This window comes from Pantoea sp. PSNIH1 (assembly GCF_007680655.1).
Taxonomy (GTDB): Bacteria; Pseudomonadota; Gammaproteobacteria; order Enterobacterales; family Enterobacteriaceae; genus Pantoea; species Pantoea eucrina.
The window spans coordinates 1086578-1201920 of sequence record NZ_VEIP01000001.1 but is presented as its reverse complement, the minus strand read 5'-3'; the positions used below and the strand labels follow the sequence as shown (position 1 = coordinate 1201920).

The window sequence follows — 115343 nt, the reverse complement described above, 5'->3', positions numbered from 1 at the left end:
GGTGAAACAGCTGCCGCACCTGACGGAAAACCGGGTGCGTACCCCGTGGCGTGAGTTCTGGCGCCGTTTTCGCCAGCAGCATGTGGCGCTGCTGGCGGGCAGCTTTGTCCTGCTGCTGATTGTACTGGCCTTTATTGCGCCGTGGATCGCGCCTTTCGATGCGGAAAACTATTTTGACTACGATCGTCTGAATGAAGGGCCGTCGTGGCTGCACCTGTTTGGCGTGGACTCGCTGGGGCGGGACATTTTCAGCCGGGTGCTGGCAGGCACCCGTATTTCACTGATGGCGGGATTCTTCTCTGTCATTATCGGCGCGTTGATCGGTACGCTGCTGGGTCTGCTGGCGGGGTACTATGAGGGCTGGTGGGATCGGCTGATTATGCGCATCTGCGACGTGCTGTTTGCCTTTCCCGGTATTCTGCTGGCGATAGCGGTCGTCGCCATTATGGGCAGCGGGATGAGCAACGTTATTGTGGCGGTGGCGATTTTCAGCATACCTGCGTTCGCCCGGCTGGTGCGCGGTAACACGCTGGTGCTCAAGCAGCAGACCTATATCGAGTCGGCGCGCAGCATTGGCGCGTCAGATCGCACGATTATTTTCCGGCATATTTTGCCCGGCACGATTTCCTCCATCATGGTCTATTTCACCATGCGTATTGGTACCTCAATTATCACCGCCGCCAGCCTCTCTTTTCTGGGGCTCGGCGCACAGCCGCCTACGCCGGAGTGGGGAGCAATGCTGAATGAAGCGCGAGCGGATATGGTGATGGCGCCTCACGTCGCTATTTTCCCCAGCCTGGCGATTTTCCTGACCGTTCTGGCGTTTAACCTGCTGGGTGACGGCCTGCGCGATGCGCTGGATCCAAAACTGAAAAGCTGAGCAGCGAACCGGCCCGGGCTACTAAAAGTGTCTAATATTAAAGGAGCAGCGATAACGCTTTCACAGATTTTCCCCGGGCCGTTGCGCAGGACGTTGCTCCGCCGGTAAGGATGCTGCCGGCGCAAAGCCGTCCCGGTGGCAGCTCAGGGCGCAAAGGAGAAGAGAGATGGAACCGTTTGATTATCAGCAGGATTATAAAAATCTTGATTTGCGACAGCACCCTGAGCTTTATCGCGTGGGGCGGGGCGAGCAGGGCGTACTGATGGTGGAGCCTTACAAAAGCGAAATTTTGCCCTGGTGGCGTTTTCGTACCGTAGAGGTAGCGAAAGAGTCCTCGGAAAAAATTATGCAGCTGTTTGAAGCGTATCGCGAGAAAGATGATTTTGTCGGTATGGATATGGCGCGTAAATTTATTCAGATGGGGTATACGCGCGCCCGGCGCTACAGCAATCATCAGGGAGGACGTAAATATGATGCGGATGGCAAAGAGCTGCCGCGCACGGTAGAAAAAGAGAAGGCCGCAGCGGCGGCCATCTTTAAAGCGTGCTGGGATAAATTACGCGCCGACGAAGATTATCTGAAGCGTAAAAAAGCGCACCAGCAGAAATATGGTTAGATGCGGCTGCCCCACAGATCGTATTCGTCCGCGTGCTCCACTTTCACCCGCACCACATCACCTGCTTTTACCTGCCGGTCGCCGTTGAGATAGACGGCACCGTCGATTTCCGGTGCGTCTGCCATGCTGCGTCCGACGGCACCTTCTTCATCCACTTCGTCAATGATGACCAGTATTTCGCGGCCCACTTTCTCCTGCAGGCGTTCGCTGGAGATCTGCTGCTGCAGCTGCATAAAGCGGTCAAAGCGCGCCTGTTTTACCTCTTCCGGAACCGGATCCGGCAGCTGATTGGCGGTGGCGCCTTCTACCGGGCTGTACTGGAAGCAGCCTACGCGATCGAGGCGCGCCTCTTTCAGAAAATCGAGCAGCATCTGGAAATCTTCTTCGGTTTCACCCGGGAAGCCCACGATAAACGTAGAGCGCAGCGTCAGCTCCGGACAGATCTCACGCCAGCGTTTGATGCGCTCCAGCGTACGCTCCACGGCGCCCGGACGCTTCATCAGCTTCAGGATGCGCGGGCTGGCGTGCTGCAGCGGAATGTCGAGGTAGGGCAAAATTTTGCCTTCTGCCATCAGCGGGATGACATCATCCACGTGCGGATAGGGATAAACATAGTGCAGGCGTACCCAGACGCCGAGTTTTGCCAGCTGTTCACACAGGCTCACCATGCTGGTTTTTACCGGCGCACCGTTCCAGAAACCGGTACGATGTTTCACATCCACGCCGTAAGCAGACGTATCCTGCGAGATCACCAGCAGCTCTTTCACGCCTGACTCAGCCAGACGCTTCGCTTCATCCAGCACGCTGCCAATCGGACGACTGTCGAGATCGCCGCGCATGGACGGAATAATACAGAACGTACAGCGGTGGTTGCAGCCTTCCGAGATTTTCAGATAGGCGTAGTGGCGCGGCGTCAGTTTCACGCCCTGCTCAGGCACCAGGCTCAGAAACGGGTTATGAACAGGTTTAGGTACATAGGTATGCACGTGCTCAAGCACCTGCTCATAGCTGTGAGGACCGGTGATCTCCAGCACTTTCGGATGCACTTCGCGGATCTGATCCACTTTGGCACCCAGACAGCCGGTGACGATCACTTTGCCGTTTTCATTCAGCGCTTCACCAATCGCTTCCAGAGATTCCTGAACCGCGCTGTCAATAAATCCGCAGGTATTAACGATAACGATCTCCGCGTCATCGTAGCGTGGTACCACGTCATAGCCTTCAGTACGCAGTTCCGTCAGGATACGTTCTGAGTCAACGAGGTTTTTAGGACAACCGAGTGAGACGAAGCCCACGCGTGGCGGATTAGTGACATGGCTCATAAGGATAAAAATTCATCATAATTAGTATGGACAGGAGCGCGATTGTACAGAGGTTGCAGCGGAAAATGTATAGCTGAAGCAACAATCTGCCTGCCTGCAGAATGTGAATGCAGCGCTATGCTTAGAGTGCACGGCGCAGCCTGACGCCGGGTATTTAAGCCCGCAGCGGGTTGTACGGTTGCTGCGATTTTGCTTAAATGACGGGTTGTTGAAGGTAACTTATTCTCAACGCTGAAGAATTTAAACGCGTGCGCTGGCAGGCTATGCGATGACAGCGCAGCAGTGCATAGAGTGAGAGCAGACAAATGCAAGAGATCGTCAAAGGTTTTCTGAATTTTCAACAGAACGTATTCCCTGAAAGGAAGGATCTTTTCAAGAGTCTGGCTTCCAACCAGAATCCTAAAGCGCTGTTTATCTCCTGTTCAGACAGCCGTCTGGTGCCGGAGCTGGTCACGCAGCAGGAGCCAGGGCAGCTGTTTGTGATCCGCAACGCCGGCAACATTGTGCCACCGTTTGGCCCGGAGCCAGGCGGCGTCTCTGCCACCATCGAGTATGCGGTACTGGCGCTGGGCGTAACGGAAATCATTATTTGCGGTCACTCCAACTGTGGCGCAATGAACGCGATCGCCTCCAACGCCGATCTGGAAAACATGCCGGCGGTCGATCACTGGCTGCACTACGCTAACGCCGCAAAAGCCGTGGTTGACGAGCGCAACTACGATTCTGTTGAGGTGCGCCTTAATGAGATGGTGAAAGAGAACGTTATAGCGCAGCTGAACAATATCAAAACGCATCCTTCCGTCTCGGTTGCTTTGCGTAAAGGCAAGCTGCGTCTGCACGGTTGGGTTTACGATATCGAAACGGGGAAAATCAACGCCCTGACCAAAGGCGGCGCAGAGTTTATCTGCCTGTCTGACAACCCTGAAACCTGCTTCGAGTAATCTCCTCCAGCCCGGCCTGCGCCGGGCTTAATGTTTTGTAAATTTCCCCCGCTGCTGCGTGCGCGCTGTCTACCCTTAACGGCAGAGCGAATACAGGAGCAACCTATGCATATCTGGCGAGCAGCGCTGATTTCCGGCGCACTAAGCTGTTCTTCTCTGGCGCTGGCTGCGGATGTGGCGGTAAAGGTGCTACAGGACAACCTCTCTCATCCCTGGTCGGTGGCTTTTTTGCCGGATAACCGCACGCTGCTTATCACCGAGCGCACCGGTCAGCTGCGCAGCTGGCAGCCTGAAGGCGGCCTGTCGAAGCCGATTCAGGGCGTGCCGCAGGTCTGGGCTGAGCGGCAGGGCGGGTTACTGGATGTGGTTCCGGCACCTGATTTCGCGCAAAGCCGCCGCGTATGGCTGAGTTACACCACGGCCGATAGCCGCGGGCGTGCCGGTGGCGTCGTGGGTTACGGTCAGCTGAGCGAGGATATGCAGAAGCTTAACGGGTTTCGCGTGGTGCTGGAGCAGACGCCTAAACTCTCCGGTGGTGCCAATATCGGTACCCGGCTCGCCTTTGACCGGCAGGGCTTTCTCTATGTGGCTTTCGGCGACAATTTTGTCAGCAGCAGCGCCCAGCAGCTGGATAAGCTGTCAGGAAAAATTGTTCGCCTGACGCAGGAGGGCGGCGTACCGCAGGATAATCCGTTTGTTCACACCCAGGGCGCCCGTCCGGAGATCTGGAGCTATGGCGTGCGTAATCCTCAGGGGCTGGCGCTGAATCCCAGGACGGGAGAGATGTGGGAGAGTGAGCACGGGCCGCGCGGCGGCGATGAGGTAAACCGGCTGGAGAAAGGCCACAACTATGGCTGGCCGCTTGCCACGTACGGCATCGATTACAGCGGGCAGCCGGTGCCGGAAGCGAAGGGCACGCAGGTCGCAGGAACCGACCAGCCGCTGTTCTGGTGGAAAGTGTCACCGGCTCTCAGCGGCATGGCGTTCTACACCAGTACGCGCTTTCCGCAGTGGAAAAACGCGCTGTTTATCGGTGCACTGAAAGATAAAAGCCTGATCCGGCTGCGCGTTGAGGGCGATCGGGTCACGGAGGAGGAGCGGCTGCTGAGCGATCGTAATGAACGTATCCGCGATGTGCGTCAGGGGCCGGATGGCTGGCTTTACGTACTGACCGATGAAGCCAGCGGTAAATTGCTCCGGGTAAGCGTGCAGCCGGAGCAGGCTGAAACAGGTAACTAATCAGCGCGCCCAGCGGCAAATCTGCCAGCCGCGCTGCTCCGCCTCATGCTGCAGGCGCGCATCCGGATTGACTGCCCAGGCGTGGTCAGCCCAGGCCAGCAGCGGCAGGTCATTAAACGAGTCGCTGTAGGCCCAGGTGCGTGTGAAACTGAGCGCCTGCTGACGGGCCTGCCAGTCGCGCAGGCGAACCACTTTACCTTCGCGATAGGTTGCGGTGCCGAGCATAGAGCCGCTGTAGCGGGCATCAACAACTTCAGCATGAATGGCCAGCGCACCGTCCACGCCCAGACGTTCAGCGATAGGAATGGCAAGGTGATCGCCACTGGCGGTCACGATCAGCACCTTATCACCACGCTGCTGATGCCACTGAATGCGCTCCCGTGCGGCAGGAAACACACGCGGCAGAATGTCACGGTGGATAAAGCGTCTTATCCAGCCAGCCACGGTCGGCGTGGCCATGCCAGCCAGCGGTGCCAGCGTGGTGTGCATATACTCTTCAATGGGCAGCTCGCCGGCGTAATAACGCTGCATCAGCCTGCGATCCTCATCAATCACTGTTTCAGGCGCAAACCCCTGTGACACCAGCCAGCGCAACCAGAGGCTGGTGCTGTCATCACATATCAGGGTTTCATCAAGATCGAATACGGCAAGATCCATAACGCTCTCCTCAGGCTGACTGATCCCAGCGTAGCGGAATTTTGTGACAGGCTTAGCTTTTCCGGACAAATTCAGAATTGTGCGCAGTTTTTTACCACCGCTGACGGCTTACACTGGACCGGACAGGATGTTGACCTGGATTAATATAAGAAAACTTAATTAACTTTACGATTCAACGGTTTTTTTCGCCAGCGTGAACCGTTAGCGTTTTACACGAGATCTTCCCCGCCCGCGAAAGCCCCGATTTTACAAGGACAATCTGGTTACGCCCATGAAACTACACCTTTGCGCATCGTTATTACGGCCCCTGGCTGCCTCCTCGCTGTTGTTTATTTTCCCGGCTGTTTCTCAGGCCGTTGACGCTCCGGCTGCCCCGCAAATCGAGGCCAAAGCCTGGGTTCTGATGGACTATAACAGCGGCAAAGTTCTGGCTGAATCGAATGCCGATCAGCGGCTCGATCCTGCCAGTCTGACCAAGATGATGACCAGCTATGTGGTAGGGCAGGCGCTGAAATCAGGAAAGATCCACAACGGTGATATGGTGACGATTGGCCAGGATGCCTGGGCGACCGGTAATCCAAAGCTGCGCGGCTCATCGCTGATGTTCCTCAAGCCCGGCGACCGTATTCCGGTATCAGAATTAAATAAAGGCATTGTTATTCAGTCCGGCAACGATGCCTGTATTGCGCTGGCAGATTATGTTGCCGGCAGCCAGGATGCCTTTATCGGGCTGATGAATAACTATGTGAAAGCCTTTGGTCTGCAAAATACGCATTTTATGACGGTGCACGGTCTGGACGCGGAAGGGCAGTACAGCACCGCCCGTGATATGGCGATTATCGGCCAGCGGCTGATAAGCGATGTGCCGGACGAGTATGCGCTGAACAGCGAGAAAGAGTTCACGTTTAATAATATTAAGCAGCGCAACCGCAACCGGCTGCTCTGGAGCTCCAACCTGAAAGTGGACGGCATTAAAACCGGACATACCTCAGGCGCAGGCAACAATCTGGTGGCGTCTGCCGTTGATGGCGATATGCGTCTGATCTCGGTCGTGCTGGGCGCACAAACCGACGCCATTCGTTTTCGCGAAAGTGAAAAGCTGCTGACGTGGGGATTCCGTTTTTATGAAACGGTAACGCCTATTAAGGCAGATAAGCCGTTTGCCCGCCAGCGCGTCTGGTTTGGTGATAAGGGAGAAGTGGATCTCGGCGTGGCGAAAGATGCGGCGATTACCGTACCTAAAGGTCAGATGAAAAATCTGAAAGCGAGCTTTACCCTGAATACGCCGCAGCTGGAAGCCCCCATCGCTAAAAATCAGGTTGTCGGCACTATCGATTTCCAGCTGGATGGAAAAACCATTGAGCAGCGTCCGCTGGTGGCGATGGAAGCCATACCGGAAGGCGGCTTTGTCGGGCGGATCTGGGATTTTATTATGATGAAATTCCACGGCTGGTTCGGGAAGTGGTTTAGTTAGGACGCGGGGGCTGGTTACGGGCCGGTTCCGTTCGCCGTCAGCGGCAGCAGCAGCCTGTGCCCCGGCACGGCGCTGCTGCCCCGGGGCCGGTTCCGTTTGCTCCGGGGCCGGTTCCGTTCGCCGTCAGCGGCGGCAGCAGCCTGTGCCCCGGCACGGCGACCGGGCAGAGGACGCCTGGCCGCGCCCTCTGCACTCCCCGGCCCTGCGCCAGCCCCGTCCGCCGCTGCGCGGTTCCCTCGCTCACGCCCGCTTCCCCGGGACCGGCCGCCATTCGCTCCTGCTCACCGCGCCCTTTCGCCGACGTCCTGTCGGCTCATCCCGGAACCGTGCCCTCCCTCGGCGGACCCGGATGGCGCTACCCCCGGCTGCTGCTTTTTTTCTCTTCAACAAGTGTCTTATGGCTGAAGGTTCTGTAGAGAAGCTTCAGTGCACACCAAACCAAATTAAAAAAAGAAACGAAGAATTTGCAGGCGGGGAGGGGCGCCATCCGCAGCGCCGGGCGCAGAGTGACGGCCAGGGCGAGCCGGCAGGACGCCGGCGAGAGCGCGGGTTGAGCAGGAGCGAATCCGCGCGGTCCGTAAAGGCCGGAGGGATAAGCCCGGGAATTCGCGAGGACGGCGCGGGGCGCGGATTGCTAAGGGGCGCGCCCACCCGCCCCTTAGCCCGTCCGCGTGCGGTAATGCCGCTGAAACTGCCAGAAGCCTGGCGGGCGGAACCCCTCTGTTGCCGCGCGCTGCTCAGCGCTAATCTCTAAGTGCCCCGCGCTGCTCAGCGCCCAGCCCCGCGCTGCTCAGTGCTCCTAATCCCTGATCCAGCCCTTACGAATCGGCATTGCAAACAGCACGCGATAAACCTGATGCGTCAGTGCCAGCAGGCGATCGCCATAGAGCTGCCATGCCATCTGCGAGGCCAGGCAGCCCAGTATACCGACCAGGAACCCGCCGATCATATCCAGCGGCCAGTGAACGCCCAGATAGACGCGCGACCAGGCGATAGCGCTGCCGATAGCCAGCAGCAGGATGCCGGACCAGAGCCGGTGCCAGAAAATAAAGGCGAGGGCAAAGGTAAAAATAGTTGTGCCGTGATCGCTCGGGTAGGAGTCATCTGCGGCGTGCATCAGAAACTGGTGTCCAAAGCCGATAGCAAAGGGGCGCGGATGGGGCAGCAGCTGGCCGGTACACCAGGAGATCAGCAGCGCATAGATAAGCGCTATACCGGTTTTCAGTACCAGCGCGCGCTGAGACTGCACCTGCTCACGCGGTCCCCACAGCCAGAGAGCCACAATCAGCAGCGGCACAATCGCAATCAGATCTTTGGCGACAAACGTTGCCAGATTCAGCAGCCAGGCCGGTGACGCTGGCGTGGCATTGATCCATAAAAAAAGGGTGTGGTTAATTGCTTCCATCCCGTTTAGCTATCCTCGTTTTGTTAACCCAAAAAGATATACCGGCCACTGTCAGCAGCTGTGCCAGCCAGACCCACCAGCCGGCCCATAAATTGTGCGAAAAAAAGTGCGCACCGCGCATTACCTGACCAAAACCCATCAGTAAACCCAGGGCGACACCTGCCAGCAGCGCCAGCAGGGCGCGGCGTGGACGCTCCGGCCACCAGAGAAAAAACAGCGCCATCACCGCAAAGCCACTCGATGCATGTCCGCCCGGAAAGCAGCCGCCGGGTCCGCTGCCGGCAGGTACGCTGCCCAGCAACGGAAAAGAGAGCGCCTTACCGCCAAACATCGCCAGATCCCAGGGGCAGGAGTGCGCGCTGTGTGCTTTGATGATCCCCACCACCAGCGGGCCAAGACCAAACAGCAGCGCAACCAGCATCTGCCGCGCATTGCGGGTGCGTATACCCTGAAACAGCAGCAGCACGGCCCCGGCAATAATCACATCCTTAGCGATGCGATGATTAATGAGATCCAGCCAGCGGTTGTGCTGCCAGGGAAAGCGCTGCGTAAGCGGATCAAACCAGTACTGGCTGATAGCGATGTCAGGCTGCTCATTACGTGATAAGTAAATAAACAGGGCTGCCAGAATTGCCAGTAAAATGAAGTTGATAGCGTAAAAGCGGAGTGATAAAGAATAAATAGTCCCGCTCCGATTCCGGTAGCAGGTTGTGGAAGTGTTTAACTTTGATGACAGTTGCATGAAGAGTGATCGTTAAAAAAGTCAGGATCACAGCATGGCGCGATTCGCTTAGCGCAACCTTAAGGCACCCGCGTCAGATATAAAAAAACCCGTCAGTCAAAAAGACTGGCGGGCTCCTCAATCCGGGGATTTCAAAGAAAAGCAGTGGCACTTATTCAGACGCTGGCGGCCGGTAAAGGTTCCCGACAGACAAAAATAATTTATCCCGCCAGCACTGGCCAGATAATCACAATCAGCGTGCCGGCCAGCGTCAGTAGCACATTGGCAATCGCATAGGTGCCGGCATAGCCCAGCGCCGGAATATTACTGCGTGCGGTATCGCTGATAATCTCCATGGCTGGCGCACAGGTGCGTGCGCCCATGATGGCACCAAACAGCAGCGCGCGGTTCATGCGCAGCACGTAAGCGCCAAACAGATAGCAGATAACCACCGGCACCAGGCTGACCAGCAGCCCGCTCAGCAGCATCAGGGCACCGGCGCTGCCGAGCCCGTGCTGCAGTCCACTGCCGGCGCTGAGCCCGACGCCTGCCATAAAGACCATCAGTCCGAACTCTTTCAGCATGGTCAGGGCACCCTGCGGAATATAGCCAAAGGTAGGGTGGTTGGCGCGCAGGAAGCCCAGCATGATGCCGGCAAACAGCAGGCCGGCAGCGTTACCAATACCAAAGCTAAAATTGCTGAACTGAAACGTGATCATCCCTATCATCAGGCCGATGATAAAAAAGGCGCAGAAAGCGAGCAGGTCAGTCATCTGACTGTGAATGGCAATAAAGCCGATGCGATCGGCCAGGCTTTTAACACGGCGCGCTTCACCGCTGACCTGCAGCACATCGCCTTTATTGAGCATGATGCTGTCATCGATCGGCATCTCAATCTGGCTGCGGATCACCCGATTCAGAAAGCAGCCATGATCGGTGAGTTTAAGATGGCTGAGCCGCTTATTTACCGCATTGTGGTTCTTGACCACAATCTCCTCGGTGACGATGCGCATATCGAGCAGATCGCGGTCGAACACCTCTTTACCATTGCGGAAGCTGGCATCGAGCCGGGCGTGGGCGTCAGGATAACCTACCAGTGAGATCTCATCGCCCAGCTGCAGCATGGCATCTCCGTCCGGGCTGGCGAGAATGCCGTTACGCCGCAGACGTTCTATATAGCAGCCGGTCTGACGATGGATACCCAGCTCGCGCAGGTTTTTGCCGCCGCTCCAGGCTACCAGCTCCGGTCCGACGCGATAGGCGCGGATCACCGGTAAAAAAACCTTACGCTGGCTGTCAGCATCCAGACCGCGTTCGCGGGCAATTTGCTGGGCGCAGGTGGGCAGATCCTGATGCTGCAACCGGGGCAGATAGCGGGCGCCGAAAATCAGGCTGACCAGCCCCACCAGATAGGTCAGGGCGTAGCCGAGGCTCAGATTATCCTGCATCATACTTAACTGACGCGGATCGCTGATGCTCTGCCGCAGCGTATCGCCGGCACCGACCAGCACCGGCGTTGAGGTCATTGACCCTGCCAGCATGCCCGCCGTAAGGCCGATATCCCAGCCAAACAGATTGCCAAGAATCAGTGCGACCAGTAGCGCACTGACCACCATCACAATGGCTAAGAAAAAATAGTTTTTACCGTCGCGGAAAAAGATAGAAAAGAAGTTGGGTCCCGCCTCCACGCCGACACAAAAAATAAACAGCATAAAACCCAGGCTCAGAGCGTCGGTATTAATCGCAAAATGCTGCTGGCCTAAAATCAGAGAGACAACCAGTACGCCAATTGAATTACCCAGCTGGACGGAACCAAGACGCAGTTTTCCCAGACAGAGGCCGAGCGCTAATACGACAAATAATAACAGAACGTCATTTTTGCTTAACAATTCTGCGACGTTAATGTTCACAGTTTTAACTTCTTATTCACGTGTAACAGGTTGATAGGAGGAGGATTTTTAGCTATCTTAATCAGAGCGGTAAACGCCGGGGCTGGCCTTCCTGTCCCGCCCGATTCTGAAGCGACATTATTCTAAACATTATTATTTGCTTCAGCTATCCGCATTGCTCACTCTTTCTGTTTGTAGCTGTTTCTATTTATTTCCACGCATGTGCGCCAGGCATTAAAAGTTCTGTTTTAACGTTAACGTTGAGGATTGTTATGTTGCAGCGCAGCCATCGCTGGTCCGCATTCGCGTCAGGCGCGACGCTTTATACGCTGGTGTTTATTTTTGCCCACCACTTCTGGAGCGTGCCGCTCCATATGCGGCATGGTCAGCCAGAACTCCTGCTGTTTCTGTTGCCTGGGGTAGCGATTGCGCTGCTGCAGCCCGCCAGCCCGATGGTGTCAACGCTGTGGTCAGCGATAGCGGGAACGCTGCTGGGGATGGGCTGGGTCATGCTGACAGAGCAGGTCAGTCATACGCCGCTGATGGGGCTGGCCTGGAGTCTGAGTGCGTTATTCTGGGCAGGGTGTGGTGCGCTACTGGTTCGTCTGCTGCGCATTATGCTGGCTATGCGCATCGATTAAAAAACGGGCCTTATGGCCCGTTTTTTTATGCCTCTATGCCAAGATTCTCTTTGGTCCAGGCAGCAAATTCGGTGTAACCACCGATGTGTCGATCGTCGATAAAAATCTGCGGCACCGTGGTCACTGGTTTACCGGCGCGCGCTTCCAGATCGGCTTTAGTGATGCCGGTTGCCTGAATATCAACATACTGGTAGTTGAAGCTATCCTGGTCGCTGGTCAGCTTAGCGGCTAACTCTTTAGCGCGTACGCAATAAGGGCATCCTGAACGGCCAAAAATCACTGCAATCATTGCTTCTCTCCTTCCGCTGCTGTTTTGTGAGCAAAGTCACAGCACAGCGTGAATAATGGTTCACATCATGCCCGCTCATGCTGCTTAAGAGAAGCAGAAAATACCTGTTACTCTGATGGATGTACGCTATCCCTGACGGGCTATGCTGGCAGCAGCGATACGCCGAACCAGACCCGCAAACAGCAGAGGTATCACGATGCGTAACTTTGCAAAATTGCCAAAACCCGTGTTGCTGCTTGAGGCGCTGGGCGCCTGCGCAGTAGCCGGCGCGCTTTTGCTGATGAATAACTGGTTGCCAGCGCCTGCCGCGATTGGGCAAAAGCCGCTGGCTACGCTACTTTTTTTGCTGGGCATTGCGCTGATGCTGCCTGCGGCATGGCTGATTATGTGGCGTACCGCCAAAGTCATGGCCCCGCACCTTTTTGATCATACTCACACCAGGAAATAACCGGAGAACATAATGACGCCGACAATCGATCTGCTATGCAGCCACCGTTCCATTCGTGCTTTTACTGAGCAGGGTATTGATGACGCTCAGCGCCGCGCGATTATTGCTGCAGCGCAGGCGGCTTCTACCTCCAGTTTTCTGCAGTGCTCATCCATCGTACGCATCACCGATCGCGAAAAGCGCCGCGCGCTGGCGGAGCTGGCGGGCGGCCAGTCCTGGGTAACGGATGCACCGGAGTTTTGGGTCTTCTGCGCCGATTTTAACCGCCATCTGCAAATCTGCCCGGATGCTCAGCTGGGTCGTGCTGAACAGCTGCTGCTGGGCTGTGTGGATACCGCGCTAATGGCGCAAAATGCGATGGTGGCCGCCGAGTCGCTTGGGCTGGGTGGCGTTTTTATCGGCGGGATCCGCAATAACATTGCGGACGTGACCGCGCTGCTGGAGCTGCCAAAATTTGTGCTGCCGCTGTTTGGCTTCTGTATCGGCTATCCGTCAGCCTCTCCGGATGTGAAACCCCGTATGCCGCAGGCGATGCTGGTCCATGAAAACAGCTATCATCAGGTAGATAAAACAGTGCTGGCAGAGTATGACCAGCAAATCACGGAGTACTATCAGCAGCGCGACAGCAACCAGCGTTCCGAAACCTGGAGCGATCTCATCCAGCGCCTGATCGTTAAAGAGACGCGTCCGTTTATGCTCGACTATCTGCATAGTCAGGGCTGGGCCACGCGTTAAGTCAGGAGGACGGCCGCATGAAAATGGCGCTTCTCACCCGCGACAGCACGCTTTACTCCAGTCAGCGGCTGCGCGCAGCCGCTGAGGCTCGCGGGCATCAGATTGCGATGATCGATCCGCTCTCCTGCTACATGAATATCAACGCAGCGCTGCCGGCCGTGCATTATCAGGGTGAGATACTCGGTCATTTTGATGCGGTGATCCCGCGTATCGGCACGGCCACAACTTTTTATGGCACCGCGGTGCTGCGCCAGTTTGAGCTGCTTGGCAGCTACCCGCTCAATGAATCGGTGGCGATCACCCGCGCCCGCGACAAGCTGCGCTCGCTGCAGCTGCTGGCGCGCGAGGGCATCGATATGCCGGTGACCGGTATCGCTTCCTCGCCGGATGATACCGGCGATCTGATCCGCATGGTGGGCGGGGCGCCGCTGGTGGTTAAGCTGGTGGAAGGCACCCAGGGGATTGGCGTCGTGCTGGCGGAGACGCGTCAGGCCGCCGAAAGCGTGATTGATGCGTTTCGCGGTCTTCATGCGCATATTCTGGTGCAGGAGTTTATTAAAGAAGCGCGGGGCCGTGATATTCGCTGTCTGGTTATTGGCGATCGCGTGGTGGCTGCCATCGAACGTGAGGCAAAAGAGGGGGAATTTCGCTCAAATCTGCATCGTGGCGGCACCGCGCATCCTGTTACTATCAGCGACCGGGAGCGTGACATCGCTATTAAAGCTGCGGCAACGCTGGGGCTGGCCGTGGCGGGCGTCGATATTCTGCGTGCCAGCCGCGGTCCGCTGGTTATGGAGGTCAACGCCTCACCCGGTCTGGAAGGTATTGAGGGCTGCACCGGCCTGGATATTGCCGCTATGATGATCGACTGGATTGAGCAGCACGCCTGCCCCGGCTATCGTCCTAAAACCGGTGGCTAGATAGCGTTTTCCGGTGGTTTTCGTGGCATCTGACCCCATTTTTCCGTAAGCTAAGGCGCTTATTTATTCACCCCACAGGAAATAGCGATGGATTCACTGGTCGTTCCTGACATCGACATGCTGCGTCGCTGGCTGGATCAACAAAATATCACCTGGTTCGAGTGTGATGCCTGCCAGGCATTACATCTGCCGCACATGCAGAATTTTGACGGGGTGTTTGACGCAAAAATTGACCTGGTGGATAACGTTATTCTGTTTTCTGCGCTGGCTGAAGTGAAACCCACAGCGCTTATTCCGCTGGTCGGCGATCTGTCGCAAATTAATGCCAGCTCGCTGACCATCAAAGCTTTTATCGATATTCAGGATGATAATCTGCCCAAGCTGATTGTCTGTCAGTCACTGAGTGTTACCGCCGGCATCACCTTCAGTCAGTTCACGCACTTTATGAAACAGAGTGAAGAGGGGGTTTCTATGGTGATTATGGAAGCCTTTGCGAATCACCTGCTGATGATGGGTGAGGAGGAGGAGCGTCCTTCCGGGGTCAGCAGTTCAGGTGTTTTGCACTAATTCCGCTTTATATTCACTGCCGCAGACTGCGGCAGTTTTCTTTCTGCTTTTCTCCTGCCATTTTTTATTCTGTTATTTGCCCGCTCCCGCCAGATTTTAGTCATGCTTTATGCCGTAACTGCCAGACCACATAGCACAAAAGTGCATAAAATATCGTAAAAAGGCGTTTTTTACGCTGGGGTCTGGTGCGCAGAGATCAGGGGGGCTATTCTTGCGAAGCTGTGCCGGACAGGCTTCCGCTCAGCAGCGCTATACTGATTTCAGGGAAGGTCCGCCTCTAAGCGTCTGCATAGCTACCCATTTGCAGGTTGCTGACTCACTCTCCCGAGACTGGCTATAGGTATTTACTATTTAACGTCCGCTGAAGAGTGATTCATTGTATGTCTGGCTATTTTCAGACAGGAAATCATCGGATCGGCTGTATGCAGCGTTTATTGACCCGTTCAGGAGAAAATAACAGATGAACAACCAGACAAAAAAATGGTTGCCAGCCGCAGTGGCTGGTGTGGTAATGGCATCAGCTGTTGCTGCTCAGGCAGAAGATAAAACGCTGCACGTCTATAACTGGTCCGATTATATTGCGGCCGATACGGTGCCCAACTTTGAAAAGCAGACCGGCATCAAAGTTGTGTATGACGTCTTTGACTCCAATGAAGTGCTGGAAGGCAAACTGATGGCGGGCAGCACCGGCTATGATGTTGTGGTGCCCTCATCCAGTTTTCTGGCGCGCCAGCTGCAGTCGGGCGTGTTTCAGGAACTCGACAAAAGTAAACTGCCGAACTACAAAAACCTCGATCCGGACCTGATGGCCAAAGTGGCACAGCACGATCCTGGCAATAAATACGCGATTCCTTATCTGTGGGGCACCACCGGCATCGGTTATAACGTTGAGAAAGTCAAAGCCGCGCTCGGTGCGGACGCGCCGGTTAACAGCTGGGATCTGGTGCTGAAACCGGAAAACCTCGAAAAACTGAAAAGCTGCGGTGTCTCTTTCCTGGACGCGCCGGAAGAGATCTTCGCCACGGTGCTGAACTATCTTGGCAAAGATCCCAACAGCGCTGACGCCAAAGATTACACCGGAGCGGCGACCGATCTGCTGATGAAACTGCGGCCAAATATTCGCTATTTCCACTCGTCGCAATATATCAACGACCTGGCGAATGGTAACACCTGCGTGGCGATAGGCTGGTCTGGCGATATTCTGCAGGCGAAAGATCGCGCTGAAAAAGCAAATAACGGCGTTCACCTGGGCTATAGCGTGCCGAAAGAGGGCGCCCTGGCGTTCTTTGACATGATGGCGATCCCGAAAGATGCGAAAAATATGGATGCTGCCTATCAGTGGCTGAACTACATCATGGAGCCGAAAGTGATCGCTGAGGTATCCAACAAAATCAATTATGCCAACGGCAATAAAGCGTCGCTGCCGCTGATTAACGCCGACGTCCGCAACAATCCGGGCATCTTCCCGACGCCGGACGCGATGGCGAAGCTGTTTGTGCTCAAGGTCCAGGATCCGAAACTGGATCGCGCACGCACCCGCGCATGGACTAAAGTAAAAAGTGGTAAGTGATTCGTTCTGAACGATATCCCTGACCGGTAACCACAGCAGAGGCGCAGTACGGGCCTCTGCTGTGCCATTCCAGCGGCTGGCTGTGCCGCGCTACCCCGCTTAGCGCCGGAGAAATGTTAGTGAACGACGCGATTTCCCGTCCCCAGAGTAAATCAGCAAAGGCATTAACGCCGCTGCTGGAGATCCGTAACCTGACCAAATCGTTTGAGGGTCAGCACGCCGTAGATGATGTCAGCCTGACTATCTACAAAGGTGAAATCTTTGCCCTGCTGGGTGCATCTGGCTGCGGCAAATCGACGCTGCTGCGCATGCTGGCAGGATTTGAGATCCCCAGCAGCGGCCAGATCGTGCTGGATGGTCAGGATCTCTCTCACGTGCCGCCCTATCAGCGCCCTATCAATATGATGTTTCAGTCCTACGCGCTGTTTCCGCATATGACAGTGGAGCAAAACATCGCCTTTGGCCTGAAGCAGGATAAATTATCCAAAGCAGAAATCGCCAGCCGCGTGGCGGAGATGCTGGCGCTGGTGCATATGCAGGAGTACGCCAGCCGCAAACCGCATCAGCTCTCAGGCGGGCAGCGTCAGCGCGTGGCGCTGGCCCGCAGCCTGGCAAAACGGCCTAAATTGCTGCTGCTGGATGAGCCGATGGGTGCACTGGATAAAAAACTGCGCGATCGCATGCAGCATGAGGTGGTGGATATTCTGGAGCGCGTGGGTGCTACCTGCGTCATGGTCACGCACGATCAGGAAGAGGCGATGACTATGGCCGGACGTATTGCCATCATGAATCGCGGTAAGTTTGTGCAGATTGGTGAGCCGGAAGAGATTTATGAGCATCCTACCAGCCGCTATAGCGCAGAGTTTATCGGCTCGGTTAACGTGTTTGAGGGGCTGCTGCGCGAGCGGCGTGACGAGGGCGTGGTGATTGATAGCCCCGGCCTGATGCATCCGCTGAAGGTCCAGACGGATGTCTCCATTGTCGACAATGTCCCGGTCCACATTGCGCTGCGCCCGGAAAAGGTGATGCTGTGCGATACGGTACCGGCTGACGGCTGCAACTTTGCCGTGGGCGAGGTGGCGCATATCGCCTATCTGGGCGATCTGTCGATTTACCACGTGCGCCTGCACAGTGGACAGATGATCAGCGCGCAGCTGCAGAACGCGCATCGTTTTCGCAAAGGTGCGCCCGTCTGGGGAGATGAAGTGCGTCTCTGCTGGGATGCGGACAGCTGTGTGGTTCTGACGGTCTAGGGGGCAGTTATGAGTCAGATTTCTCCACGGCCTCAGCCGGTACTGGCGGGCACGCCACTGCAGCGCTGGGCGACCCGCATGAAGATGCAGCACGGACGCAAACTGGTGATTGCGCTGCCTTACCTGTGGCTGATTTTGCTGTTCCTGCTGCCGTTTCTGATTGTGCTTAAAATCAGCTTTGCCGATATCGCCCGCGCCATCCCGCCTTACACTGACCTGGTGACCTGGGCGGATGACCAGCTGAATGTCGTGCTGAACCTCGGCAACTATTTTACGCTGACGGACGATCCGCTTTACGCTGAAGCCTACCTGACCTCGCTTAAAGTGGCGGCGATCTCCACGGTAATTTGCCTGCTTATCGCCTATCCGCTCGCCTGGGCGGTTGCGCACAGCAAGCCGTCGATGCGCACCATACTGCTGCTGCTGGTGATCCTGCCCTCCTGGACATCATTCCTGGTGCGCGTTTACGCCTGGATGGGGTTACTGAACAATAACGGCATTCTGAATCGCTTTTTGTTGTGGCTTGGCGTTATCGATCATCCGCTGGTGATCCTCTACACCAATACAGCGGTCTATATCGGTATTGTTTACTGCTATCTGCCCTTTATGGTGCTGCCGATCTATACCGCGCTGACGCGTATCGACTATTCGCTGGTGGAAGCGTCGCTGGACTTAGGCGCGCGTCCGCTGAAAACCTTTTTCAGCGTGATTGTGCCGCTGACCAAAGGCGGCATTATCGCCGGGTCGATGCTGGTGTTCATACCGGCGGTAGGGGAGTATGTGATCCCGGAACTGCTGGGCGGCCCGGACAGTATTATGATTGGCCGCATTCTCTGGCAGGAGTTTTTTAATAACCGCGACTGGCCGGTGGCCTCCGCGCTGGCGGTAACCATTCTGCTGATCCTGATCCTGCCGATTATCTGGTTCCACAAGCATCAAAATCGCGCTGCGGGAGAGAAAGCATGAATCAGCTACCGGTTATTCGCTCGCCGTGGCGTACCGCTATTCTGGTGCTCTGCTTTCTGTTTCTCTATGCGCCCATGCTGCTGCTGGTGGTTTACTCCTTTAACAGCTCGCAGCTGGTCACGGTGTGGGAGAGCTTCTCTTTTCACTGGTATCGCGTGCTGTTTCAGGATGAGGCGATGCTCGATGCCGTCGGGCTGAGCCTGACCATTGCCGGGCTTTCAGCCACCATGGCCGTGATACTGGGTACCCTGGCGGCGGTGATCATTGTGCGCTTTGGCCGCTTTCGCGGTCACAGCGGTTTCGCCTTTATGCTGACCGCACCGCTGGTTATGCCTGACGTGATTACCGGTCTGTCGCTGCTGCTGCTGTTTGTGGCGATGGCGAACACGCTGGGCTGGCCGGGCGACCGCGGCATGCTGACTATCTGGCTGGCGCACGTCACATTCTGTACCGCTTATGTTGCGGTAGTGATCAACGCCCGCCTGCGCGAACTGGATCGCTCTATTGAAGAGGCCGCGATGGATCTGGGCGCCACGCCGCTGAAGGTGTTCTTTGTGATCACCGTGCCGATGATTGCGCCCGCCATTGTAACCGGCTGGCTGCTGGCCTTTACGCTGTCGCTTGATGACCTCGTGATCGCCAGTTTTGTTACCGGTCCGGGAGCGACCACGCTGCCGATGGCGATCTTTGCCACGGTACGACGCGGGGTGAATCCGGAGATCAACGCGCTGGCGTCGATTATTCTGTTTGTGGTCGGGCTGGTCGGTTTCATCGCCTGGCGCTTTATGGCGCATGAAGAAAAACAGCGTTTGCGTGATATTCAGAAAGCAAAACGTGGCTGAAATCCCGTGAGTTTGCCACTATAAGCAAGGCTGGCGTTGCCAGCCTTTTCTTATGGAGCCTGGGTGATGTCGGAAACGCTGAAAAACGCTGTGTTGAGCTCAACGCCGGTGCCGGTAACGATTGCCGGTATTGCGATTATTATTACCCGCTGCCTCAGCGTGATGATGATGGCTGGCGAGCTGGGCTATGAGGAGATGGCTAACTTTGTGCACCGCAGCGCACAGGCCTGGGACTCCACCCTGATATTTATCGCCAGCCAGCTGATTTTTCTGTTTGAACTGCGCTGTGCTTTTACCCTGATGCGCGGCAGCAATCGCGGCCGCTGGGGCTATACGCTCAGCCAGGTTGTGGTGCTGTTCTATATGCTGATGGCGTCGGTGGGCTGGATCTATCCGGAGATATTCAGTATTTCGGGTGAAAACAATCTGCAGATTATTCACCACACGCTGCAGCAGAAATTGCCGGACGTGCTGATTGTGCTGCTGCTGTTTGTGCCGGCCAGCAGTCGCGCATTTTTCCGCATCCGGTGATACAATCGCCCCCCATTTTTTCTCCGAGTACAGGTTGTTCCATGCATTGCGCGCTTTATGACGCTGGCCGCTGCCGTTCATGTCAGTGGCTGGAGAAACCCTATCCGCAGCAGGTCAGCGATAAGCAGGCGCGGCTTGCTCAGCTGCTTGCAGCGATGCCGGTCAGCGACTGGCGGCGTCCGGTGACGTCGGCGGAGCAGGGGTTTCGCAATAAGGCCAAAATGGTCGTCAGCGGCAGCGTGGAGCGCCCGGTTTTTGGTCTGGTGGCACCTGACGGCGAGCCGGTCGATCTCTGCGCCTGTCCGCTCTATCCCGCCAGCTTTGCGCCGGTGTTTGCGCTGCTCAAACCCTTTATCGCCCGTGCCGGTCTTACGCCTTACAGCGTGACGCGCAGGCGCGGCGAACTGAAGTTTCTGCTGCTGACAGAAAGCAGCGAGGGCGGCATGATGCTGCGTTTTGTGCTGCGTTCAGCCAGTAAGGTGCCGCAGCTGCAGGCGGCACTGCCGTGGCTGCAGCAGCAGCTGCCGCAGCTGAAGGTGATCTCTGCCAATATTCAGCCGGTACATATGGCGATTCTGGAGGGGGAGGAAGAGATTGCGCTCACCGCGCAGCAGGCGCTGCCGGAACGCTTTAACCAGGTACCGCTTTATATCCGTCCGCAAAGCTTTTTCCAGACCAACCCGCAGGTGGCGGCCGCGCTTTACGCCACCGCGCGCGACTGGGTAGCGGAGCTGGACGTGACCAGTATGTGGGATCTTTTTTGCGGCGTGGGTGGATTTGGCCTGCACTGCGCCACCCCGGAGATGACGCTGACGGGCATTGAAATCAGCTCTGAAGCGATAGCCTGTGCGCAGCAATCGGCGCAGCAGCTGGGGCTGGAGAAGGTGCACTTTGCCGCTCTGGATTCCACCCGTTTCGCTACCTCACGGGAAGATGTCCCGCAGCTGGTGCTGGTTAATCCGCCGCGCCGCGGCATTGGCAGCGAGCTGTGCGACTATTTAAGCGACATGGCTCCGGCTTTTATTCTTTACTCCAGCTGCAATCCTGCCACCCTGGCGCAGGATATTGCCCGGCTTAGTGATTACAACATACAAAAAGTGCAGCTGTTTGATATGTTCCCGCACACTGCTCATTTTGAAGTGTTATGTCTGCTGACGCGTAACGATCGGGCGCGTGCTGCATAACGCAGCACGCGCTGAGAAGAGAAATTACTCAGGGAACCACTTCTGGTTGATCTGCTGCCAGCTGCCGTCAGCTTTCAGAGCCGCCAGCGCGGTATTGAACTCATTCAGCAGGTCACTGTTACCCTTACGCACGGCAATACCCAGCCCGTTGCCAAAGTATCCGGCATCGGTCACGTGCTCGCCCACGGTAGTGAGATCCTCATTGGCTTTAAGCCACTGACTGACCACGGCGCTGTCGCCAAATACGCCATTGAGGCGGCCGTTTTTCAGGTCGAGAATCGCATTCTGATAGCTGTCATACGCGACCGCTACCACGTCCGGATGCTTTTCAGTCAGATATTTCTGGTGAGTGGTGCCGTTCTCTACGCCGATACGTTTGCCTTTCAGCTGGCTGAAATCGCTGAACTCTCCTTTACGGGCAATGACGATAGCGGAGTTGGCATAGTAAGGCTGGCTGAAATCGACCTGCTTACTGCGCTCGGCGGTAATATCCATACCGGAAATCACCGCATCATAACGGCGGAATTTCAGCGACGGGATCAGGCTGTCAAACGCATTATTTGTGAACGTGCACTCCGCTTTGATTTTCGCACAGAGCGCTTTCGCCAGATCGATATCAAAGCCCACAATCTGATTGTCGTGATCCAGTGATTCAAACGGCGGATAGGTAGCGGAAACAGCAAAACGTATTTTTTCAGCTGCATAAGCATTCACAGTAACCGCAGCGAGCGCTGCGGCGATAATCCATTTTTTCATCATGTCATTCTCATAAGCAAGCCAGAAGCGGAATGCGTGACACAATGCCATTGAATGAATTTTTATGCAATTATTTTGGATAAGTAAGGCTTTATAATGGGCGGCTGCTCTGACGCCGGCATGGCGCACAAGCAACCGCTCCGGTGGCGATTAGCTGCGCTGCTCAAATACCAGTGCGCGTTTCTCTATCAGCCGCATCAGCAGCGTCAGCGCGCCGTTAACCACCAGATAGATCAGACCCGCCGCCGCATACACCGTAACGTCATAGGTGCGTCCGTAGAGCATCTGACCGTGGCCCATCACTTCCATCAGCGTAATGGTGTAGGCCAGCGAAGTGCTTTTAAACACCAGCACCACCTCGTTGGAATAGGAGGAGAGGGCGCGCTTAAACGCATAGGGTAGCAAAATACGCAGCGTATCTTTGCGGTTCATGCCGAGCGCGGCGCATGACTGCCACTGACCCGCCGGAATAGCGCGTACCGCACCATAAAATAGCTGGGTGGTGTAGGCGGCGCTGTTGAGCGAAAGCGCCAGCATCGCGCACAGCCAGGGCTGCGACAGCAGATGCCAGAGCCAGGGTACGCTCTGAATAGCGGGAAACTGGCCTGGCCCGTAGTAGATCAGGAAAATCTGCACCAGCAGGGGAGTACCGGTAAACAGCGTGATATAGCCTCTTACCAGCAGGCTGGCGACCGGGACTTTCAGCGCCAGCACGACAGTACAGAGCAGCGACAGCAGCAGCGCGGCCGCCAGTGAGGCCAGCGTCAGCGTTAAGCTGGTATGCAGACCTTTTAACAGTTCGGGTAAATAGTCGAGCATATGTCAGGCTCCCCGCTCAAAACGCGTGGTGCGTAATTCAATGCGGCGTAAAATCGCCTGACTGAACAGCGTAATCACCAGATAGATAGCGGCCGCCACCAGATACCAGGTAAACGGCTCCTGCGTACGCGTAGCGATACTTTTCGTCTGCAGCATCAGGTCGTTGACGCTGATCAGCGACACCAGCGCCGTATCTTTCAGCAGCACCAGCCACTGGTTGCCGAGGCCCGGCAGCGCATGTCGCCACATTTGCGGCATAATCAGCCGGAAAAAGATGGCAGACTTTTTCATCCCCAGCGCCTGACCAGATTCCCACTGGCCTGCCGGTACTGCTTTCAGCGCACCGCGCAGCGTCTGTGATGCATAGGCGGAATAGAGCATAGCCAGCGCAATCACCCCGCAGAGAAACGGGCTGACATCAAAATTCTCAATCTGCAGCTGCACCGGAATAGTCACCAGGCCCAGATTAAGACTGAAACCGTCAGAGAGCGTCAGCAGCAGCTGTGAGGCACCAAAATAGATAAAAAGGACGACCAGGATTTCCGGCAGACCGCGGATCAGCGTGACCAGCACGGTGCCGACCCACGCCAGCGGTTTTATGCGCAGCGACTCCCAGCCAGCAAACAGCATTGCCAGCACAAGGCCGGCGATCAGCGCACAAACAGCAAGGCCGACGGTTATCCCGGCGGCACTTGCAAGTGAGATCATTTCATTCATCAGAGATTACTGCTGGAACCATTTGCTGTAGATAGTCTTGTAGGTGCCGTCAGCTTTGATCTTATCCAGTGCCGCGTTGAACTTACCCTGCAGTTCAGCGTTGCCCTGACGCACGGCGATGCCCAGGCCGGTGCCAAAGTAATCTTTATCCGTGACCTTTTCACCCAGCGGTGCCAGCGTTGCGTTCTGCTTCAGCCACTCATTGACCACGGCGGTATCACCAAAGACGGCATCGATGCGGCCATTTTTCAGATCCAGTACGGCGTTCTGATAACTGTCGTAAGGCACGATAGTAATATCGCTATGCTTGTCAGTCAGGAACTTCTGGTGGGTGGTACCGTTTTGTACGCCGACGCGCTTGCCTTTAAGGGCAGCAACATCAGCCAGCTTGCCTTTCTGCGCAATAAAGGTGGCAGAGTTATCGTAGTAAGGCTTGCTGAACAGCACCTGCTTTTCACGTTCCGGCGTGATGTCCATACCGGCCATTACCGCGTCAAAACGGCGGAATTTCAGGCTGGGGATCAGGCTGTCGAACGCCTGATTAGTAAAGGTGCAGGTCGCATCCATCTCTTTGCAAAGGGCGTTAGCGAGATCGACATCGAATCCCTGAATTTTGTTCTCAGCGTCAACGAATTCAAACGGCGGATAAGAGGCTTCGGTAGCGAAACGCAGCGTCTGTGCAGCGGAAGCGCTCAGGCTCAGCGTGGTGAGCAGGGCAGCAAGTACAACTTTTTTCATTATTAGCATCCTGACTTAGTGCGAAAGATAGTGTGCAAACGCATCGGTTTGCGGCTGTGTAAAGCGGCTGGCATCACCCTGTTCAATGATGTGACCATTCTCCATATAGACCACGCGGCTGGCGGTTTTGCGCGCCACTTCTACCTCGTGGGTCACAATAACCTGCGTGATCTGCGTCTGTGCCAGTTCACGAATAATCGTCACAATCTGCGCGGTAATTTCCGGATCGAGCGCGGCGGTGGGCTCATCGAACAGCAGCACCTGCGGCTCCATCATCAGCGCGCGGGCAATCGCCACGCGCTGCTGCTGACCACCGGAGAGGTGCAGCGGAAAACGATCGGCATAAGGCGTCAGGCGCAGGCGCTCCAGCAGCTTATCGGCACGCGCGCGCGCCGCCTCTTTTGTCAGGCCCAGCACCCGGCAGGGAGCCTCAGTGAGGTTTTGCATAACCGTCAGGTGGGGCCAGAGGTTATATTGCTGGAATACCATGCCGACGTTCTGGCGCAGCTCGCGAATCGCGCTGTCAGCAGGCGTTTTGGTAAAGTCAAACTGGTTGCCGGCAATCTGCAGCGTACCAGAACGCGGCAGCTCCAGCAGATTGAGTACGCGCAGGAGTGAGCTCTTCCCGGCACCGCTGGGACCGAGCAGCACCAGCGTCTCTCCCTGCGGACACTCCAGGTTGATGTCAGACAGCGCCTGATGGGCACCGTAAAAGCAGTTAATAGCGTTTAATTGAATACTCATGCGCGGAAAAATAGAGAGCAAATAGTGCCGCAAATCTTAACGTTCCCGGCATAGTTATGCAAATCGGGTGACTTAAAATTTATTAAACAGCGCATTACCCGCTCCGGTGCAGCAGAAAATTGTGCGGCCTGCGTCAGGCGTGGTTTGCGCGACTTTCACGCCTGACGTTAACACCGGTCAGGAGCTCTCTACCGATGTGGCACCCTAATGTGTGAGCAGGATAACAAAAAAATGCGCTATTTTTTCTGCTCCAGCAGCTGGCTGAGTGAGCCGCCACCGGCATGCGGCCACGCTGCCATATAGCGCACATCCTGCACCACCCAGCACTCGCCTTCGCGGATCATCAGCACCTCATCGCGCCACTGTTTATCACCGCGTGTCAGCGTAACGCGTAGCGGGATATTTCGCGCATCGCGATTGGGGATCGAAGAGGCGCTGTCAACCTCAGCAGCATCCGGCCCCTGCGCCAGGCTGGAAAAGAGATCGCCCTGACGCCACTCTGCCGGCTGATTGCGTTTTTCCCGCGCCTGCAGCAGCGTCTGATAAAGATGATCGCTCAGATAAGGGCGATATCTGGCCAGCAGCGCAGGGTCAGGCAGGCCTGCTGAGGGTGCCTTCACGCGTAAATCATAAAACTGTTGCGCCACGCTATCCGGCCCGCCATCAATACAGGACGCACTGCGCGGGCCATTATCCCTGATAACCGGCTCTACGGTGGTACAGGCGCTCAGCAGCGTTGCTGCTGATGCCAGCAGTGCAAGGGCTTTGATTCTCATCTCCGGTTCCTTATTGTTCTGTGGCAAAGCATGGGTTTTAGCATAGAGTATAGTCGTGCTTTTTCAGCACCATGCGTGCGGGTTCCATCGACATCTTCAGGAGATAACCATGAAATTTTCGACGACACCAACTCTGGAAGGCCACAGCATTACTGAATACTGCGGCGTTGTGACCGGCGAGGCGATTCTGGGCGCCAATATTTTTCGCGATTTCTTCGCCGGTATCCGCGATATCGTAGGTGGCCGCTCAGGTGCCTATGAAAAAGAGCTGCGCAAGGCGCGGGAGATTGCGTTTAAGGAGCTGGGCGATCAGGCGAAAGCGCTGGGCGCTAACGCGGTAGTCGGTATCGATATCGATTACGAAACCGTGGGTAAAGACAGCAGTATGCTGATGGTCAGCGTCTCCGGCACCGCCGTTATCGTGCGCTAATGCGTTTACTGCTGGTTACAGCGATGGCGCTGCTGCTCAGCGCCTGTCACTCCTCAATGGAAGCGCGTCAGGGTTACTGGGCCGATACCACTCATCCGGCGCAGGGGGCGCGACCGCGCATTAAAGTTGTAGTGATCCACTACACCGCGGACGATTTCTCCTCTTCGCTGGCAACCCTGACCGATCGGCAGGTCAGCGCACACTATCTGATCCCGCGCCAGCCGCCGCAGAGAGCGGGCAGGGGAGTGGTCTGGCAGCTGGTGCCGGAGCAGCAGCTTGCCTGGCATGCCGGGCCCAGTTTCTGGCGCGGTGCAACCCGGATTAATGACACGTCTGTAGGGATTGAGATAGTCAATGCAGGCTATCAGCGTACGCTAACCGGGCTAAGGTGGCAGCCTTATACAGCCGATCAAATCACCGTACTGGCGGCGCTGCTGCGCGATCTGCAGCAGCGTTACGCTATTGCGCCCGAAAATATCGTGGGCCACGGCGATATTGCGCCGCAGCGCAAGCAGGACCCGGGTCCGCTCTTTCCCTGGCAGCAGCTGGCCGCGCAGGGAAGCGGCGCCTGGCCCGATCCGGCGATTACTGCCCGTTATCTGGCGGGGCAGTCTGCCAGCACCGTTGTAGATCCGCAGCCGCTGCTGGCAGCGCTGCAGCAGTATGGCTATGACGTGGCGGGCGCGACAACGCCTGAGATGCAGCGCCGGCTGATTGCGGCCTTTCAGATGCACTTCCGCCCGCGCGACTACCGGGGCGTTGCTGACGCAGAGACGCTGGCGATAGCCCGGGCGCTGCTGGCACAGTATGGCGCAGCGCGCTAGCGGTCAGCCCGCTGACTGCAGAAACGCCTGCCAGCGTGCGACGACCTGCTGCAGATCGGCGCGGGACACATCGAGATGGGTCACCATGCGCGTCCGGGCGCCCACGCTGATAAGAATATCGGCGGCGTGCATCCAGCGCTGCAGCGCATCTGTCTGCTCTGGCGGAACCTGCACAAACAGCATGTTTGTCTGCTGGCTTATCACCTCCACACCCAGCGCGCGCAGCTGCTCTGCCAGCCACGCGGCGTTGTCATGATCCTCCTGCAGCCGGGTCACGTTGTGCTGCAGCGCATAGCGTCCGGCCGCCGCCAGAATGCCCGCCTGGCGCATACCGCCACCGGTCATTTTACGCCAGCGCCGCGCCTGCTCTATATAAGCGCTGTCGCCGCACAGCAGCGAGCCTACCGGCGTGCCCAGTCCCTTTGAGAGGCAGATAGTCAGCGTATCGCAGTAGCGTGCAATTTCTGCCAGCGTCACCTGCTGTGCCACCACGGCATTAAAGATACGTGCGCCATCAATATGCAGCGCCAGCCCGCGTTCGCGGGTAAAGTGCCACGCCTGCTCCAGATAGCTGAGCGGCAGTACTCTGCCGTGATGGGTATTTTCCAGACTCAGCAGGCGGGTGCGGGCAAAATGAATATCGTCCGGCTTAATCGCAGCGGCCACGTCCGCCAGCGGCAGGGTACCATCCTCCGCGGCAAGGATTGGCTGAGGCTGAATACTGCCCAGCACCGCCGCGCCCCCCGCTTCATATTTGTAGTTGTGCGCCTGCTGGCCAACGATATATTCATCGCCGCGCTGGCAGTGGCACAGCAGCGCCACCAGATTAGCCTGGGTGCCGGTAGGAAAGAACAGCGCGGCCGCTTTGCCGCTTGTCGCTGCCGCTTCGGCTTCCAGTGCATTGACCGTGGGATCGTCACGATAGACGTCATCTCCGGTGGCGGCGTTCATCATGGCGTCCAGCATCGCCGCACTCGGGCGGGTTACGGTATCACTGCGCAAATCGATCACGTGGCTCTCCTGAAAGAAAAAGCGGGCTGTTCGCCCGCATTATTGCCTGTCCGGCAGGAGCTTTGTTTTACCGCAGCCAGTTGGTTTTCGCCAGCTCGGTGATCTCATTGCCGCGTCCGTTGAGGATGGCGCGCAGCATATAGAGACTAAAGCCTTTTGCCTGCTCCGCTTTGATTTGCGGCGGCATCGACAGCTCCTCTTTAGCCGTATGCACATCCACCAGGACCGGGCCATCATGCGCAAAAGCCTGCTCCAGCGCCGCATTAAGATCTGACGCTTTTTCAACCCGGATACCTTTGATGCCGCAGGCGGCGGCAATCGCAGCAAAATCAGGATTTTCCAGGTCGGTGCCGTCGGTAAGATAACCGCCCGCTTTCATCTCCATTGCCACAAAGCCCAGCACGCTGTTGTTGAAAATCACCAGCTTAACCGGCAGTTTCAGCTGCGCTACCGAGATAAAGTCTCCCATCAGCATACTGAAGCCACCGTCGCCGCACAGCGCCACCACCTGACGCTCTCTGTTGATAGCCTGCGCACCCAGCGCCTGCGGCATCGCATTCGCCATAGAGCCGTGATTAAACGAGCCCAGCAGGCGCCGTTTGCCGTTCATCTGCAGATAGCGCGCCGCCCAGACGGTGGGCGTGCCGACATCGCAGGTAAAGATGGCGTCGTCAGCGGCGTAGCGGCTGATCTGTTGTGCCAGATACTGGGGATGGATCGCCTGGTTGTCGTTTGCGGTTGCCAGATCGTCCAGGCTCTTGCGGGCGTCAGCGTAGTGCTCCAGCGCACGATCGAGATGATGGCGATCGTCATGCATCTCAAGCTGCGGCAGCAGCGCCTGGATCGTGGCTTTAACGTCACCCACCAGCGGCATATCGACATGGCTGTGCGCCCCCAGGCTGCCGGGGTTGATATCGATCTGAATGATACGCGCGCTGGCAGGGTAGAAGGCACGATAGGGGAATTTCGTGCCGAGCAGGATCAGGGTGTCGGCATTCATCATGGCGTGATAGCCGGAAGAGAAACCAATCAGCCCGGTCATACCAACATCATACAGGTTGTCATATTCGATGTGTTCTTTGCCGCGCAGCGCGTGCACTACCGGCGCCTTAAGCCGTTCCGCCAGGGCGACAACTTCAGCATGGGCACCGGCGCAGCCGCTGCCGCACATCAGCGTAATATTGCCCGCGCCGTTAAGCGTTTCCGCCAGGGTAGCGAGCTCCGCTGCGGCCGGCACGACCTGTGGCAGCTGCGGCGGATACCATTCGCTGCGTGCACTTTTCGGGGCGGGCTGCAGCGCCACGTCACCCGGCAGGACAATCACAGAGACCCCGCGGTTGAGGATCGCTTTACGCATGGCGATGCCCAGAACCTGCGGCAGCTGCTCCGGATTAGAGACCAGCTCACAGTAGTGGCTGCATTCGCGAAACAGCTCCTGCGGATGCGTCTCCTGAAAATAGCCGCTGCCAATTTCGCTGGAAGGAATATGCGCGGCAATCGCCAGCACCGGCACATTGTTACGATGGCAGTCAAACAGCCCGTTAATCAGGTGCAGGTTACCGGGACCGCAGGAGCCGGCGCAGACCGCCAGCTCGCCGCTGATTTGCGCTTCTGCACCGGCGGCAAACGCGGCCACCTCTTCATGTCGCGTTGGCATCCATTCAATCGTACCCATGCGATTCAGGCTGTCACTCAGGCCGTTAAGCGAATCACCGGTTACGCCCCAGATACGTTTTACGCCTGCGCTCTCCAGCGTTTGCGCCAGCAGGGCGGCCACAGTTTGTTTCATCATTTGCTCCTTTCTGATGGGGGGCCATCTATGCTGATGGCAAAAATCTGTCAGTCAGAAAGCGTAGACGAAGCCGCTGCGCGCCAGCCGTGAAAAAGTGCGCTGCAGACCCGTCAGGCGGAAAAAAAGGCGATCAGCACCGGGGCCAGCAGGCTCATAATAAAGCCGTGCACGATGGCTGCAGGGACGATCTCCATGCCGCCGGCGCGCTGCAGAATCGGCAGGGTGAAATCCATGGAGGTGGCACCGCTCAGGCCCAGCGTCATACTGCGGTGCCGGGTAATAAGCAGCGGGATCAGCATAATTGTGATCAGCTCACGCAGCAGATCGTTAAAGAACGCTGCGCTGCCGATAACGGGACCAAACGCGTCCGTCATCAGAATGCCTGAAAGCGAATACCAGCCAAAGCCGCTGGCCAGCGCGAGGCCGGTTTTGAGCGGCAGTCCAAGGCAGACAGCGGCGAGTGCGCCTCCGGCCAGTGCGCCAGCCAGCGACACGGCCGCCACCAGCGCACCCCGCCGGTTAAGCGTAATCTGCCGCAGCGTCATGCCGCTGCTGCGCAGCTGAACGCCCACCAGAAACAGCATCAGGATCAGGGCATATTCGCTGACGGTGGCCGCATGGCGCAGCGGAGCCCACTGCGTCAGGCCGAGCAGAAATCCGCCCAGCACCGAGCCGCACAGCTTGAGTGAGTCCAGCGCCATCGCGAGACGCGACGGCAGCGCCTGCGCTTTATGCTGATGCCGCCACGGCAGACGCTGCTCAAGCAGCCAGAACGCCAGCAGCGAACAGGCGAGAATCAAGAGACCAGAGATAAAAGCGGTATAAAAAATGGTGAGCAAATTCGTGCTGAGATTATCAAGAAATGCCAGGCTCACGCCCATAAAAAACAGAATGATATAGACCAGCGCACTGAGCAGCCGCGCCACCGCGCGTAGCAGTACCGGCTGCTGCAGATGCAGCAGATAACCAGCAATCAGCGGCAGCAGAATAATCATCAGACCATACATAGCGAACATCCGTCCGTGGGAAAAGGACGCCACGCTAATCAAAAAAGCGCACGCTGTAAATCACCGTCTGCGGATAATTTGCGCCTTGACCCATACGCCACCGTACACCATGCTCAGGCAACCTCTGTACAGGATAACCCTATGATTCTGGATCATATTGATATCAGCGGCTTTCGCGGCATTAATCAGCTCTCGCTGCCGCTTACGATGACGAATCTTCTGATAGGTGAAAACGCCTGGGGCAAATCAAGCCTGCTGGACGCGTTCTCACTCATGCTGGATCCGGCCAGCGCGCACGCCACCCTCAGCGAAGAGGATTTCCATTTCCCCGCCGCGGCCCCCGCGGCACGCTGGCGCACACTACAGATAGTGGTGCGCTTTCGCGCCTGTGAAGCAGAGCGGGAAAATACCCTGCTGCAGCCTTTCTGGCAGCACGATGAGCAGGGGAGTTATCTGCGCTTTAGTCTGCGGGCTACCTGCAAAGCGGACGGCGTGAAAAGCAGCTGGCGTTTTATTGACGCGCGTAATCAGCTGCTGGCAGCGGAGCCGACGGCGGCGGCGATAAGCTGGCTGCGGCAGCACCATCCGGTGCTGCGTTTACGCGATGCGCGGTTCGGACAGCGCCATCGGACGCATGAACCAGGCGGTGAGGGTCGGGATCCGGGTCTGCAGGCGCTGCAGAGCGTGTTACAGCAGCTCAATCGCGCGGCGGGCGGCCGGGCGGTGAGCGATGAGGTGCTGCTGCAGGGCGTACAGACAATGCAGCAGCTGATGGCGCACTATTTTCTCGTTCAGCAACCCGGCGTCAGTCACCCGCGAATGGCACCGGAACTGCGCGACGGCAGCGCAGGCTGGCAGGCGCTGGATGCGCTTAACCGGCTGCTGGCGGGGGCTAGTGCAGAGCATCGTCGCGAGGTGCAGCTGCGGCTGCTGGCACTGCTGCCCGGCAGCAATGCGCTGCCAGACGGCGCCCAGCCTGTTCTGCTGGTCGAGGATCCTGAAACCCGGCTGCACCCGATAATGCTTTCGGTTACCTGGAATTTACTGACGCTGCTGCCGCTGCAGCGGCTGGTCACCACCAATTCAGGTGAACTGGTTTCCCAGACGCCGCTGGAAAACCTCTGCCGTCTGGTGCGTGAAGCGAGCCGCGTAGCGGCGTGGCGTATCGGCGAAGCGGGGCTGAGCGCCGAGGATCATCGCCGCATCGCGTTTCATATTCGCGTTAATCGACCCGCCGCGCTGTTTGCCCGCTGCTGGCTGCTGGTAGAGGGCGAGACGGAGGTGTGGATCGTTAACGAGCTGGCGCGACAGCAGGGCGATCATTTTGCCGCAGAAGGGATCCGGGTGATCGAGTTTGCCCAGGCAGGCCTGAAGCCGCTGCTGAAATTTGCCCGGCGTATGGGAATTGCCTGGCACGTATTGACCGATGGCGATGAGGCAGGAAAGAAATATGCGGCGACCACCCGCAGCCAGCTGCTGACCCACGAAAAGGAAGAGGTGCACCTGACGCAGTTTCCGGCAGCTGACATTGAACACTTTCTCTATCAGCACGGATTCCGCGCGGTCTATCATCAGATGGCGCACCTGCCGTTAAACATTGCGATGACGCCACGGCGTATTATTACGCAGGCGATCCATCACAGCTCTAAGCCTGAGCTGGCCATTGCCGTGGCGCTGGCAGCCGGGGAGCGCGGCCCGCAGGCGATTCCGCCGCTGTTCAGAGCGCTTTTTAGTCAGGTAAAAATGCTGGCACAGCGGCGTGCAGGATAGGATGAAAAGTAAAATGCCAGCGTTACCGGCTGGCATTTCAGGGGCGGAGTGGTCAGAATAACCGCGCGCTGCGCCGGTCAGGAATGCAGCGACGCCTCACAGGGGACAATCAGACTGGCATGGTTGCCTTTTGGCCCTTCGTGAACATCAAACTGAACGTGCTGACCCGCTTTAAGCGTTCTGTAACCCTCCATCTGAATGGTGGAGTAGTGCGCAAAGATGTCATCGCCACCGCCAACCGGACAAATAAAGCCGAAGCCCTTGGCGTTGTTGAACCATTTAACAGTACCCGTCTCCATGCTTTTACTTCCCTCGCAAGACATTCTGATAAGTAGGTGAGGTCATCGCAGCTGTGAGTCGAGGTTGTTTAAAACTCAATCAGCTTGTGCATGTAGAATGTAGAGAAACGGACCTTATCGTCAAGCAATCGACCCGGATGCATGGGCAGAAAATCACCAAAATTTGAGGCAGTTAACGCTATTGAGAATTTTGTGATACAGGTCGCGCATCTGCTTTTCGTACCGATAGCAGCGATAGCAAACCCGGCTTGACAGACGTGTTAAACTTCAGGTTAGTGCAGGCTAAAATGCATGACCGCAACGCAGAATTCCAATGGACGATTATGGCAAACACAAACGACTGGCTTAATTTTGAACACCTGGCCGAAGACAAAGTACGTGAAGGGTTAAAGCCGCCTTCAATGTATAAAGTCATCCTGAATAATGACGATTATACACCTATGGAATTTGTTATTGACGTTCTGCAAAAGTTCTTTTCTTATGATATTGAACGCGCCACGCAACTGATGCTGAAAGTTCACTATCATGGAAAGGCAGTCTGCGGTGTTTTCACCGCTGAAGTAGCAGAGACAAAAGCTGCGCAGGTGAACAACTATGCCAGAGAGAATCAACATCCTTTGCTGTGTACGCTGGAAAAAGCCTGAACCTGTCTCCATATAGGAAACAGGCAGTCAGAGCGATAATTGGGGGAGGTGCCAAATGCTCAATCAAGAACTGGAACTCAGTTTAAACATGGCTTTCGCCAGAGCGCGCGAGCACCGTCACGAGTTTATGACCGTCGAACATCTGTTACTGGCACTGCTCAGTAACCCGTCGGCCAGAGAGGCACTGGAAGCCTGTACGGTGGATATTGTGGCTCTGCGTCAGGAACTCGAAGCCTTCATCGAACAAACCACGCCGGTGCTGCCGGTCGGCGAAGCTGAGCGCGATACGCAACCTACGCTCAGCTTCCAGCGCGTGCTGCAGCGGGCGGTATTCCACGTTCAATCTTCCGGTCGCAGTGAAGTTGCAGGCGCCAATGTCCTGGTTGCCATTTTCAGCGAGCAGGAGTCGCAGGCGGCTTATCTGCTGCGCAAACATGAAATCAGCCGTCTCGATGTGGTGAATTTCATCTCTCACGGCACACGTAAAGATGAGCCCGGCCAGTCGCAGAATAACGCGGACAATCCGGTCAATGAAGAGCAGGCAGGCGGGGAGGAGCGTATGGAGAACTTCACCACCAATCTTAACCAGCTTGCTCGCGTTGGCGGTATCGACCCGCTTATCGGGCGTGAAAAAGAGCTGGAGCGCGCCGTGCAGGTGCTGTGCCGCCGGCGTAAAAACAATCCGCTGCTGGTGGGTGAATCGGGCGTAGGTAAAACCGCGATTGCTGAAGGGCTCGCCTGGCGTATTGTGCAGGGTGATGTACCTGAGGTGATGAAAGAGTGCACTATCTATTCACTGGATATCGGCTCTCTGCTGGCGGGCACCAAATATCGCGGCGATTTTGAAAAGCGCTTTAAAGCGCTGCTCAAACAGCTGGAGCAGGATAACAACAGCATCCTGTTTATTGATGAGATCCACACCATCATCGGTGCCGGTGCAGCATCGGGCGGGCAGGTGGATGCCGCTAACCTGATTAAGCCACTGCTCTCCAGCGGTAAAATCCGCGTGATGGGTTCCACAACCTATCAGGAGTTCAGCAATATTTTCGAGAAAGATCGCGCACTGGCGCGCCGCTTCCAGAAAATTGATATTACTGAGCCTTCGGTTGAAGAGACCGTGCAGATCCTCAACGGACTGAAGCCGAAATATGAAGCGCATCATGACGTGCGTTATACCGCGAAGGCGGTGCGTGCCGCGGTAGAGCTGGCGGTTAAATATATCAACGATCGTCATCTGCCGGATAAAGCCATTGACGTCATCGATGAAGCGGGCGCGCGGGCGCGTCTCGTGCCGGTGAGCAAGCGTAAGAAAACCGTTAACGTATCCGATATTGAATCGGTTGTGGCACGGATTGCACGTATACCGGAACAGAGCGTATCGGCCACCGATCGCGATACGCTGAAAAACCTGGGCGACCGCCTGAAAATGCTGGTATTTGGCCAGGATAATGCGATTGAGGCATTGACCGAAGCGATTAAAATGAGTCGCGCTGGTCTGGGTCAGGATCGCAAGCCGGTCGGCTCCTTCCTGTTCGCCGGTCCGACCGGGGTAGGTAAAACAGAAGTCACCGTGCAGCTGGCGAAAGCGCTGGGCATTGAGCTGCTGCGTTTTGATATGTCGGAATATATGGAGCGCCATACGGTCAGCCGTCTGATTGGCGCACCTCCTGGCTATGTGGGCTTTGACCAGGGCGGTCTGTTAACGGATGCGGTGATCAAGCATCCGCACGCTGTGGTGCTGCTGGATGAAATTGAGAAAGCGCACCCGGATGTCTTTAACCTGCTGCTGCAGGTTATGGATAACGGTATGCTGACCGACAACAACGGGCGTAAAGCGGACTTCCGTAATGTGGTGCTGGTCATGACCACTAACGCCGGCGTACGCGAAACTGAACGTAAGTCAATCGGTCTGATTCAGCAGGATAACAGTACGGATGCGATGGAGGAGATCAAAAAGATCTTTACGCCAGAGTTCCGCAACCGTCTCGACAACATTATCTGGTTCCGTCACCTCTCTGCTGAGGTGATCCATCAGGTCGTCGATAAGTTTATTGTTGAACTGCAGGCGCAGCTGGATGCGAAGGGCGTCTCACTGGAAGTGAGCGACGACGCGCGCGACTGGCTGGCAGAAAAAGGCTACGATAAGGCGATGGGCGCGCGTCCGATGGCGCGTACGGTTCAGGAAAGCCTGAAAAAACCGCTGGCCAATGAACTGCTATTTGGTTCGCTGGTGGACGGTGGCTCTGTGTCAGTGGCGCTGGATAAAGAAAAAAACCAGCTTACTTATCACTTCCTGAGCGCAGAGAAGCGCAAAACGGAAGGCACTGTGCACTAATGCCAGGGCAATAAAACAAAAGGCCGGATAATTATCCGGCCTTTTTTTTTGCGGCTGGAAACTTAACCAGCCCGCGACGTGTGCAGCAGCTTAGCGACTGCGGAAGACAATGCGGCCTTTGCTCAGGTCGTACGGGGTCAACTCTACAGTGACTTTGTCACCCGTCAGGATGCGGATATAGTTTTTGCGCATTTTACCGGAGATATGAGCGGTAACCACGTGCCCGTTTTCAAGCTCTACGCGGAACATGGTGTTAGGTAACGTATCCAGTACGGTACCCTGCATTTCAATATTGTCTTCTTTGGCCATCGAATCCTCTGGGTGAACTACCAAACTGTTGAACCGGCAAGATAATGCCGAATTCCATGATTTATGTAAAGAAACGTTGGCTGTTTTTGCCAACGCTTCGCCGTGCGTCGCGCTGTCGCGCGTGCAGTACGGATAAATTCGGGTGTTGTTGACGTCTGCGGGGGATTAGCGGGCTAAGAATCTGCAGCAACCGGCCCGGCTGGGGTGGATGAAACAGTTTCAGGAAACAGGTGAGATTCCCAGCCTGGCAATTCCGGCTCGCCACAGCGAAGCGCGGACGACATACCAAACTCGCTTATTGTATCACTTTTATGTGGATTTGTGTGCAAAACATCTGCGGAGAGGGCTAAAAAAGGGTCTGCGTCTGCCAGCATCCTTCAGCAACCGGCTGCCACGCCAGCTTTTTTAGCTCCTGCAGATAGTCAGCGCGCGGAATTTCCGTTGCGCCGAGCGATGCCGTATGGGGATTAAGCACCTGACAATCGATAAGCCTGCCCTGATGAGCCCGGAAGTGCTGCGAAAATACCCACAGCGCGGTTTTTGAAGCGTTTTCCTGCCGGCTGAACATCGATTCTCCGCAGAACATCTGGCCGAGCGCCAGACCGTACATACCCCCGACCAGGCTATTTTCATGCCACACTTCAACAGAGTGCGCATGCCCCAGTTCATACAGGCGCAGCCAGGCGCGTTTGACCTCAAAAGTGATCCAGGTTCCCTCCTGACGTCCGGTCGCGCAGCCTTCAAGTACCTGTGCAAAGGCGTGGTTCATGGTCACGCGATAGGGAGAGCGACGGTGAAAACGCGCCATGCTCCGGCTGAGATGAAAGGCGTCTGGCATCAGCACGGCCCGCGGATCGGGCGACCACCAGAGAATCGGATCGCCGGGCGAAAACCAGGGAAAAATACCGTGCTGGTAGGCGTTAATCAGACGTGCAGGCGAGAGATCGCCGCCCATCGCCAGCAAACCGTTTGGTTCGCGCAGCGCCATTTCCGGCGGCGGGAAGTGCAGTGAATCACGTGAAAGTTGTACCAGTCTCATGGCATCAGCTACTCAGAAGCGTCATCTCCAGACTATAACGCAAAGCGCTGACGGAAACGCCAGTAGCGACCCGCTTTTGAGATTAATACGTCATGAGAACCTGATTCCACAATGGCGCCCTGATCCATGACGCAGATGCGATCCATCTTCTCCAGACCCCGCAGGCGATGTGTCACCATAATCAGCGTCTTACCCTTGCTGACCCGCAGCAGTAATTGCAGAATGTGCTGCTCGGTCGTGGCGTCCAGCCCTTCAGTGGGTTCATCCAGCAGCCAGAGATCGCCGTTGTGCAGCAGGGCGCGGGCGATGGCCAGCCGCCGCAGTTCGCCGCCGGAAAGGGGTCTGCCGCCTTCACCCATCCAGCTATCCAGTCCGTCAGGCTGTTCAGCCAGAAAGCCGAGCCCGGCCTGTGTCAGAGCGGCTGTCAGCTCACTGTCGCTGGCCGTTGGGCGCGCCAGTAAGAGGTTGTCCCGCAGCGTCTGGCTGAAAAGATGCACGCGCTGCGTCACCACGCTGATACGCTGCCGCAGGCTGGTCTCATCCCACTGTGAGAGCGGAGTATCATTAAGCTGAATACTTCCCGCGGTGGCTTCCCGGCTACGGGTGATAAGCGCCAGCAGGCTCGATTTACCGCAGCCGGTCGGGCCGAGCAGAGCGATACGTTCGCCTTGTCGCAGCTGCAGTGAAAAATGCGCTAATACCGGCTCCGGGCGCTGCGGATAGCTAAATGAAACGTTATCCAGCGTGAGGCTGATACCCGGCGCCGTATTCGGCATGGCTGGCGGAAAATAGATGGCAGGCGGCTGGTCGATAATCTCCTGCACGCGCCGTGCGGCGCTGCTGACCTGCGCCAGCGGCAGAAAAGCGCCGGCAACCGGTGCCAGCGCTTCAAACGCCGCGAGGCCACAGAACAGAAACAGCGCAATCGCTGCGCCCCCGACAGAAGCAGCTGACACCCACAGCAACAGCGTTACGGTCAGACCGGCTATCAGCAGCAGCAGGCTCTGCGCAAACGCCTGCAGGTGATGCTGCTGTTGCTGCGCGCGCTGCCACTGCTGCTCTGTGCTGTCCAGCCGCTGACGCCAGGCCGTCGCTGCACCATAGATTTTTAGCTCAGCCTGAGCCATGAGCCAGCCAGCAAGCTGCAGCCGCCAGCTCGCCTGAGAGCGGGCGATACGCGCGCCGGAAGCCTGACCAAAATAACAGAAGAGGGCGGGCAGCAGCAGCAGGGTCAGCAGCATGCTGCCGCCTAAGAGCAGCGCCAGAGGCAGGCTGAGCAGAGAGAGACTGCAGGTTACGACGATAATGACCACTGCCGCACCGGCCAGGGGCGAAATAATACGCAGGTAGAGATGATCGAGCGTATCGACATCGCTGACAAAACGATTCAGCAGCTCGCCATGACGAAAGCGCGATAGCTGCTCAGGTGCCAGCGCCATCAGGCGGCTGAAGGTGTAGACACGCAGATGCTGCAGCACCCGGAAAGTGGCGTCATGACTGACAAGACGCTCAAAATAACGCGCGGCGGTGCGTATAATCGCGGCACCGCGCACGCCTGCCGCCGGCAGCATATAGTTGAAGGCGTAGAGCCCGGCCAGCCCTGCCAGCGAGGAGGCAGCCAGAAACCAGCCCGAGAGCGTAAGCAGGCTCACACTGGCAAGCAGGGTGAGGATAGCCAGCGCGATCCCCAATCCCAGGCGCCAGGGGTGCTGCCGGAACAGACGCAGAAAAGGCATTATTGAGCGCACAGTGAAACCTCCTGCTGACGTTGCCGTATCATCTCCTGCAGCAGCCCGGGCTCCCTGCTGAGCTGCTGCCAGCTTCCCTGCTGTACCAGCGCACCCTGCTGCATGACCCACACTTCATCCCACTGCGCCAGATCGTGCAGCTGGTGCGTAATCATTAACGTTGTCTGCTGCCGTGCCGCCTGGTTAAGCGCCTGCATGACGTGATATTCGCTGGTGCTGTCCAGACCTGAACCCGGTTCATCCAGCAGCAGCAGTTTTGCCGGCTTCAGCAGCGCACGGGCAACCGCAATCCGCTGAGCCTGACCAACAGAAAGCCCGACACCATCCTCGCCAGTCGGCGTATCCAGCCCCAGCGGCAGGCTCGTCAGAAATGCGCTTACGCCAGCCTGGGCTAATACAGCCTGCAGTCTGCTCTCCTCAACGGGTCGATCCGGCATCAGGTTATCGCGCAGCGTTTGTGCAGGCAGCTGCGGATTCTGTCCCACCCAGGCAAGCTGCCGCTGCCACTCTGCACGATCGATATGGCGCAGATCCACGCCATTGGCCCGCAGCACGCCCTGCCAGGGCAGAAAACCGAGCAGCGCGTTCATCAGCACGGTTTTGCCTGCGCCGCTTTCACCGACCAGCGCGACCCGGCAGCCTGCGCGCAGGGTAAAGTTAAGCGGCTGCGTCAGCGCGTGGCCGCCAGGACTCATTACCACCAGATCCTCTGCGGTCAGCGTCAGAGGAGCCTCGTCACACCACGGGCGAACTGGCCCCTGTGGCCGGGCATCCGGTGTCGCCTGCAGAAACGTTTCCAGCGCATCTGCTGCGCCTGCCGCCTGCGCTTTGGCGTGATAAAAGGTACCCAGATCGCGCAGCGGCTGGAAAAACTCCGGCGCAAGGATTAGCGCAAGAAAGCCGGCAAACAGCGTTACGCCAGTACCATAATGACCAAAATTAAATTCGCCAAGGTAAGAAAAACCAAAATAGACGGCGACAACGGCAATCGCCAGCGAGGCGAAAAATTCCAGCACCGCCGAGGAGAGAAAAGCGAGGCGCAGCACGTCCATTGTCCGCTGCCGAAAGCTATCGGTGCTGGCGGCAATAGCCTGCTTCTCAGCCGCTGCGCGGTGAAACAGCCGCAGCGTGTCGCGTCCGCGCAGACGATCGTAAAAATCGCCGCTCAGGCGCGATAGCGCGAGAAAGTTACGCCGGCTGGCGTCCGCTGCGCCCATGCCCACCAGCGCCATAAATAGCGGGATCAGCGGAGCGGTGACCAGCAGGATCAGCCCTGCAGCCCAGTTAACGGGAAACACAGCTAGCAAAATTGCGCAGGGAATAGCAACCGCCAGCGTCATCTGTGGCAGATAACGCGCATAATATTCCTGCAGCTGTTCAATCTGCTCAAGCAGCAGCGTTGACCAGCTGCCGGCAGGTCTGCCCTGTATCCAGGCCGGTCCGAGCGCATCGATGCGATCAAGCAGCTGGCGCCGCAGCGCCCGCCGGATGGCGAGACCGGCGCGGAAGCCTGCCATCTCCCGGCCATAGTTAAAGCCGGCACGCAACAGAAAACAGAACAGCAACAGCAGAAACTGAGTGACCAGCGACGAGCGGGGCCGATCGGAGACAACCAGCTGCTGCAGTAGCGTAGCCATCAGCCACGCCTGGGCGATAAGAACGAGTGCGGAGGCAAAGCCGCATAGCGCAGCCAGCCGCAGGGCGGTAGCGCCGGAGGCCCGCTGCTGCCGTAACCAGCCCAGCAGGCGCTTTTGCCGTGATTTATTCATACTGTCGTCTGCTCTTCTGAAACAGGGCGAAAACCCGATAAAGTATCCGGTTATTGCGGTCGGCAGCACTTTAGCACGCGGTACATAAAAAAGGCGACCTGAACAGGTCGCCTCACTTTGATTATGATCAGGTTATTAACACGTTACCGATCGGTTTTAACCAGCCCATCCAGATAGCGCTCTGCATCCAGCGCTGCCATACAGCCGGTACCGGCAGAGGTAATCGCCTGACGATAAGTGTGATCCATCACATCGCCTGCGGCAAAGACGCCCGGAATACTGGTCTGCGTGGCGTTACCGTGCAGGCCGGACTGCACCTTAATGTAGCCATTTTCCAGCGCCAGCTGGCCCTCAAAAATGGCGGTGTTTGGACTGTGGCCGATGGCGACAAACAGGCCTGCGACCTCAAGCGATTCTGCAGGCTCACCGTTAGTTGCCAGCAGCTTCACACCGGTCACACCCATCTGGTCACCGGTCACTTCTTCCAGCGTGCGGTGCGTATGCAGCACAATGTTGCCGCTGCGCACTTTCTCCATCAGCCGGTCGATCAGAATTTTCTCTGCGCGGAAGGTGTCGCGGCGGTGAATCAGGTGCACCTCAGACGCGATGTTGGCAAGGTACAGCGCCTCTTCAACAGCAGTATTGCCTCCGCCGATCACCGCAACTTTCTGGTTGCGATAGAAAAAACCGTCGCAGGTCGCACAGGCAGAGACGCCACGGCCCTTAAATGCCTCTTCAGAAGGCAGACCCAGATAGCGTGCAGATGCACCCGTCGCAATAATCAGGGCGTCCGCCGTATATTCGCCGCTGTCGCCGGTCAGGCGGAAAGGGCGCTGCTGCAGGTCAACGGTATGAATATGATCGAACAGGATTTCAGTGTTGAATTTTTCGGCATGCGCATGCATACGCTCCATCAGCGACGGCCCGGTCAGGTCATGCGGGTCGCCTGGCCAGTTTTCAACTTCGGTGGTCGTCGTAAGCTGGCCGCCCTTTTCCAGACCGGTAATCAGAACCGGATTCAGGTTAGCGCGTGCCGCATAAACTGCAGCGGTATAACCGGCTGGGCCTGAGCCCAGGATAAGCAGTTTGCTGTGTTTGGCCGTACTCATGCATTCCTCAGTGTGTTTCTGACAACAGTGATTTTGATTGTAGGGAAATTAGGACAGCAAAAAAAGCTTTGCACCATTTTGTTAGCAATTGCTGCAAGCGGCGTAGACGATGAAACGCATCTTTGCTGCAGCGTTGCGCTAAAAGAGTGCATTCTGAGTAAATAAAAGGCATCACCGCCCTGAAAATATCATTTAAAAACAGGGCTCCAGCACGGTATCTGGCATCTTGTACTGAATTTAGATGTTTTACTTTGACAATCGCCTGCGCATTTGCGAAAACATTGGAAGAAGCAGAGAGTCTCTGGCGGTTCAGAACGGTAATTGATTGCTGTTTTGCGCGGTGGCGTCAGAAAATCTCAGCCTGACATTGGTAATGACGCATGATGTGGACAGACAGCATGCGTCATACGGATGGTGCGCGACTGCACAGGCTTATGGTCTTCAATTCAGTAAGGCTCTGGAATACGCATTTTTCAGGGTTGTGGCAGGCATAGGGAAGGAATTAAGAGAGACAATAATAATGGTAGACAATAAAAAGCGCCCCGGAAAAGATCTGGATCGTATCGACAGAAATATCCTGAATGAACTGCAAAAAGATGGCCGTATCTCCAATGTTGAGCTTTCCAAGCGCGTAGGCCTTTCGCCAACGCCATGCCTTGAGCGTGTTCGCCGCCTGGAGCGACAGGGCTTTATCCTCGGCTACACCGCTCAGCTTAACCCGCACTACCTTGATGCATCCCTGCTGGTATTTGTTGAGATTACTCTGAATCGCGGTGCCCCTGACGTGTTTGAGCAATTTAACGCCGCAGTGCAAAAACTTGAGGAAACTCAAGAGTGTCACCTCGTTTCCGGTGACTTTGACTATCTGCTGAAAACCCGCGTGCCTGATATGTCTGCCTATCGTAAACTGCTGGGAGAAACCTTGCTGCGCCTGCCAGGCGTAAACGACACCCGCACCTATGTCGTGATGGAAGAGGTGAAACAGAGTAACCGGCTGGTCATTAAAACCCGCTAACGCAGGGAAGGTGCAAAGCGTGCAGGATTTAGGTACACTCCTGTGAATTCATACAGGACCAGCGTCGGGCTCTTCCGGCGCTGTTGCCTTCTTATTTTACAGGCACCTGGAGAGTTCTCTTGAGCCAGGAATACACAGAAGATAAAGATGTTTCGTTACAACCGCTGAGCAGTGGACGTCGTCTGCTCGAGGCGTTGCTCATCCTTGTAGCCTTGTTCGCCATCTATCTGATGGTGTCACTGGTCAGTTTTAACCCTTCCGATCCCAGCTGGTCCCAGACCGCATGGCATGAACCTATCCACAATATCGGGGGTAGTCCAGGTGCCTGGCTGGCAGATACTTTGCTGTTTATCTTTGGCGTGATGGCCTATGCCATTCCACCCGTTATCCTGGGGCTGTGCTGGATCACTTTCCGTCAGCGCGATCGGCAGGATTATATCGACTATTTTGCCGTTGGATTGCGCCTGATAGGCGTGCTGGCACTGGTGGTGACCACCTGCGGACTGGCTGCGCTGAACGTGGATGATATCTGGTACTTTGCCTCAGGCGGGGTGATTGGCAGTCTGGTCAGCAATGCCATGGCGCCGTGGCTGCATGGTGCAACCGGCACGCTGACGCTGCTCTGTATCTGGGCCGCAGGCATCACGCTCTATACCGGCTGGTCATGGCTCGCTATCGCTGAAAAAATCGGGAGCGTAGTGATGGGCGTGCTGACTTTTGCCAGCAACCGCTCTCGTCATGACGATCGCTGGGAAGAGGATGAGTATGAAGAGGAAGCGGATATCCCATTGCGCCCGGTTGTGGCGTCTCAGGCTGCTGACGAAGAGGATGTTTTGCTGGCTGCGCCGCGAGCGCCTGCGTCTGCGCCTGCACTCTCTGCTGAGCTGGCCAGCGAACCGCTGCTGGCTAAAGCGTCCAGCGCAACCGCTGCGGCGCTTTCTGCGGTCAGTGAAGCTGCCCGTCAGGCACCGCCCGCTTCGGCTGCCGTAGCAGAACCTGCACCGACGGCGGAGCCAGCAGTTACGCAGGCTGCCGTGCCGCAACCGGTCACATCTCAACCGGTTGTGACCGCCACGCCAGCACCGCAGACGCCACCGCTTTATCATTTTGAACTGCCGGCAGAGCCTGTCGCGTCGCCTGCTGCACCGGATGAAGATGGCCCGCGCATGGGCGACTGGCAAAGTGCCGATCGCTTCTCTGCTGCCGCCCCTGCATTCACGGCCGCCGCGGCCACAGGTGCTGCCACCGCGGCCGTACAGCGTGCGGAAGAGTCGCTGTCGCCTGTTTTTGACATTGTGCCTGAGCGCGATCGTAACCCGCAGGTAAAACAGGGGATTGGTCCGGAGCTGCCGCGACCTAACAAAGTTAAACTGCCGACCCGACGTGAACTCGCCTCTTATGGCATCAAACTGCCTTCACAGCGTATGGCAGAGGAGAAAGCGCGCGAAGAAGCAGAGCAGCAACAGCCCGACGTGAGCGCCACGCTGCATCAGCCACAGTATGAGGAAGAGGCTACGCTTCAGGAAGCGCAGCTGCGTGATGCATTTCAGTCACAGCAGCAGCAGCGCTATGGTGAAAGCTGGGAGTCGCATACTGAAGAGGACGATCAGGAGGCGCAGCATCAGGCGCAGCTGGCGAGCCAGTTTGCGGCGCAGCAGCAGCAGCGTTACAGCGCACCGCAGGAAGAAAAAGCGCCGGTGTTTAATCTGGATACCTCGGCTGCTTTTGACTTCTCGCCGATGAAAGATCTGGTTGATGATACGCCGAGTGAACCGCTGTTTACTATTGCGGCAACGCCGGAGCCTGAAGCGCAGTGGCAGCAGTCAGCTTCACCGGCAGCCGAACCAGCCGCGCAGTGGCAGCAGCCAGCCGCACCGGCAGCCGAACCAGCCGCACCGGCAGCAGCACCAGCCGCGCAGTGGCAGCAGCCAGCCGCACCGGCAGCAGAGCCTGCCGCAGCACCGGCCGTACCGGCGCAGGATAGTCTGTTTCACCCTTTCCTGGTGCGTCATGAACGACCGCTGGAAAAACCTTCCACGCCGCTTCCGGTACTTGAGCTGCTGACGGCTCCTCCGGAAGAAGAAGAGCCGGTGGATATGTTTGCTCTGGAACAGACGGCGCGCCTGGTTGAAGCGCGTCTGGCTGACTACCGGGTAAAAGCGGAAGTGGTAGGGATCTCTCCGGGTCCGGTGATCACCCGCTTTGAGCTCGATCTGGCGCCGGGCGTTAAAGCGGCGAGGATCTCAAACCTTTCCCGCGATCTGGCGCGTTCACTGTCAGCCGTGGCAGTGCGTGTGGTAGAGGTGATCCCCGGTAAACCTTACGTTGGACTTGAGCTGCCGAACAAACATCGTCAGACGGTCTATCTGCGTGAAGTGCTGGATTGTGATAAGTTCCGCGATAATCCTTCTCCTTTGTCAGTGGTGCTGGGTAAAGATATCTCCGGACAGCCTGTTGTCGCCGATCTGGCAAAAATGCCACACCTGCTGGTTGCCGGTACCACCGGTTCCGGTAAGTCGGTTGGCGTTAATACCATGATCATCAGTATGCTCTATAAAGCGACCCCGGAAGAGGTGCGCTTTATCATGATCGACCCGAAAATGCTTGAGCTGTCAGTTTATGAAGGGATCCCGCACCTGCTTACCGAGGTGGTCACCGACATGAAAGACGCTGCTAACGCGCTGCGCTGGAGCGTGGTGGAGATGGAGCGTCGCTACAAACTGATGTCTGCGCTGGGCGTACGTAACCTCGCCGGTTATAACGAAAAAATTGAGCAGGCTGCGGCGATGGGCCGTCCGATTCCCGATCCGTTCTGGAAGCCGGGTGACAGCATGGACATGACGCCGCCCGTACTGGAGAAGCTGCCCTATATCGTTGTGCTGGTGGATGAGTTTGCCGACCTGATGATGGCGGTGGGTAAAAAGGTAGAAGAGCTGATAGCGCGTCTGGCGCAGAAAGCGCGTGCTGCCGGTATTCACCTGGTGCTGGCAACCCAGCGTCCGTCGGTTGACGTGATTACCGGTCTGATTAAAGCCAACATTCCTACGCGTATCGCTTTTACGGTATCAAGTAAGATTGACTCGCGTACTATCCTCGATCAGGGCGGCGCAGAATCGCTGCTGGGAATGGGTGATATGCTCTATATGCCACCTAACTCCTCAATGCCGGTACGCGTGCACGGCGCATTCGTGCGCGATCAGGAAGTTCATGCTGTCGTGCAGGACTGGAAAGCGCGCGGACGCCCGCAGTATATCGACAGCATCACCGCGGGCGAGGAGAGCGAAGGCGGCGCAGGCGGGATGGATGGTGATGAAGAGCTCGATCCGCTATTCGATCAGGCCGTCTCCTTTGTGGTTGAGAAACGTCGCGCCTCTATCTCTGGTGTACAGCGTCAGTTCCGTATCGGCTATAACCGTGCGGCACGTATCATTGAGCAGATGGAAGCGCAGGGGATTGTTTCTGAGCCGGGCCATAACGGTAACCGCGAGGTGCTTTCGCCGCCGCCACATGAAATGTAACGCTGGCTGACAGCACAACTTTCCTGATGGGCCAGTTAACAACTGGCCCATTGTTTATCTGTTGCGCAATCCCCATATCTTTGGGACCTTTCGGCTTTTTCTTCTGTCGAAGAGACAATACGGCAACTACGTTTAATAGCAGTGAGTATCAGGAACAGTGAATAAGGAATCGAATCAGATGAAATTACGCGTTATTGCCTGTGGCCTGCTGGCCGGTTTTGTTTCAGCATCAGCGCTGGCGGATGCCTCCGGCGACCTGCAGCAGCGCCTGAACAAAGTAAACAGTTTCCATGCCAGCTTTAGCCAGAAAGTCACCGACGGCAGCGGTGCCAATGTGCAGGATGGTGAAGGCGAGCTGTGGGTTAAGCGTCCCAGCCTGTTTAACTGGCACATGACGGCGCCGGATGAGAGCGTTATTGTCTCCGACGGTAAAAACCTGTGGTTCTACAATCCGTTTGTTGAACAGGCCAGCGTGAGCCTGCTGCAGAATGCCACCAGCAATACGCCATTTATGCTTATTGCCCGCAATCAGCCTAGCGACTGGAAGCAGTACAACATCAAACAGCAGGGTGACAGCTTTGAGCTGACGCCAAAAAACAGCGACGGCAACCTGAAACAGTTCACCATCAACGTATCGTCATCGGGCACTATCAATCAGTTCAGCGCGGTTGAGCAGGATGGCCAGCGCAGCAGCTACCAGCTGAAGAGCCAGAAAAATGGTGCTATCAGTCCCGATAAATTTACCTTTACGCCACCAAAAGGGGTAACGGTAGACGACCAGCGTCAGTGAGGTTGAGTTGAGTAATCTCTCTCTGGATTTTGCCCCTTCAAATGCGTTTAAACCGCTGGCCGCCAGAATGCGGCCTACGACGCTTCAGGAGTATATCGGCCAGCAGCATCTGCTGGCCCCTGGCAAACCGCTGCCGCGGGCGATTGAAGCCGGGCAGCTGCACTCGATGATTCTGTGGGGACCGCCGGGCACCGGCAAGACCACGCTGGCAGAGATCATCGCGCACTACGGTAATGCTGATGTGGAACGCATCTCAGCGGTCACGTCAGGCGTAAAAGATATTCGTGAGGCAATTGAGCGCGCCCGGCAAAACCGCCACGCCGGCCGCCGCACTATCCTGTTTGTGGATGAGGTCCATCGCTTCAATAAAAGCCAGCAGGATGCCTTTCTGCCACATATCGAAGATGGCACCATCACATTTATCGGTGCTACCACGGAAAACCCTTCGTTTGAACTCAACTCTGCACTGCTGTCGCGTGCGCGCGTCTATCTGCTCAAATCACTGACGACAGAGGAGATTGAGCAGGTGCTGACGCAGGCGATGGAAGACAGCACTCGCGGCTATGGTGACAGTGATATCGTGCTGCCTGACGCCACGCGCCGGATGATTGCCGAACTGGTAAGCGGTGACGCGCGCCGTGCGCTGAATACGCTGGAAATGATGGCGGATATGGCAGATGTCAGCGCGCAGGGCAAGCGGGAGCTGACGCCGCAGCTGCTGACCGAAGTGGCTGGCGAGCGTGCGGCGCGCTTTGATAACCAGGGCGATCGCTTTTACGATCTCATCTCGGCGCTGCACAAATCGGTGCGCGGCTCTGCGCCCGACGCGGCGCTCTACTGGTACGCCCGGATTATTACCGCCGGCGGGGATCCGCTCTATGTCGCACGGCGTCTGCTGGCTATCGCCTCGGAAGATGTCGGAAATGCCGATCCGCGCGCCATGCAGGTAGCCATTTCAGCCTGGGACTGCTTTACGCGCGTCGGGCCGGCAGAAGGCGAGCGTGCGATTGCGCAGGCGATTGTCTATCTGGCATGTGCGCCGAAAAGCAACGCAGTGTACACGGCTTTCAAAGCGGCGCTGCGCGATGCGCGCGAGCATCCTGATTACGATGTGCCGGATCATCTGCGTAATGCGCCGACAAAGCTGATGAAAGAGATGGGGCTGGGTAAAAGCTATCGCTATGCGCATGATGAACCCAACGCCTATGCGGCCGGCGAAGTCTTTTTCCCGCCGGAAATGCGCGATGTCCGCTATTACCATCCTGTGCCGCGCGGACTGGAAGGAAAGATCGGTGAAAAACTCGCCTGGCTGGCTGAGCAGGATGAAAATAGCCCGATAAAACGCTACCGCTGATAAACGCGTTACGGTAAGGTGAGTAAGGAATTCATTGCATTCCAGTGGGATGCAACCCCTCATTTTTCAATCAACCTTTTATTACACAGGATAAGCATGCTCGATCCCAATCTGCTGCGTAACGAGCCAGACGCAGTCGCAGAAAAACTGGCACGCCGGGGATTTAAACTGGATGTGGATACGCTGCGCTCCTTAGAAGAGCGCCGTAAAGTACTGCAGGTCGAAACCGAAAATCTGCAGGCTGAGCGTAATGCCCGATCCAAATCCATCGGCCAGGCAAAAGCCCGTGGGGAAGATATCGAGCCGCTGCGTCAGGAAGTGAATACGCTGGGTGAACGTCTGGATGCGGCAAAAGCGGAACTGGATGTGCTGCAAAATGAGATCCGCGATTTTGCGCTGGCGCTGCCCAATCTGCCAGCTGATGACGTTCCTCTGGGTAAAGATGACAGTGAGAATCTGGAAATCAGCCGCTGGGGCGAGCCGCGCCAGTTTGATTTCCCGGTAAAAGATCACGTAGAGCTGGGTGAATCTGTCAGGGGGCTCGATTTTGCCGCCGCTGTTAAACTGACCGGCTCTCGCTTTATCGTCATGCAGGGCCAGATTGCGCGTCTGCATCGCGCTCTGAGCCAGTTTATGATCGATCTGCACACGCAGGAACATGGCTACCTGGAAACCTATGTGCCGTATCTGGTTAACCACGATACGCTGTATGGCACCGGGCAGCTGCCAAAATTTGGCGAAGATCTGTTTCACACCAAACCGCTGGGTGAAGAAGCGGGTAGCAGCAACTATGCGCTGATCCCTACCGCGGAAGTGCCGCTGACCAATCTGGTGCGTGATGAAATCGTTGAAGAAGAGAGTTTGCCGATCAGGCTGACCGCACACACGCCCTGTTTCCGCTCTGAAGCGGGTTCATACGGCCGCGACACGCGCGGGCTGATCCGTATGCACCAGTTTGATAAAGTGGAAATGGTGCAGATTGTGGCGCCGGAAACCTCTATGGATGCGCTGGAAGCGCTGACCGGTCATGCGGAGAAAGTGCTGCAGCTGCTTAATCTGCCATACCGTAAAGTGCTGCTCTGCACCGGCGATATGGGCTTTGGCGCGGTTAAAACCTACGATCTCGAAGTCTGGCTGCCGGCGCAGGATACCTATCGTGAAATCTCTTCCTGTTCCAACATGTGGGATTTCCAGGCGCGTCGTATGCAGGCACGCTGCCGCAGCAAGAGCGATAAAAAGCCGCGTCTGCTGCACACGCTGAACGGATCGGGTCTGGCGGTGGGGCGTACGCTGGTTGCGGTTCTGGAAAACTATCAGCAGGCTGACGGCCGCATTGCCGTACCGGACGTACTGCGTCCTTATATGGGCGGTCTGGAGTATATCGGCTGATTGCCCGCTGATAAAAAGAACCCGGCACTGGCCGGGTTTTTTATGGGCGATGCCGTTCACAGCAATCCGATTTTGCTGCAAAGCTATCACAAATAAACGTTATCGAAGAGGAATAGCAGTTAAGCGCTAAAAATCTGTAAATTCATAGCGATAGATTTTAATTCCGCTCTGGCGATGATGCTTCTAACCTCCTGAAGATAAAAAAAATAAATTGTTCAGCAGCAAATTGTGCGGTGCTGTTTTTCTGTTCGTTGACTTTCCATTTTCCAGTGGCAAACTGCGCGCAATTCTCGCTTCTTTCCATTGGTTTTATCCTTATGCTTACCTGGTCGCGCCCCGTCCTGCTGCTGCTCTGCGGCTTAATGCTGATGACGGTTTCTATCGCTGTGCTTAATACGCTGGTGCCGCTCTGGCTTGCCCATGAGCAGCTGCCTACCTGGCAGGTAGGGATGGCGAGTTCCGCCTATTACACCGGGAATCTGGCGGGTACGCTGCTGGCTGGCTGGCTGATTGCGCGCTACGGCTTTAATCGCTGCTTCTATTTCGCCAGCGTGCTGTTTGCCCTGTCGACGATGGGAATGGTGCTGCTGGAAGGCTTCTCCAGCTGGACGCTGCTGCGCTTCAGCGCCGGCGTGGGCTGCGCGCTGATCTGGGTAGTGGTTGAAAGCGCTCTGCTCTGCAGCGGTACGGTGCGTAACCGCGGTCAGCTGCTGGCTGCCTATATGATTGTCTATTATCTCGGTACGGTAGCCGGGCAGCTGCTGGTCAGCAGCGTGTCCACTGAACTGCTGCACGTGATCCCCTGGGTCACGGCACTGATTGTCTGCGCTATGCTGCCACTGCTTTTTGTGCAGGTGAGCACGGCCGGAGAGAGCGAAGAGGCGTCCACTACGCGTATCTGGAGCATGCTGCGCCGCCGCAGTTCACGTCTGGGCATCAATGGCTGCATCATCTCCGGCATTGTGCTGGGCTCGCTCTATGGACTGATGCCGCTCTATCTGTCGCATCGCGGTATGAGTGACGCCTCAGTAGGCTACTGGATGGCGCTGCTGGTGAGCTCCGGTATTATCGGACAGTGGCCCGTCGGGCGTCTGGCCGATCGCTTTGGACGCCTGATGGTCCTGCGCGTGCAGGTGTTTGTCGTGATCCTCGGCGCCGTGGCGATGCTGGGCGATACGGCGATGGCGCCGGCGCTGTTTGTGCTGGGGCTGGCAGGCTTTACGCTCTATCCGGTAGCTATGTCATGGGCCTGTGAAACCGTTGCGCACCATGAACTGGTGGCGATGAATCAGGCGCTGCTGTTCAGCTATACCGTGGGCAGCCTGGTGGGGCCGGCAATGACTTCAATGCTAATGCAGCGTTACTCTGACCAGCTGCTGTTTGTGATGATCGCTGCGGTGGCACTGGTCTATCTGGTCATGCTGCTGCGCAAAGCCGATCATCATGCGACGCCGGTGGCGCACGCCTGACAGGTGTAAATATCAGAGAGCAGGTCGCGCGCGCGGGTCTTAGTACATCACGCTGTGCCCGTAGCCTGCCAGAATCGCTTTAATCCGCTCCATCGTCTCTCTGGCTGGTGGCCTGACGCCAGCCAGCTGGTACGTTTCCCCCATAGCCTCCCATTTATGCTTGCCCAGCTCGTGATAGGGAAGCAGCTCTATTTTTTCCACATTCTGCATGTCAGCGGTAAACCTGCCGAGGCGGTGTGCAGAGTCGTCATCATCTGAATAGCCCGGCACAACCACGTAGCGGATCCAGGTGCGTTTGTTTTTCTTCTGCAGGTAGCGGGCAAAATCGAGCGTGCGGTGATTGGAAACGCCGACCAGAATTTCATGGATCTCATCGTTAATCTGTTTCAGATCGAGCATCACTAAGTCGGTGACCTCCAGCAGCTCATCGATTACCGGATCGTAGCGCCGCACAAAGCCGTTGGTATCAAGGCAGGTGTGAATGCCCGCCTGCTTACAGGCGCGGAACCAGTCGCGCACAAATTCAGCCTGCAGGATCGCTTCTCCGCCGGAGGCGGTCACACCACCGCCTGACGCGTTCATATAATGGCGACAGGCGATCACATCCCGCATCAGCTCTTCAACCGTCGCTGTTTTACCCGCGTGAGTATCCCAGGTATCGCGATTATGGCAGTAGAGGCAGCGCATCAGGCAGCCCTGAAAAAAGGTGATAAAACGGATGCCAGGACCGTCAACGGTCCCGCAGGATTCAATAGAGTGAATGCGACCGACAGCAGACATAGCGATGGTTCTCCGGTTTGGCCTGTTTCAGGCAGCACAATCTCTGTTGTGCTCAGCAGGGAAGTCCGTTTTGCCAGCGTTCCCGCGTCAGCACGCTGGCAAAACGGACTCTGAAGCAGGGCTCCTGTCAGGGAGCCCTGTTTATCATCAGAGTGAGGCAGTGAAGGTCCGGGTAATCACATCCTGCTGCTGCTCCCGGGTCAGCGAGTTAAACCGTACCGCATAACCTGAAACGCGTATGGTGAGCTGCGGATAATTTTCCGGATGCGCCATTGCGTCCAGCAGCATATCGCGATTCATGACGTTAACATTCAGATGCTGACCGCCTTCCAGCGCCGCTTCATGATGGAAATAGCCATCCATCAGGCCCGCCAGGTTTGATTTTCGTACCTCATCATTTTTGCCGAGCGCGTTGGGCACGATAGAGAAGGTGTAGGAGATACCATCTTTTGCATAGGCAAACGGCAGTTTAGCCACCGAAGTCAGCGAGGCCACGGCACCTTTTTGATCGCGTCCGTGCATCGGGTTAGCCCCCGGACCAAACGGCGCACCGGCGCGGCGGCCATCCGGGGTATTACCGGTTTTTTTACCGTATACCACATTTGAGGTAATGGTCAGCACGGACTGGGTCGGCACGGCATTACGATAGGTCTGCAGCCGCTGAATTTTCTTCATAAACCGCTCTACCAGGTCGCAGGCCAGATCGTCTACGCGCGGGTCGTTATTACCAAATTGCGGATAGTCGCCCTCAATCTCAAAGTCGGTGGCCAGCCCATCCGCATCACGCACCGGTTTTACCCGTGCATATTTGATGGCGGAGAGGGAGTCCGCTGCCACTGATAGCCCGGCAATACCACACGCCATGGTGCGATAAACGTCGCGATCGTGCAGCGCCATCAGCGCAGCTTCATAGCTGTATTTATCATGCATGAAGTGGATAATGTTCAGCGCGGTGACATACTGCTTCGCCAGCCAGTCCATAAAGTGATCCATACGCGCCATGACCGTGTCAAAGTCGAGTACTTCATCAGTAATCGGCGCTTCTTTCGGTCCGACCTGCATTTTGAGTTTTTCATCAACCCCGCCATTGATAGCGTACAGCAGCGTTTTAGCCAGGTTGGCGCGTGCGCCAAAGAACTGCATCTGCTTGCCGACAATCATCGGGCTGACGCAGCAGGCGATAGCGTAGTCGTCATTATCAAAGTCAGGACGCATCAGATCGTCATTTTCATACTGCAGCGACGAGGTATCGATGGAGACTTTAGCCGCATATTTCTTAAAGTTGAGCGGCAGCTTCTCGGACCAGAGAATGGTCATGTTGGGTTCAGGGGAGGGACCCATGGTGTACAGCGTATTCAGGAAGCGGAACGTATTTTTGGTTACCAGGGTGCGCCCATCAACGCCCATACCGGCGAGTGATTCGGTCGCCCAGATAGGGTCGCCTGAGAAGAGCTCATCATATTCCGGCGTGCGCAGGAAACGCACCATGCGCAGCTTCATGACCAGATGGTCAATCAGCTCCTGCGCCTGCTCTTCGGTGAGCCTGCCAGCCTGCATATCACGTTCAATATAGATATCGAGGAAAGTAGACACGCGGCCAAACGACATGGCGGCACCGTTTTGCGATTTTACTGCCGCCAGATAACCAAAGTAGGTCCACTGTACCGCTTCCTGTGCGGTGGTAGCCGGCAGCGAGATATCACAACCATATTTTGCCGCCATCGCTTTGATCTGGTCCAGCGCGCGATGCTGTTCAGCGATCTCCTCGCGCAGGCGAATAGTGGCTTCCAGATCCACGCCGTTTTCCATATCTTGCTGCAGCGATGTGAACTGCGCCACTTTGTCCTGCATCAGATAGTCAATGCCGTAGAGCGCAACGCGACGGTAATCGCCGATGATACGACCACGGCCGTAGGCGTCAGGCAGGCCGGTCAGGACGCCTGATTTACGGCAGCGCAGAATATCGGGCGTATAGACATCAAATACCCCCTGGTTATGGGTTTTACGGTAATCCGTAAAGATTTTTTTCAGCGCCGGATCGAGTTCGCGACCGTAGACCTTACAAGAGCCTTCCACCATTTTGATGCCGCCAAAGGGAATAATGGCGCGTTTCAGCGGTGCTTCAGTCTGCAGCCCAACGATGGTTTCCAGAGATTTATCGATATAACCTGCGTCGTGCGAGGTAATGGTTGAAGCCAGATCGGTATCAAAGTCCACCGGTGCATGCGTGCGGTTTTCAATTTTGATCCCTTCCAGCACGCGGTTCCACAGTGCCGTTGTGGCGGGGGTGGCACCCGCGAGAAATGCTTCATCGCCTTCATACGGCGTATAGTTCAGCTGGATAAAGTCGCGTACGTTGACGCGGGTTTTCCACTCGCCGGCCTTAAATCCTTTCCAGGCTGCTGCCATTTTTTCATTCAGTTCGGACATGATATACCTGCCTTATGTAAGGAGACTTTCTTGCCGGACGCATCGCTGCCCCCGGCCGCAATCACGCTGCCGGCGCGGAGCCGCGCAGATAAATAACCCAGTAAGTCAATCCAACCAGCACACCACCGCCAATAATATTGCCGAGCGTAACCGGGATCAGATTGTTGAAAACGAAGTCGCTGAGATTGAGTGCCGGAAACTGAGCGGCAGTGGCGCCGGTGAGCTGCCAGAATTCCGGTGCGGCAAAATCGCGGATCAGGATGGCCATCGGGATCAGAAACATGTTGGCGATGCTGTGCTCGAAGCCGCTGCCAACAAACATCGCCACCGGCAGAATCATGGCAATCATCTTGTCAGTCAGGCTGCGGCCGGAATAGCTCATCCAGACGGCCAGGCAGACCAGCAGATTGGCCAGCGTACCCAGCGCAACGGCCTGTATAAAACTGTGATGCATCTTGTGATCGGCGGTTTGCAGCAGATTAAGACCCCAGGCACCCCCGGCAACCATATGCTCACCCGCCAGCCAGATCAGCATGACGAAAAAGAGCGCGCCGCACAGATTACCGATGTAGACATTGAGCCAGTGACGGGCCAGCTGCAGCCAGCTGATACGCCCGCTGGCTTTAGCCACGACGATGAGCACCGTTGAGGTAAAAAGATCGGCCCCGCATACCACTACCAGCATCAGACCCAGTGAAAAGCAGATGCCCCCGATCAGCCTGGCTATGCCCCAGGGCAGCGGCGCGCTGCCGGTGGTTGCAGTGATATAGAACACAAATGCGATTGAGATAAAGACGCCGGCGGTAATGGCAAGGAAAAAGGTTGTCAGGGGATGTTTAGTCGCTTTATAGACACCCGCTTCTTCAGCAACTTTAGCCATTGCCGCAGGCAGTAAAGCATTAAAGGGGTTGTCAGCTTTCACGCTTACGCTCTCCGTAACAGGTCTGAGGAGATGCTAACAAAGCGGGTGAGCAGCGGAATTGATATGGATCATCTTTGAGCGGAAGAGGAGAAGGAATGCAGCGTCAAAATCATTTAAGCTAATGAATATATTATAAAAAAATAATTTTAAACTTTACATTATTATTTTAATCAGCATTTCATACGGTTAAAAAAACCGGTATGTCCGCCTGGCCATACCGGTTCAGATGAGTCAGCAAATCACGCTGGCGCGGCGGTTATGCAGCGGACCAGTAGCGACGTTTTGCCGCCTGCAGTTTTTCATAGGCTGCCAGCAGCGCCTGATGGGCAGGCAGCGCATGGAGATCTTCATCAATGGCCTGCAGACCATAAAACGGCGCTTCACCGCTCAGCGCAGCGGATGCGGCATCAACTGCCGCCTGGCCATACATGCGGACAAACGCACGATGATACTGCACCGGTTCACGCTCGTCTTCCATGGCCAGCAGCAGCAGCGTCTGCAGACAGCGGTAGTAATTAGCACGCTCCGCGCTGAAAATAGACTGGTTGAACTCCATGGTCCACTCCGTCCAGATCAGAGCCTGATCGAGATCGCCTCCCGCCAGCGCCAGCATCGCTTTCAGCTCGCCAATACGCAGCGTGTACCAGCCATTATCTTTACCGGTGGCAAGGCCCAGCAGCTCACGCACGCGGGTAAAGTCGTCATGACCCTCTTCATCCAGCTGTTCAATGAGTGCCAGATACTCCTCAGGCTGCCACTCACTAGCCGGCAGCGCCAGCAGGGTTTCGCGCAGTGAAGCACCCATGTTGTTATTCGCCAGCAGCAGATCTTCAGCCGGATAGATATCAGACATGCCCGGTACGATAATGCGGCAGGCATACACGTCCAGATGTTCGTAATCTGCGATATAGACTTCTTTATCTTCCGCAGCGAAGATCGCCATCAGCGTAGCGAACTCCTCCTGGGTCGTGCCGGCAAAGCTCCAGTCCACAAACGGATAGTCTGCCTCATCTTTAAACATATCCCAGGAGATCAGGCCGCTGGAATCGATAAAGTGCGTCTCCAGGTTGGCATGTTCAGCCACTTCTTCATCGTCAAAAGTCGGTGGCGTGAAGACATCGAGATCCTTGAGACCCCGACCCTGCAGAAGTTCGGTAACGGTACGCTCCAGCGCCACACCAAAGTCAGGATGGGCACCAAATGAGGCGAAGCAGGTGCCATTGGCCGGATTGAACAGCACCACGCAGATAACCGGATAGTTGCCACCCAGAGAGGCGTCATAAGCGAAGATAGGAAAGCCTTCTGCTTCCAGGCGTCCGATAGCTTCAATGACATCAGGATAACGCTGCATCACCTCAGCCGGAATTTCCGGCAGGCTGATAGATTCAGCGATAATACGGTTTTTAATATGACGCTCAAAAACCTCAGACAGCCCCTGTACGCGCGCTTCATTAGCGGTATTGCCTGCGGACATGCCGTTGGAGACATAGAGGTTGCCGATAATGTTCATCGGGATATAAACAGTCTGCTGATCGGACTGGCGCGTAAACGGCAGGCCGCAAATGCCGCGCTCTGTATTACCGGACTGCAGATCGATTAAATCAGCGGCGCTCAGGCTGTCGTCCGGATCGTAGAACTTACGCAGGCGCGCATCAAGAATGCCTTCAGGCAGGCTTTCATCAGCCGGCAGAGGAAACCACTTCTCATTGGGATAGTGAACAAAATCGCCATTCGCGATGGATTTGCCCAGCCAGAAGTCTGCGAAAAAGTAGTTGGTTGAGAGACGCTCAAAATATTCACCCAGCGCGGAAGCCAGCGCCGCTTTTTTACTCGCGCCCTTGCCATTGGTAAAGCAGAGCGGGCAATCGCGATCGCGAATATGTACGGACCAGACGTGCGGAACCGGATTCAGCCATGAAGCCTCTTCAATATTAAAACCCAGATCCTGCAGCTTCTGCTGGAAACGGGCGATGGAGTCTTCCAGCGCAGCATCTTTTCCTGGAATAAACGTTTGCGTCATAGTGGCGCTCTCTCAAGTCGATAAGGTGGGCGTAAAGCGCGCAATAATACGGGTTTTACCGCAGTGGCGCTATCATCGCCGGCATTTTCTCTCTGCATGACGCCGGTACGGACAGCAGCGGGCCGCTGCCGCGCAGGCCTGGTGCAGCCCGCCTCACAATATCCCGCAGTGCGTTACATTTGTAATATAAGCTGCGGCGGAGCGGGCGCCAGAAATGTGATCGCGGCCGGATAAATGATTGCAGCCGCCCGGAGGCAATGATAAAACCGGGGAGAGATTCATAACCGTTCAAGCTGAGAGTGGTGAGGGGACATGACGCAGGTTTACAATTTTAGCTCCGGCCCGGCAATGCTGCCGGTGGAAGTACTTCGTCGCGCAGAGCAGGAGCTGACCAACTGGCATGGTTTAGGCACGTCAGTGATGGAGATTAGCCACCGCAGTAAAGAGTTTATGGCCGTGGCGGAAGCGGCGGAACAGGATTTTCGCGATCTGCTTAAAATCCCGGCCAACTACAAAGTTTTATTCTGTCACGGTGGCGCCCGCGCGCAGTTTGCGGCTGTCCCGGGTAACCTGCTGGGTGAAGCGACCACTGCTGATTATATCGATGGCGGCTACTGGGCACACAGTGCAATTAAAGAAGCAGAAAAATATTGCACGCCAAACGCGATCGACATCAAAACCACGCTGGACGGCAAGCGCGCACTGCTGCCGATGCGCGACTGGCAGTTGAGCGACAGTGCTGCTTACGTGCATTTCTGCCCTAACGAAACCATTGATGGTCTGGCGATTGATGAAGAGCCCGATTTTGGCGACAAAATTGTGGTTGCCGATCTCTCTTCTACCATTCTTTCCCGGCCGATCGACGTCAGCCGCTATGGCGTAATTTATGCCGGTGCGCAGAAAAATATTGGTCCGGCAGGACTGACGCTGGTGGTGGTACGTGAGGATCTACTGGGCAAAGCACAGCGCCATGTTCCTTCCATTCTTGACTACAGCGTGCTGGCAGAAAACGACTCAATGTTTAACACGCCGCCCACCTTCGCCTGGTATCTTTCTGGTCTGGTCTTTAAATGGCTGAAGGAGCAGGGCGGTATTGGTGAGATGGATAAGCTGAATCAGGCAAAGGCTGAACTGCTCTATGGCACCATTGATAACAGCAGTTTTTATCGTAATGAGGTTGCCAGCGCAAACCGCTCGCGTATGAATGTGCCGTTCCAGCTGGCGGATGCCTCACTTGATGCACTGTTCCTGGAAGAGTCGCTGAAAGCAGGCCTGCATGCGCTGAAGGGCCATCGTGTCGTAGGCGGTATGCGCGCGTCTATCTACAATGCCATGCCGCTGGAAGGCGTTAAGGCGCTGACTGAATTTATGACAGAGTTCGAGCGTCGCCACGGCTAATCTGTGTTTCACGCCAGCTTGTCTGGTATCAGGCCCCGTCACCAGACGGGGTTTCGTATTTTTGGAGATTTCGTTTCACATGCAGGACTCCCTCACTCTTCAACCGATTGCCCGCATCGACGGCACGGTCAACCTGCCGGGTTCAAAAAGCGTTTCAAACCGTGCACTGCTGCTGGCCGCGCTGGCTAACGGCACAACGCGTCTGACTAACCTGCTGGATAGCGATGATGTAAAGCACATGCTTACTGCGCTGCAGGCGCTGGGCGTCAGCTACACGCTTTCTCCTGACCGCACCGTATGCGAAGTCACAGGCAACGGTGGCGCCCTTCATGCGCAACAGCCGCTGGAGCTGTTTCTCGGCAACGCGGGTACCGCTATGCGTCCACTGGCTGCTGCACTCTGCCTGGGCGATCACGACGTGGTATTAACCGGTGAGCCGCGCATGAAAGAGCGTCCTATCGGTCACCTGGTCGATGCGCTACGTCAGGGCGGTGCCAGAATTGATTATCTGGAACAGAGTGATTACCCACCGCTGCGCCTGAACGGTGGATTCAGTGGCGGCGACGTCAGCGTAGACGGCAGCGTCTCCAGCCAGTTCCTGACTGCGCTGCTGATGACGGCACCGCTGGCGCAGCAGGATACCTGTATCACGATCAAAGGCGAGCTGGTCTCTAAACCGTATATTGATATCACGCTGCATCTGATGCGCTGCTTTGGCGTAGAGGTTGAAAACCAGAATTATCAGCGCTTTATTGTGAAAGGCCAGCAGCAGTACCAGTCACCGGGCGATTATCTGGTGGAAGGTGACGCCTCTTCAGCCTCCTATTTTCTCGCCGCAGCAGCCATTCGTGGCGGCACCGTTCGGGTTACCGGCATTGGTCGCAACAGCGTACAGGGCGATATTCGCTTTGCTGACGTGCTGGAAAGCATGGGTGCGGTTATCGAGTGGGGGGATGACTATATCGCCTGTACGCGTGGCGAACTGAACGCCATCGACATGGATATGAACCACATTCCGGATGCTGCGATGACTATCGCGACGACGGCGCTGTTTGCGCAGGGCACAACGCTGATGCGTAATATTTACAACTGGCGCGTGAAAGAAACCGATCGGCTGGCGGCGATGGCAACTGAGCTGCGTAAAGTGGGTGCAGAAGTCGAAGAGGGCCACGATTTTATCCGGATTACACCACCTGCGCAGCTCCGGCATGCGGATATCGGCACCTATAACGATCACCGTATGGCGATGTGCTTTTCGCTGGTCGCGCTGTCCGATACGCCGGTAACAATTCTCGATCCCGGCTGCACGGCCAAAACGTTTCCGGACTATTTCCAGCAGCTGGCAAAAGTCAGCCACGCCTCCTGATAGCCCGATCCGGCGCGCTGGCGCCGGATCGCTTTGTACTCCGCTGGTCTTTCTGCACAGAAATTCATCTGAAAAAGCGCAAACTGTCACCGCTGTCGGTGTGCGGGGGTAACTAACCGGCCGCAGGCAGCGTATACTACTGCGCAATTCAGATAGTCTAAGAGACTGTTAATAAGCAGGCTGTAACAGGAGAGAACAATGACGGTAATCGCCCCGGTAATTACTATCGATGGCCCAAGCGGCGCAGGCAAAGGGACATTATGCAAAGCGATGGCGGAGTCATTGCAGTGGCACCTGCTCGATTCTGGCGCGATCTACCGCGTGCTGGCGCTCGCCGCGCTGCATCACCAGGTAGATATTGAATCTGAAGAGGCGCTGGTACCTATTGCCGCTCATCTTGACGTGCGTTTTCTTTCGGCTGACGGCGAGATGCAGGTGGTGCTGGAAGGTGAGGATGTGACCAGCGCGATCCGCACGCAGGAGGTAAGCAACACCGCCTCACGCGTTGCAGCCTTTCCGCGCGTGCGCGAAGCGCTGCTGCGTCGCCAGCGCGCTTTCCGTGAAGAACCTGGCCTGATTGCCGACGGGCGTGATATGGGCACGGTGGTTTTCCCCGATGCGCCAGTGAAGATTTTTCTTGATGCCAGCCCGGAAGAACGTGCTCAGCGACGTATGCTGCAGTTGCAGAAAAGCGGCATTGATGTTAACTTTGAGCGCCTTTTATCCGAGATAAAGGAACGCGACGACCGCGATCGTAATCGCGCTATCGCCCCTTTAGTGCCTGCCGCTGATGCTCTGGTGCTGGATTCAACCAGCATGTCGATTGAGCAGGTGATTGAGCAGGCGCTTGATTACGCCCGGCAGAAACTGGGTGTATAATCTTTCGGTGACAGAATTGCTGTAACCCTGTACCACGGAACCGGTGCAGGGCATGTGAAACAACCCCATCCGACAGTGACGTCAGGTGGACGTTAAATTGAAGAATCCTAAGATTATCAATATGACTGAATCTTTTGCTCAACTCTTTGAAGAGTCCCTGAAAGAAATCGAAACCCGTCCGGGTTCCATTGTTCGTGGCGTTGTTGTCTCTATCGACAAAGACGTCGTGCTGGTTGATGCGGGTCTGAAATCTGAATCTGCAATTCCTGCAGAGCAGTTCAAGAACGCAGCTGGCGAACTGGAAATCCAGGTGGGCGACGAAGTTGACGTTGCTCTGGACGCAGTAGAAGACGGCTTCGGTGAAACCCTGCTGTCCCGTGAGAAAGCTAAACGTCATGAAGCTTGGATCACGCTGGAAAAAGCTTACGAAGACGCTGAAACTGTTACCGGTGTTATCAACGGCAAAGTTAAAGGTGGCTTCACAGTTGAGCTGAACGGTATTCGTGCGTTCCTGCCAGGTTCACTGGTTGACGTGCGTCCGGTTCGCGATACTCTGCATCTGGAAGGCAAAGAGCTTGAATTCAAAGTAATCAAGCTTGATCAGAAACGTAACAACGTCGTGGTTTCACGTCGTGCCGTTATCGAATCTGAAAACAGCGCTGAGCGCGATCAGCTGCTGGAAAACCTGCAGGAAGGCATGGAAGTCAAAGGTATCGTTAAGAACCTCACTGACTACGGCGCATTCGTTGACCTGGGCGGCGTTGACGGCCTGCTGCACATCACCGACATGGCATGGAAACGCGTTAAGCATCCAAGCGAAATTGTCAACGTGGGCGACGAAATCACTGTTAAAGTGCTGAAGTTCGACCGCGAGCGTACCCGCGTATCTCTGGGCCTGAAACAGCTGGGCGAAGATCCATGGGTTGCTATCGCTAAGCGCTATCCGGAAGGTACCCGCCTGACCGGTCGTGTAACCAACCTGACTGATTACGGCTGCTTCGTAGAAATCGAAGAGGGCGTTGAAGGTCTGGTACACGTTTCTGAAATGGACTGGACCAACAAGAACATTCACCCATCTAAAGTTGTTAACGTGGGCGATGTTGTTGAAGTTATGGTTCTGGACATCGACGAAGAGCGTCGTCGTATCTCCCTGGGTCTGAAGCAGTGCAAATCTAACCCATGGCAGCAGTTCGCAGAGACCCACAACAAAGGCGATCGCGTTGAAGGTAAAATCAAGTCAATCACTGACTTCGGTATCTTCATCGGCCTGGACGGTGGCATCGACGGTCTGGTTCACCTGTCTGACATCTCCTGGAACGCAACCGGCGAAGAAGCCGTACGCGAGTACAAGAAAGGCGACGAAATCGCTGCCGTTGTACTGCAGGTTGATGCAGAGCGCGAGCGCATCTCTCTGGGCGTGAAGCAGTTGGCTGAAGATCCATTCAACAACTACATCACCCTGAACAAGAAAGGCGCTATCGTGACGGGTAAAGTCACTGCAGTTGACGCGAAAGGTGCTACAGTAGAATTAGCTGATGGCGTAGAGGGTTACCTGCGCGCTTCTGAAGCTTCACTGGATCGCATCGAAGACGCGACTCAGGTTCTGAGCGTAGGCGACGACGTTGAAGCTAAATTCACCGGCGTTGACCGTAAGAACCGCGTTGTGAGCCTGTCTGTACGTGCAAAAGACCAGGCTGATGAGAAAGAAGCTATCAACACTGTTAACACTAAACAGGATGAGAGCAACTTCTCTAACGCAATGGCTGAAGCGTTCAAAGCGGCTAAAGGCGAGTAATCGACCCGAAGCACCGGACGATAGTCATATCGTCCGGTTTCGGTAAAAGCTGTCATACCTTTCCAAACAGGGATTAACCGGAGGATTCATGACCAAGTCAGAACTGATTGAAAGACTTGCTGGCCAGCATACTCATATTCCGGCGAAAGTCGTTGAGGATGCGGTCAAAGAGATGCTCGAGCACATGGCCACTACGCTGGCACAGGGTGAGCGCATCGAAATCCGGGGATTCGGCAGCTTTTCTTTGCACTACCGCGCACCGCGCACTGGTCGTAACCCGAAAACGGGTGACAAAGTGGAACTGGAAGGTAAATACGTTCCCCACTTCAAACCAGGCAAAGAACTGCGTGACCGTGCAAATATCTACGGCTAAGCCGTTACCGAACCATAAAGCGACACCTCCGGGTGTCGTTTTTTTTTTGCTGCCACTCTGTGATTTGCGAGCGCGATCCCGCCGCGCTGTAATGCCTATCACTGCACCTGAAAAAGTACCGGCGCGCTGAAGCAAATCTATCTGACGTAAGCTTTTTTCTCTCACTGGCTGCCGCACAATGGCGCTGTCTGACGGAGAGAAATATGCACATTACATGGACCACTGGCGCAGGTATCGCCATTCTTGCTACCCTGCCTCTGCTGCTGCTGCCGCAGATCCCATCCGGCATCACGCTGGCCGTACTGACTCTCATCGCTATTTTTTTACTGCATTGGTCGCATAAAGCTGCCGTGCTGGCAGGGATAGCGCTGCTGGTGGCGTGCTGGGCACAGGGTGAAGCGCGCAACCTGCTGAATGCGATGGAGCTGCTCACCCGACGGCCGGTCGACGCCATGGTCAGCGTCAGCGCGGTCGACACCCGGCAAAACCTGCTGCTGGTCAGGCTTATCCGCGTTGACGGGCGGCTGCAGTTTCCGCCGCTGTTTGTACAAATCAGTAATGTGAATAACACAGAAAACTGGTGCGCAGGGCAGCGCTGGCACATGCGGCTGCGGCTGCGGGCAGTACATGGTCGCCTGAATGAAGGCGGATACGATCTGCAGCGCGTGCGGGTTGCAAATCATATGCCGCTGCAGGGGCGTATCATGCATCAGCAGCAGATGTCAGAACGCTGCAGCCTGCGGGCAACCCTGGTGGCTCGCTATCAGGCCGCGCTCGCGGAGCTTAAGCAGCCGGCAATTCTGCAGGCGCTGGCTTTTGGCGATCGATCGCAGATGCTGGCGCCGCTGCGACAGCTTCTGCGCGATACCGGCACCGCGCACCTGATGGCCATTTCCGGAATGCATATTGCGCTGGCGGCCACTGGTGGCTGGCTGCTGGCGCGTGCGATACAGTTTGCGTTACCTGCCCGCTATATCAGCTGGCGGTTTCCGCTGATCGTCAGCTGGCTGACCGCTGCTCTCTACTGCTGGATCGCCGGCAGCCATGCGCCCGCGCAGCGGGCCATGCTCGCGCTGACGCTCTGGAGCGCTATACGCGCAGCGGGCTGGCAGCTCAGCGCCTGGCAAATCTGGCTGCTGTGCGTGGGCACACTGCTTCTGTTTGATCCGCTGGCGGTCCTGTCGGAGAGCTTCTGGCTCTCGGCCCTGGCGGTAGCGATGCTGATTATCTGGTTCAGCTGGTTTGCCCTGCCATATCCTTATCGTACGCAACGTCGCTGGCTGCCGCTGCAGCTACTGCACCTGCAGCTCGGCATGATGATTCTGATGGCGCCGCTGCAGATCTTTCTGTTTCAGGGCATCAGCCTGACTGCGCTGCTGGCCAACCTGCTGGCGGTGCCGGTTATCTCATTTATTACGGTGCCGCTGCTGCTGCTGGTGCCACTGCAACAGGCGGCACAGCCGCTGTGGTGGTTAGCCGATCGTTCAGTGGACTTTCTGGTGCAGGCGCTCCAGTGGCTGCCCGCCGGCTGGCTGAGCCTGCATCAGACGCTGCCCGCTGTCATAGTAATCTGGGGCGGATTGCTGTTGTGGCGCAGCGGGCTGATTGCCCGTACGTCGGCCCGCTTCGCCAGCCTGCTGCTGGCACTGCTGCTGGGACGCACTGACGCACAGCAGAGCGACTGGCAAATCGATTTTCTCGATATTGGTCATGGTCTGGCGGTTGCGATCACGCAGGGAAGGGAGGTGGTACTGTATGACACCGGGCCGGCGTGGCAGCAGGGCGATGCCGGCGAGCGCACTATTTTGCCCTGGCTGAACTACACCGGACGCACGCTGCAGGGTGTCATACTGAGTCACCGGCATCTCGACCACCGTGGCGGGCTGAACGCGCTGCTACGTGCCCGTCCGGCGATGGCGATCCGCAGCGCGCTGGGAGAACCCGGCCATCTGCCTTGTGTGCGTGGCCAGCAGTGGCAGTGGGGGCGGCTGCGTTTTACCGCCCTGTGGCCGCCAGCACTGCCGGTAGCGGGGCACAATAATGATTCGTGCGTGGTGCGGGTGGATGATGGCCAGGTCAGTTTGCTGCTGACTGGCGATCTGGAGCAGGCGGGGGAACGCAAACTGGCAGCGCTGGAAAAGGGTCAGTTGCAGGCTACACTGCTTCAGGTGCCGCACCACGGCAGCCGGACCTCCTCTACGCCCCTGTTTCTCCGGCATATAGCGGGCGAAGCGGCGGTGGCTTCTGTGGCGCGCTATAACGCCTGGCGTATGCCCGCCCGCTCAGTGGTAAAGCGTTACCAGGAGCAGGGCTATCGCTGGGCAGATACCGCACGCTCGGGGCAGGTTCGCATTCGTGTCAGCCAGGGCCGCTGGCAGATGCAGGGGCTGCGCGAGCAAATAAAGCCGCGCTGGTATCATCAGTGGTTTGGCGTAAAAGATGATTCCAGGTAGAATGAGCGGCTATTTCAAACAGCGTGAATAAATAATGCATCAAGACAAAGATCTCTCAACCTGGCAGACATTCCGCCGGCTCTGGCCAATGATTGCGCCGCACAAGGCTGGCCTTATCGTCTCCGCCGTGGCACTGGTGCTGAATGCGGCAGGCGACACCCTAATGCTCTCCCTGTTGAAACCTTTACTGGATGATGGTTTCGGTAAAGCGGACAAATCTGTTCTGCTGTGGATGCCGCTGGCTGTCATGGGCCTGATGCTGATACGTGGCGTCACCAGCTATATCTCCAGCTACTGCATCTCCTGGGTGTCAGGTAATGTGGTGATGAACATGCGTCGTCGTCTGTTCGGACACATGATGGGAATGCCGGTGGCGTTCTTTGATCAGCAGTCTACCGGCACGCTACTGTCGCGTATTACCTATGACTCAGAACAGGTGGCCTCCTCCTCATCCAGTGCTCTGGTAACCGTGGTGCGCGAGGGCGCCTCGATCATCGGCCTGTTTATCATGATGTTCTACTACAGCTGGCAGCTCTCACTGATTTTGATCCTGCTGGCACCGCTGGTCTCGTTCGCTATCCGCACCGTTTCAAAGCGCTTCCGCAACATCAGCCGAAACATGCAGAACACCATGGGACAGGTCACCACCAGCGCAGAACAGATGCTGAAAGGGCACAAAGAAGTGCTGATTTTTGGCGGTCAGGAAGTGGAAGCGGAACGTTTCTCTCAGGTCAGCAATAAAATGCGTCAGCAGGGGATGAAACTGGTTTCTGCCTCTTCCATCTCCGATCCGGTGATTCAGCTTATCGCCTCGCTGGCGCTGGCGTTTGTACTCTATGCCGCCAGCTTCCCCAGCGTGATGGAAACGCTGACCGCCGGTACCATTACCGTGGTCTTCTCTTCCATGATTGCCCTGATGCGTCCGCTGAAATCGCTGACTAACGTTAACGCCCAGTTTCAGCGCGGTATGGCAGCCTGCCAGACGCTGTTCTCCATCCTCGACAGTGAGCAGGAAGTGGATAACGGCACGCGCACGGTTGAACGGGCTAAAGGCGACGTTGAGTTTCGCAACGTGACCTTTACCTATCCGGGGCGTGAGATCCCGGCGCTGCGCGATATTAACCTGACGCTGCCGGCGGGTAAAACGGTTGCACTGGTCGGCCGCTCCGGCTCGGGCAAATCGACCATGGCCAGCCTGCTGACGCGCTTTTATGATATCGATTCCGGCGAAATTCTGCTGGATGGGCACGATCTGCGTGAATATACCCTGCGCTCATTGCGTAATCAGGTAGCGCTGGTATCGCAGAATGTGCATCTGTTTAATGACACCATCGCCAATAACATCGCTTATGCGCGTAACGGTGACTATAGCCGGGCACAGATTGAACAGGCCGCCACCATGGCGCACGCTATGGATTTCATTAACAAAATGGATAAAGGCCTGGATACGGTTATCGGTGAAAACGGCGTACTGCTCTCCGGTGGTCAGCGCCAGCGTATTGCGATTGCGCGCGCGCTGCTGCGCGACTGCCCGATTCTGATTCTGGATGAGGCGACATCTGCGCTGGATACGGAGTCAGAACGCGCCATTCAGTCGGCGCTGGATGAGCTGCAGAAAAACCGGACCTCGCTGGTGATCGCACACCGTCTCTCTACCATTGAAAAAGCAGATGAGATTGTTGTGGTCGAGGATGGCCGTATTGTTGAACGCGGTACGCATGAACTGCTGCTGGCGGAGAAAGGGGCTTATGCACAGCTGCATAAGTTACAGTTCGGTCAATGATTGAACGCATCTGGAGCGGGCGCTCGCCGCTGTGGCTGCTGCTGTGGCCGCTTAGCCTGCTGTATGGTGCTATCACCTGGCTGATTCGCCTGAGCTATCAGCGTGGCTGGCAGCAGAGCTGGCGGGCACCGTGTCCGGTGGTGGTGGTCGGTAACCTGACGGCAGGCGGTAACGGTAAGACGCCGGTGGTGATCTGGCTGACAGAAGCGCTGCAGGCGCGCGGGCTGCGTCCGGGCGTGGTGTCACGCGGCTACGGGGGGAAAGCGGCACACTATCCGCTGCTGGTGACCGGGGAAACCTCAACGGCCGAGGCAGGGGATGAACCCGTGCTGATTGCACAACGCACCGGCGTACCGGTTGCCGTGGCACCCCGGCGCCGTCAGGCTATCGAAGCGCTGCTGGCGGCGCATTCGCTGGACATCATCATCACGGATGATGGCCTGCAGCACTATGCGCTGCAGCGCGATCGTGAAATTGTGGTGGTGGATGGCGTGCGCCGCTTTGGCAACGGCTGGTGGTTACCCGCCGGGCCTATGCGGGAGCGTGCGCACCGGCTGCAGCAGGTGGATGCGGTGATCGTTAATGGTGGCAATGCCACCAGTCCGGAAATTGCCATGACGCTGCAGCCGGGTCGGGCGGTTAACCTGCTATCGGGTGAAACCGCTGCGCTCAGCACGCTGCCAGATATTGTGGCGATGGCCGGTATTGGCCATCCGCCGCGCTTTTTCACCACGCTGCAGCAGCAGGGCATTAAAACGGTAGCGGAAATCGCGTTTGCCGATCATCACGCTTACAGCGAGCCGGAGCTTGCCGGCCTGACGCTGAGCGGACAATGTCTGCTGATGACGGAGAAAGATGCGGTGAAGTGCCGCAAATTTGCGCGCGACAACTGGTGGTATCTGCCGGTAGAGGCGCAGCTTTCCGGTGCGGCAGTGGCACCGCTGCTCGACGATATCACCCGGCTGGCCCGCGGCGCGTAATAGAGTCTGGCAACCGCTATGGTATGCTGACTAACTGACCCCGATCCTGAAAGGAGAAAAGTATGGATCACCGTTTACTTGAGATTGTGGCCTGTCCGGTTTGTAACGGAAAACTCTACTTCAACAAGGCGCAGCAGGAGCTTATCTGCAAGCCTGACGGACTGGCATTCCCGGTCCGGGATGGCATTCCGGTGCTGCTGGAAACCGAGGCGCGAACGCTGACGGCTGAAGAGATCCATCCATGAGTTTTGTTGCTATCATTCCGGCGCGCTACGCTTCGACGCGTCTGCCGGGTAAACCGCTGGTCGATATCCACGGTAAGCCCATGGTCGTGCACGTCATGGAGCGTGCGCGGGAGTCGGGAGCCGATCGCGTAATCGTCGCAACCGATCACCCCGAAGTCGCTGCGGCAGTAACTGCGGCCGGCGGTGAAGTCTGTATGACGCGGGCCGATCATCAGTCCGGCACCGAGCGGCTGGCTGAAGTCATTGAAGCCTGCAACTTTGACGATGACACTATCATTGTCAACGTGCAGGGCGATGAGCCGATGATCCCGGCCGGTATCGTGCGTCAGGTGGCGGAGAATCTCGCCGCGGCAGAGGCTGGCATGGCCACGCTGGCGGTGCCGATCGCAGATGCCGATGAGGCGTTTAATCCGAACGCGGTTAAAGTGGTAACCGACCGGCAGGGCTACGCGCTCTATTTCTCGCGGGCCACCATTCCCTGGGATCGCGAGCGCTATGCGCAGTCGCGCGAGCAGGCGGGAGATACGCTGCTGAGGCATATCGGTATTTATGCCTACCGCGCCGGCTTTATTCGCCGCTATGTCGCCTGGCAACCCTGCGCGCTGGAGCAGATTGAGCTACTGGAGCAGCTGCGCGTGCTCTGGTATGGCGAAAAAATTCATGTGGCGGTTGCCACAACTATCCCGAGCGTGGGCGTGGATACACCAGAAGATCTGGCGCGCGTACGCGCGGCGATGCAGCGTTAACTCTCTCTGTCAGGCCAGCAGGCGCAACGCCGCTGGCTCTGTCTGACACTTTCTGTTTCTGACATCAGGGCGCAGCGTCGTCACGGCTGCCCGACTGACCGCGCAGATGCTGCCAGATCTGTCCCAGCGTCTCATAAATAGCCCGTTCACTGTGGCTCAGCCAGAGTGGCGAGGGCAGCGCACGCTCCCAGCCGTTAAGCGGCGAGACGATCGCCATCTGATTTGCCGGCGCGGGGATCGGTGCCAGCCCGGCGTGGTGAAAAAAAGCCATCGCACGCGGCAGATGATTGGCGGAGGTGACCAGCAGAAATGCGCTATTGCCCGTCATCTGTTTTACCGCCTGCGCCTCTTCAGCGGTATCTTTCGGCGAATCAAGCGTAATGATGGCGCTATGCGGTACGCCAAGGCTCATCGCGACGTCGGCGGCAACCGCGGCGTTGCTGCGCGGATTCTGGCCTGCCGCCGCACCGGTAAAAATCATTTTGGCCTGCGGGTTGCGTCGCCACTGCCTTACGCCCTCCGTCACGCGCGGCAGGCTGTTACCAATCAGGTTAGAGCCGGGCGCCCAGTCCGGGTTCCAGGTATAACCGCCGCCCAGCACCACAATCCAGGCCACCGGCGTTGTACCGTTCCACGTCGGGTAGCGGTTTTCCAGCGGCAGCAGCAGGCGGTCGGCCACCGGCTGCAGGCTCAGCAGCAGCAGCAGCAGCCAGCTGACGGAGAGTAAAACTTTGGCGCTTTTTTGCCAGCGCGTCAGCCAGAGCAGCAAAAGTCCGGCTGCCATCAGCAGTAACAGCAGCGGCAAAGGCAGAAGCAAGCCGCCAATGACTTTTTTTAAGGCAAATAACATCCTTTTTTACTCCTTTTGTCTGAAAAAACAGCAGCCAGACAGTTACTGCAGCGTGAAAGGTTCATTCCTGGTGAGCCTGTGACAAAATAGCACAAGTTAACTGCCGCAAACCGGAGCGCACACCATGCAGGATCGTAATTTCGACGATCTGGCGGATAAATTCTCGCAAAACATTTACGGCACCCGCAAAGGGCTGGTGCGTCAGGCCATTCTGTGGGATGAGCTGGAGGCGCTGCTGCCGTCACTGCCTGCCGGACCGCTCTCTGTGCTGGATGCTGGCGGCGGCGTGGGGCAAATCTCCAGCGGACTCGCTGCCCGCGGGCATCAGGTCACGCTCTGCGATCTCTCCGGTGAAATGCTGAAACTGGCGGCGGACCACGCACGGGAAACCGGCGTCAGCCACAATATGCAGTTCCGGCAAGTCAGCGCTCAGCAGGTAGGCGAGCATTTGGATACGCCAGTCGATCTGGTATTGTTTCACGCGGTGCTGGAGTGGGTGGCCGATCCGCTGGCCGTGCTGCAGGCGCTGTGGCAGACGCTGAAACCAGGCGGTGTGCTGTCGCTGATGTTTTACAACGCGCACGGGCTGACGTTTCGCACGCTTACGCTGGGTAATTTCGGCTACCTGCGCGCCAATATGACCAAACGCAAAAAGCGTACCCTGTCGCCCGATTTTCCGCGCGAACCGCAGGACGTCTATCAGTGGCTGACGCAGTGCGGTTTTGTGATTGAGCAGCGCACCGGTGTTCGCGTGTTCAGTGATTACATGAAACCGCAGCCCGGTGCAGGTAAGAGCGTGGAAGAGATTATTGAAATGGAGCGGCGCTACTGTCGTCAGGAGCCCTTTTTAAGCTTAGGGCGTTATATCCATGTGACGGCGCGCAAACCCAGGTAAAAGGATCAACTATGAGCGATTTTTCCCAGACGGTGCCAGAACTGGTGGCCTGGGCACGCAAAAACGATTTCTCGCTTGCGCTGCCGGTAGAACGTCTGGCCTTTTTGCTGGCCATCGCTACCCTTAACGGTGAGCGCATGGACGGTGAAATGAGTGAAGGTGAGCTGACCGACGCCTTTCGTCACGTCAGCAAAGCGTTTGAACAGACGCATGAAACCGTACAGGTGCGTGCGAACAATGCGATTAACGACCTGGTACGGCAGCGACTGCTTAACCGGTTTACCAGCGAGGTGTCTGAAGGGCACGCTATCTACCGCCTGACGCCGCTGGGAATTGGCATCACCGACTACTATATCCGCCAGCGCGAATTCTCCACGCTGCGCCTCTCAATGCAGCTCTCAATTGTGGGTCAGGAGCTGAAGCGCGCTGCTGACGCCGCTGAAGAAGATGGCGATGAGTTTCACTGGCACCGCAACGTATTTGCTCCGCTGAAATATTCGGTTGCTGAGATTTTTGACAGCATCGATATGACGCAGCGCCTGATGGATGAGCAGCAGCAGACGGTAAAAAATGATATCGCCGCGCTGCTCAACAAAGACTGGCGCGCCGCGATCTCCAGCTGTGAACTGCTGCTCTCTGAGACCTCCGGCACGCTGCGTGAACTGCAGGATACGCTGGAAGCGGCGGGGGATAAGCTGCAGGCTAACCTGCTGCGCATTCAGGATGCCACGCTGAGCAGTCCCGATCTCGGTTTCGTCGACAAACTGGTTTATGACCTGCAGAACAAACTCGATCGCATTATCAGCTGGGGCCAGCAGGCGATTGATCTGTGGATCGGCTATGACCGTCATGTACACAAGTTTATCCGTACCGCGATTGATATGGATAAGAACCGGGTCTTTGCACAGCGGCTGCGTCAGTCGGTACAGAACTATTTTGATCAGCCGTGGATGCTGACTTACGCCAGCGCTGACCGCCTGCTCGATATGCGCGATGAAGAGATGACGCTGCGTAACGATGAGGTCATGGGCGAGCTTCCGCCGGAAATGGAGTATGAAGAGTTTAACGAGATCCGCGAGCAGCTGGCCGCCATGATTGAAGAGGCGCTGGCTGTGTATCGTCGCGAGCAAAAACCGCTGCACCTTGCCACCGTCATGCGCGAATACCTGGCGCAATATCCGCGCGCGCGCCATTTCGATCTGGCGCGTATCGTGATCGATCAGGCGGTGCGGCTGGGCGTTGCTGAAGCAGATTTAGCCGGTTTGCCAGCAGAATGGCAGACCATTAATGATTACGGAGCCAAGGTGCAGGCGCATGTCATCGACAAATATTGAACAAGTGATGCCGGTTAAACTGGCACTGGCGCTGGCCAATCCCCTTTTTCCGGCGCTCGACAGTCAGCTGCGCGCGGGCCGGCATATCGGTATTGAAGAGCTGGATAATCACGCTTTTCTGATGGACTACCAAACCTATCTTGAAGAGTTTTATGCCCGCTATAACGTGGAGCTGATCCGCGCACCAGAAGGCTTTTTCTACCTGCGGCCGCGCTCAACCACGCTGATCCCACGCTCGGTGCTCTCTGAGCTGGATATGATGGTAGGCAAAATTCTCTGCTACCTCTATCTGAGCCCGGAGCGTCTGGCAAACGAGGGTATTTTTACCCAGCAGGAGCTCTATGATGAGCTGCTGTCGCTAGCGGATGAACACAAGCTGCTTAAGCTGGTCAATCAGCGCTCAACCGGTTCCGATCTCGATCGCACCCGCCTGCAGGAGAAGATGCGCGCCTCACTGAGCCGTCTGCGCCGCCTGGGAATGGTGTGGTTTATGGGTAATGACAGCAGCAAATTTCGCATTATGGAATCAGTCTTTCGCTTTGGTGCTGACGTGCGCAGCGGCGACGATCCGCGTGAGGCGCAGCTGCGTCTGATCCGCGTGGGTGAAGCGATGACACCCGAAGAGGCTGCCGTTTCTGCAACAGCCGATGAGGCGGAGCAGGAGAGTGAACATGCGGAGAGCAGTGATGCGACTGATAACGCGGAGGAGAAGCAGGTATGATTGAACGCGGTAAGTTTCGTTCGCTGACACTGATCAACTGGAATGGCTTTTTTGCCCGCACCTTTGATCTCGATGAACTGGTTACCACGCTTTCAGGCGGTAACGGTGCCGGTAAATCCACCACTATGGCCGCGTTTGTTACGGCGATGATCCCCGATTTAACCCTGCTGCACTTCCGTAATACCACGGAAGCAGGCGCCACGTCAGGCTCCCGCGATAAGGGTCTGCACGGTAAACTGCGCGCTGGCGTCTGCTATTCAGTGCTGGATGTCGTCAACTCACGCCATCAGCGCGTTGTGGTCGGGGTGCGTCTGCAGCAGGTGGCCGGGCGCGATAAGAAAGTGGATATCAAACCCTTCAGTATTCATGGCCTGCCCGCGGATGCGCTGCCCACGGACATGCTGACCGAGATCCTTAACAGCCGTCAGGCGCGTGTACTGCCGCTGACAGAGGTTAAAGATCGCGTTGAAGCACAGGAAGGCGTGCAGTTCCGCCAGTACAGCTCCATTACTGACTATCACGCCATGCTGTTTGAACTCGGCGTGGTGCCGCGTCGCCTGCGTTCAGCCAGCGATCGCAGTAAATTCTACCGGCTGATTGAGGCGTCGCTCTACGGCGGTATCTCCAGCGCCATCACCCGTTCGCTGCGCGACTATCTGCTGCCGGAAAACGGCGGCGTGCGTAAAGCGTTTCAGGATATGGAAGCGGCACTGCGTGAGAACCGCATGACGCTGGAAGCGATTCGCGTGACGCAGTCCGATCGCGATCTGTTCAAGCATCTGATCTCTGAGGCGACCAGCTACGTCTCAGCTGACTATATGCGTCATGCGAACGAACGGCGGGTACATCTGGACGGGGCGCTTCAGCTGCGCAATGAGCTGTTCAGCAGCCGCAACCAGCTGGTGTCGGAGCAGTATCGTCACGTGGAAATGGCGCGTGAGCTGGCTGAGCATAGCGCCGCTGAAAGCGATCTGGAGATCGATTATCAGGCGGCCAGCGATCATCTTAATCTGGTGCAGACCGCAATGCGCCAGCAGGAGAAAATCGCGCGTTATGATGCCGATCTTGAAGAGCTGAGCTACCGGCTGGAAGAGCAGAATGAGGTTGTAGCTGAAGCGCGTGAGATCCAGGAAGAGAATGAGGCGCGCGCCGAAGCCGCTGAAATTGAAGTGGATGAGCTGAAAAGTCAGCTGGCTGATTTCCAGCAGGCGCTGGATGTTCAGCAGACGCGCTCTATTCAGTATCAGCAGGCGCTGCAGGCACTGGAGAAAGCCCGTACGCGCTGCCAGCTGCCGGACCTGACGATTGATAACGCCGCTGACTGGCTGGAGACGTTCCAGGCACGCGACGAAGAGGCGACCAGCCAGCTGCTGCGGCTGGAGCAGAAACTGAGTATGGCGGAAGCCGCACACAGCCAGTTTGAGCAGGCGCTGGCGCTGGTAACCAGCATTGCCGGTGAGGTCAGCCGTCAGGACGCCTGGCAGGTGGGTCGCCAGCTGCTGCGCGACGCCGCGAATCAGCGTCATTATGCCGATCAGCTGGCGTCACTGCGGCTGCGTCTTAACGAATCAGAAGGTCGCCTGCGCGAGCAGCATGAGGCTGAACGCCTGCTGGCAGAGTTCTGCAAACGTCAGGGCCAGCACTATGAAGCAGACGCGCTGGAAGGGCTGCAGCGCGAGCTGGAAGCGCAGATTGAGCAGCTCAGCGCCAGCGTTGCCGATGCCGGTGAACAGCGCATGCAGATGCGTCAGGAGCTGGAACAGCTGCGCGAACGTATCGCAACGCTGACGGCACGCGCCCCGCACTGGCTGGCCGCTCAGGAGATCCTGACGCAGCTTAGCGAACAGACAGGTGAGCAGCTGAGCAGCAGTCAGCAGGTGACCGCCTTTATGCAGCAGCTGCTGGAGCGCGAGCGTGAAACCACCGTAGAGCGAGATGAAATTGCGGCGCGTAAACGCGACGTTGAGCAGCAGATTGAACGCCTCAGCCAGCCAGGCGGCGCAGAAGATGCGCGCCTCACGCAGCTGGCAGAGCGCTTTGGCGGCGTGCTGCTCTCCGAAATTTATGATGATGTCACGCTGGACGATGCCCCCTATTTTTCTGCGCTCTATGGACCTTCGCGCCACGCCATCGTGGTGCCGGATCTGGCGCTGATACGCGAACAGCTCGAAGGGCTGGAAGAGTGCCCGGAAGATCTCTATCTGATTGAGGGCGATCCGCAATCCTTTGATGACAGCGTCTTCAGCGTAGATGAGCTGGATAAAGCTGTCGTGGTCAAAGTCGCAGAGCGTCAGTGGCGCTATTCGCGTTTTCCTAAGGTGCCGCTGTTTGGCCGCGCCGCACGTGAAAATCAGCTTGAATTGCTGGGTATTGAACGTGACAGGCTGGCAGAACGTTATGCGACGCTCTCTTTTGACGTACAGAAAACGCAGCGTCTGCACCAGTCTTTCAGCCGCTTTATCGGCAGTCATCTGGCGGTAGCGTTTGATGAGGATCCGGAAGCGCAAATCCGCCAGCTTAACGGCCGGCGCAGTGAGCTGGAGCGCGGTCTGGCGCAGCATGAGAGTAATAATCAGCAGCAGCGTGCACAGTTTGAACAGGCGCGCGACGGCGTCGCCCAGCTTAACCGCCTGCTGCCTCGCGTTAACCTGCTGCTGGATGACACCCTGCCGGATCGCTGCGAAGAGATCCGTGAGCGGGTGGAAGAGGCGCAGGAGGCGGCGCGCTTCCTGCACCAGCACGGCAGCAAACTCAGCAAGCTGGAGTCGCTGGTGGCGGTGCTGCAGAACGATCCGCAGCAGCACGATCAGCTGCAGCGCGACTACCAGCAGGCGCAGGCGCAGCAGCTCAGCGCGCGCCAGCAGGCATTTGCGCTGACGGAGGTGGTACAGCGCCGCGCCCACTTCAGCTATGGCGATTCAGCCGGGATGCTGACCGGTAACAGCGATCTCTCTGATAAGCTACGGCAGCGCCTGGAGCAGGCTGAAGGCGAGCGCAGCCGCGCCCGTGAACGCCTGCGTGAACATCAGGCGCAGCTGACGCAGTACTCGCAGGTGCTGGCCTCGCTGCGCAGTTCGCACGATGCCAAACGCGACATGCTGAAAGAGCTGCAGCAGGAGATGCAGGATATCGGCGTTCACGCCGATGCCAGCGCGGAAGAGCGGGCGCGTATCCGGCGCGATGAACTCTATACCGCGCTCAGCCATAACCGGGCGCGGCGTAACCAGCTGGAGAAACAGCTGACGTTCTGCGAAGCAGAAATGGACAGCCTGCAGAAAAAGCTGCGTAAGCTGGAGCGCGATTATCGCATCCTGCGTGAGCAGGTGGTCAGTGCCAAGGCGGGCTGGTGCTCCGTACTGCGTCTGGTGAAAGACAACGGCGTGGAACGACGGCTGCACCGGCGCGAGCTGGCCTATATGAGCGGTGACGAGCTGCGCTCAATGTCCGATAAAGCCCTGGGCGCGCTGCGCCTTGCGGTGGCGGATAATGAGCATCTGCGTGACGTTCTGCGCATGTCGGAAGATCCCAAGCGTCCGGAGCGTAAAATTCAGTTCTTTATCGCCGTTTATCAGCATCTGCGCGAGCGTATCCGTCAGGATATTATCCGCACTGACGATCCGGTCGAGGCGATTGAGCAGATGGAGATTGAGCTGAACCGTCTGACCGAAGAGCTGACGGCGCGCGAGCAGACGCTGGCGATCAGCTCACGCAGTGCGGCCAATATTATTCGCAAGACTATTCAGCGCGAACAGAACCGCATCCGGCAGCTGAACCAGGGGCTGCAGACGGTGAGTTTTGGTCAGGTGAAGAGCGTACGGCTTAACGTCAACGTGCGTGAGACACACGCCACGCTGCTGGATACGCTCTCCGAAGAGCACGAACAGCATCAGGATCTCTTTACCAGTAACCGGCTGACATTCTCGGAAGCGCTGGCCAAACTTTATCAGCGTCTTAACCCGCAGATTGATATGGGCCAGCGTACGCCGCAGACCATCGGTGAGGAGCTGCTGGATTATCGCAACTATCTGGAAATGGAAGTTGAAGTAAATCGCGGCTCCGACGGCTGGCTGCGCGCGGAAAGCGGGGCGCTCTCAACCGGCGAGGCGATTGGTACCGGGATGTCAATTCTGGTGATGGTGGTGCAGAGCTGGGAAGAGGAGTCGCGTCGTCTGCGCGGCAAAGATATCTCACCGTGCCGTCTGCTGTTCCTTGATGAAGCGGCGCGTCTGGATGCCCGTTCAATCGCGACGCTGTTTGAACTCTGCGAGCGTCTGGAGATGCAGCTGGTGATCGCCGCGCCGGAAAATATCAGTCCGGAAAAAGGCACCACTTATAAACTGGTTCGTAAAGTATTTAACAATACGGAGCATGTGCACGTAGTGGGCCTGCGTGGTTTTTCCGCCGATCCGGCACCGGTAAAAACGGCGCAAAGCGAGCAGGGGCTGGAAACGCAAAATAGCTAAGCGCCTGACTGGTTAAACCGCGCAACCAGCGTTAATCTGTAAACGGCATTGGCCCTGAGAGGCGAATGCCGTTTTTTCTTTATATACTCATCATGAAAGTCAGGTTGTACGCAGCGCACAGGGCAGGCTGCGTCTCAGGTAACAGGGGGCAGGGATGTTGCTGAGTAAAACGTTCAGATTTAATCGCATGGCGCTGGTGTTTAGTGCCGTGCTGGCAGGCTTGCCACTGGCCGCGGGGCAGGCTGCACAAACCGCCAGCATGACAGCCGGCGGGCACGGCACCACGTCAGTGGCGGCCAGCCAGCAGCAGATCCTGCAGGCATTCAGCGCCAGCGATCGCCCTTTTTACCTGCCGGGTCTGGCGGGTCTTTATGCCGCGCGCGGAATGGCGCCGCTCTGGCAGGACCGCGATACGGTGCAGGCGTTTCAGCAGCAGCTGGCTGAGGTCGCGCTTTCAGGCGTGCAGCCACAGTTCAGCCGCTGGGTTGAGCGGCTGACCGATCCGGACATTAAAGGCTTTGCGCGCGACGTGGTGCTGAGCGATGCCATGCTGGGTTACCTGCAGTTTGTGGCGGGCGTACCGGCGCAGGGTGAAACCTGGCTTTACAGCAATGTGCCTTACAGGCTTACCATGCCGTCGCTGTCAGCGATCAATCAGTGGCAGAACGCGGTTAACGCTGGCGGCAGCCGCGCGTTTGTGGCCTCACTGCAGCCGCAGCATCCGCAGTATCAGCCGATGCATGCGGCGCTGAAGACGCTGCTGACGGATAATCGTCCCTGGCCGCAGCTGCGTGACAAAGCAACGCTGCGTCCGGGGCAGGTCAGCGATGATGTGCCGGCGCTGCGGGAAATTCTTCAGCGCACCGGTATGCTGACCGCATCTGACCACGCCACTACGCCTGCACCGGATGAAGATGCAGTGCCGGCGGGCGCCGTGCCGGTTGCTGAAAGCCAGCCGGTGGCAGTAAGTCCTTCCGCCACCAGCGTCACCGATCTTCCGGCCCCGACGCCGCAGCCGGCAGGAAATATACTGGCCGGATCGCCTTCTGCAGCCGGCAATATCTATGACACTGCGCTGGTTGAGGGCGTGAAGCGCTTTCAGCACTGGCAGGGGCTGGCGGATGACGGCGCAATTGGCCCGCGCACCCGCGAGTGGCTGAATGTCTCACCGCAGATGCGCGCCTCACTGCTGGCGCTGAACATTCAGCGTCTGCGGCTGCTGCCGGATGATATGCATAACGGGATAATGGTGAATATTCCCAACTATTCGCTGACCTACTATAACAACGGCAGCACGGTGCTCTCATCGCGGGTTATTGTCGGACGGCCCGATCGCAAAACGCCGCTTATGCGCAGTGCGCTGAACAACGTGGTGCTCAATCCGCCGTGGAACGTGCCAACCACGCTGGTGCGTCAGGATATTGTGCCGAAGGTGAAACAGGATCCTGGTTATCTCTACCGGCACGGCTATACGCTGCTGTCAGGCTGGAGCGCTGACGCTGAAGTGATCGACCCGACGATGATCAACTGGCAGATGGTTTCTGCTGCCAGCTTCCCGTATCGCATCCGTCAGGCACCGGGCGCCACCAATTCATTGGGACGTTATAAGTTTAATATGCCCAGTTCAGACGCCATCTATCTGCACGATACGCCAAACCACGGCCTGTTTCAGCGCGATATTCGCGCACTCAGTTCCGGCTGCGTACGCGTAAATAAAGCCTCCGATCTGGCTAACCTGCTGCTGCAGGATGCTGGCTGGAACGACAGCCGTATTTCCAGCACGCTGAAGCAGGGTGACACGCGCTATGTGCCGATTCGGCATCGTATCCCGGTCAATCTGTACTATCTGACCGCCTGGGTCAGCGATGACGGGCAGGCGCAATATCGTACAGATATTTACAATTATGATAATACGGCGCGCTCCGGCAGCCAGGTGCTGGCCCGGGCAGGACAGCTCCTGCTGTAGCGTGCTGATTTTCGCCAGATTGTTGATAAGCGAAACGCCCCTGAAACCCGGCCAGAAATTTGCTTCTGGTCGGGTTTTGCACATTCTGAGACAGATTCCGGGTTGACTGATATCCATGCTGCCGTTACTGTGCGGCCTTGTGTACTTTTTACACATTCAATGTGTTTTATTCAGGTAACCTCGTTTCATGGCTAATATCGATTCTCAGCGCCGCCGCTTACTGCTGCTTGGCGGCGCAGCAGCAGGCCTCTCCCTGCTCCCCGGCTCAGCGCTGGCCTCTGTGTCGACCTCACGTCCGCGTATTCTGACGCTCAGCAACATGCATACCGGTGAAACCCTCAAAACCGAGTTTTTCAACGGTAAAAGCTACGATCGCGACGAACTGGCGCGTCTTAATCACTTTTTCCGCGACTACCGCGCAAATAAAGTGAAAAGCATCGATCCCCATCTGTTTGATCAGCTCTACCGCCTGCAGGCGCTGCTGGATACCCGTAAACCGGTACAGCTCATCTCAGGCTATCGTACGCTGTCGACCAACAACATGCTGCGCGAATCGGGCCCTGGCGTGGCGAAGCATAGCTATCACACCAAAGGCCAGGCGATGGATTTCCATATTGAGGGCATTGCCCTGAGTAACGTGCGTAAAGCGGCGTTATCTATGCGCGCGGGTGGTGTAGGATATTATCCACGCAGCAACTTCGTACACATAGATACCGGGCCTGCAAGGCACTGGTCCTGATGCCGGCAGCGCTGCGTGTGCCGGTCATGGAGCGTTATGAATTATCACATTATTCCGGTTACCGCCTTTTCGCAAAACTGTTCAGCTATCTGGGATGAAGAGACGGGCATTGCAGCCCTGGTCGATCCTGGCGGCGATGCGGAAACCATCAAAGCGGCGCTGGCGGAGCGCGGCCTGAAGCCGTCGCAGATTTTGCTGACGCACGGCCACCTCGACCATGCCGGCGCGGCGGCTGAGCTGGCGGCCCATTTCCAGATACCGGTGACCGGCCCGCATCAGCTGGACAAAGTCTGGCTCGATAATCTGCCCACGCAGAGCCGGATGTTTGGGCTGCCGGAGTGTGCACCGCTGACGCCGGATCGCTGGCTGGAAGAGGGTGATGTGGTAGAGCTGGGCAACGTGGCGCTGGAGGTGCTGCACTGTCCGGGTCATACCCCGGGGCACATTGTCTTTTTCGATCGCGCCGGAAAGCTGCTTATCTCAGGAGACGTAATCTTTAGCGGCGGCGTCGGGCGCACCGACTTCCCGCAGGGCAGCCACAGCGATCTGATCAACGCCATCAAAACCAAACTGCTGCCGCTGGGCGACGACATTGCGTTTGTACCCGGGCACGGGCCGGTATCCACGCTGGGACGTGAGCGTCTGACCAATCCTTTCCTGCAGTAGCCATAAAAAAAGCGGCGGGTGAGAGCCTCACCCGCCGCCTGTTCACGCATTTCGCTTAGAGTACTGCGACTATCGCTTCACACAGCGCCGACATATTATCCGGCGTCATGCCTGCCACGTTAACGCGACCTGAGTTTACCGCGTACACGCCGAATTCATCACGCAGACGCACGACCTGATCTTTGGTCAGGCCGCTGAATGAGAACATGCCGTTCTGTTTGATGATGAAGCTGAAATCCTGGCGCGCGCCTTTTTCTGCCAGCGTGTTCACAAACAGCTGACGCATACGCTGAATACGCTGACGCATATCGGTCAGCTCCTGTACCCAGATAGTCCGCAGCGCCTCATTGCTGAGGATAGTGGCGACAACGGCAGCGCCGTGCGACGGCGGATTGGAGTAGTTGGCACGGATGCTGTATTTCACCTGGCTGAACGCGGTTTTAGCCGCGTCGCTGCTGGCCGCTACCAGCGTCAGGGCGCCGACGCGCTCGTTATAGAGACCAAAGTTCTTAGAGTAGGAGCTGGCAACCAGCAGCTCCTGGTGGGCTGCGGCAAAAATGCGCAGGCCTTCAGCATCTTCGTCCAGACCGCGTGCAAAACCCTGATAGGCGAAGTCAAACAGCGGCAGCCAGCCCTTTTCCTGTGACAGCGTTGCGAGCTGTTGCCACTGCTCGCGCGTCGGGTCGATGCCGGTCGGGTTATGGCAGCAGCCGTGGAACAGCACCACGTCGCCCGCCTGCGCCTGCTGCAGCGCTGCCAGCATGCCGTCGAAATCGAGCGTGTGGTTTGCGGCGTCGTAGTACTGATATTCACACACCTCGAGGCCGGCAGCGTTAAACACGTTTTTATGGTTTGGCCAGCTTGGATTGCTTACCCAGACGCGTTTAACGCTGGTCTGCGTGGCGAGAAAATCCGCCGCCACGCGCAGGGCACCGGTGCCGCCTGGCGTCTGCGCCGTGCAGGCGCGGCCTGCGGCGATAAGCGGGCTGTCGTTGCCAAACAGCAGCGCCTGAGTGCAGCGGGCAAAATCGGGCAGGCCGTCAATGCTCAGATAGTTTTTGGTCGTCTCATTTTCCAGCAGGTACTGCTCAGCTTTTTTCACGCTGGTCAGCACCGGCGTTTTTCCGGTTTCATCTTTGTATACGCCAATGCCCAGATTAATTTTATGCGGACGGTCATCAGCGCGAAACAGATCGGCCAGCCCCAGAATAGGGTCGGCAGGTGCGGCAGAGATAGATTCAAACATGAGTCAGTTCCGTTTGGGTGAACTTTAGCGAAATGAGCTATCAGGTTAACGTCAGACGCGAGGCTTGCCAACCGGCCATCTCAAAAAGAATTGTGCCGGTGGCGGATATAAGCACTGCTAATTGCGAGGTAGATCACTGAAAAGAAAAACGGAGCCATCAGGCTCCGTTTTACGTGGTTAAACCGTGCTGATTCGCAGAATCAGAACTGGTAAACCAGGCCTACGCCAACGGTGTCATCAGTAGTGATGCCAGCTGCGCGGGTAAAGTCGTTGTCATCCATCAGGTTGATCTGGTAGTCAACATAGGTAGACATGTTTTTGTTGAAGTAGTAATAAGTACCCACTGAAACGTACTTATACAGGTCCTGATCGCCCCAGGTCTCGATATCCTTGCCTTTAGACTGGACGTAAGCCAGGGATGGACGCAGACCGAAGTCGAACTGGTACTGAGCAACGGCTTCAAACTTCTGCTCTTTGTTTACTGCACCAGCAAGGGCCGGGGTCGCGCCGTTAGCAGCAGTGCTGATCCAGGTTGAGTTACGGCTCTCACCGTACATCGCAGCCAGGTACACGTTGTTCGCGTCATATTTCAGCGCGGTTGACCAGGCGTCAGCTTTCTCGCTGCCGTTACCGTAGAAGTTAGCCTGCTGGCCGTTGGTACGGTCAGAAGAGGTGTACGCAGCAGAGATGCCTACGCCGATCTCAGAGGTATAGGTTAAAGAAGTACCCCAGCCGTCGCCGTTTGCGCGATCTGCGCTACGGCCATTGGCGGACTCTTCGTTTTTGCCCTGATACTGAGCAGCGAACGCCAGGCCATCAACCAGACCAAAGAAGTTGCTGTTGCGGTAGGTCGCCAGACCGTTAGAACGACCCAGCATAAAGTTGTCAGAACGGCCAGAGTCGCCGCCGAATACTGGCAGAACGTCGGTCCACGCCAGTGGATCGTAGCCTACGCCGTAGTTACGACCGTAGTCGAATGAGCCGTAGTCGCCAAATTTCAGACCGGCAAAGCCCAGACGGGTTTTGGAACCTTCAGTACCCTGAGATTCAGCAACGTTTGCCTGGATGTTGTATTCCCACTGGCCGTAGCCGGTCAGCTGGTCGGTAATCTGCGTTTCACCCTTGAAACCAAAGCGCACATAAGAGGCGTCGCCATCGTTGCCAGCGTCGTCAGAGAATGTGTGGCGTGCGTCAACTTTTCCGTAGAGGTCCAGTTTGTTGCCATCTTTGTTATAGATTTCTGCTGCATTTGCTGCACCGGCAGCTAACAGAGCAGGGATAACCACTGCAAGAATGTTGCGCTTCATCATTATTTATTACCCTCATTGGAGTTATCTGGACACCTGCCACTGCCGTCAGGAAAACTTTACAGGAACCCTGAAAGAAGTTTGGTGTCTCATATGTCTGCACGCATCTTTTCACTCCGCAGTTGCTATTTCTAGCCCGAAAATGATTCAAATCTCCTAATTGAGTATCAAAAAGAAAAATTGTGTGACAATTTGTAATAATTACGGAACTTTGTGAGATATCTCAAGATTTACAAAAATAAAAAAAGGCCGGCAGTGCCGACCTCGGTATATATATGAATTTCTTATATTTAATTGCAGAAATCAGAAATTCGCGTTGCGCGGAGTACGCGGGAAGGGGATAACGTCCCTTACATTTTGTACGCCGGTGACATAGGCGATCAAACGTTCAAACCCTAAACCAAAGCCGGCGTGCGGTACGGTGCCGTAACGACGCAGGTCGCGATACCACCAGTAATCCTCTTTATTCAGCCCCATCTCTGCCAGACGGGCATCCAGCACATCCAGCCGCTCTTCACGCTGCGATCCACCAATGATTTCACCAATGCCCGGTGCCAGCACGTCCATTGCCGCTACGGTTTTACCGTCATCATTCATACGCATGTAGAACGCTTTAATATCTTTCGGGTAGTTCTTCACCACCACCGGCGCCTTGAAGTGTTTTTCGGCCAGATAGCGCTCATGTTCAGAAGAGAGATCCACACCCCATGCAACCGGGTTTTCAAAGCTCTGGCCGCTCTTCAGCAATATGTCAACTGCGTCGGTATAGTCTACCTGTGCAAAATCGGTGGTAACAAAACGCTCAAGGCGCGCAACGGCATCTTTATCCACGCGCTCGGCGAAGAACGCCATGTCATCGGCACGTTCATTCAGTACAGCTTTGAAGACATATTTCAGCATCGCTTCAGCCAGCGCTGCGGCGTCATCCAGCGTGGCAAACGCCACTTCCGGCTCCAGCATCCAGAATTCCGCCAGGTGACGGCTGGTGTTGGAGTTTTCCGCACGGAACGTTGGGCCAAAGGTGTAGACTTTTGACAACGCACAGGCATACGTTTCAGCATTCAGCTGGCCTGATACGGTCAGGAACGCCTCTTTACCGAAGAAATCTTTGTCATAATCCACTTTACCCTGCGGATCGCGCGGCAGGTTTTCCATATCCAGCGTCGATACGCGGAACATTTCGCCTGCGCCTTCCGTATCTGATGCGGTGATCAGCGGCGTGGAAACCCAGAAATAGCCGTTCTCATGGAAAAAGCGATGCAGCGCCTGCGCCAGGGTATGACGCACGCGCGCGACGGCGCCAACCAGGTTAGTACGCGGGCGCAGGTGAGCCACTTCGCGCAGATACTCGATGCTGTGACGTTTGGCAGCCATCGGGTAAGTGTCAGGATCGTCAACCCAGCCGGTCACTTCAACACGAGTGGCCTGCAGCTCAAATGCCTGGCCCTGGCCCGGTGATTCCACCACGGTGCCGGTGACAATGACCGAGCAGCCGGTGGTCAGACGCAGCACTTCATCCTGATAATTATTCAGAGAATTATTGACGACAGCCTGAACGGGATTAAAGCAGGAGCCGTCATAAACGGCGATAAAGGAAAGACCGGCTTTGGAATCTCTTCGGGTACGCACCCAGCCGCGTACGGTGACTTCACTGTCAACCGCGACCCGGCCGTGCAGTACATCCGCTACAGGCACTACGCTCATAAAAATCTCTCTATATATAGATGAAATAACGGGTGTCCCGCCGCACCCGGCTATCGTCACAGGTGACGTACGGTGCTGACAGAAACAGCCAATTCTCCCACGTTCAGGGGTGTTGCTATGTTACTTGCGAGCCATCAGGAAACAAGCAAAATTGCGGGAAGTGAGTGATTTTAATGGCGGCGGGCAGGGGAGTGAACCCTGCCCGGGGCAGGTCAGCTGGCGCGTTTAACCAGCGGCAGGTCAAATGCTTTGCGCAGCGCACGCACAAAGGCTTTATCCTGACAAATCGTTTTACCCGGGCTGTCAGAGAGTTTAGCGACCGGTTTGCCATTGCAGCTGACCAGTTTGATCACGATGTTAAGCGGCGTTACGCCCGGAATGTCGCAGGTCAGGCGCGTGCCAATACCAAACACCACGTTGGCACGCTGACCAAAGTGACGATAGAGCGCCAGCGCTTTATCCAGGTTGAGATTGTCAGAGAACACCAGCGTTTTGCTGCGCGGATCGATACCGAGCCGCTCATAGTGCGCAACGGCTTTCTCGCCCCACTCAACCGGATCGCCGGAGTCGTGGCGCAGTCCCTGATAGCGATGGGCAAAGCCGGGACCAAAATCGCGCAAAAAGGCGTCCATGGTGATGCAGTCCGTGAGCGCAATGCCCAGCTGGTTATCATACTCATCCAGCCACGACTGCAGCGCCGCGCGCTGGCTGTTGGCCAGCACCGGGCTGATCTGCTGATGCGCCTGAAACCACTCATGGGCCTGGGTGCCGACCGGCGTCAGCTGCAGACGACGCGCCAGATCGTAATTACTGGTGCCCACCAGCCATGGAAACTCCGCTTTCAGCGTACTGACAATCGCTTCCTGCACCTCCTGTGAATAGCGGCGGCGCGTGCCGAAATCCATCAGCTGAAAGCGCGACATATCGAGATCGGCAACCTGCGTCTGAAAGGCTGAAAGTTTTTGCTGCAGATGCGCGACCGCCTGCTCTGCGGCGATCTGCGGCGTGCGGTGGCGATGTACCACTTCACTGATCAGCGCCAGCAGCGGCACTTCCCACAGAATGACCTCACGCCACGGGCCGCGGATCTGGATGCGCAGCTGGCCCCGCTCGTCCCGTACCTCAACCTGCGCCGGATTGAAGCGAAAGGCGCGTAGCCAGGTCAGATAGTCGTGCTGGAAAAAAGGCAGGTTACTGAGCCAGGCAAACTCATCGTCGCTCAGGGTCAGATCTTGCAGAGTATCAATTTGCGCGCGAATCTCGCTGGCATACCGGCCAAGCTGTTCATCGCTGCGACAGCGAAATTCTGCGGTAACCGGGACATCGTAGTAACGATGATATACGGCCTGCTGCATATGAAGCTTGTACGCATCGGTATCAAGCAGCGTGGTCAAAATCGGGGAAGCGTGTCCAGTCATGGTGCGTTTCAGCATCCTCTTCCGCGGAGCAGAGCCCGGTGTTTAACAAAATCCTAAAGACGCAGGAGTATAAAACAGTAATCTCTGCGATCACACCACATTTGCAGGTGGCGGGTCGAGGGGCAATTGTGCCATTGTTACTGAATTGTAGCCTTTTCTGCGCCAGCGCGCATTGCGCATGGCAACTCGCCGTCAGGCCGCTTAGACTTTGAGATATTTGCGCCACCGCAACAGGATGGCCTCAACATAACAACGATGCGAGAAGGATATATGACGCAACAGCCGCACATTAAATATCGCCACGACTACCGGGCGCCTGATTACACCATTACGGATATCGACCTGACGTTTGATCTGGATGCAACAGAAACACGCGTAACAGCCATCAGCCAGGTCAAACGTCTCGGCGCAGCAGACGCCGATCTGCATCTTGATGGTGAAGCGTTAACGCTGGTTGAGCTGACGGTAGATGGCGCCCCCTGGCCGCACTATCGCGAAGAGGCGGGGGCGCTGATCCTCAGTCAGCTGCCTGACAACTTCACGCTGCGCATTGTAAACCTGATCCATCCGGCTAAAAACAGCGCGCTGGAAGGGCTGTATCAGTCGGGCGAGGCGCTCTGCACCCAGTGTGAGGCGGAGGGTTTCCGGCACATCACCTGGTACCTGGATCGTCCTGACGTTCTGGCGCGCTTTACCACCACGCTCCGGGCCGACCCGGTGCGCTACCCGTATCTGCTCTCCAACGGTAACAAGCTAAAGAGCGGCGAGCTGGACGACGGGCGTCACTGGGTGACGTGGCAGGATCCGTTCCCGAAACCCTGCTATCTGTTTGCGCTGGTGGCAGGTGATTTTGATGTGCTGCGCGACAGTTTTACCACCCGTTCAGGGCGCGACGTCGCGCTGGAGATCTTTGTTGACCGCGGTAATCTCGATCGTGCCGACTGGGCAATGACCTCGCTGAAAGCCAGCATGAAGTGGGATGAAGAGCGTTTTGGTCTCGAATATGACCTCGATATCTTTATGATTGTCGCCGTGGATTTCTTCAATATGGGCGCGATGGAGAACAAAGGCCTCAACGTCTTTAACTCCAAATATGTGCTGGCAAAAGCGGAAACCGCGACGGATAAAGATTATCTCGGCATCGAGGCGGTGATCGGCCATGAATATTTCCATAACTGGACCGGTAACCGCGTCACCTGTCGCGACTGGTTCCAGCTCAGCCTGAAAGAGGGTCTGACGGTATTCCGCGATCAGGAGTTCAGCTCCGATCTCGGCTCCCGCGCGGTGAATCGTATTGATAACGTGCGGGTGATGCGCGGTGCGCAGTTTGCCGAAGATGCCAGCCCGATGGCGCACCCGATCCGGCCGGATCAGGTTATAGAGATGAATAACTTCTATACCCTGACGGTGTACGAGAAGGGATCGGAAGTGATCCGCATGATGCACACGCTACTGGGTGAAGAGAAGTTTCAGCAGGGCATGCAGTGCTACTTTGAACGTCACGACGGCAGTGCGGCAACCTGCGACGATTTTGTCCAGGCGATGGAAGATGCCTCTGGCGTCGATTTAACCCAGTTCCGTCGCTGGTACAGCCAGTCAGGCACGCCGGTCGTGAGCGTGCGCGATGACTATAATCCGGAGCTGGAGCAGTATACCCTGCACGTGACCCAGCATACGCCGCCAACCGCAGATGGTCAGGAGAAGCTGCCGCTGCACATTCCGCTGGATATCGAACTCTACGATAACGAAGGCAAAGTGATCCCGCTGCAGCATAACGGCCAGCCGGTACATCACGTGCTGAACGTGACGCAGGCGTTCCAGACGTTTGTCTTTGATAACGTCTATTTTCAGCCGGTGCCGTCACTGCTGCGTGAATTCTCTGCACCGGTAAAACTCGATTATAAGTGGAGCGACGCACAGCTCACCTTCCTGATGCGTCACGCGAGCAATGAGTTTTCCCGCTGGGATGCGGCGCAGAGTCTGCTCGCAACCTATATTCGTCTCAACGTCGCGCGCTACCAGCAGGGCCAGCCGCTGTCGCTGCCTCTGCACGTTGCTGACGCTTTCCGGGCGGTGCTGCTGGATGAGCAGGGCGATCCGGCGCTGATGGCGCTGATCCTGACCCTGCCATCAGAAAATGAGATAGCAGAGCTGTTCGATATCATCGATCCACAGGCGATTGCCGCCGTACGCCATGCGCTGATGCGCACGCTGGCAAACGAGCTGAACGACGAGTGCTATGCGCTCTATCTGGCCAGCCAGAGCAGCGAATATCGCGTTGATCATGCGGAAATTGGCCGGCGCGCGCTGAAGAATGTCTGCCTGAGCTATCTGGCTCTGGGGGATACGACGCAGGCCGATCGTCTGGTTCAGGCGCAGTATGCGCACGCCATGAATATGACTGATGCGCTGGCGGCGCTCTCGGCAGCGGTGATGGCACAGCTGCCGTGCCGCGACGCGCTACTGGCCGCCTGGGATGAGCGCTGGCATCAGGACGGTCTGGTCATGGATAAATGGTTTATGCTGCAGGCGACCAGCCCGGCACCAGAAGTGTTACGCAACGTGCGTGCGCTGCTGAACCATCGCTCCTTCACCATGGGTAACCCCAACCGCATCCGGGCGCTGATTGGCGCATTCGCGGCGGGCAACCCGGCGGCGTTTCACGCGCAGGATGGCAGCGGTTATCAGTTCCTGGTTGAAATGCTGACCGATCTCAACACGCGTAACCCGCAGGTGGCCGCACGCATGATTGAACCCCTGATCCGCCTGAAGCGCTATGATGCAGGACGTCAGGCGTTAATGCGCCAGGCACTGCAGCAGCTAAAGGGGCTGGATAATCTTTCCGGCGATCTCTATGAGAAAATCACCAAAGCGCTGAACGCGTAATCCTCCGCAGCCGCAACCGTCACCGGTTGCGGCTGCCCTTTTGCGGCCATGCGGGCACTACAGTATGGCGCGCCAAACCTTCTCATAAATCACTACTTTGGCCGCTAATCCGGCAGGGTGCGTTACGCTGACTTATATGTTATGTTATAACATCAATAAAACAAAGCGTGAGTATATTAAGATGAAAGTAGCGTACTGGACATTATTTCTGGGGCTGGCCTGCAGTTCAGCAGCGTTTGCACACGGCGGTCATTCGCACGGTGCTCCACTGAGTGAAAAAGAGGTGCGTGCGGCCAGCGGCATCTTTGCCGATGGCGATGTGAAAGATCGGCCGCTTTCCGACTGGGAAGGGGTATGGCAGTCCGTTTATCCCTATGCCAGAGATGGCTCACTGGATCCGGTATTTCAAAAAAAAGCGGCAGCCGATAAAACGCGCTCGTTCAGCGACATTAAACAGTACTATCTCACCGGCTATGCCAGCGATATTACTGACATCGGCATTGAAAACGACGTGATGGAATTTACCGAAAAAGGCGCGGTCAGCAGCTGTAAATATGCCTATAAAGGTTACAAGGTGCTCAACTACGTTTCCGGTAAAAGAGGGGTGCGTTATCTGTTTGAATGCACTGATAAAGCCAGTAAAGCGCCGCACTTTGTACAGTTCAGCGATCACATTATCAGCCCGCGTAAGTCATCCCACTTCCACATTTTTACGGGTAATGTCTCGCAGGCTGCGCTGTTTGATGAACTGGAAAACTGGCCCACGTTCTTCCCTTACCAGCTGAGTAAAGCGCAGGTGGTGGATGACCTGCTGCATCACTGATGCACAGCCCGCTGGCGGACAGACCCGCCAGCGGGCAGGGCAGTTAACGCTGCCGGGCAAAGCGCAGCGGCTGCTCAGCGGCGCGGCGCGTCATCACCCGATCCAGTACGCTCGCTTCCAGCTCCGCCAGCCGCGCCGAGCCTTTGCGGCGCGGACGCGGCAAATCGATCGACAGGTCGAGCCCGATTTTACCCTCTTCAATCAGTAACACCCGATCGGCCAGCGCCACCGCCTCGCTGACATCATGCGTCACCAGCAGTACCGTAAAATTGTGCTGCTGCCAGAGTGATTCGATCAGCCCCTGCATCTCAATGCGGGTTAAGGCATCCAGCGCGCCCAGCGGTTCATCGAGCAGCAGTAAGCCAGGACGGTGGATCAGCGCCCGCGCCAGCGCCACGCGCTGCTTCTGTCCACCTGAGAGGGCAGCAGGCCACTCATTTGCGCGATCGGCAAGCCCCACGGCCTCCAGTGCCTCCAGCGCGGCGCTGCGCCATTCGCGGCCGCGTAAGCCGAGTCCGACGTTATCGATCACTTTTTTCCACGGCAGCAGACGCGCATCCTGGAACATCAGTCGCGTATCGTCGCGCGCCGCGGCCAGCGGCGCGTTGCCTGCCAGCAGCTCACCCTGACTGGCGACTTCCAGTCCGGCCAGCAGCCGCAGCAGGGTGCTTTTACCGCAGCCGCTGCGCCCGACCACGGCAACAAACTGCCCGGCCGGAATATGCAGGCTGACCTGGTCAAGAATAGTACGATTGCCATAGTGCTTAGAGAGGTTACTGATGGCGACCGGCGTGCCGCTGATCAGGCGCGCCGGGTTCTGTACGGCATTGCTCATGCGTTGCTCTCCTTCAGTTGCCAGGCCGGGTGCCAGCGCAGCCAGATACGCTCCAGCAGCTGCGCCGCCACGTCTGCCAGTTTGCCCAGCAGGGCATAAAGAATAATGGCCACCACCACCACGTCAGTTTGCAAAAATTCGCGCGCGTTCATCGCCAGATAGCCGATACCGGAGTTGGCCGAGATGGTTTCAGCCACAATCAGCGTCAGCCACATCAGACCCAGCGCAAAGCGCACCCCGACCATGATGCCGGGCAGGGCGCCAGGCAGGATAACCTGCGCAAACAGCGACCAGCCGGAGAGGCCATAGCTGCGCGCCATCTCTATCAGCCCGCGATCGATATTGCGGATCCCGTGATAGGTATTGAGGTAGATCGGAAACAGCGTACCGAGTGCGACCAGGAAAATTTTGGCCGATTCATCAATGCCAAACCAGAGGATCACCAGCGGGATCAGCGCCAGATGCGGCACGTTGCGCAGCATCTGTAGCGAGGTATCCAGCAGACGCTCACCGGTGCGCGATGTACCGGTGATGAGTCCGAGCGCCAGCCCGATCGTGCCGCCGATAGCAAAACCGATTAGTGCGCGCCAGCTGCTGATGGCCAGGTGCTGCCACAGTTCACCGCTGGCGGTCAGCTGCCAGAAGGCGGTCACAATTTTCTCCGGCGCCGGTAAAATACGCGTGGAGAGCCAGCCCTGCGACGAAGCGAGCTGCCATATCGCCACTATTCCCACCGGCAGCAGCCAGGGCAGCAGCGCATTGCGCAGCGTTTTTATCTGCTCAGACATGGTGACTCCTTAGCTTTGCGCAACTTTCTGTGGCGTAAAATCATTGGCCACAGCTTCGCCATGCGCCTGCACGACGCGCGGTTTTGGCACTTCCGGCACGGCCAGGTCAAGATGGGGAAACAGCAGCTCGCCGACGCGGTACGCTTCTTCCAGATGCGGATAGCCAGAAAGGATAAAGGTCTCAATGCCCAGCGCCTGATATTCGCGCATGCGTTCTGCGACAGTTGGCCCGTCGCCGACCAGCGCAGTACCGGCTCCGCCGCGTACCAGGCCAACCCCAGCCCAGAGGTTCGGACTGATCTCCAGCTTATCGCGCTGGCCGCCGTGCAGGGCAGCCATCCGCTGCTGTCCGACCGAATCCGTGCGCGCAAACGCCGCCTGTGCTTTGGCAATTGTGGCATCATCCAGATGTGAAATAAGCCGATCCGCGGCCTGCCACGCCTCCTCATTCGTTTCGCGCACAATCACGTGCAGACGAATACCGAAGCGCACCGTGCGCCCCTGCGCTGCGGCCTTGGCGCGCACCTGCTCAATCTTCTCTTTAACCAGCGCGGGCGGCTCTCCCCAGGTGAGATAGACGTCAACCTGTTCAGCAGCCAGATCCTGCGCGGCATCAGAAGAGCCACCGAACCAGAGTGGCGGACGCGGCTGCTGTACTGAACGGAACATCAGGCGCGCACCGCGCACTTTGACGTGTTTGCCCTCATAGTCCACCGTTTCGCCTTCAGAAACACGTCGCCAGATGCGGGTAAATTCCGCCGATTCTGCATAGCGCTCGCGATGGTCGAGAAAGACGCCATCGCCCGCCAGCTCTTCCGGATCGCCACCGGTCACCAGGTTAAACAGCGCACGACCGTTAGAGAGGCGATCCAGCGTTGCCGCCTGACGCGCTGCCTGGGTCGGTGAGATCACGCCGGGACGCAGTGCCACCAGAAAGCGCAGGCGCTGCGTTACCGGAATCAGTGAGGCAGCGACCAGCCAGGCATCTTCGCAGGAGCGGCCGGTCGGGATCAGCACGCCGCCAAAGCCCAGCCGGTCAGCGGCCTGTGCTATCTGCTGCAGATAACCGTGATCCACCGGACGGGCGCCTTCGGCGGTTCCCAGATAGTGACCATCGCCGTGCGTGGGAAGAAACCAGAAAACAGATATGCTCATTGTGTTGTTCCTTATTAATGGGCCGTCCGGGGTTGCCAGATGCGGTCAGCGATGGTGAGTTTTACCGGCAACAGATGGCTGGCGTAAAACAGATCGGCAGTGTGCTGCTGCGCGGCGGCGGTGCGTGCACTGACGGGGGTAATCGTGGTGGGCGGACGATGGTCGAGATAGCTCGCCAGGACCGGTTTTGGCAGGCCCATCGCCTGCGCCAGCAGGTCGATACTCTGCGTTCGCTGGCTCTGCGTCAGCGCATCCGCCTCGCTGAAGGTGGCCAGCACCTGGCTGAGGGTGTCGGGACTGGCTTCAGCAAACTGTCGGGTCGCCAGATAGAAAGAGCCGGTCAGGTTCAGCGTGCTGCCGTCAGTGAGGACGCGCACGTTGCCCTGCTGCAGAGCGGCTGAGTAATAAGGATCCCAGATCGCCCAGGCGTCAACGTTACCCTGCTGAAACGCCGCGCGGGCATCGGCTGGCGTCAGATAGACCGGCTGAATATCAGCGAAACTCAGGCCCGCCTGCTGCAGCGCGCGCAGCAGCAGATTGTGCGAGCTGGAGCCTTTCTGAAAAGCAACTTTGCGGCCTTTCAGATCGGCCACGCTGCGGATGGGGCTGTTCTGCGGTACCAGGATCACTTCTGCTTTAGGTTTCGCGGGTTCCGATCCGACATAAAGCAGATCGGCCCCGGCGGCCTGCGCAAAGAGCGGAGGAATATCCCCGGTGCTGCCTAAATCGATACTGCCGATGTTAAGCGCTTCCAGCATTTGCGGGCCGGCAGGAAACTCAATCCACTTAATTGCCATCGCCGGAAAACGCTGCTCCAGCAGCCGGTGCGATTTTGCCAGCACCATGCTGACCGAGCCTTTCTGGTAGCCGATACGGATCTGAGAAGGCGCGTCCGCTGCGCTGGCCGTCAGGGTAAACAGGGCAGCCAGCGCCGGGAGCAGCAGAGCCGTTATAAGTCGTTTCACAATAGTCTCTCCTCAGACAGCCCGGGCAAAAGGCAGATGACGGCGCTGCAGCGCGAGCCAGAAGTTCTCCAGCGCATCATCAATACGGGAAGTGAGATCGCTGGCAAATTCCGGCTGGCGGTCGTAATGCGTAATCTGCAGATCCTGCGCAAACACTCCCTGTAACACCTCCTGCGCTTTCAGCGCGCTCAGTACCGGTTTAAGCCCGTAATCGAGCGCCAGCATATGTGCCACGCTGCCGCCACTTGCCAGCGGCAGTACGACTTTTTCTTCCAGCGCCCGCTCCGGCAGCAGATCCAGGACAGTTTTTAGCGCACCTGCAAATGACGCTTTATAGACAGGAGTAGAAATAATGACGCCGGTCGCGCTGGCGATGTCAGTTTTAAACGCATTCAGGGCAGGGGAGTCGAAACGGGCATGGATCAAATCTTCCGGTGGAAAATTGTGAATATTCCACGCAATAACCTCAGCGCCCCGGGCTTCCAGCTGACGCTGGCAGAGCGTCAGCAGCGCCGTTGAACGTGAAGGAAAACGGGGACTGCCCGCCAGCGTCAGGATCCGCATACCTGCTCCTTATAACAAAAAGTTATCGATAATGTTTAATTGAGAACTGATTGTCTTAATCCTGCCAGAGCGCCGGAAAAGGGGTAAATGATTTATCCGGCAATCAAAAGCTTTAAAACGGCAAACGGATCCTGCTGCCGATCTGCTGCCTGCGCAACGCTACTGCCTGCGTTGCCAGCCGGGCCCACAGAGCAGCGGCGGATAAAACGGCCCAATCTCTGTTTTTTATTGATGAATTTAAGAAAAAGCTGCGGCGTGAATGCCAGGTGGTTTTTAAGAATTACTCCTGTGGGCGCTGTCACATTTTTGTGTCACGCTTGAAGACATTGAGAAAAATACCCAGACCCCCTTACTTTTATGTCTATCAAACGTAATGCGATTGCCAACTATGTCGGGCAGATCTACCTGACGCTGTCAGGTATTTTAGTGGTGCCGCTCTATATTCAGAATCTGGGGATGGAAGCGTATGGCCTGGTTGGCTTCTTTTCTATATTACTGACCTGGCTGCAACTGCTGGATGCGGGCGTCTCCACCACGCTGATGCGTGAAGCGGCGCGCTACCGCGCTAATCAGGAAGAATTTGTCTGGTTTCCGGCGCTGTTTACTACCCTGACGCGCTTTTTCCTTTTTTCCACGCTGGTGCTGGTGGTGCTGGGCTGGCTGGCAACGCCCTGGATAGCGACACACTGGCTGGATGCGCGTCATTTGCCGGCCGGCGATGTGGTTATCGCCGTGGCAATTATGGTGATCACCGCGGCCATTCGCTGGCGCACCAGTCCCTATCGCAGCGTGATCATCGGCTTTGAACATCAGGTCTGGCTGAATGGCGTTAACCTGACTATTACCACGCTGCGCACCTTTGGTGCGGTGCTGGTGATCCAGCTCTTCGCCAACGCCGTGCTGACATTCTTTATCTGGCAGCTGCTGGTCTCCATCGCCGAGGCGGGCTGCTGCATCTGGAAGGCGTATCAGCTTATCCCGCGCGCCGCGCGCAAAGAGAAGCGCAGCGACCTGAAAGAGGTGCTGAGGCCTTTTATTCGCTTTGCGCTGAGCGCCGCGTTCTCCAGCGCAATCTGGACGTTTATCTCGCAGATTGACCGTCTGGTGCTGTCTAAAACCCTGCCGCTGAGCGAGTACGGATCCTTTACCGTCGTGGCAACGGCGGCGACCGGTATCCTGCTGCTCAGCAGCCCGATTATGCAGGCGATTGTGCCGCGCATGACCGGCATGAAAACCCGGCAGCAGGGCGATGCGGAATCTCTGCGTCTCTACCGTTACACCACGCAGGCAGTCGCCATTTTTATGGCCCCGCTCAGTATCACTATCGCCTGCTATTCTGGTCCGCTGCTCTGGGCGTGGACGCAAAAAACGCAGATTGTCGATGAGATGGCTTTTGTCCTGACGCTTTACGCCTTAGGCAGCGGAATTCAGGCGATCTGTGGCTTGCTCTATCACCTGCAGTACGTGAATGGCAACCTAAAACTCCATATGCAGGGCTTTACCCTGTTTGCCATTCTGCTGGTGCCGCTTAACATCTGGTGTGCGATTCACTACGGCGCGCTGGGAACCGGCTGGCTGTGGCTGGCGCAGAACATTTTCTACCTGGTTGGCTGGGCATGGCTGGTACACCGTCGTTTTGCGCCGGGTATCCACTTCAGCTGGCTAACGCGCGACGTGGCGCTGATCTGGGCGGTATCGGGCCTGATTGCCGGCCTGAGCACGTTGCTGCCTATTGAGTGGAATCAGAATCGCTGGATTAATCTGCTCTGGCTGGCATTGATTGGTGCCGTGAATCTCGGCGTCTGCTGTCTGCTGCATAGCCTGGTGCTGAAGCGCCTGCGCCGTACACCCGTTGTTAATGCTGAAGAAAGAGGATAAGTATGACGTCGCGCTCCGTCCCGACTATATCGGTCATTATTCCGAACTGGAACTGCGCCCCGTGGCTGCCGGAGACGATGCAGTCGCTGCTGCAGCAGACGTCGCCGGCAGATGAGATTATTATCATTGACGACGGCTCAACGGATGAGAGCGTGAGCTGGCTTACGGCGTTCGCTGAGGCGCATCCGCAGGTCACTTTGCTGAGCGGCAACCGCGGCGGCGTCAGCGCAGCGCGGATGAAAGGGCTGGCGGTCGCCACCGGCGATTTCCTCTATTTTATGGATGCCGATGACTTTATCTCCGCCACTCTGTTTGCCGATTTCCGGCGCGCGCAGGCGCAGCATACCGGACTTGAGCTGTTCTGCTTCGGCGCAAAAATGTTTTTCGACGTCCCGGAACCGCAGCGCCACTATCAGACGATTCATCAGCGTCACGTCAGCGGCCTTTTCTCCGGCGGCAGCGAAAGTCTGCGCACGCTGATCCAGCATCAGTCGGCGCACCGGGTGATCTGGAGCAGCATCATTTCCCGGCAGCTGATTGAGCGGCTGGGGCTGAGTTTCCTGCCGATTCAGAATCATGAAGATGCGCCTTTTATGTTCGCGCTCTATATGCAGGCGCACAGTTTCTACTGCACCGGCGAGAGCTACTACTACAAGCGCTTTATGCAGAGTTCGCTGTCGCAAAGCACCCGCGACTTCTCCTGGATAAAAAATTACTTTATCGCCCGCGACAGCAGCGAAGCGTTTTTGCGAGAGCATCAGCTGCCGCAGGATGAGGCATTACTGGATGACTACTATCAGACCATTATGCATGGCTGCCTGGCACAGATCCGTAAACACCGCATTAAAGTACCTGCCGAGTGGCAGCCGCGGGTAAACAGTCTGGTGCGGCGCGTATTACGGCATAATACCCGGCTGAAACTGCTCTGGTATTGTCCGCCGCTCTATCACGGTCTGCAGGCGTGCCGTAATCGCCTGAGTCGTTATTCGTCCCGCCATTGATTGCGATCCTGTTCTGAGGTTCGTCACTAATTTACTTTTGCGCCAGAGCACCTTACCATTCTGGCGCACGCCTTCCCGTGCACCCGCTGTTTCTTCCTTTACTGCCATTCAGGAGAGTGCATGTTATATCCCATCGTCCGGCCCGCCCTGTTTAAACTCGATCCCGAGCGCGCGCATGAACTCACTTTCCAGCAGCTGCGTTTTATCAGCGGTACGCCGCTGGAGGGGCTGATTCGGCAGTCGCTGCCGGCGCGTCCGGTAAGCTGTATGGGCCTGACGTTTCCCAACCCGCTGGGTCTGGCGGCCGGGCTGGATAAAAACGCGGAGTGCATTGATGCGTTTGGCGCGATGGGGTTTGGTTTTATTGAAGTCGGTACGGTAACGCCGCGTGCGCAGCCCGGAAATGATAAACCGCGTATGTTCCGTCTGGTTGAGGCGGGCGGCATCATTAACCGCATGGGATTTAATAACCACGGGGTTGATCATCTGGTAGAGAACGTCAAAAAAGCGCGATTTAAAGGCGTACTGGGGATCAATATTGGCAAGAATAAAGATACCCCGGTTGAGCAGGGGAAAGAAGATTACCTGATCTGCATGGAGAAGGTCTACGCCCATGCGGGTTATATTGCGATAAATATCTCTTCACCTAACACGCCGGGTCTGCGTACGCTGCAATATGGCGATGCGCTGGACGATTTGCTGGCGGCGATTAAATTAAAACAGCAGGAACTACAGCAGCGACACCTTAAATATGTTCCGGTGGCCGTAAAGATTGCGCCGGATCTGTCTGAGGAGGAATTAATCCAGGTTGCTGACAGCCTGGTGCGTCACCAGATTGATGGTGTGATTGCAACCAATACCACGCTGGACCGTACGCTGGTCAGCGGACTTAAACATGCAGATGAAGCGGGCGGCCTGAGCGGACGCCCGGTTCAGGCGCGCAGCACAGAGGTAATCCGCCGGCTGGCGCAGGAGCTGCAGGGGCGCTTACCTGTTATTGGTGCCGGTGGAATAGATTCACTCATCGCCGCACGGGAAAAAATTGCCGCGGGCGCCACCCTGGTGCAGATATACTCCGGATTTATTTATCAGGGACCGGCTTTAATTAAAGATATCGTGACCCACCTCTAAGACATATCTCACTTTCCCCGGCCAGGGGGTTTATTTCTCCCTCTGGCTCGTTTATATTTTCCCCTGTTGTTCTATTTTTCAGCTTTTTGCTTAAAGCGATATTTTATTTTTTAGGCGCCATTTAGCGCAGCAGAATCCCACAAGGCACATCATGAAAATCAAACCCGATGACAACTGGCGCTGGTATTATGACGCCGAGCATGACCGTATGATGCTTGATTTGGCTGATGGCACACTCTTCCGCTCCCGCTTCTCCCGCAAAATGCTGACGCCCGACGCTTTTAACAGCAGCGGATTTTGCGTCGATGATGCCGCACTTTATTTTAGTTTCGACGACCGCTGTCGTGAGAGTGAATTATCTGCTCATCAGCGTGCCGAGCTGATCCTGAATGCGCTGGTGGCAAGCCGCTTCCTCAAGCCGCTGATGCCAAAAAGCTGGCACTTCATCAGCCACAAACATAGCTGGCAGCCGGTAGCAGGCGATATGGTCACGGCTACGCTGGCTGAGAGCGGTGAGCAGGCACAGCTGCTGGTAGTAGAAAGCAGTGAAAACGCGGCGCTCTGTCTGGTGGCGCAGCCGGCACTGAGCATGGCGGGAAAAAGCATGCAGCTTGGCGATGCGATCAAAATCATGAACGATCGCCTGCAGCCGCTGCAGCTGGCGACATGGTACGCGCGCGCGGTTTAGATTTTATCCCAGCTCAATATCACTGTCCGGAATACAGCTGCAGCTCAGAATAGTGCCGTCAGCACGTACGGCGCTCTGTTTTAACGGCCTGACGGTGCCGGCGACCAGCGTGACTCTGCAGCTGCCGCACAGCCCGGCCCGGCAGGAGTAGGGAATACGAAACCCGGCCATCTCCAGCTGCTCCAGTAATACCTGCTGATTATCTCCCTCAAAACGCCGGCCCTGACAGGTAATGGTGACGCTGGCAGGCGCGCCTGTCTCTGCTGTCAGCAGAGCTTCACTCTTGCCGGCACCGTAGGCGCGCGGGGTATGGCGTTCCAGAATCGTCACGCTGTCGCCGCTACGGATCAGCCCGCTGTTCAGGGCGATCAGATTCAGGCCAAAATCGATATCACCGCTGCTATCCTGCGCGCTGCGAAAGCCCTGCAGCGTGGTCAGCGGCTCACCCGCCGGATGTTTCTCTCCATTCTCCGTCCCGATAGTAGTAAATACGCAGCGGCTGCACGGTTTCGGCACGACAAACTCAACGTCACCGATTTGCAGCCGCTTCCAGCTATCTTCATCCCAGGCGGGGGCACCGCTGACCACCAGGTTAGGGCGAAACTGCTCTACGCGTACGCCAGCCGGGCAGCGCTGCTGCAGATCCTGCATCGACGCCATATTGACCAGCAGAAACGGATAGCCGTCGGCAAAGCCGAGCGGCACGGCGTCAAAGCGCTTTACGCGCCGCGTCGGCGTCTCACCTGTCCAGCGCAGCTGTACCGGACGCGGAAAATAGTCGCTCAGCCAGCGGTTAATCGCTTCCGGCGCGATGCGGGCAGTAAAGGTGTTGCCCCAGACAACGGTTTCGCTCTCTTCTGCTGCAAAGTCGGCATAGCGGATCAGCGCCTGCTGACCGTCCGGCGCGTTAATCAGCAGGCCATCCGGCAGCACAACCGGCGTAAAACGCACCAGTTGCGGAAACTGCCGGGCGGTGATGAACGTTCCGTCAGGCTCGGTGATCATAAAGATGCGATCAAATGCCAGACCGCTCTGCAGCACCTGTGCATGCGACTGCTGCAGGCCGCGCATCGATTTGACCGGGTGAATATAAAGACGGGATAAGGTAATCATCATCGCTCCTTGCAGACAAAAAGAAGCTAACTTTATGACATAGGACGCTGATTCGCTATAATGCGCAGCAATTTTAGCAAGAGTATAAGTGACGATATGAATTCTCTGTTTGCCAGTACGGCGCGTGGGCTCGAAGAGCTGTTGAAAACTGAGCTGGACGCGCTGGGCGCGCAGGATTTGCAGGTGGTGCAGGGCGGCGTCCACTTCCGTGCCGACGATCGCGTAATGTATCAAAGCCTGCTGTGGAGCCGTCTGGCTTCACGTATTTTGCTGCCGCTGGGAGAATTCGGTGTCTGGAGTGACCTCGATCTCTATGTCGGCGCGCAGAGTATCCCCTGGGCTGAGCTGTTTGACAGCGAAACCACCTTTGCCATCCATTTCAGCGGCACCAACGACGTCATCCGCAACAGCCAGTTTGGCGCGCTGCGAATTAAAGATGCGATCGTTGACTGCTTTACCCGTCAGGATCTGCCGCGCCCCAGCGTGGATCGCGAGCAGCCCGGTATTCGCATTAACGCCTGGCTGAATAAAGATCGCGTCAGCATCGCACTGGATCTCAGCGGCACCGCGCTGCATCAGCGCGGCTATCGTCAGCAGACCGGTCAGGCGCCGCTGAAAGAGAATCTGGCGGCTGCCATTGTTATGCGTTCCGGCTGGCAGCCGGAAACGCCGCTGCTGGATCCCATGTGCGGTTCCGGCACGTTGCTGATTGAGGCGGCCTTAATTGCCTGCGATCGCGCGCCGGGTCTGCTGCGCAGCCACTGGGGCTTTAGCCGCTGGAAGCAGCATAACGCAGCGCTATGGCAGGAGCTGCGCAGCGAAGCGCTGCAGCGCGCGCGGGCTGGCACCGCAGCCGCCCAGGCACGCTTCTTTGGTTATGATAACGATGGCCGCGTGCTGGAGTGGGCGCGCGCTAACGCGCGTCGTGCCGGCGTCTTCGAGCTTTTCACCTTTGCGCAGCAGGATGTGCTGAAGCTGAGTAATCCGCTTGACGATAAAAGCGTGACCGGAACGGTGCTGAGTAACCCGCCTTATGGTGAGCGTCTGGAGAGCGAGCCGGCGCTGATTGCGCTGCACAGCCAGCTGGGCCGCATTATGAAGCAGCAGTTTGGCGGCTGGAATCTGTCGCTGTTCAGCGCCTCACCCGATCTGCTGAGCTGCCTGCAGCTGCGCGCGGAGCGCCAGTTTAAAGCGAAAAATGGCCCGCTGGAGTGCGTGCAGAAAAATTATCAGCTGGCGGCGTCCGGTGCGGCTGGCAGCGCGCAGATTGCGGAAGATTTCGCAAACCGCCTGCGCAAGAACTTGAAGAAGCTGGAGAAATGGGCGCGTCAGTCGGGCATTGAGTGCTACCGCCTCTATGATGCCGATCTGCCGGAATACAATGTTGCAGTGGATCGCTACGCCGACTGGGTGGTGGTGCAGGAGTACGCGCCACCAAAAACCATCGACGCGGCCAAAGCGCGCCAGCGGCTGTTTGATGTCATCAGCGCCACGCTCAGCGTGCTGGAGATCCCGGCTAACAGGCTGGTGCTGAAAACCCGCGAGCGGCAAAAGGGCAAAAATCAGTATCAGAAGCTGGGAGAAAAGGGCGAATTCTTTGAAGTGCAGGAGTTCAATGCCCGGCTGCTGGTTAATCTTACTGACTACCTTGATACCGGCCTGTTCCTCGATCACCGTATCGCGCGGCAGATGCTCGGCCAGATGAGTAAAGGTAAAGACTTCCTGAACCTGTTCTCTTACACCGGCAGCGCCAGCGTGCACGCCGGGCTGGGCGGGGCAAAATCCACCACTACGGTTGATATGTCGCGCACCTACCTTGAGTGGGCGGAGCGCAACCTGCGTATTAATGGTCTGACCGGCCGTCAGCATCGCCTGCTGCACGCCGACTGCCTGAGCTGGCTGCGTGAAAGCGACGAGCAGTTTGACCTGATTTTTATCGATCCGCCGACCTTCTCCAACTCCAAGCGTATGGAGGCGGATTTTGATGTGCAGCGCGATCATCTGATGCTGTTGCAAAACCTGAAGCGCATGCTGCGTCGCGGCGGCACCATTATGTTCTCCAACAACAAGCGCGGCTTCAAAATGGATCTGGAGGGCCTGCAACGACTCGGTCTGCAGGCGCAGGAGATCACGCAAAAAACCCTGTCACAGGACTTTGCCCGTAATCGTCAAATTCACAACTGCTGGCTGGTCAGCCACGCCGGTAAGGAATAATTTATATGTCGTTGATCAGTATCCATGGTGCTTACCTCTCATTCAGTGATGCACCGCTGCTGGATAATACCGAACTGCACATCGAAGAGGGCGAACGCGTCTGTCTGGTGGGCCGTAACGGTGCCGGTAAATCCACATTAATGAAAATCATCAACGGCGAACAGCCGCTGGATGATGGGCGTATCATCTATGAGCAGGACCTGATCGTTTCGCGCCTGCAGCAGGATCCGCCGCGTAACATTACCGGTTCGGTGTATGACTTTGTCGCTGAGGGCGTGGCCGAGCAGGCGGAGCATCTCAAAGCCTATCACGCCATTTCGCACAAAGTGATGGAGGATCCGAGCGAGAAAAACCTCAATGAAATGGGCCGGCTGCAGACGATTCTCGATCACCAGAATCTCTGGCAGCTCGACAGCCGTATCAACGATGTTCTGCAGCAGATTGGTCTGCAGGCTGATACAGAACTCTCTTCGCTCTCCGGCGGCTGGCTGCGTAAAGCGGCCCTGGGCCGTGCGCTGGTCAGTAACCCACGCGTGCTGATGCTGGATGAGCCTACTAACCACCTCGATATTGAAACCATCGACTGGCTGGAAACGTTCCTGAAAACCTTTACCGGCAGCATCGTGTTTATTTCGCATGACCGCTCGTTTATCCGCAATATGGCGACGCGCATTGTCGATCTCGATCGCGGCAAGCTGGTCTCCTGGCCGGGAGATTACGATCAGTTCCTGGTGGGTAAAGAGGAGGCGCTGCGGGTTGAGGAGATGCAGAATGCTGAATTTGACCGCAAGCTGGCGCAGGAAGAGGTGTGGATCCGTCAGGGGATCAAGGCGCGTCGTACCCGCAATGAAGGCCGCGTGCGGGCACTGAAAGCGCTGCGTCGTGAACGTTCCGAGCGTCGTGACGTGATGGGCAAAGCCAATATGCAGGTCGGTGAAGCGGCCCGCTCCGGTAAAATTGTCTTTGAGCTGGAGAATGTAAACTACGGCGTGGAAGGCAAAACGCTGGTTAAAGACTTTTCAGCCCAGGTCCAGCGCGGCGATAAGATTGCGCTGATTGGGCCTAACGGCTGCGGAAAAACCACGCTGCTGCGCCTGATGCTGGGGCAGCTGAAAGCGGACAGCGGGCGGGTGCACTGCGGCACCAAGCTTGAAATTGCCTATTTCGATCAGCATCGCGCTGAACTTGATCCGGACCGGACCGTGATGGATAACCTCGCGGAAGGCAAACAGGAAGTTATGGTCAACGGCAAACCCCGTCACGTACTGGGTTACCTGCAGGACTTTCTGTTCCATCCGAAACGTGCCATGACGCCGGTACGCGCGCTGTCGGGCGGAGAGCGCAATCGCCTGCTGCTGGCGCGGCTGTTCCTGAAGCCCAGCAACCTGCTGATCCTCGATGAACCGACCAACGATCTGGACGTTGAAACGCTGGAGCTGCTGGAAGAGCTGGTCGACGGATATCAGGGCACCGTACTGCTGGTCAGCCACGATCGTCAGTTTGTGGATAACACCGTTACCGAATGCTGGATATTTGAAGGCAACGGCGAAGTGGGCGCGTTTGTGGGCGGCTATCATGATGCGCAGCAGCAGCGCGCGGCGTACAAACAGACGCGTGTTGCCCCGACGGTTTCCGCGCCGGTGAAAACGGCTGAAAAAAATGAAACCGCCAAACGCAGCGCAGGCAAGCTAAGCTATAACCTGACGCGTGAACTGGAACAGCTGCCGCAAAAGCTGGAGCAGCTGGAAGCGCGGATTGGTGAGCTGCAGGCGCAGATGAGCCATCCCGATTTCTTCAGTCAGCCGCATGAAAAAACGCAGCCGGTGCTGGATACGCTGGCGCAGACGGAGCAGGAGCTGGAAACCGCCTTTGCCCGCTGGGAAGAGCTGGAAGCGCTGAAAAACGGCGCATAACACAGAGGAAAAGGGCATGTGCGCAACGTCGCCACAGGCGCAGCAGTGGATGCTCTGTCCACAGTGTGATTTAACCGTCAGGCTGCCCGCTGTGCCGGCGGGCAGCCGTGCCCGCTGCCCGCGCTGCCATACGCAGCTGCTGGCTAACTGGCATGAACCGCGCAAGCGTCCAACCGGTTATGCGCTGGCGGCGCTGTTTATGCTGGTGCTGGCCAATCTGTTTCCGTTTATCGATATGCACGTCGCCGGTCTCTCCAGCCGCATTACGCTGCCGGAGATCCCGCGCGTCATGGTGCGGGAGGATTACCGCAGCCTGGCTTCCCTGTTTCTGCTGTTTGTGCAGGGTATTCCGGCTTTCTGCATGGTGACAATTTTGCTGCTGGTCAACCGGATTGCTCTGCCGCACCCGCTGCGGCGGGGACTGGCGCGTATTCTTTTTCAGCTGCGCAGCTGGGGCATGGCAGAGATCTTTATGGCCGGCGTGCTGGTGAGTTTCGTCAAGCTGATGGCGTATGGCGAGATCGGCTTAGGCAGCAGCTTCTGGCCCTGGTGCCTGTTCTGCCTGCTGCAGCTGCGCGCGTTTCAGTGTGTGGATCGGCGCTGGGTCTGGCAACAAATCGACGCGCTGCCCGCGCTGCCGTTTAAGCCGCAGGCGGGAAAAAGTGGTCTGCAGCAGGGGCTGCGCAGCTGCCCCTGCTGTACAGCTATTCTGCCAGCGACGCAGCCGCGCTGCGATCGCTGCGGGGTAGCCGCGGCACCGCGCCGCAGACATAGCCTGCAGTGGACGCTGGCGCTGCTGCTGACCTCCGTTATGCTCTATATCCCGTCTAATATTATGCCGATCATGGTGACGGAGACGCTGGGTTCCCAGTATCCCTCAACGATCATGGGCGGCGTTATCCTGCTGATGAGCGATGGTTCCTGGCCCGTTGCACTGGTGATTTTTATCGCCAGTATTATGGTGCCCTCGCTGAAAATGGTCGCTATTGGCTGGCTCTGCTGGCACGCCAGCGGGCGCGGCCAGCGGGATGGCGAAAAAATGCATCTGATCTACGAAGTGGTGGAGTTTGTTGGTCGCTGGTCGATGATCGATGTGTTTGTTATCGCCGTGCTCTCTGCGCTGGTGCGCATGGGACAGCTGATGAACGTCTATCCCGCACCGGGCGCGCTGCTCTTTGCCCTGGTGGTGATATTGACCATGTTTGCCGCTATTACATTCGATCCGCGTCTGATTTGGGATCGCCAACAGGAAACTGAACGTAAGGAGTCGCGTCTTGACGGACAACAATCACGGGACTGCTAAGGTCGATCAGATCAAACGCTGGTCGCCAGTCTGGATCGTACCCATCGTTACGCTGTTGATCGGCGGGTGGATCCTTTTTTACCACTTCAGCCACCAGGGGCCGCTGGTGACGCTGATCACCGAAAACGCCGAAGGCATCGTGGCGGGTAAAACCACTATCAAAAGCCGCAGCGTGGATGTGGGCACCGTAGAGAGTGCGGTGCTGACTGACGATTTGCATCACGTCGAGATCACAGCCCGTCTGAACGCCGGCATGGAGAAGCTGCTTTATAAAGACAGCGTGTTCTGGGTGGTTAAACCGCAGATTGGACGCGAAGGGATCACCGGTCTTGGCACACTGCTTTCAGGCGCCTATATCGAGCTGCAGCCCGGTGCAAAAGGCGAACAGCCGGAGCATTATCAGCTGCTCGATTCACCGCCGCTGGCGCCGCCGGATGCGAAAGGGGTCCGCATTGTGCTCGACAGCAACAAAGCGGGTCAGCTCAATCCGGGCGATCCGGTGCTGTTCCGCGGTTACCGCGTCGGCACGGTGGAAACCAGCACCTTCGATACTGACAAACGTATGATGACCTATCAGCTGTTTGTCACTGCGCCTTATGACCGGCTGGTGACCACGAATGTGCGTTTCTGGAAAGACAGCGGCATTGCCGTTGATATGTCTGCTTCGGGGATGCGCGTGGAGATGGGCTCACTGACCACGCTGTTTAGCGGCGGCGTCAGCTTTGACGTACCGGATGGCTGGGATCTGGGTGAGGTCGCACAGAACAAAGCGGATTATCATCTGTATGACGATCAGCGCAGCATTCAGGATTCACTCTATACCCGACACACTGATTTCCTGATGTTCTTCAGTGATTCGATTCGCGGCCTGCAGGTGGGTGCACCGGTTGAGTTCCGCGGTATTCGTCTGGGAACCGTCGCGCAGGTGCCTTATATGATCCCGGGTATGGACCAGGCGCTGAACACAGATTATCGCGTGCCGGTGCTGATTCGCATCGAACCCGATCGCTTTACCGCACGACTGGGCAGTGATTTTAATCTGGAGCAGCATCTGCAGGATGGGAAGAAACGTGGCCTGCGCGGCACGCTGAAAACCGGCAACCTGCTCTCCGGCGCGCTGTTTGTCGATCTCGATTTCTACGATAAAGCGCCAGCCTATAAAGGACCGAACAGCGTAGCAGGTCTTGAGGTGATCCCTACCGTCAGCGGTGGTCTCAGCCAGATCCAGCAGAAGCTGATGGCGGCGCTGGATAAGATCAACGCGCTGCCGCTTAATCCGATGATTAATGAGGCGACCGGCACGCTGAAAGAGAGTCAGCGCACGCTGCGTCAGCTGCAGAATACGCTGAATAATCTGAACCAGCTTACCGGCAGTCCGGCAATGAAAACATTGCCTGCTGATATGCAGCAGACGCTGCGTGAACTCAACCGCAGCATGAAAGGGCTGCAGCCGGGATCGCCAGCGTACAATAAACTGGTGGGAGATATGCAGCGGCTTGATCAGGTGCTGCGTGAGCTGCAGCCAGTGCTGAAAACGCTGAATGCGAAAAGCAATGCCCTGGTATTTGAAGCGAAGCCAGGCCAGGATCCGCAGCCAAAGAGGGCGAAACAGTGAAAAAAGCCATCATCGCAGGAGCTATGTTGCTGCTGGCAGGGTGCAGCACAACCATCGACACCACCTACTATCAGCTGCCGGCAGGCAGCAGTACGGTACGCGTCGCCAGCAGCGCGGGCAGCAGCCAGCCGATGCTCTGGGTGGAACATGTGAACGTGCCTGATTATCTGGCAGGCAACGGACTGGTTTATCAGACCAGCGATGTTAAATATGTCATTGCCACCAACAATCTCTGGGCCAGCCCGCTCGATCAGCAGCTGCAGCAGACGCTGATTACTAATCTGAGCCAGGCGCTGCCGGGCCGCGTGGTCGCCGCGTCACCGCATGGAGAGGGCTACGATACGCTTAACGTCAGCGTAAGTGGGTTTCAGGGACGTTACGACGGGCGGGTCGTGGTCAGCGGTGAATGGCTGCTGCAGCATCAGGATCAGCTTATCAAGCGCAGCTTTAGTGTGACGTTGCCGCAAAATGAGGATGGTTATGATGCGCTGGTCCGCACGCTGGCTGCAGGCTGGCAGCAGACCGCACAGCAGATCGCAGACAGTGTGGCTTCGCTAAATTAGGAATTGGTTTAGATAACTGCTAAGTCCCTGATTCTTCGTAGCAACGTTGCACCGGAGATCGGGGGCTTTTTTTTGCCTAATCAGAAACATAGACACTGCTTTGACATTTCTTTATGTCGTTTTAACGGCAAAACCGTGACGCTGGCGTGAATTTTGCGCATTGCTTTTTCTGCGCATTGGGGTTAGAACTTTACTGTGGCTGAACATTAATTCGCCACTCTTTCTTTCCACCAGATTCCACCAGACCTGAAATGAGGGAAACGCGGTATGAAGAGACAGAAGAGAGACCGTTTAGAACGTGCACATTCACGCGGTTATCAGGCCGGCATTACTGGCCGCTCTAAGGAGCTGTGCCCCTATCAACTGATCGATGCGCGGTCTCACTGGCTGGGAGGCTGGCGTCAGGCCATGGAGGACAGGTCGGCGGTGGCGTAGCCCTGCCGGATGTCAGCAAAGGGAAAACCTCCGCCGCGGCGGAGGTTTTGTTAAGCAGGATCAGAACGCAGAGGTATCTTTAAACAGACCGACTTTCAGATCGGTAGCGGTGTAGATCAGATTACCGTCAACAAAGACTTCACCATCTGCAACACCCATCACCAGCTTGCGGTTGATTACGCGCTTGAAGTGAATTTTATAGGTCACTTTTTTCGCTGTTGGCAGCACCTGACCGGTAAACTTCACTTCGCCCACGCCCAGCGCACGGCCTTTGCCTTCCGCGCCTAACCAGCCGAGATAGAAACCAACCAGCTGCCACATGGCATCCAGGCCCAGACAGCCAGGCATAACCGGATCGCCTTTGAAATGGCAATCGAAGAACCAGAGGTCGGGGCGGATATCCAGTTCAGCTTCAACAAAACCTTTGTCGAAGTTACCGCCATCTTCGGTCATTTTGACCACACGGTCCATCATCAACATGTTGTCAGAGGGCAGCGGTGGCCCATTTTCGCCGAACAGTTCGCCGCGACCTGAGGCAACCAGGTCTTCTTTGCTATAGGATTCGCGTTTATCTACCATGTTCTCAATATGCCTTCTTTTAGTGAAGCCCGAATATTAGCGAACAGTTGTACGCCGGGCAATGCCCCTATTTGTGGTTAAACCAGTTAAGCCAGCGTAACGGCCACGGGCGGGGTGCAGATTCCTGCTGGTTAAACTGCGTAATGCGGGTCTGAATCATAGTCAGCAGCGATTCACCGCTCTCGCTCTGCCACGCCACGCCGGTCAGCAGCGGCAGGGCTTCATCGATACGGTCAATTGCCCACAGATGAAACTCTCCTGCTTTCACCGCGTCAACGATCTCCTGACTAAGACTGAGATGACGCACGTTAGAGGCAGGCAGAATGACGCCCTGCTTACCGGTCAGCTCACGCGCCTGGCAGACATGAAAAAAGCCTTCGATTTTTTCGTTGAGGCCACCGACCGGCTGCACATTGCCAAACTGATCAACAGAGCCGGTCACCGCAATCTGCTGGCTCAGCGGCTGATTAGCCAGCGCGCTGATTAATGCGCACAGCTCAGCCAGCGAGGCGCTGTCACCATCCACTTCAGAGTAAGATTGCTCAAACACCATCGAAGCGGAGAAGGGCAGTGGCTGATCGAGTTCCAGCTCAGCAATCAGATAGGCCTGCATAATCATCATGCCTTTGGCATGAATATTGCCGCCCAGCTCAGCTTTACGCTCCACATCGTTGAGTTCGCCATCGCCCGGATGCACCACGCAGGTAATACGTGACGGCTCACCCCAGGCACGCGGGTGCCCCGGAAACTCAATAACCGACAGGCCATTGATCTGTCCGATAACCTCGCCATCTGTTTCAATCATGATCTGATTTAGCAGGATCTCATCGCGCATGCGTTCAGTAAGGTAGTTTTCCCGCCACTGGCGTGCTTCAAGCGCCTCCGTCAGCGCTTCACCATTGATGATGTCGCCGTGCAGGGCGGCCTCATGCAGCTGTCGCCTCAGCCAGCGCGGACAGAGCGGCAGCGTATCCTGATCGCCGGTAAAACGTACCGCTTCCGTCAGCAGCGGTGGCCAGAAATCAGCCTCCGGAGCATTAAGGTCTGCCCGTGCTGCCTGCGTCAGAACCCACTGACACCAGTTGAGCATATCGCTCTCATCGGCAATCTGCAGGTTCTCTTCAAACTCACTGTAGAGCGCCATTTCGTGCACTTCGGCATCCAGCTCCTGAAAGCTGGCCAGCGCATCGCGATCGCCGCACAGAACCAGGCGGACGCTGAGCGGCAGAGCTGGAATTGTCACCGGCAGGGGCTGTCGCTCATCCTGCGAATACCACTCAAACTGCTGCAGTTCGATACACCGGCGCAGGCGCAGCCAGAGCAGGGGCTGTGCCAGCAGCGTATTGATAGACAGGATCAGCGTGCCGCCGTTGGCGCGATGCAGCAGCCCGGGCTCAGGCATCACGCGATCCTTATACTGACGCACGCAGCCAAACAGCTGCTCTGCTTCGATCCAGTCAGCATAAAACACGCCGCCGCTACTGGTAAAAGGACGGTTGATATCTGAAGGCGGCAGCAGCGTAACGGTGTCGCCCATCACATGATAGTCACCGCCATAGAGCTGCCCGGCATCAGGCTGAAAACGCCGTGCGGCCCCGGCAATCCAGGCGAGATAGTCGCTATTTTCCTGGCTGCGTAACAGTAGCAGCGGAAAACCCGCAGACTGATGGTGTAAATGCGCCAGCGCATTCAGCAAACGCGGCTGAACCGCGGCAAGGCTATCGCTATCTTTCAGTGAAACCGTTGAAAAGAGGGTCTGCCAGGGGGTGCTATCTGGCTGCAGGGCTTGCCACGTAAGTTGGTTGCTGGTCAAAATATTCGCATTAGTCTGATTTAGGAAAAGCGTGATTATACAGGATACAACCGGGTTTATCACGGCGAGTTCCGGTAGTGAATGTGACAGGAGCAACATGTTTTTCGTTGCTGCATCGCGCAAAAAAGCTGTTATTCTTAAGTTGTTACGTGGTCACGGTGGGATTCCGATGAAATACCAGCAGCTTGAAAATCTGGAAAGTGGATGGAAATGGAAATACCTGGTGAAAAAACATCGGGAGGGGGAGCTAATCACCCGCTATCTGGAGCTCAGCGCGGCACAGGCTGCGGTTGACGCGCTGCTTGCGCTGGAAAATACGCCGGTTGAGGTGAACCAGTGGATTGCGCAGCATATTCATCCGGGTCTGGAAAATCGCCTGAAGCAAACCATACGTGCCCGCCGCAAGCGTCACTTCAATGCTGAACACCAGCATACGCGTAAAAAATCTATCGATTTAGAATATCTGGTGTGGCAACGGCTGGCGGGCCTGGCGCAGCGTCGCCACTGCACGCTCTCTGAGACAATTGTACAGCTGATTGAAGATGCCGAACGGAAAGAGAAATATGCCAGTCAGATGTCTACGTTAAAGCAGGATCTGCAGGCCATCTTAGGCAGCGAAGAGAACAAAAAGTAAGCAGATAGCAGAAACAAAAAACCCCGCCGGAGCGGGGTTTTTTTACGCGATAACTTAAGCCTGTGGCTGAGTTACAACGTCTTTGATGCCTTTCACGTCGATCTCAACGCGACGGTCTGGACCCAGGCAGTCGATCAGGGCATTACGGCCTTTCACGCTGTCACAGGTGTTGCCAGTAACCGGGTTGGATTCGCCCATGCCACGTGCAGAGATTTTGTTAGCCGGGATACCTTTAGATACCAGGTAGTCGACAACAGACTGAGCACGTTTCTCAGACAGTTTCTGGTTGTACTGGTCTGAACCGATGCGATCGGTAAAGCCCAGAACTACAACGGAACCATCTTTAGGATCCATTGAGCTCAGCTGGCTGTACAGCTGATCCAGAGCCTGCTGGCCTTCTGGCTTCAGGGTAGATTTGTTGAAGGTGAACAGCACGTCAGATTTCAGAGTGAAACGCTTGGTTTCAACAACCGGAGCTGGTGCCGGAGCTGGTGCAGCGATTGGTGCAGCAGCTTCATCCTGACCGAAGCGGTATGCAACGCCTACGCTCAGCATGCCGTTGTCTGGACGCGCGCCAACGGTACCTGCATCACCAATGTTGTTAACCCACTGGTAATCCAGACGGGTTGCCCAGTTCTTGGTCACTGCGTATTCAACACCCACTGCAGCCAGCGGAGAAACGCCGGTGTCGTGGTCGCTGCGGCGTTCGCCGGTCAGAGTGTTGTTCTGGGTAGAATCTGCACGCCATACCATGCCACCCAGACGGGTGTACACGTCAAGGTCATCAGCAATCGGGTAGCTCAGTTTAGCTGCCAGCTGAACGCCCTGCGCTTTGAATGCGCCGTTGATGTTGTCGCCTTTGTTAGGCATACGGCCCAGCCAGTCATAGCCCAGCTCGAAGCCCAGGTATGGGTTCGCCTGATAGCCCAGGAAAGCACCTGCGCCCAGCTGAGATTCGTGAGTTGGACCGTCGTTGTTCGCGTAACCGTTACCGTAGTAACCAGTATCGTGATACTGAGACCAGCCCAGTTTAGCACCGGTGTACCAGGTGTCATCTTTAGGAGCGGCCTGCGCTACGGTAGCGAAGCCAGCCAGTGCCACTGCAATTGCGATAGCTGTCTTTTTCATTTTGCGCCTCGTTATCATCCAAATAGGCAATGAGCAAAAAGGTTGCTCTTGGTTGTAATCCTTCGCCGGGTCTGAACGCTCGCTTATGACTCTACCGAAAAAACGGAGGTTATTGAGCACCCTGGCGAGCTAAAGTCTACAACGAGATTGAAAACTTACAAGTATGATGTGAGGTGAGCAGGTAAAAAAACAGGTGTAAATACACACATTTTAACAATTGACGGGGCAAAATTTTCGGTCTGTAAATAGAGAATTGCAGCTAAGCCCTTGTCCTGACTGGCGGGAACATTATCAGTAGCTTAGCGGCAACAGGCCGGAAAAAAAAGCTGAGATAAATCTCACTTTTTACTTAATGAAACAAATCCGAGGGAATTTTTGTGCTTCCGGGTTGTCTGGCAGAAATGATATCAGCTTCTTCCGGGCGCATAATCAGACCCAAAGCTTCGCCTTCTTCTGCTGCCTGCTGCAGCATCTGACGCTCATTCTCTTGCAGTTCACAGGGTATCCAGGCCAGCACTACGCTGTAATTTCCGGTACGCAGCGCTTTCGCCATGTTCTCAACCGTACTGATCCGGTTTGATTCAGTAATATGCATACTTTTCTCAAGCGGCAGACCAGACTGCTGGATCCAGCGGCGGCTGACTTTATGCGCTGGCGTCAGCCAGAGCTGCCAGCGTGACTGTTCGCTCAGCTGTTTGAGCACCGGAAGCAGAAGCAATTGCATCATGCCAGGATGCTCACTGTAGCGTAATTCCGTTATACCGCCCATTGACGGCTGAACTGCAGTGGAAGGCGCTAACCAGGAGGAACGATCAACAGGGCCAGAGAAATGCGTGCGCATAATATACTCGCTCAGTAGTGAACTGGATGAATGTACAGTACTGTTTAAATTAACAGAGATCAACTTCATTTTCTGAAAATGTCTCTCAAAACTGGCAGAAGATGGCACCAAAAGCGTTTTATTCGTTGAATCAGTAAATCGTTTTTTTTATCTTCTAACTAAATGAATAGTCACTGTTTTATAGGAAATACCCTGCACAAGGAATGAGGGAAAGGGACATGATGAAGCGAAAAAATGAGGTAGTAGAACAATCGATCGACGCCCTGTCGGTTCTGGGAGATATAGAGTCGCGTACGCAGTTTGGCGGCTATGCGCTGGCCATTGAGCGCGTGGTATTCGCCTATATTGATAATGACACGCTCTACCTGCGCGCCAGTGAGGCGCTGCGGCTTTATGCCGTTCAGCGGCCGCTGGAGCCGCTGGTTTACCGTAAGCGCGGCATCCCTGTCACCCTGAGCTACTTCAAAGTGGATCAGCAGCTATGGCAGGACAGGAGACAGCTGATCCGTTTGTCAGCCAGCTCCCTGCAGGCGGCACAGGCTGATGCCGCAGTAAAACATATTTCGCTGCGGCTCAAGGATCTTCCTAATCTCAGTTTGCGTATGGAGCTGATGCTGCATAAAGCGGGGATCAGCTCGGTGGAATCGCTGCAGGAGATGGGGTCACGACAGAGCTGGCTTAAGCTGCGCAGCGTCAACAAGCATGTCGGGTTGAAAACGCTGCTGGCACTTGAAGGGGCGATCTCTGGCCATCATCAGGCGGCGCTTCCGGCTGACGTAAAAGAGGCGCTGAGCAGCTGGTACCAGGAGCGGCTACGCCGGTAAACCCGGGAGCCGCTGTTACTGTTTCAGGCCTGCGCCAGGGCGCGGCGCAGGCGAGCGATCTCAGGCAGCAGTGTGATCAGCAAATCGAGCTGCTGCAAAATCAAAGGTGCCTGGGCTTCAGTACTGGTTTTCAGTTCGCCAATGCGCTGCTGAAGCGTATGTTGCATCGCGGCTACCCGATCGTTCGTCACGCACTCAATCTGTAAAACATCCTCAACAAAACAGACGGCGTCATCAAGCAGCGTGAGCAGTTTCCCCGGTGTTAAGCGGGTGCGATGTGCGCCCAGCGCTGAGATATAGCTCAGAAACGAGTGATTAAGGCAGAGCAGTCTGAAGGCGTGCTCCCGCAGCGTCTGCTCTGCCCGGCGTTCACTGTTTATATTCGATACCACAGAGGCGAGTTCAGCGTCAGCGTTGTGCGCATCCCGGCGTACGACCCGGTAAGCCAGTCGGTTATCTTTGCCCTGATGATACTGTTCCATGATGGCATCCAGATAGCGGCAGTTAGCATTCAGCGCGCGATCGGCTATTGTGGTGAGCTTGCGAAAACGCCAGTCAGGCCAGACAAACGCCACCGCCAGCCAGGCAAGTCCGCATCCCAGAAGCGTATCAACAATACGCGGCAGGGCCACGTCAAAGCCTTCACCCAGTAAATTGAAGCAGAGCAGTACCAGCAGGGTAATAAACAGCGTGGCCTGCGCATACTGAATCTGACGGAAAGCAAAAAACAGCACGCCGCTGAGGACGATCAGCAGCAGCTGCCCCTCCACCGAGGGCACCAGCCACAGCACCGGCAGCCCGATTGCCACACCTGCCAGCGTCCCTCCGATACGCAGCGCCAGCCGGCGACGCGTGGCGTTATAGTTGGGCTGACAGACAAACAGGCTGGTAAGCAGTATCCAGTAACCGCGCTG

General features: G+C 56.7%; 100 protein-coding genes (2 of these 100 running past the window's edge). 58 read left to right on the top strand and 42 right to left on the bottom strand.

Annotated features, from left to right (window positions below; all coding sequences use genetic code 11):
- Together gsiD and FS690_RS05600 are read left to right on the top strand one after the other, a co-directional pair.
- Positions 1-880: the 3' portion of a glutathione ABC transporter permease GsiD gene (gene gsiD / locus FS690_RS05605; RefSeq protein ID WP_039383451.1), read on the top strand. The gene continues 26 nt to the left of window position 1, outside the view; only the last 880 of its 906 coding nucleotides appear in the window; the start codon falls outside the window, past its left edge; it ends in the stop codon at positions 878-880.
- Positions 881-1046: 166 nt separating this feature from the next.
- A complete protein-coding gene (locus tag FS690_RS05600) occupies positions 1047-1496 on the top strand; it encodes a DUF4385 domain-containing protein (protein ID WP_094111991.1) in 450 nt (149 codons plus the stop codon).
- Here FS690_RS05600 and rimO read toward each other — a convergent pair.
- A complete protein-coding gene (gene rimO / locus FS690_RS05595; protein WP_065649744.1) occupies positions 1493-2818 on the bottom strand; it encodes a 30S ribosomal protein S12 methylthiotransferase RimO in 1326 nt (441 codons plus the stop codon). The genes FS690_RS05600 and rimO overlap by 4 nt on opposite strands.
- Positions 2819-3123: 305 nt before the next feature.
- On the opposite strand from rimO, the gene FS690_RS05590 reads away from it, so the two are divergent.
- Both FS690_RS05590 and FS690_RS05585 read left to right on the top strand, forming a co-directional pair.
- Entirely contained in the window at positions 3124-3759 is a 636-nt protein-coding gene (locus tag FS690_RS05590) for a carbonic anhydrase (protein WP_039383457.1), read from the top strand.
- Between the two features lie 105 nt (positions 3760-3864).
- A complete protein-coding gene (locus tag FS690_RS05585) occupies positions 3865-4998 on the top strand; it encodes a PQQ-dependent sugar dehydrogenase (RefSeq protein ID WP_145339177.1) in 1134 nt (377 codons plus the stop codon).
- On the opposite strand, the gene FS690_RS05580 is transcribed toward FS690_RS05585, so the two are convergent.
- Entirely contained in the window at positions 4999-5655 is a 657-nt protein-coding gene (locus tag FS690_RS05580) for an HAD family phosphatase (protein WP_039383460.1), read from the bottom strand.
- A 271-nt stretch (positions 5656-5926) separates the two neighbouring features.
- On the opposite strand from FS690_RS05580, the gene FS690_RS05575 reads away from it, so the two are divergent.
- Positions 5927-7129, top strand: a complete 1203-nt coding sequence (locus FS690_RS05575) for a serine hydrolase (RefSeq protein ID WP_071669030.1) — start codon at positions 5927-5929, stop codon at positions 7127-7129.
- A 799-nt stretch (positions 7130-7928) separates the two neighbouring features.
- On the opposite strand, the gene ybjG is transcribed toward FS690_RS05575, so the two are convergent.
- The 3 genes from ybjG to FS690_RS05560 all read right to left on the bottom strand — a co-directional run bounded on the left by ybjG (position 7929) and on the right by FS690_RS05560 (position 11165).
- Positions 7929-8534: an undecaprenyl-diphosphate phosphatase gene (gene ybjG, locus FS690_RS05570; protein ID WP_145339176.1), complete on the bottom strand. Its 606-nt coding sequence runs from the start codon at positions 8532-8534 to the stop codon at positions 7929-7931.
- Positions 8521-9276, bottom strand: coding sequence for a phosphatase PAP2 family protein (locus FS690_RS05565; protein ID WP_145339175.1), 756 nt, complete (start codon positions 9274-9276; stop codon positions 8521-8523). The genes ybjG and FS690_RS05565 overlap by 14 nt, the downstream gene beginning before the upstream one ends.
- 200 nt (positions 9277-9476) lie before the next feature.
- Positions 9477-11165, bottom strand: coding sequence for an aspartate:alanine antiporter (locus FS690_RS05560; RefSeq protein WP_039383465.1), 1689 nt, complete (start codon positions 11163-11165; stop codon positions 9477-9479).
- A 251-nt stretch (positions 11166-11416) separates the two neighbouring features.
- On the opposite strand from FS690_RS05560, the gene ybjM reads away from it, so the two are divergent.
- On the top strand, positions 11417-11785 hold the full coding sequence (gene ybjM, locus FS690_RS05555) for an inner membrane protein YbjM (protein ID WP_145339174.1): 369 nt from the start codon (positions 11417-11419) through the stop codon (positions 11783-11785).
- Positions 11786-11810: 25 nt separating this feature from the next.
- Here the strand turns inward: ybjM and FS690_RS05550 are convergent, their stop codons facing one another.
- A complete protein-coding gene (locus tag FS690_RS05550; RefSeq protein ID WP_039383469.1) occupies positions 11811-12074 on the bottom strand; it encodes a GrxA family glutaredoxin in 264 nt (87 codons plus the stop codon).
- Between the two features lie 196 nt (positions 12075-12270).
- On the opposite strand from FS690_RS05550, the gene FS690_RS05545 reads away from it, so the two are divergent.
- The 10 genes from FS690_RS05545 (at position 12271) to rlmC (ending at position 21090) form a co-directional block, all read left to right on the top strand.
- A complete protein-coding gene (locus FS690_RS05545) occupies positions 12271-12522 on the top strand; it encodes a DUF1418 family protein (RefSeq protein ID WP_108569188.1) in 252 nt (83 codons plus the stop codon).
- 12 nt (positions 12523-12534) lie between these two features.
- The gene (gene nfsA, locus FS690_RS05540; protein ID WP_039383474.1) at positions 12535-13257 is read left to right on the top strand and encodes an oxygen-insensitive NADPH nitroreductase; all 723 of its coding nucleotides are present in this window, start codon (positions 12535-12537) and stop codon (positions 13255-13257) included.
- A 17-nt stretch (positions 13258-13274) separates the two neighbouring features.
- Positions 13275-14177: a 30S ribosomal protein S6--L-glutamate ligase gene (gene rimK, locus FS690_RS05535; protein WP_145339173.1), complete on the top strand. Its 903-nt coding sequence runs from the start codon at positions 13275-13277 to the stop codon at positions 14175-14177.
- Positions 14178-14264: 87 nt separating this feature from the next.
- The gene (locus FS690_RS05530) at positions 14265-14744 is read left to right on the top strand and encodes a YbjN domain-containing protein (RefSeq protein ID WP_039383479.1); all 480 of its coding nucleotides are present in this window, start codon (positions 14265-14267) and stop codon (positions 14742-14744) included.
- Between the two features lie 460 nt (positions 14745-15204).
- A complete protein-coding gene (gene potF / locus FS690_RS05525) occupies positions 15205-16314 on the top strand; it encodes a spermidine/putrescine ABC transporter substrate-binding protein PotF (RefSeq protein ID WP_071668664.1) in 1110 nt (369 codons plus the stop codon).
- Between the two features lie 119 nt (positions 16315-16433).
- Complete coding sequence (gene potG, locus FS690_RS05520; RefSeq protein WP_148310066.1) at positions 16434-17567, top strand: putrescine ABC transporter ATP-binding subunit PotG; 1134 nt, start codon at positions 16434-16436, stop codon at positions 17565-17567.
- Positions 17568-17576: 9 nt separating this feature from the next.
- Positions 17577-18533: a putrescine ABC transporter permease PotH gene (gene potH / locus FS690_RS05515; protein WP_071668665.1), complete on the top strand. Its 957-nt coding sequence runs from the start codon at positions 17577-17579 to the stop codon at positions 18531-18533.
- Positions 18530-19375 (top strand): putrescine ABC transporter permease PotI, encoded by an 846-nt coding sequence (gene potI, locus FS690_RS05510; protein WP_071668666.1) that lies wholly within the window; start codon positions 18530-18532, stop codon positions 19373-19375. Before potH ends, potI begins: the two co-directional genes overlap by 4 nt.
- A 66-nt stretch (positions 19376-19441) precedes the next feature.
- Positions 19442-19906 (top strand): YbjO family protein, encoded by a 465-nt coding sequence (locus FS690_RS05505; protein ID WP_039383491.1) that lies wholly within the window; start codon positions 19442-19444, stop codon positions 19904-19906.
- Between the two features lie 41 nt (positions 19907-19947).
- Positions 19948-21090: a 23S rRNA (uracil(747)-C(5))-methyltransferase RlmC gene (gene rlmC / locus FS690_RS05500; protein ID WP_145339172.1), complete on the top strand. Its 1143-nt coding sequence runs from the start codon at positions 19948-19950 to the stop codon at positions 21088-21090.
- Between the two features lie 24 nt (positions 21091-21114).
- On the opposite strand, the gene artJ (FS690_RS05495) is transcribed toward rlmC, so the two are convergent.
- The 6 genes from artJ (FS690_RS05495) to FS690_RS05470 form a co-directional block, all read right to left on the bottom strand.
- Entirely contained in the window at positions 21115-21846 is a 732-nt protein-coding gene (gene artJ, locus FS690_RS05495; RefSeq protein WP_039383495.1) for an arginine ABC transporter substrate-binding protein, read from the bottom strand.
- A gap of 150 nt (positions 21847-21996) precedes the next feature.
- Positions 21997-22665: an arginine ABC transporter permease ArtM gene (artM, locus tag FS690_RS05490; RefSeq protein ID WP_094111973.1), complete on the bottom strand. Its 669-nt coding sequence runs from the start codon at positions 22663-22665 to the stop codon at positions 21997-21999.
- Positions 22666-22668: 3 nt separating this feature from the next.
- A complete protein-coding gene (gene artQ / locus FS690_RS05485) occupies positions 22669-23382 on the bottom strand; it encodes an arginine ABC transporter permease ArtQ (RefSeq protein ID WP_113655680.1) in 714 nt (237 codons plus the stop codon).
- Positions 23383-23388: 6 nt separating this feature from the next.
- Positions 23389-24120 carry an arginine ABC transporter substrate-binding protein gene (artJ, locus tag FS690_RS05480; RefSeq protein WP_071668670.1) on the bottom strand — a complete coding sequence of 244 codons (732 nt, stop codon included), beginning with the start codon at positions 24118-24120 and terminating at the stop codon, positions 23389-23391.
- 15 nt (positions 24121-24135) lie between these two features.
- Positions 24136-24864: an arginine ABC transporter ATP-binding protein ArtP gene (artP, locus tag FS690_RS05475; protein ID WP_039383501.1), complete on the bottom strand. Its 729-nt coding sequence runs from the start codon at positions 24862-24864 to the stop codon at positions 24136-24138.
- Positions 24865-25100: 236 nt separating this feature from the next.
- Entirely contained in the window at positions 25101-25640 is a 540-nt protein-coding gene (locus tag FS690_RS05470; RefSeq protein WP_094111971.1) for a lipoprotein, read from the bottom strand.
- A 109-nt stretch (positions 25641-25749) separates the two neighbouring features.
- Between FS690_RS05470 and FS690_RS05465 the strand changes: the two genes are divergently transcribed.
- Both FS690_RS05465 and FS690_RS05460 read left to right on the top strand, forming a co-directional pair.
- Positions 25750-26070 (top strand): heavy metal-binding domain-containing protein, encoded by a 321-nt coding sequence (locus tag FS690_RS05465; protein WP_039383506.1) that lies wholly within the window; start codon positions 25750-25752, stop codon positions 26068-26070.
- Entirely contained in the window at positions 26070-26894 is an 825-nt protein-coding gene (locus FS690_RS05460; protein WP_145339171.1) for an N-acetylmuramoyl-L-alanine amidase, read from the top strand. The genes FS690_RS05465 and FS690_RS05460 overlap by 1 nt, the downstream gene beginning before the upstream one ends.
- 3 nt (positions 26895-26897) lie before the next feature.
- On the opposite strand, the gene ltaE is transcribed toward FS690_RS05460, so the two are convergent.
- From ltaE to FS690_RS05445, 3 genes are all read right to left on the bottom strand, one after another.
- A complete protein-coding gene (ltaE, locus tag FS690_RS05455; RefSeq protein ID WP_104084715.1) occupies positions 26898-27905 on the bottom strand; it encodes a low-specificity L-threonine aldolase in 1008 nt (335 codons plus the stop codon).
- 67 nt (positions 27906-27972) lie between these two features.
- Positions 27973-29694 carry a ubiquinone-dependent pyruvate dehydrogenase gene (poxB, locus tag FS690_RS05450; RefSeq protein WP_145339340.1) on the bottom strand — a complete coding sequence of 574 codons (1722 nt, stop codon included), beginning with the start codon at positions 29692-29694 and terminating at the stop codon, positions 27973-27975.
- Between the two features lie 113 nt (positions 29695-29807).
- Entirely contained in the window at positions 29808-30704 is an 897-nt protein-coding gene (locus tag FS690_RS05445; protein WP_071668675.1) for a lysine exporter LysO family protein, read from the bottom strand.
- Positions 30705-30845: 141 nt separating this feature from the next.
- On the opposite strand from FS690_RS05445, the gene FS690_RS05440 reads away from it, so the two are divergent.
- Positions 30846-32474, top strand: a complete 1629-nt coding sequence (locus tag FS690_RS05440) for an ATP-dependent endonuclease (RefSeq protein ID WP_145339170.1) — start codon at positions 30846-30848, stop codon at positions 32472-32474.
- A gap of 77 nt (positions 32475-32551) precedes the next feature.
- Here FS690_RS05440 and cspD read toward each other — a convergent pair whose 3' ends face one another.
- Positions 32552-32773: a cold shock-like protein CspD gene (gene cspD, locus FS690_RS05435; protein ID WP_071668677.1), complete on the bottom strand. Its 222-nt coding sequence runs from the start codon at positions 32771-32773 to the stop codon at positions 32552-32554.
- 323 nt (positions 32774-33096) lie between these two features.
- Here cspD and clpS point away from each other — a divergent pair, with 323 nt between their 5' ends.
- Positions 33097-33417 (top strand): ATP-dependent Clp protease adapter ClpS, encoded by a 321-nt coding sequence (clpS, locus tag FS690_RS05430; RefSeq protein WP_039385772.1) that lies wholly within the window; start codon positions 33097-33099, stop codon positions 33415-33417.
- A 55-nt stretch (positions 33418-33472) separates the two neighbouring features.
- Positions 33473-35752, top strand: a complete 2280-nt coding sequence (clpA, locus tag FS690_RS05425; RefSeq protein WP_039383524.1) for an ATP-dependent Clp protease ATP-binding subunit ClpA — start codon at positions 33473-33475, stop codon at positions 35750-35752.
- Positions 35753-35842: 90 nt separating this feature from the next.
- On the opposite strand, the gene infA is transcribed toward clpA, so the two are convergent.
- The 5 genes from infA to trxB all read right to left on the bottom strand — a co-directional run bounded on the left by infA (position 35843) and on the right by trxB (position 41726).
- A complete protein-coding gene (gene infA, locus FS690_RS05420) occupies positions 35843-36061 on the bottom strand; it encodes a translation initiation factor IF-1 (protein ID WP_002211347.1) in 219 nt (72 codons plus the stop codon).
- A 346-nt stretch (positions 36062-36407) separates the two neighbouring features.
- Positions 36408-37100: a leucyl/phenylalanyl-tRNA--protein transferase gene (gene aat / locus FS690_RS05415; RefSeq protein WP_104084718.1), complete on the bottom strand. Its 693-nt coding sequence runs from the start codon at positions 37098-37100 to the stop codon at positions 36408-36410.
- Between the two features lie 32 nt (positions 37101-37132).
- Positions 37133-38848 (bottom strand): cysteine/glutathione ABC transporter ATP-binding protein/permease CydC, encoded by a 1716-nt coding sequence (gene cydC, locus FS690_RS05410; protein ID WP_145339169.1) that lies wholly within the window; start codon positions 38846-38848, stop codon positions 37133-37135.
- Complete coding sequence (cydD, locus tag FS690_RS05405) at positions 38836-40617, bottom strand: cysteine/glutathione ABC transporter permease/ATP-binding protein CydD (protein ID WP_071668680.1); 1782 nt, start codon at positions 40615-40617, stop codon at positions 38836-38838. Before cydD ends, cydC begins: the two co-directional genes overlap by 13 nt.
- 143 nt (positions 40618-40760) lie before the next feature.
- The gene (gene trxB, locus FS690_RS05400) at positions 40761-41726 is read right to left on the bottom strand and encodes a thioredoxin-disulfide reductase (RefSeq protein WP_071668681.1); all 966 of its coding nucleotides are present in this window, start codon (positions 41724-41726) and stop codon (positions 40761-40763) included.
- A 520-nt stretch (positions 41727-42246) separates the two neighbouring features.
- On the opposite strand from trxB, the gene lrp reads away from it, so the two are divergent.
- From lrp to serS, 5 genes are all read left to right on the top strand, one after another.
- Positions 42247-42741: a leucine-responsive transcriptional regulator Lrp gene (lrp, locus tag FS690_RS05395; RefSeq protein WP_006118610.1), complete on the top strand. Its 495-nt coding sequence runs from the start codon at positions 42247-42249 to the stop codon at positions 42739-42741.
- A 119-nt stretch (positions 42742-42860) separates the two neighbouring features.
- The gene (locus tag FS690_RS05390) at positions 42861-46259 is read left to right on the top strand and encodes a DNA translocase FtsK 4TM domain-containing protein (RefSeq protein WP_145339168.1); all 3399 of its coding nucleotides are present in this window, start codon (positions 42861-42863) and stop codon (positions 46257-46259) included.
- A 178-nt stretch (positions 46260-46437) separates the two neighbouring features.
- Positions 46438-47049: an outer membrane lipoprotein chaperone LolA gene (lolA, locus tag FS690_RS05385; protein ID WP_039383538.1), complete on the top strand. Its 612-nt coding sequence runs from the start codon at positions 46438-46440 to the stop codon at positions 47047-47049.
- 7 nt (positions 47050-47056) lie between these two features.
- A complete protein-coding gene (locus FS690_RS05380; protein WP_094111487.1) occupies positions 47057-48403 on the top strand; it encodes a replication-associated recombination protein A in 1347 nt (448 codons plus the stop codon).
- Between the two features lie 96 nt (positions 48404-48499).
- Entirely contained in the window at positions 48500-49792 is a 1293-nt protein-coding gene (gene serS / locus FS690_RS05375) for a serine--tRNA ligase (protein WP_145339167.1), read from the top strand.
- Between the two features lie 157 nt (positions 49793-49949).
- Here the strand turns inward: serS and FS690_RS18350 are convergent, their stop codons facing one another.
- Positions 49950-50096 (bottom strand): hypothetical protein, encoded by a 147-nt coding sequence (locus tag FS690_RS18350; protein ID WP_158530719.1) that lies wholly within the window; start codon positions 50094-50096, stop codon positions 49950-49952.
- Positions 50097-50109: 13 nt separating this feature from the next.
- Between FS690_RS18350 and FS690_RS05370 the strand changes: the two genes are divergently transcribed.
- Positions 50110-51261 carry an MFS transporter gene (locus FS690_RS05370; RefSeq protein ID WP_108569199.1) on the top strand — a complete coding sequence of 384 codons (1152 nt, stop codon included), beginning with the start codon at positions 50110-50112 and terminating at the stop codon, positions 51259-51261.
- 39 nt (positions 51262-51300) lie between these two features.
- On the opposite strand, the gene pflA is transcribed toward FS690_RS05370, so the two are convergent.
- The 4 genes from pflA to ycaO all read right to left on the bottom strand — a co-directional run bounded on the left by pflA (position 51301) and on the right by ycaO (position 57413).
- On the bottom strand, positions 51301-52041 hold the full coding sequence (gene pflA, locus FS690_RS05365; RefSeq protein ID WP_039383546.1) for a pyruvate formate lyase 1-activating protein: 741 nt from the start codon (positions 52039-52041) through the stop codon (positions 51301-51303).
- Between the two features lie 147 nt (positions 52042-52188).
- On the bottom strand, positions 52189-54471 hold the full coding sequence (pflB, locus tag FS690_RS05360; protein WP_145339166.1) for a formate C-acetyltransferase: 2283 nt from the start codon (positions 54469-54471) through the stop codon (positions 52189-52191).
- 61 nt (positions 54472-54532) lie between these two features.
- Positions 54533-55393: a formate transporter FocA gene (focA, locus tag FS690_RS05355; protein WP_039383550.1), complete on the bottom strand. Its 861-nt coding sequence runs from the start codon at positions 55391-55393 to the stop codon at positions 54533-54535.
- A 256-nt stretch (positions 55394-55649) separates the two neighbouring features.
- Complete coding sequence (gene ycaO / locus FS690_RS05350; protein ID WP_094111483.1) at positions 55650-57413, bottom strand: 30S ribosomal protein S12 methylthiotransferase accessory factor YcaO; 1764 nt, start codon at positions 57411-57413, stop codon at positions 55650-55652.
- 312 nt (positions 57414-57725) lie between these two features.
- On the opposite strand from ycaO, the gene serC reads away from it, so the two are divergent.
- The 10 genes from serC (at position 57726) to kdsB (ending at position 69431) form a co-directional block, all read left to right on the top strand.
- Positions 57726-58811: a 3-phosphoserine/phosphohydroxythreonine transaminase gene (serC, locus tag FS690_RS05345; protein ID WP_039383552.1), complete on the top strand. Its 1086-nt coding sequence runs from the start codon at positions 57726-57728 to the stop codon at positions 58809-58811.
- Between the two features lie 79 nt (positions 58812-58890).
- Complete coding sequence (gene aroA, locus FS690_RS05340) at positions 58891-60177, top strand: 3-phosphoshikimate 1-carboxyvinyltransferase (protein ID WP_094111481.1); 1287 nt, start codon at positions 58891-58893, stop codon at positions 60175-60177.
- Positions 60178-60375: 198 nt separating this feature from the next.
- Entirely contained in the window at positions 60376-61056 is a 681-nt protein-coding gene (gene cmk, locus FS690_RS05335) for a (d)CMP kinase (RefSeq protein WP_071668700.1), read from the top strand.
- Between the two features lie 121 nt (positions 61057-61177).
- On the top strand, positions 61178-62851 hold the full coding sequence (gene rpsA, locus FS690_RS05330) for a 30S ribosomal protein S1 (protein WP_052246478.1): 1674 nt from the start codon (positions 61178-61180) through the stop codon (positions 62849-62851).
- 88 nt (positions 62852-62939) lie between these two features.
- Positions 62940-63224, top strand: coding sequence for an integration host factor subunit beta (gene ihfB / locus FS690_RS05325; RefSeq protein WP_010618275.1), 285 nt, complete (start codon positions 62940-62942; stop codon positions 63222-63224).
- A gap of 203 nt (positions 63225-63427) precedes the next feature.
- Positions 63428-65677, top strand: coding sequence for a DNA internalization-related competence protein ComEC/Rec2 (locus FS690_RS05320; protein WP_145339165.1), 2250 nt, complete (start codon positions 63428-63430; stop codon positions 65675-65677).
- 34 nt (positions 65678-65711) lie between these two features.
- Positions 65712-67460 carry a lipid A ABC transporter ATP-binding protein/permease MsbA gene (gene msbA / locus FS690_RS05315; RefSeq protein ID WP_039383565.1) on the top strand — a complete coding sequence of 583 codons (1749 nt, stop codon included), beginning with the start codon at positions 65712-65714 and terminating at the stop codon, positions 67458-67460.
- Positions 67457-68440 (top strand): tetraacyldisaccharide 4'-kinase, encoded by a 984-nt coding sequence (lpxK, locus tag FS690_RS05310; protein ID WP_145339164.1) that lies wholly within the window; start codon positions 67457-67459, stop codon positions 68438-68440. The genes msbA and lpxK overlap by 4 nt, the downstream gene beginning before the upstream one ends.
- A gap of 62 nt (positions 68441-68502) precedes the next feature.
- Complete coding sequence (locus FS690_RS05305) at positions 68503-68685, top strand: Trm112 family protein (RefSeq protein ID WP_039383570.1); 183 nt, start codon at positions 68503-68505, stop codon at positions 68683-68685.
- The gene (gene kdsB / locus FS690_RS05300; RefSeq protein WP_094111479.1) at positions 68682-69431 is read left to right on the top strand and encodes a 3-deoxy-manno-octulosonate cytidylyltransferase; all 750 of its coding nucleotides are present in this window, start codon (positions 68682-68684) and stop codon (positions 69429-69431) included. The genes FS690_RS05305 and kdsB overlap by 4 nt, the downstream gene beginning before the upstream one ends.
- Before the next feature lie 64 nt (positions 69432-69495).
- Here kdsB and elyC read toward each other — a convergent pair whose 3' ends face one another.
- Complete coding sequence (elyC, locus tag FS690_RS05295; RefSeq protein WP_071668702.1) at positions 69496-70281, bottom strand: envelope biogenesis factor ElyC; 786 nt, start codon at positions 70279-70281, stop codon at positions 69496-69498.
- A gap of 124 nt (positions 70282-70405) precedes the next feature.
- Here elyC and cmoM point away from each other — a divergent pair, with 124 nt between their 5' ends.
- The 7 genes from cmoM to FS690_RS05260 all read left to right on the top strand — a co-directional run bounded on the left by cmoM (position 70406) and on the right by FS690_RS05260 (position 81065).
- The gene (gene cmoM / locus FS690_RS05290) at positions 70406-71176 is read left to right on the top strand and encodes a tRNA uridine 5-oxyacetic acid(34) methyltransferase CmoM (protein WP_039383578.1); all 771 of its coding nucleotides are present in this window, start codon (positions 70406-70408) and stop codon (positions 71174-71176) included.
- 11 nt (positions 71177-71187) lie between these two features.
- Complete coding sequence (gene mukF, locus FS690_RS05285; protein WP_039383581.1) at positions 71188-72510, top strand: chromosome partition protein MukF; 1323 nt, start codon at positions 71188-71190, stop codon at positions 72508-72510.
- A complete protein-coding gene (gene mukE, locus FS690_RS05280; protein WP_039383583.1) occupies positions 72491-73231 on the top strand; it encodes a chromosome partition protein MukE in 741 nt (246 codons plus the stop codon). The genes mukF and mukE overlap by 20 nt, the downstream gene beginning before the upstream one ends.
- The gene (mukB, locus tag FS690_RS05275; protein WP_039383586.1) at positions 73228-77694 is read left to right on the top strand and encodes a chromosome partition protein MukB; all 4467 of its coding nucleotides are present in this window, start codon (positions 73228-73230) and stop codon (positions 77692-77694) included. Before mukE ends, mukB begins: the two co-directional genes overlap by 4 nt.
- Positions 77695-77881: 187 nt before the next feature.
- Positions 77882-79660, top strand: coding sequence for a L,D-transpeptidase (gene ldtD / locus FS690_RS05270; protein WP_369826784.1), 1779 nt, complete (start codon positions 77882-77884; stop codon positions 79658-79660).
- A gap of 187 nt (positions 79661-79847) precedes the next feature.
- Positions 79848-80399, top strand: coding sequence for a YcbK family protein (locus FS690_RS05265; protein WP_039383591.1), 552 nt, complete (start codon positions 79848-79850; stop codon positions 80397-80399).
- Between the two features lie 36 nt (positions 80400-80435).
- Positions 80436-81065 (top strand): MBL fold metallo-hydrolase, encoded by a 630-nt coding sequence (locus FS690_RS05260; protein ID WP_039383592.1) that lies wholly within the window; start codon positions 80436-80438, stop codon positions 81063-81065.
- Positions 81066-81120: 55 nt separating this feature from the next.
- Here the strand turns inward: FS690_RS05260 and FS690_RS05255 are convergent, their stop codons facing one another.
- The 4 genes from FS690_RS05255 to pncB all read right to left on the bottom strand — a co-directional run bounded on the left by FS690_RS05255 (position 81121) and on the right by pncB (position 86740).
- A complete protein-coding gene (locus FS690_RS05255) occupies positions 81121-82311 on the bottom strand; it encodes an amino acid aminotransferase (protein WP_094111475.1) in 1191 nt (396 codons plus the stop codon).
- Between the two features lie 200 nt (positions 82312-82511).
- Positions 82512-83621, bottom strand: a complete 1110-nt coding sequence (ompC, locus tag FS690_RS05250; protein ID WP_071668705.1) for a porin OmpC — start codon at positions 83619-83621, stop codon at positions 82512-82514.
- Between the two features lie 300 nt (positions 83622-83921).
- The gene (asnS, locus tag FS690_RS05245) at positions 83922-85322 is read right to left on the bottom strand and encodes an asparagine--tRNA ligase (protein WP_104084732.1); all 1401 of its coding nucleotides are present in this window, start codon (positions 85320-85322) and stop codon (positions 83922-83924) included.
- Positions 85323-85534: 212 nt separating this feature from the next.
- Positions 85535-86740: a nicotinate phosphoribosyltransferase gene (pncB, locus tag FS690_RS05240; RefSeq protein ID WP_039385774.1), complete on the bottom strand. Its 1206-nt coding sequence runs from the start codon at positions 86738-86740 to the stop codon at positions 85535-85537.
- Between the two features lie 270 nt (positions 86741-87010).
- Here pncB and pepN point away from each other — a divergent pair, with 270 nt between their 5' ends.
- Together pepN and zinT are read left to right on the top strand one after the other, a co-directional pair.
- Entirely contained in the window at positions 87011-89626 is a 2616-nt protein-coding gene (gene pepN, locus FS690_RS05235; protein ID WP_145339163.1) for an aminopeptidase N, read from the top strand.
- A gap of 181 nt (positions 89627-89807) precedes the next feature.
- Entirely contained in the window at positions 89808-90449 is a 642-nt protein-coding gene (gene zinT, locus FS690_RS05230) for a metal-binding protein ZinT (RefSeq protein WP_104085330.1), read from the top strand.
- Between the two features lie 43 nt (positions 90450-90492).
- Here the strand turns inward: zinT and ssuB are convergent, their stop codons facing one another.
- Genes ssuB through ssuE form a run of 5 tightly spaced genes read right to left on the bottom strand, consistent with a single transcriptional unit; the run spans position 90493 to position 94756 of the window.
- Entirely contained in the window at positions 90493-91284 is a 792-nt protein-coding gene (ssuB, locus tag FS690_RS05225; RefSeq protein ID WP_145339162.1) for an aliphatic sulfonates ABC transporter ATP-binding protein, read from the bottom strand.
- A complete protein-coding gene (ssuC, locus tag FS690_RS05220) occupies positions 91281-92072 on the bottom strand; it encodes an aliphatic sulfonate ABC transporter permease SsuC (protein WP_094111471.1) in 792 nt (263 codons plus the stop codon). The genes ssuB and ssuC overlap by 4 nt, the downstream gene beginning before the upstream one ends.
- A 9-nt stretch (positions 92073-92081) precedes the next feature.
- A complete protein-coding gene (gene ssuD, locus FS690_RS05215; protein WP_071668708.1) occupies positions 92082-93227 on the bottom strand; it encodes an FMNH2-dependent alkanesulfonate monooxygenase in 1146 nt (381 codons plus the stop codon).
- Positions 93228-93241: 14 nt separating this feature from the next.
- The gene (locus tag FS690_RS05210) at positions 93242-94192 is read right to left on the bottom strand and encodes a sulfonate ABC transporter substrate-binding protein (RefSeq protein WP_108569210.1); all 951 of its coding nucleotides are present in this window, start codon (positions 94190-94192) and stop codon (positions 93242-93244) included.
- Between the two features lie 12 nt (positions 94193-94204).
- Positions 94205-94756: an NADPH-dependent FMN reductase gene (gene ssuE, locus FS690_RS05205; protein WP_145339161.1), complete on the bottom strand. Its 552-nt coding sequence runs from the start codon at positions 94754-94756 to the stop codon at positions 94205-94207.
- Positions 94757-95113: 357 nt separating this feature from the next.
- On the opposite strand from ssuE, the gene FS690_RS05200 reads away from it, so the two are divergent.
- The 4 genes from FS690_RS05200 (at position 95114) to FS690_RS05180 (ending at position 99454) form a co-directional block, all read left to right on the top strand.
- The gene (locus FS690_RS05200; protein WP_039383621.1) at positions 95114-96634 is read left to right on the top strand and encodes a lipopolysaccharide biosynthesis protein; all 1521 of its coding nucleotides are present in this window, start codon (positions 95114-95116) and stop codon (positions 96632-96634) included.
- A 2-nt stretch (positions 96635-96636) separates the two neighbouring features.
- Positions 96637-97635: a glycosyltransferase gene (locus FS690_RS05195; protein ID WP_145339160.1), complete on the top strand. Its 999-nt coding sequence runs from the start codon at positions 96637-96639 to the stop codon at positions 97633-97635.
- Positions 97636-97755: 120 nt separating this feature from the next.
- On the top strand, positions 97756-98766 hold the full coding sequence (gene pyrD / locus FS690_RS05185) for a quinone-dependent dihydroorotate dehydrogenase (RefSeq protein WP_145339158.1): 1011 nt from the start codon (positions 97756-97758) through the stop codon (positions 98764-98766).
- Between the two features lie 151 nt (positions 98767-98917).
- Positions 98918-99454, top strand: coding sequence for a cell division protein ZapC (locus FS690_RS05180; protein WP_039383627.1), 537 nt, complete (start codon positions 98918-98920; stop codon positions 99452-99454).
- Between the two features lie 3 nt (positions 99455-99457).
- Here FS690_RS05180 and FS690_RS05175 read toward each other — a convergent pair whose 3' ends face one another.
- A complete protein-coding gene (locus tag FS690_RS05175; RefSeq protein WP_104084740.1) occupies positions 99458-100567 on the bottom strand; it encodes a YcbX family protein in 1110 nt (369 codons plus the stop codon).
- Between the two features lie 96 nt (positions 100568-100663).
- Here FS690_RS05175 and rlmKL point away from each other — a divergent pair, with 96 nt between their 5' ends.
- The 6 genes from rlmKL (at position 100664) to rmf (ending at position 108610) form a co-directional block, all read left to right on the top strand.
- Positions 100664-102781: a bifunctional 23S rRNA (guanine(2069)-N(7))-methyltransferase RlmK/23S rRNA (guanine(2445)-N(2))-methyltransferase RlmL gene (gene rlmKL, locus FS690_RS05170; RefSeq protein WP_145339157.1), complete on the top strand. Its 2118-nt coding sequence runs from the start codon at positions 100664-100666 to the stop codon at positions 102779-102781.
- A gap of 5 nt (positions 102782-102786) precedes the next feature.
- The gene (locus FS690_RS05165) at positions 102787-104694 is read left to right on the top strand and encodes an ABC transporter ATP-binding protein (RefSeq protein ID WP_039383636.1); all 1908 of its coding nucleotides are present in this window, start codon (positions 102787-102789) and stop codon (positions 104692-104694) included.
- 16 nt (positions 104695-104710) lie between these two features.
- Positions 104711-105997 carry a membrane integrity-associated transporter subunit PqiA gene (gene pqiA / locus FS690_RS05160; protein ID WP_145339156.1) on the top strand — a complete coding sequence of 429 codons (1287 nt, stop codon included), beginning with the start codon at positions 104711-104713 and terminating at the stop codon, positions 105995-105997.
- Positions 105969-107612, top strand: coding sequence for an intermembrane transport protein PqiB (pqiB, locus tag FS690_RS05155; protein WP_039383639.1), 1644 nt, complete (start codon positions 105969-105971; stop codon positions 107610-107612). The genes pqiA and pqiB overlap by 29 nt, the downstream gene beginning before the upstream one ends.
- Positions 107609-108175 carry a membrane integrity-associated transporter subunit PqiC gene (pqiC, locus tag FS690_RS05150; RefSeq protein ID WP_094111461.1) on the top strand — a complete coding sequence of 189 codons (567 nt, stop codon included), beginning with the start codon at positions 107609-107611 and terminating at the stop codon, positions 108173-108175. The genes pqiB and pqiC overlap by 4 nt, the downstream gene beginning before the upstream one ends.
- Positions 108176-108442: 267 nt before the next feature.
- Positions 108443-108610: a ribosome modulation factor gene (gene rmf / locus FS690_RS05145; protein ID WP_071668711.1), complete on the top strand. Its 168-nt coding sequence runs from the start codon at positions 108443-108445 to the stop codon at positions 108608-108610.
- 60 nt (positions 108611-108670) lie between these two features.
- On the opposite strand, the gene fabA is transcribed toward rmf, so the two are convergent.
- Together fabA and FS690_RS05135 are read right to left on the bottom strand one after the other, a co-directional pair.
- The gene (gene fabA, locus FS690_RS05140; RefSeq protein ID WP_039383641.1) at positions 108671-109189 is read right to left on the bottom strand and encodes a bifunctional 3-hydroxydecanoyl-ACP dehydratase/trans-2-decenoyl-ACP isomerase; all 519 of its coding nucleotides are present in this window, start codon (positions 109187-109189) and stop codon (positions 108671-108673) included.
- Positions 109190-109256: 67 nt separating this feature from the next.
- Positions 109257-111101 (bottom strand): Lon protease family protein, encoded by a 1845-nt coding sequence (locus tag FS690_RS05135; protein WP_145339155.1) that lies wholly within the window; start codon positions 111099-111101, stop codon positions 109257-109259.
- Positions 111102-111171: 70 nt separating this feature from the next.
- On the opposite strand from FS690_RS05135, the gene matP reads away from it, so the two are divergent.
- Positions 111172-111636 carry a macrodomain Ter protein MatP gene (gene matP, locus FS690_RS05130; protein ID WP_139074201.1) on the top strand — a complete coding sequence of 155 codons (465 nt, stop codon included), beginning with the start codon at positions 111172-111174 and terminating at the stop codon, positions 111634-111636.
- Positions 111637-111690: 54 nt separating this feature from the next.
- Here matP and ompA read toward each other — a convergent pair whose 3' ends face one another.
- Positions 111691-112764: a porin OmpA gene (gene ompA, locus FS690_RS05125; RefSeq protein WP_039383647.1), complete on the bottom strand. Its 1074-nt coding sequence runs from the start codon at positions 112762-112764 to the stop codon at positions 111691-111693.
- A 349-nt stretch (positions 112765-113113) separates the two neighbouring features.
- A complete protein-coding gene (gene sulA / locus FS690_RS05120) occupies positions 113114-113605 on the bottom strand; it encodes an SOS-induced cell division inhibitor SulA (protein WP_104084744.1) in 492 nt (163 codons plus the stop codon).
- Positions 113606-113826: 221 nt separating this feature from the next.
- Here sulA and FS690_RS05115 point away from each other — a divergent pair, with 221 nt between their 5' ends.
- Positions 113827-114429, top strand: a complete 603-nt coding sequence (locus FS690_RS05115; RefSeq protein WP_145339338.1) for a TfoX/Sxy family DNA transformation protein — start codon at positions 113827-113829, stop codon at positions 114427-114429.
- Between the two features lie 23 nt (positions 114430-114452).
- Here FS690_RS05115 and yccS read toward each other — a convergent pair whose 3' ends face one another.
- Positions 114453-115343, bottom strand: partial view of a YccS family putative transporter gene (gene yccS, locus FS690_RS05110; RefSeq protein ID WP_145339154.1) — the end only. 1245 nt of this gene lie beyond the right edge of the window; only the last 891 of its 2136 coding nucleotides appear in the window; the start codon falls outside the window, past its right edge; its stop codon occupies positions 114453-114455.

What these genes read in the sequence shown, in the direction of transcription:
- FS690_RS05580 (WP_039383460.1), bottom strand. Translation starts at nt 5,655, where the DNA reads ATGGATCTTGCCGTATTCGATCTTGATGAAACCCTGATATGTGATGAC.
- FS690_RS05585 (WP_145339177.1), top strand. Translation starts at nt 3,865, where the DNA reads ATGCATATCTGGCGAGCAGCGCTGATTTCCGGCGCACTAAGCTGTTCT.
- pyrD (WP_145339158.1), top strand. Translation starts at nt 97,756, where the DNA reads ATGTTATATCCCATCGTCCGGCCCGCCCTGTTTAAACTCGATCCCGAG.
- clpA (WP_039383524.1), top strand. Translation starts at nt 33,473, where the DNA reads ATGCTCAATCAAGAACTGGAACTCAGTTTAAACATGGCTTTCGCCAGA.
- FS690_RS05115 (WP_145339338.1), top strand. Translation starts at nt 113,827, where the DNA reads ATGAAGCGAAAAAATGAGGTAGTAGAACAATCGATCGACGCCCTGTCG.
- cspD (WP_071668677.1), bottom strand. Translation starts at nt 32,773, where the DNA reads ATGGAGACGGGTACTGTTAAATGGTTCAACAACGCCAAGGGCTTCGGC.
- FS690_RS05545 (WP_108569188.1), top strand. Translation starts at nt 12,271, where the DNA reads ATGCGTAACTTTGCAAAATTGCCAAAACCCGTGTTGCTGCTTGAGGCG.
- ldtD (WP_369826784.1), top strand. Translation starts at nt 77,882, where the DNA reads ATGGCGCTGGTGTTTAGTGCCGTGCTGGCAGGCTTGCCACTGGCCGCG.
- msbA (WP_039383565.1), top strand. Translation starts at nt 65,712, where the DNA reads ATGCATCAAGACAAAGATCTCTCAACCTGGCAGACATTCCGCCGGCTC.
- FS690_RS05265 (WP_039383591.1), top strand. Translation starts at nt 79,848, where the DNA reads ATGGCTAATATCGATTCTCAGCGCCGCCGCTTACTGCTGCTTGGCGGC.
- artJ (WP_071668670.1), bottom strand. Translation starts at nt 24,120, where the DNA reads ATGAAAAAAGTTGTACTTGCTGCCCTGCTCACCACGCTGAGCCTGAGC.
- ompC (WP_071668705.1), bottom strand. Translation starts at nt 83,621, where the DNA reads ATGATGAAGCGCAACATTCTTGCAGTGGTTATCCCTGCTCTGTTAGCT.
- FS690_RS05465 (WP_039383506.1), top strand. Translation starts at nt 25,750, where the DNA reads ATGAAATTTTCGACGACACCAACTCTGGAAGGCCACAGCATTACTGAA.
- FS690_RS05180 (WP_039383627.1), top strand. Translation starts at nt 98,918, where the DNA reads ATGAAAATCAAACCCGATGACAACTGGCGCTGGTATTATGACGCCGAG.
- rimO (WP_065649744.1), bottom strand. Translation starts at nt 2,818, where the DNA reads ATGAGCCATGTCACTAATCCGCCACGCGTGGGCTTCGTCTCACTCGGT.
- ybjG (WP_145339176.1), bottom strand. Translation starts at nt 8,534, where the DNA reads ATGGAAGCAATTAACCACACCCTTTTTTTATGGATCAATGCCACGCCA.
- artM (WP_094111973.1), bottom strand. Translation starts at nt 22,665, where the DNA reads ATGCTCGACTATTTACCCGAACTGTTAAAAGGTCTGCATACCAGCTTA.
- FS690_RS05530 (WP_039383479.1), top strand. Translation starts at nt 14,265, where the DNA reads ATGGATTCACTGGTCGTTCCTGACATCGACATGCTGCGTCGCTGGCTG.
- FS690_RS05590 (WP_039383457.1), top strand. Translation starts at nt 3,124, where the DNA reads ATGCAAGAGATCGTCAAAGGTTTTCTGAATTTTCAACAGAACGTATTC.
- serC (WP_039383552.1), top strand. Translation starts at nt 57,726, where the DNA reads ATGACGCAGGTTTACAATTTTAGCTCCGGCCCGGCAATGCTGCCGGTG.
- FS690_RS05175 (WP_104084740.1), bottom strand. Translation starts at nt 100,567, where the DNA reads ATGATTACCTTATCCCGTCTTTATATTCACCCGGTCAAATCGATGCGC.
- FS690_RS05445 (WP_071668675.1), bottom strand. Translation starts at nt 30,704, where the DNA reads ATGTATGGTCTGATGATTATTCTGCTGCCGCTGATTGCTGGTTATCTG.
- FS690_RS05195 (WP_145339160.1), top strand. Translation starts at nt 96,637, where the DNA reads ATGACGTCGCGCTCCGTCCCGACTATATCGGTCATTATTCCGAACTGG.
- aroA (WP_094111481.1), top strand. Translation starts at nt 58,891, where the DNA reads ATGCAGGACTCCCTCACTCTTCAACCGATTGCCCGCATCGACGGCACG.
- FS690_RS05165 (WP_039383636.1), top strand. Translation starts at nt 102,787, where the DNA reads ATGTCGTTGATCAGTATCCATGGTGCTTACCTCTCATTCAGTGATGCA.
- rlmC (WP_145339172.1), top strand. Translation starts at nt 19,948, where the DNA reads ATGCATTGCGCGCTTTATGACGCTGGCCGCTGCCGTTCATGTCAGTGG.
- serS (WP_145339167.1), top strand. Translation starts at nt 48,500, where the DNA reads ATGCTCGATCCCAATCTGCTGCGTAACGAGCCAGACGCAGTCGCAGAA.
- rmf (WP_071668711.1), top strand. Translation starts at nt 108,443, where the DNA reads ATGAAGAGACAGAAGAGAGACCGTTTAGAACGTGCACATTCACGCGGT.
- potI (WP_071668666.1), top strand. Translation starts at nt 18,530, where the DNA reads ATGAATCAGCTACCGGTTATTCGCTCGCCGTGGCGTACCGCTATTCTG.
- mukF (WP_039383581.1), top strand. Translation starts at nt 71,188, where the DNA reads ATGAGCGATTTTTCCCAGACGGTGCCAGAACTGGTGGCCTGGGCACGC.
- FS690_RS05200 (WP_039383621.1), top strand. Translation starts at nt 95,114, where the DNA reads ATGTCTATCAAACGTAATGCGATTGCCAACTATGTCGGGCAGATCTAC.
- elyC (WP_071668702.1), bottom strand. Translation starts at nt 70,281, where the DNA reads ATGTTATTTGCCTTAAAAAAAGTCATTGGCGGCTTGCTTCTGCCTTTG.
- FS690_RS05600 (WP_094111991.1), top strand. Translation starts at nt 1,047, where the DNA reads ATGGAACCGTTTGATTATCAGCAGGATTATAAAAATCTTGATTTGCGA.
- ycaO (WP_094111483.1), bottom strand. Translation starts at nt 57,413, where the DNA reads ATGACGCAAACGTTTATTCCAGGAAAAGATGCTGCGCTGGAAGACTCC.
- pncB (WP_039385774.1), bottom strand. Translation starts at nt 86,740, where the DNA reads ATGACTGGACACGCTTCCCCGATTTTGACCACGCTGCTTGATACCGAT.
- infA (WP_002211347.1), bottom strand. Translation starts at nt 36,061, where the DNA reads ATGGCCAAAGAAGACAATATTGAAATGCAGGGTACCGTACTGGATACG.
- kdsB (WP_094111479.1), top strand. Translation starts at nt 68,682, where the DNA reads ATGAGTTTTGTTGCTATCATTCCGGCGCGCTACGCTTCGACGCGTCTG.
- FS690_RS05575 (WP_071669030.1), top strand. Translation starts at nt 5,927, where the DNA reads ATGAAACTACACCTTTGCGCATCGTTATTACGGCCCCTGGCTGCCTCC.
- mukB (WP_039383586.1), top strand. Translation starts at nt 73,228, where the DNA reads ATGATTGAACGCGGTAAGTTTCGTTCGCTGACACTGATCAACTGGAAT.
- sulA (WP_104084744.1), bottom strand. Translation starts at nt 113,605, where the DNA reads ATGCGCACGCATTTCTCTGGCCCTGTTGATCGTTCCTCCTGGTTAGCG.
- FS690_RS05470 (WP_094111971.1), bottom strand. Translation starts at nt 25,640, where the DNA reads ATGAGAATCAAAGCCCTTGCACTGCTGGCATCAGCAGCAACGCTGCTG.
- FS690_RS05320 (WP_145339165.1), top strand. Translation starts at nt 63,428, where the DNA reads ATGCACATTACATGGACCACTGGCGCAGGTATCGCCATTCTTGCTACC.
- rpsA (WP_052246478.1), top strand. Translation starts at nt 61,178, where the DNA reads ATGACTGAATCTTTTGCTCAACTCTTTGAAGAGTCCCTGAAAGAAATC.
- FS690_RS05305 (WP_039383570.1), top strand. Translation starts at nt 68,503, where the DNA reads ATGGATCACCGTTTACTTGAGATTGTGGCCTGTCCGGTTTGTAACGGA.
- lolA (WP_039383538.1), top strand. Translation starts at nt 46,438, where the DNA reads ATGAAATTACGCGTTATTGCCTGTGGCCTGCTGGCCGGTTTTGTTTCA.
- ompA (WP_039383647.1), bottom strand. Translation starts at nt 112,764, where the DNA reads ATGAAAAAGACAGCTATCGCAATTGCAGTGGCACTGGCTGGCTTCGCT.
- lpxK (WP_145339164.1), top strand. Translation starts at nt 67,457, where the DNA reads ATGATTGAACGCATCTGGAGCGGGCGCTCGCCGCTGTGGCTGCTGCTG.
- mukE (WP_039383583.1), top strand. Translation starts at nt 72,491, where the DNA reads ATGTCATCGACAAATATTGAACAAGTGATGCCGGTTAAACTGGCACTG.
- potF (WP_071668664.1), top strand. Translation starts at nt 15,205, where the DNA reads ATGAACAACCAGACAAAAAAATGGTTGCCAGCCGCAGTGGCTGGTGTG.
- clpS (WP_039385772.1), top strand. Translation starts at nt 33,097, where the DNA reads ATGGCAAACACAAACGACTGGCTTAATTTTGAACACCTGGCCGAAGAC.
- rlmKL (WP_145339157.1), top strand. Translation starts at nt 100,664, where the DNA reads ATGAATTCTCTGTTTGCCAGTACGGCGCGTGGGCTCGAAGAGCTGTTG.
- FS690_RS05135 (WP_145339155.1), bottom strand. Translation starts at nt 111,101, where the DNA reads ATGTTGCTCCTGTCACATTCACTACCGGAACTCGCCGTGATAAACCCG.
- FS690_RS05260 (WP_039383592.1), top strand. Translation starts at nt 80,436, where the DNA reads ATGAATTATCACATTATTCCGGTTACCGCCTTTTCGCAAAACTGTTCA.
- FS690_RS05565 (WP_145339175.1), bottom strand. Translation starts at nt 9,276, where the DNA reads ATGCAACTGTCATCAAAGTTAAACACTTCCACAACCTGCTACCGGAAT.
- FS690_RS05370 (WP_108569199.1), top strand. Translation starts at nt 50,110, where the DNA reads ATGCTTACCTGGTCGCGCCCCGTCCTGCTGCTGCTCTGCGGCTTAATG.
- poxB (WP_145339340.1), bottom strand. Translation starts at nt 29,694, where the DNA reads ATGAAACAAACTGTGGCCGCCCTGCTGGCGCAAACGCTGGAGAGCGCA.
- FS690_RS18350 (WP_158530719.1), bottom strand. Translation starts at nt 50,096, where the DNA reads ATGGAAAGAAGCGAGAATTGCGCGCAGTTTGCCACTGGAAAATGGAAA.
- artJ (WP_039383495.1), bottom strand. Translation starts at nt 21,846, where the DNA reads ATGAAAAAATGGATTATCGCCGCAGCGCTCGCTGCGGTTACTGTGAAT.
- ybjM (WP_145339174.1), top strand. Translation starts at nt 11,417, where the DNA reads ATGTTGCAGCGCAGCCATCGCTGGTCCGCATTCGCGTCAGGCGCGACG.
- pepN (WP_145339163.1), top strand. Translation starts at nt 87,011, where the DNA reads ATGACGCAACAGCCGCACATTAAATATCGCCACGACTACCGGGCGCCT.
- ssuB (WP_145339162.1), bottom strand. Translation starts at nt 91,284, where the DNA reads ATGAGCAATGCCGTACAGAACCCGGCGCGCCTGATCAGCGGCACGCCG.
- fabA (WP_039383641.1), bottom strand. Translation starts at nt 109,189, where the DNA reads ATGGTAGATAAACGCGAATCCTATAGCAAAGAAGACCTGGTTGCCTCA.
- lrp (WP_006118610.1), top strand. Translation starts at nt 42,247, where the DNA reads ATGGTAGACAATAAAAAGCGCCCCGGAAAAGATCTGGATCGTATCGAC.
- FS690_RS05505 (WP_039383491.1), top strand. Translation starts at nt 19,442, where the DNA reads ATGTCGGAAACGCTGAAAAACGCTGTGTTGAGCTCAACGCCGGTGCCG.
- FS690_RS05440 (WP_145339170.1), top strand. Translation starts at nt 30,846, where the DNA reads ATGATTCTGGATCATATTGATATCAGCGGCTTTCGCGGCATTAATCAG.
- nfsA (WP_039383474.1), top strand. Translation starts at nt 12,535, where the DNA reads ATGACGCCGACAATCGATCTGCTATGCAGCCACCGTTCCATTCGTGCT.
- FS690_RS05460 (WP_145339171.1), top strand. Translation starts at nt 26,070, where the DNA reads ATGCGTTTACTGCTGGTTACAGCGATGGCGCTGCTGCTCAGCGCCTGT.
- ssuD (WP_071668708.1), bottom strand. Translation starts at nt 93,227, where the DNA reads ATGAGCATATCTGTTTTCTGGTTTCTTCCCACGCACGGCGATGGTCAC.
- ssuE (WP_145339161.1), bottom strand. Translation starts at nt 94,756, where the DNA reads ATGCGGATCCTGACGCTGGCGGGCAGTCCCCGTTTTCCTTCACGTTCA.
- asnS (WP_104084732.1), bottom strand. Translation starts at nt 85,322, where the DNA reads ATGAGCGTAGTGCCTGTAGCGGATGTACTGCACGGCCGGGTCGCGGTT.
- ssuC (WP_094111471.1), bottom strand. Translation starts at nt 92,072, where the DNA reads ATGTCTGAGCAGATAAAAACGCTGCGCAATGCGCTGCTGCCCTGGCTG.
- pflA (WP_039383546.1), bottom strand. Translation starts at nt 52,041, where the DNA reads ATGTCTGCTGTCGGTCGCATTCACTCTATTGAATCCTGCGGGACCGTT.
- aat (WP_104084718.1), bottom strand. Translation starts at nt 37,100, where the DNA reads ATGAGACTGGTACAACTTTCACGTGATTCACTGCACTTCCCGCCGCCG.
- zinT (WP_104085330.1), top strand. Translation starts at nt 89,808, where the DNA reads ATGAAAGTAGCGTACTGGACATTATTTCTGGGGCTGGCCTGCAGTTCA.
- ihfB (WP_010618275.1), top strand. Translation starts at nt 62,940, where the DNA reads ATGACCAAGTCAGAACTGATTGAAAGACTTGCTGGCCAGCATACTCAT.
- matP (WP_139074201.1), top strand. Translation starts at nt 111,172, where the DNA reads ATGAAATACCAGCAGCTTGAAAATCTGGAAAGTGGATGGAAATGGAAA.
- trxB (WP_071668681.1), bottom strand. Translation starts at nt 41,726, where the DNA reads ATGAGTACGGCCAAACACAGCAAACTGCTTATCCTGGGCTCAGGCCCA.
- potH (WP_071668665.1), top strand. Translation starts at nt 17,577, where the DNA reads ATGAGTCAGATTTCTCCACGGCCTCAGCCGGTACTGGCGGGCACGCCA.
- FS690_RS05550 (WP_039383469.1), bottom strand. Translation starts at nt 12,074, where the DNA reads ATGATTGCAGTGATTTTTGGCCGTTCAGGATGCCCTTATTGCGTACGC.
- pqiA (WP_145339156.1), top strand. Translation starts at nt 104,711, where the DNA reads ATGTGCGCAACGTCGCCACAGGCGCAGCAGTGGATGCTCTGTCCACAG.
- cmk (WP_071668700.1), top strand. Translation starts at nt 60,376, where the DNA reads ATGACGGTAATCGCCCCGGTAATTACTATCGATGGCCCAAGCGGCGCA.
- rimK (WP_145339173.1), top strand. Translation starts at nt 13,275, where the DNA reads ATGAAAATGGCGCTTCTCACCCGCGACAGCACGCTTTACTCCAGTCAG.
- artQ (WP_113655680.1), bottom strand. Translation starts at nt 23,382, where the DNA reads ATGAATGAAATGATCTCACTTGCAAGTGCCGCCGGGATAACCGTCGGC.
- artP (WP_039383501.1), bottom strand. Translation starts at nt 24,864, where the DNA reads ATGAGTATTCAATTAAACGCTATTAACTGCTTTTACGGTGCCCATCAG.
- FS690_RS05255 (WP_094111475.1), bottom strand. Translation starts at nt 82,311, where the DNA reads ATGTTTGAATCTATCTCTGCCGCACCTGCCGACCCTATTCTGGGGCTG.
- cydD (WP_071668680.1), bottom strand. Translation starts at nt 40,617, where the DNA reads ATGAATAAATCACGGCAAAAGCGCCTGCTGGGCTGGTTACGGCAGCAG.
- cmoM (WP_039383578.1), top strand. Translation starts at nt 70,406, where the DNA reads ATGCAGGATCGTAATTTCGACGATCTGGCGGATAAATTCTCGCAAAAC.
- pflB (WP_145339166.1), bottom strand. Translation starts at nt 54,471, where the DNA reads ATGTCCGAACTGAATGAAAAAATGGCAGCAGCCTGGAAAGGATTTAAG.